Raw genomic sequence first — 88,976 nt, 5'->3', positions numbered from 1 at the left:
GCCGTCAATATCGACAAAGGTGGGGGAGGCGTTTAACCCCACATTGGTGAGGTTGAAGGGGTTTGTTTGGGGGGCGGCAAAGACTGGGGCGCTAGCGGTGCCGGTATTCTGGTAGTAGCGCGTGTTGCCGTCCCGTGCCCCAACGAAGGCATCTAAATCGCCGTCGCCGTCAATATCGACAAAGGTGGGGGAGGCGTTTAACCCCACATTGGTGAGGTTGAAGGGGTTTGTTTGGGGGGCGGTAAAAGTTTTGGGTATGTTATCGGCGATTTGCAGTACGGCAGTTTTAGTCTTCGTTACGTTGTATCCTGTGCCAGCAGTGAGGGTGATTTGTACGGTTTCGCTGGGATCGCTGACGTTATCTAAGACGGGAATGACGTTAATATTGGCTGTGGTTTGCCCTGTGAGGATGGTGACGCTACCCGATAAGGCGGTGTAGTCGCTGCCCGGTGTGGCTTTACCGCTGACGGTGTAGTTGATGGTGGTGTTGGCGGTGGCGGCGGCTGAGAGGGTGACGACGAAGTTGCCGTTGACGGGGGCAATGGGTTCGGCTTCGCTGGGTCTGGTGCCGGGGGCAATGCTGACACCGGGAAGCAAATCTTGGTAGTAGCGCGTGTTGCCGTCCCGTGCCCCAACAAAGGCATCTAAATCGCCGTCGCCGTCAATATCGACAAAGGTGGGGGAGGCGTAACTCCCCACATCGGTGAGGTTGAAGGGGTTATTTTGGGGGGCGGCAAAGGCTGGGGTGCTAGCGTTGCCGGTATTCCGGTAGTAGAAAGTGTTGCCGTCACTTCTCCCAACAAAGGCATCTAAATCGCCGTCGCCGTCAATATCGACAAAGGTGGGGGAGGCGTTATTCCCCACATCGGTGAGGTTGAAGGGGCTTGTTTGGGGGGCGGCAAAGACTGGGGCGCTAGCGGTGCCGGTATTCCGGTAGTAGTAAGTGTTGCCGTCATTACTCCCAACGAAGGCATCTAAATCGCCGTCGCCGTCAATATCGACTAAGGTGGGAGAGGTGTAAGTCCCCACAGCGTTGAGGTTGAAGGGGTTTGTTTGGGGGGGGGCAAAGGCGGGCATAGTTTTTTAAGGGGTAGGGGGTCAGGGGGATTTGGGCTATTACCCTGAGTTTTGGATACTTTCAGAGCGGCTTGATTTTAGGTTGTTTGAATTTTTGGTGCGGCTATTCCCGCAGGGGGATGACATTTTTTTTATATTGTTCTATAATAGAGGGTTAAGTTTAAATGTGTCAACCCCTAGCTCGGTTTGGTTTTGAAAACCGAGCTAGGGGTAAGGGTTAAGGAGAGGCATCGCGCCCAAGTGAAGTAATACTTTAGCTGTTTGAAGCTTTAGTAAAACCGAGAGACTTCTGTAACAGTTTAACGGCGATGCGCGAAGAGCCTATTCCGGTTAAATAGGGGCGCAGATGCCGATTAAGGAAGGAGAGCATTGGCTCGTTGTCTGCCGCCACTGAAAAAGTGCAATTCTCTATCTCACTGTCGATTTGCAGTTTAATTGATGCGGCTAACAGGGATATTCCTCGACCTAATTTTTGATACTTTTTTCGCACCAATAAGCTGGAGTAGCGAATAGTATTTGGGGCGACGCGGTGGGTGATCATCCAGCCGATGACTTCTCCATTATGGCACAATCCTAAACTATTGAGCGGTTCGATTCTGGATTCGTCGCTAAAGGGATTCAATGGGTTTGGATATTCCCCTTGTTGGAGAATGGCTTGGCGCTCCTGGGCGGTTAATTCGCTCCAGGGAAAAACGGTAAATGAATCGGGTAAGGGGTATTTGTGCAGCCAAGGGGCTTCGGCAATTTTTTTGGTTGTGGTTTGGGCTAATAAAAAGGTGGTTTGAGGGGGGAGCCAGCCTTTGTTTTTTAATAGGGGTTCGAGGGCTAGTGCTGTTAATTCACTGCTTTTGTAGGAGATTTCGACTCGCTGACAACCGACTTTTTTCAGTTCTTTTTCCAAATTCCCGATCAGGGTTGTGCCGATGCTTTGATGGCGATGGTTGGGAACGACGTAGCAGGAGATGATGCTGGCAGATAAGGATGGCTGGTTCTGGGATTCGGGAAGGATTTCTGCGATCGCCATTCCTACCATTTGATGGGAAATGGTGGCAGAAATTCCTACAATTTCGCCCCGTTTAGTTTGGGTTTGCCAGCGTTTTTGCAGGCTGGGGAAGGTGAAGGCATCGTAGGCGGAAATATTGTCGGCTGTGAGGTTGTAAACAGCTTGGTATTTGACGGGATAGCGCGTTTCTTCTGGTTGACGCGGTGGGTTTAGCAAGGTTGGTTTTCCAGAAGTCAGGCTTTCAAGAACTGTTCTCACTTCGGTATTGTCGGGTTTGAGGCGCAGCACTTTTCTCAAATAACCTTCAGCTATGGCAGTTTCTCCGTGGGAGGCGTGCAACTTTCCGAGGTTAAGATAGGCGAGATAGAAATTCGGATCGAGGCGTAGTGTTTCTTCATATCCAGCTTTTGCTGCTGCGATATTCCCTTGCAATAGGTAAGCGCTGGCGAGATTGCAGCGGGTGGCTGCTTGATTGGGATTAATCTCGATGGCGCGTTGGAGTAGGGCGATCGCTTCTGGGATTTTTCCCTGTAATTGCAGGAGATTTCCTAAGTTATTGTAGGCAGGGATATAGTTGCGATCGAGGGAAATGGCTTCTCGAAAATAAGCGGCTGCTTCTTCTAATTTTAGTTGTTTTTGTAACTCTCTGCCGCGATCGAAAGCTGCGGCTGCGGTTTCTAATTTTTCTGTGCCAATCACGGCAGGCACGAGGGATTCGCTGACTTTGACAGATGTTTCAGGGGGTTGATGAATGCCGGGTCTGATTGATATAATGCTAGAACCTGGGAAAGTAACTAATCGTTCGATTTCGTCGGTTTGAAATCCTAATGCCATTGGCTGCCGCACTCCGGGCAATACAGCAATGTCAAATAATTCTTTGACGACTTCTTCAAATATCAGCGAGTGGACGATATTGCCTGTGTTTAAATCGACTACCATCAATCCGCATTGAGGTTGTTGCTGTTGGGCGGATAAGCGATCGCTTAATGTCAATCCTTGAAAATTTTCATGTCTGGGTTTGGAGAGTCCGACGATCGCATAGTTGTTATGAAATGCCAACCCTCTGACGAAACCGGGGCAGAAGGCGATCGCCTGAAATTGTCCATTGTCTACATAGCCTAATTCGCCAGTACCGGAGTTGAGTACCCACAGTTTATTCTGGTAAAATCGGGGCGAGTGGGGCATGGTTAAGCCGCTACAAATGATTTCGTTAGAACGGATATCGATAATGCAGCCGCCGCCGCCTCGATGCGATCGCCAACCTGCGGGAATATCGGTTTGGGAACAAGCAGTGACGTAAGCGGGTTCGCCATCTACCATTGCTAAACCGTTGAGGTGACAGCGATCTTCGGCGGCGAGGGAGGAGATAAACGGCGGTTGCCAGATGGGGCGAAAACTGTAGTCGCGATCGCGTGTTGCCAGACAACTAAATTGGGTGTTGACAAATACCCAGTTTTGCGATTTATCTACGATTAGGTCGTGAGTATTTATGTCACCAGTGGTGTAGCCGATGCGGGGAACGTAGAGTTTGTCGTACCCTAAATAATCGCCCACTTCCTCACGGCAAAGATTGTCAAATTGCCAGATTTGATAACAGGTACTCATCACGAGGCTTTCAGGGGTGGCAAATAGTCCCATCGGGCGATCGAATTCGCGATCGAACACTGACAACCTGCCATCGGGTTTCAATCCAATCAAGAATAACCGATTGGTTTGATAGGTGGTGAAGGCGAGGCTGATTTTCTGTGCAGCCAGCCATTGATTGAAGTGTGTTAAGGGGGTAATCTGAATCATAGAACTCATAAATTGACTTTATAGTTAAAGATTTTTGGCGTTGCTTAATCAGGGTATGAAAAAGAACCAGGCAAAAATCCAGAAGCTTTGTGGACAATGGTTTTTATGATTTGCATATTTAGCCGTTCATACCGTAAATCAGCAACGCTGATATAATTATCCCATTGCCTAGTTAGTATCCAGCTTTTATTTGACGAATTTGGCTATGACAGAAACACCAAAATTTTATATTATCAAACGTCCTGCCGGTAATTGCGAAATTTTGCCGTTGGCGCAGCCCTCGCAGAGGATCGCGCAACTCGAAGAACAAAACCCGAATATTATTGAAAAGTGGGGCCCTTACGATTCGGCAGAAGATGCCATCGCCCGTCGCGTCGGATTAATTCGTGCAGGCAAATGTCAACCAACCAAATTTTAGATTTTAGATTTTAGATTTTAGATTGAAGATAAGAAGGACTAAAATTCTGACTACAAACCAGGTTCGTAGTGAGGACTTTAGTCCTTCTTTACTGAAGTTTTTGTGACTAAAAACTACTTGGATTTAGCCGGTGCCACACTCGGTTTGGCCTGCGCCGCCGTCGGCTTAGCTGGCGCTGCATTCGGTTTCGACTCCGCCTTATTGTTCCCTGTTTTACCAGTAACTTGCTTTGTCAAAACTTCCATAGCTTTCGCGTACTGCGGATCTGCCGTCGTAGCAATTTTATCGCGATCGCGCCTCAATTCCTGTTTTTGAGCCTCGGTGAGTTCTACCTTAAAATCCGGTTCAATCCCGGCCTTGTTGATATCAGTGCCGTTGGGAGTAAAATACTTGGCAATTGTCACCGCCAAACCGGCACCATTTCCCACGCCGCGTACTGACTGAACTAAACCTTTACCAAAGGTCTTTGTTCCCACCAAAACCGCGCGTTTGTTGTCTTGCAAAGCACCGGATAGAATCTCGCTAGCACTTGCTGAACCGCCGTCTACCAGTATAACTAACGGTTTGTCTGTGATCGCTCCCTTATTTGCCGTTTGTTTATCAGCCTCACCGACTCGATCGACCGTCGAGACGATCGTACCTTCTTTGAGCCACATTCGAGCAATTTCAATACTTCCGTACAGCAACCCGCCGGGATTGGAACGCAAGTCTAAAATATAGCCCGTCACCTTTTTCTGTTCCAAATCCTTAATTGCCGATCGCATTTCCGATGCAGCATTGGCACTGAACTGATTTAAGCGAATATAGCCGACTTCTCCGATGGGAGTTTTCTGCACCGACTTCCGCACTGGATGAATTTCAATTTTAGCGCGTTTCAGTTTAAAGTCTAATTCCTTGTTTCCCCGCAAAATAGTCAGCGTCACCTCAGTATTCACCTGACCGCGAATCAAACTTACTGCTTGATTCGTATCCATGCCTTCTGTGCTCTTGCCGTCAATCTTAGTAATGATATCTTTTGCCAGAATACCAGCACTAAAAGCAGGGGTATCTTCGATCGGCGAAATCACCACCAACTTCTTAGTTTCCTCATCTTGAGTCAACTGAATCCCAACTCCTGTCAGTTCCCCAGAAGTTTCAACCTGCATATTTCTGAACTCTTGAGGGTCCATAAACCGCGTATAAGGATCATCCAGCTTCTTCAACATTTCCCGAATTGCTTTGTAAGCTTCGTCGTCGCTGGTATAAGTCCGGTTCAAATAATCATTTCGCACCGCTTTCCAGTCAACCTGGTTAAAAGTGCCATCAACATAACTTTTGTCAATAATCTGCCAAACTTCATCAACCAACTCTTTAGGGCTTCCCCGAAAAGAAGCCAGAGATTTAGAACTGCAACCAGTGTTCGCAAGAGTTACAGCAGTGAGTACCACCGCTGCTGCACTTAGAACAAGCCCTCGTTTTGTTATAACCATTTGTCTGACGCGCGGGACGAAAAGAGTTCAGAATAATTACGCTCAATCTAACACAGGCAAGGCCCGGTCGTAGTTGGCGTACATATATTATTCAACTTTGCCGAGTTCTGCGGTGTCAACTTAAGACTGAAACCCTCTATCTCCATGTTTGTATCAAAGTCTCGATCCCCCTAAATCCCCCTTAAGAAGCAGGGCTGTTTCATTCTCGGTAGGGGCAAACCCCCCGTGGTTGCCCCCATGTCCCAAACGCCTGTGAAATCGTCTGTGGGGGGGCGGGCACGGGGGCACCGCCCCTACAAAACCCTGGTTTTTCTGAGAATGAAACAGCCCTGCCTTAAAAAGGGGAGTAGGGGTTTACTTCGATCCCTCTTGTCCCCCCCTTAACAAGGACTTTGAGCGCTCTTGTCCCCCCCTTACTAAGGGGGGTTAGGGGGGATCTCCGGGTTTAAAAACACGCATTAGGGGCGATCGAGAGCAATTAAGGATCGACCCAGCGATCGTCCGATTTAATCAAGTCAATCAATTCTGCCACGCCTCGGTCTTCCGGCACCTTCTTAATTTCTTCCCGGCCCCGGTACAGCGAAATATAACCCGGTTGCTTCCCGACGTAGCCGTAATCAGCATCAGCCATTTCTCCGGGCCCATTGACAATACAGCCCATTACTGCTATGTCCAAACCGGTGAGATGCTTCGTAGCCTCTCTCACTTGGTGTAACACTTCCTCTAAATTAAACAAAGTGCGACCGCAGGAAGGACAAGCGACATACTCAACCATCGTTTTCCGCAGTCCCAAGGCTTGCAGAATGCTGTAGCAGACGGGAATCTCCTTTTCTGGGGCCTCTGTCAGCGAGACGCGGATAGTGTCGCCAATGCCGTCAGCTAACAAAGGTGCGAGGCCTGCGGTGGATTTGATGCGGCCGTATTCGCCGTCTCCTGCTTCCGTGACGCCCAAATGCAGCGGGTAATCCATGCCGAGTTCGTCCATCCGGTGCACCATCAAGCGGTAAGCAGCCACCATCACGGGCGCGCGGGAGGCTTTCAGGGAAATTACAATATTTCGGAAGTCGAGGGATTCACAAATTTTGATGAATTCCAGGGCCGATTCCACCATGCCTTCGGGCGTGTCGCCGTAGGTAAAAAGCATCCGTTCGGCGAGGGAACCGTGATTAACGCCGATTCGCAAAGCTTTGCCTTGGTCGCGCAGGGAAATTACCAGAGGTTCCAGGGTTTCGCGGATTTTTGCGCCAATTTCCGCGAATTCGCTTTCGGTGTATTCGCTTCTGTCGGCTTTCGGCTTCTCGAACACGTACAGTCCGGGATTGATTCTCACTTTGTCTACGTGTTTGGCGACTTCCAGGGCAATTTTCATGCCGTTGTGGTGGACATCGGCGACGAGGGGCACGGGTTGGTAGGTGGCGTGCAGTTTTTGCTTGATTTCGGCTAAAGCTTTGGCGTGGGCCATGCTGGGCACGGTGACGCGGACGATTTCGCAGCCAATCTCGTGCAAGCGCCGAATTCCGGCCACTGAACCGTCGATGTCGAGGGTGTCTTCGTTAATCATCGACTGAACTACGACGGGGTAGCCACCGCCGATGGTGACGCTACCGACTTTGACGGGCCGGGTTTTGCGGCGTTTGATGGTGGTGTCGAAGGTTGGTTGGGTGGTGGGGGTTTTAGTGGGGTTCGGCAGAGTTTGCATAACTGGTTGCTAGAGTTTTGTTACTAAGGTCTATAAAATTCTGTTTCCTATTTTTCAGGTTGCCATAGAAAGGGTCTGTTTGGACAAAGAGGTTTTGGGATTTAGGATTTGGGATAAAAATGCTCGCCTACCTCCCACTCACATGATGTAGGTTGGGTTCGTCGTGTTACGCAGGCATCACCGGGAACGCGAAGATAGGTTAATGAAGATTTTGGCTGCAATTTCTCGTTAGAATATAAGTTAGAATATGACAAAATTATATAAATACTTTGGAGTTTTCAGCAGTTATGCCAGATGAAACGATTAGGATTGTGACCAGCGATATTCCGGGCGAGTCGCCTCAAGTCGTTACTGCTGATGGTGGCAAAAGTCTGGGAATGGGGGGAGCACCTTTCTTGGATATGGAATCACCGTCAAAGTCTTCTAAAACGCCAAAAGTTCCCGATGCCACGGGTGAATTTAGAATTCATAATGTCAGTGTAGAGACATTAGAGCAAGAAATGGCTCATTTGCTGGCAGTTGTCGATCGACTCCTAATCCGCAGTGAAGAGAAGCGCGAGCGCAAGTCTAAGATGGAGTTAGATGAAATTGAGTTATCGGTGGAAATTAACGGTCAGGGGCAAATTAGCATCATCGGTAACGGGGCCGCAGCGGGAGGAAAAGGAGCGATAAAGCTCAAGTTTAAACGGGAACAATCAAAGTGAAATGGCGAAAAATTGGGCTGTTGTCATAGGTATTAATGAATACGAACACCTGCAACGTCCGCTGAAATATGCTAAGCGCGATGCAGAATTAATGCGGGATTTTCTCTGCAATGAGGCGGGATTTGAGAAAGTTTACCATTTCTCGGAAGACTCATCGGAAAAACAGTTGCTGCCTACTAGATCGAACGTGATGCGGTTGTTACACGTTATGTTTGAACAGCCTTTTATGAGTGCGGGAGATAACTTTTGGTTTTTCTTCAGCGGTCACGGGGTTCGTCAAAATGGGTGCGATTATTTGATGCCGACTGACGGTTTTCCCGAAGATATTGCAAATAGTAATATTTCAGTTAATTACATTATCCAACGCTTGCGACGCTGCGGTGCTGATAATATTGTTCTGATTCTGGATGCTTGCCGTGATGAGGGAAAGTCTGTTGAGGGGATTGGCCGTCAAACCGCTGAACAAGCGCGGCAAATGGGAGTCATCAGCATTGCTTCCTGTAGTCCGAATCAGATATCTTATGAAATTGAAGATTTACAACAAGGTGCTTTTACTTCTGCGTTACTAGAAGGATTGGGAACTCAAGGTCAATGTGCGACTGTTGAACGATTGAATCAATATTTAATCCATCGAGTACCCGAACTCAATCGCCAATGTGGGAAACCCAAGCAAACACCTCTCACTATTGCTGAACCTATTGAAAAATCTCACCTAATTCTTTTGCCAAAATACGCTACTTTAGCTGATGTGCTGACGCTAAAGTATGATGCTTCCCAAGCTGAAATCAACAAGAATCTAGATTTAGCAGAACAGTTGTGGATTCGGGTATTAGTTGCATCTCCTGGTGATACGGATGCGATTAAAGCAGTAAAAAGAATTGCTATTTCACAGACACAGCCAACAGCTATACCAGATCAACCGAGTTCGGAAAATCGTGCTAAAACCCAAAAATCCCCTCAACCTGCACCTCCTAATTCTACTCCTATTGAGTCGGATGTTCCCCTCAAGTCAGAACGCGGAGTAGACTACACTAAGTTGCGCGATTTACTGGCAACTCAAGAATGGCAAAAGGCCGATAAGGAAACGGTTAAAAAAATGCTGGAAGCAGCGGGGAAAACAGAGGAGACCTGCCTCAGAATGGAAGATATTGATCGATTTCCCTGTGAAGATTTACGCACCATTGACCGACTTTGGGTAAAATACAGTAATGGACGTTTCGGCTTTTCGGTGCAGAAGCGCATTTATCAAAGTCTGGGGGGAACCAGGGAATTTGATAGTAAAATATGGGAAGCTTTTGGCGATCGGGTGGGATGGCGTGTGAAAGGAGAATGGGGAAAAGATCTAAAATTCAACACAATAGCACCTGAAGCACACCTCCCGTTGTTGGGGGGTTGGGTTTGGTTGTGGGTGGGGGAGGTGTGGGGGCGGAGATGGTTAGGGTTGTTGGGGGGTGTGGTAAATGGTGGGGGAAGTGGTAAGGCAAGGGGGGGGTGGTGGGCATCTCTTCTCTCGCGTCGAGACTTGTAAAGTGTAACATCTAAGCGTTTCAGGATTTCGTGAAGATTTATAACAAAGGCTTGAAGCACGAAACCGCGCCACTTCTACGTTTCCGATACCTGGCACATTCGATTTACCAAATTACTAAAGAGTAGAAACTAGCTATTTTTTGATCGGCTGTAATAATAGCAGCTTGACTTCTTTTGGCAACTGCTACAACCACTCTATCTGCTGGATCTCGGTGTTCCCATTCTAATTTGACACTTTCTAGCCAAATGTCCTCATCAATTGGAACGATCCGAATAACATTAGACTTTTTTAAAGTAGCAATATAGTCATCAATACTTACTCCTAAATCTAACTTATGATTTTTGATCTTGATAGCTATTTCCCAGATGGCCGTTGATGGAACTAAACCATTTTTTTCTTGTTCCATCTGCTGACAAGCATCTTTTGCCGATTGAGAAAGTTTCTCTGGATCTAAACTCCACCAGATGAGAGCGCAGGTATCCAGGACAACTGTCATACTTCCTGCCATTCTTCAGTTGTTGGCGTAGTTAAATCTTCAAAATATTTTACTTTACCCCGCATATCCTTAAATAATTCTTCAGTTGAAAGAGACTTTTCATACTGAGAAATTATCACAAGTGGTTTAGTCCCATCCATCACTAAAATTTCTTCGCCTTCAAGCTCGACAAGTCGCAAAAATTCTAGTAATTGAGCTGTTAATTGACTTTTGTCTATGGTTTTCATAGGACAAGGATTGGTGTTGTGTTCAAACTACATTATATCTCAATACGGTTCACTGAGCAAAGGATGTCATTGCACTACGGGAAAGTAATCGCAGGGACTATGAGGCTTTTGAGTTAAAGGAGGTGCGGGGCGAGCAATGCTTTTTTTCCTGATTAACTTTTACCCAATCGTACCTCATCTTTATGAGAAAAGCTATACTTAATCTATGGTGAAAGCTTTAGAGGCGATTTATCTGCCAGATGCGAATCGATGGATTAATTGGATACAAAGGAGAAATTAACAATGCTATCTGTAGAAAAATGCCCAATTTGCGGCGGTGAAATAGTTGTCAAAGAAGTCGATAAACTTTTACGGGGCGGCAAGCATACTGCTATATTAAAAGTATCCGCTGAAGTTTGCCTAAGCTGTGGAGAACGGTTGTACTCTGTGGAAACAGTTAGGAAATTTGCCAAAATTAGACAGCAATTGCAGCGAGAAGAGACTCAAGAATTTCAAGCGATGGGGCAATCTTTTCGCGTTGGATAAGTTATACAATAAAAAAAATGAAAAACTTAACTCAATTAACCCAGCTTGAATTAGTGATGCTGGAATTAGTAGCTAAAGGTCAAGGAAAGTGGAGTTGGTACGAACTCGCGAATGCACTTTCCCGTCGAGATGTACCGCGAGAACCTGACATGATGGTTGTCTTAAAAAAACTGGCTGCTGATGGCTTGGTTCAGCGATATATAGAAACAGGTTCGCCTCGCGATAGATGGGAATTGACAACTGAGGGGACGATTTTGTTGACAGAGTTAACTGCTTCTGAACTGACTACTTTATGCAAATATGTTGAAGTTTAACTTAGAAACACAATTTGTAGTTTGCATTAACAATCAAGACTATCAAGCATCCTTGGAAGTGCGAAAAATCTACCAAATAATACCGGATAATCGCGCTGCGGAACATCAATTTATCCGAGTTATTGACGAATCCGGCGAAGATTATTTGTATCCAGTCGCATATTTCGTACCCATCGCATTGCCGAAAGCCGTAGAAGCAGTATTTGCATAGACAAAGGTTGTGTAGGGGCGGGTTCACCAACATCTATGTTTATAAACAGCAATCTCAATAAACCCGCCCCGCCCAATATTGTGTTACAATAAATAAACCTGAGTGTTAACATCGCAAATGTATGACAGCTAAAATACACATCAGCAAATTAGGTAATTCCTTGGCTTTGCCAATACCAGACTACATAGTAAAGTTTCTCAACCTTAAAGCCGAAGATTCAGTAATTTGCAGCATAGAAAATGGGAAACTGGTCATAGAGCCTGTAAATAATAAAATATCAAAGTATACCCTAGATGAATTATTGGCAGGCGAAATAGAATCTAGCGAAGAAGTCTCTTGGGGAAAACCAGAAGGAGAGGAAGTTTGGTAAACTATATCCCCGAACGAGGTCATTTTATTCGCCTCAATTTTGATCCTCAATCAGGACACGAACAAATGGGGACTAGGCCTGCACTGGTGGTGAGTCAAACTAAATTTAACCGAAAAATTGGGTTTGTGTTCGTCTGTCCCATTAGCAACACACAACGCAAAAATCCGTTTTATGTTCCCATTCCAGAAGGTGAAGCGATAACAGGTGTAATTATGACGGATCAACTCCGTTATGCAAGATTATCGCGCAAGGCAGGCAAGTTTTCTTAGTGAATGTCGATCGGATATAATTGAGGAAGTTTTGAGGCTAATTCAACCTATTTTGTTTGAGAATATGACGGTTGATGAATAGTTAATCAAATTATAAACTAGATTTGTAGTTGGCATTAAGCATCAAGAGTATCCAGAAATCTCTCTCGCGGATGATGCGATCGCCCCTCCTCCCCAGCAAAACTAAAAAATGTACTGGCAAATCCCTTCACAGACCCAGGCTCAGCAGTTAAATAATCTGAGGTTTTCCATTGGACGATCGCACAAACTCACCCGCCACCGCTGTTAACAACCGCCGACCTCTAATTATCGCAGGAATTCTCCTCGGTATCGGTCAAGCAGGCTTTTTTGACGGCATTGTGCTGCACCAACTCCTCCAGTGGCACCATATGTTTAGCAGCGTTAAAACCGATGCTACCGTTGCCGGTCTAGAATTAAATACCCTCGGAGATGGATTGTTTCACGCTGCGGATTGGTTGGTAACACTAGCGGGAATCTTCTGTTTGTGGAGTGCTGTGAAGCGCAAAGATGTTCCTTTGTCAACTCAAACTTTTTTCGGTTCAATATTAATTGGTGCTGGATTGTTTGACTTTGTTGAAGGCATTGTTGACCATCAAATTTTGGGAATCCACCACGTCAAACCCGGTATCAACGAGTTAGCTTGGGATTTAGGATTTCTCATTCTCGGTCTTATTTTAGCGCTGTTAGGTTGGATGCTGGTACAGAGGGAAGTTCCCGCAGATACTAAAGTTTAAATGAATGGAAGATTGGGAATTATACCAAATCCGGGTTTAAAATCCCCGATGAGACTCGACCGTTTCAACCGTTGAGTCTCTTTTTAACTCATCAGTTCATCCCGCCGACTCCAACCACGCAATCAAATCCTCTTGACTCCTAAAATCCAACAAAGCTTCTCCCAAATCATCTAACTGTTCCCCAGATAATCCCTGGATGCGAGTTTGAACTTCCAGTGTCACCTCACCCACCCGCCGCACTATCTGACGCATAATTAATCCTATTTCCCCTTCAATTTTACCCCTTTCGATTCCTTGTTCGATTCCCTGTTCGATTCCTTGTTGTATTCCCTGTTCAATTCCTTGTTGTATACCAATTTCTATCCCTTTCATCACAGACCCGATTTGGTCTTGGATAAACATTTCTCGTTTGTCTACATCATTCAATTCGTCTAGTGTCAAATTTGCTCGGTTGGCAATTCCCAGCGCGGTATTAATCTCTTCAATAGACCCCAATGTATCTGGTACTGCTTCCAAAGAGGGCGCGTTTTTCATAAAGTAGAGCCATTTTTCCGGCAGAGTTTCGAGTTGGTTCAATTCTTTTTTGAATTTCGGTAACTCGACAAACACTAACTTTAACTCGCAGTTGGGATAGACGAATTTTTCTTCGGTTTCTGTGAATTCAAAGTTAGAGATTAGTTTTTCGGTGTTTTCAAATAAGATAAAGTCGGTAATGGTTAAAGCAATGACCGGATTTAATTTTAAATAACCTTCTCCAGCTTTTAGTTGAGTAGAATAGGTTTTGGCTGCATTGTAGACTACCCGTTTTTCAAAGGCGGCGACGTTGAGTACCTGCATTTCCACAATCACGGTTTTGTTGCCGGTAATCTTGGCTTTGACATCCAGGTAAGTGTCTTTCAATCCTGTAACGCTGCCGGCTGAATAAGGGTCAATGATTTCTATTTCTTGGATTGTTGGTTCTCCGTTATACAGCATTGCATTTAGGAAGCTGATTAAAATTTCTGGATGTTCGGAAGAAGCGAATATTTTTTTGAATGCAAAGTCTGTTTTGGGGCTGATGAAACGCATATATTTTAGAGGATTTTTTTTACCGCAGAGGGCGCAGAGGACGCAGAGGAAGAGAAAAGAGAGGAAGATGGATATTGGCCAATATTGGAAGGGTTGGGTTTTGTTGTCTCAACCCAACCTGTTATCTGAATGCTTTTATCAGCCTGTGGCTTCAGTAGTAGTTGCAGCGGACATCACTAGCTTTCCAGTTATATCCATCGTCGCAAGCTTCAGCACTTCATTAAAAGCTAAACCCCGAATTTTGAGTTCCCACCGAATGCCTTTTGCTTTCATTCGCTTGGCTTTCCGCATATCGACATCAGCAGCTTTTTGATGCAATAGCAAATACTTCATTGCTGCTGTAGCTTCTACTTTTGTGGGAAATGCAATATAGGTGATAAATCCGCCGTCCCAGTGATTGGCGTTGCGGACGCTGCTGATAGTCGCAACTCTCGGACTAAAGCGGTTCCAGTAAAAGTCGCTGTAGCCGATCGACTGTGTATTAACTTGGAGTTTGTTTGCCATTTGACTTAACTCCTATAACCTTGTGTGTGGGGTTAGCAGCAGGGCTTTGATTCTGCTATTTATATTATAGCATTGGGAAGTGGGAATTGGGAGCGAATGCTGGCTCTTGTTTTACTTCTCTGACTGCTTCTGTGAAGTCGGGAAAGTAAAATCTCCCCAATATCTTTAGTTCTTTTTTGTCTCGAATACAACGGCCTCAAAAAGCTCTACAAGCTTTAAGTCTGAATAAACCGATAAATACAAATACTTTTCCAGTTTCTGCCGATTTCTAGGTAAAAATAATCCTAAGCCTGATAAGTTTTTATACTTATGCCTAATTCTTGAGTCAAGTAATTCACCATGCTGTTGCACTCTCTGAATGAGAAAATTATTTAAAAATAAGAGTAAATCGTTACAAGCTGACGGACTTGCACCTGATAATTGGGTAAGTTTTTGTAAAAAATTTGCGAAATCAACAAAGGTTTCTCCAGAGCTATGATAAACTACTACAGTATTGTTATTGGAAAAATTGACTTCCGGCCCTAAAATTGAGGATATAAAAACTTTCACAGGCGCAATATCTGCTTGCAAAATAGAATCAATCACAACATTAACTTTTTCAGGCAAGTAGCGGAAATAATGATTGTTAGTCAATGTCAAACTATGGTACATATCCGGTCGTTCATAATCCATAATCTTTTTGGCTAGCTGGGAACCATCAATGTCTGGATAATCGCTCAAATAACTTAACGATTGCTCATAATAGTAATTGGGCGCTCCCAGTTGGAGTTGAGATGAAAGCGTATACTTAGCAGTATTTTGGAAGGTATGGTGTACTTCAATATTTCCTTTGTTACAATTTTGGAAAAATAATAATTCGAGATTTCCCTTTACAGATTGGTTAAAATTAAATATAACTTGATTTATTTTTTGAAGATTCATCCATCTAATTTCTGAAATATAAGGGGAGGTAGGATGTTCGTCGGGGCTTATTTCCATAAGCGTTCCACTATGACCTAAAAACACAATAGCCCAGCGTTTGGCTTGAAATTGAGATTGTGCCCAAGTCAGATACTCACTCAAGACTTCTGGGCTACTACTATCTGCTGTTTCTAAGTATTGCGTATCAACTTTACCTGCGCTAATGATGCTTCTAGAAACTTGTGCTGAGCCACTAAAGTCTGATTGTACTACGACCAAAACCTTGTCATTTTTTACACCTTTACTTAGCATTTGAATAATTGGTTGTCCGAATCTTGAGAGATTATTGTCATAGGGCATCCAGTATAGTAATATCCAGTCATAATGATTTTTTACCGTACTTCCAAGCATATATTGGTCTCCCGAGTAATATATTGTCTCTATTAAAGAACTAATACTTACTGTGATTAATTTGAGGGCTTCTCTTCTTTTCACCTTCTCAGCTCCGGGTTGAGGATCGTTAGCTTTTTGTAGACAGTATTTTTTGCTAACTAAAACCTCAATTCATATTCAGCGGTGACGCGATTGTCTCCTTGAAAATTACTGGAACTTCTGAGTAAAAGTTTATCGCTCAATCGATAGCGCACAGTAAATTCTGTCGGTTGATTTGCTGACAAAACTCGAATGATTGACGCTGAAATATTGCGCGTGATGTCAAACCCAACTTCTAAACCTAAACCGAGAGAACCCGCACCTGAACTGGAACTAGCACTTTGTGCTTCGTTGCCTCTAATTCGAGTGGGAAATAAGCGAAATTCGCTCAATCCTGTGGCGTTGGTAATCGCAGATTGAAGGTTGTTCAATAAACCAGCACCCGCTAAATTTGCGATCGCCAGTGTACTATCTCCCTGTCCCAAAGTCTGCACGAAACTGCCGCCCAATAGGGCTACAATCTCTGTTTCCGATCGACTCGGAGAACTCCTTAACTCCAGACTTTCCGCCAACTGAGAAGCCCTTCCCTGCACTAACGCTTGAACTCGGACACTCCGCACATTGCCGAAACTTGTCGGTTCGTCTGCTATTTCAGAGGCTACAGATGCGCCGGGAGTGCGGAACCGCGTTACCTCCTGCACCGAAGTTGCTAATCTCACATCCAGCGTCGGATCGAGTCCTTGTGTTGGTATAAAGGTAGCAGTCTGCGCGTATCCTCGATCGAGTCTAAACTGCGTTGTAAACAAATTCACCGACCCGGAAGTCAACCGAATCGTACCCTCCGGGCGAAGGTCATCTAAAGTTCCATTCACCGTCAAGCCCCCAGTCGCCTGAAAACTCAATATCGGCGCACTCGTTACCCGAATTCCCCGGCCCAAATTCAGCCGCAAATCGTTCAATCCAACTTCAAAGGAAGGGGAAGGGGAAGGGGAAGGGGAAGTCGCAGCAGAAGGGGAATCAGAAACCTCAGTCGCAGGGGAAGCAGAAGATGTGGAATCAGAATCAGAAGCAGAAGAGGAAGAAGCTAACTCAGTTCTGCCGCCGCCGGGACTTCGGAGAAATACTTCACCGTTGTACAGTTCAATATTACCGCTCAACTGCGGACGCCTAGCCGTGCCCCTTGCCTGCACTTGACCGACTACGCCGCCACTGTACAATCCTCTGAGGTTCACTGCCAACTTGTCTAAATTTACAGCCAAAGGATTATCCGCATCGACATCGCCCTCCGCAAACGGCACAGACAACGGAATCACGCCCTGGGCGACAACTTCTCCCTGACTCAACTGTCCCCGAATTCCTTCTACCCGAATACGATCGCCCTCAAAGCGCACCGTCCCAGTTAGCCCTGTCAGCGGTTCTGGGAAGGCTTGCGCGCGGACGGTTGCATTTTCAAAATTCGCAATTCCTTGCGCTACAGGATCTTGCAGCGTCCCTCCCACGCGAATTTGCACCTGTCCCTGGCCGCTGACCCACGCAACTTGCGGAGTCAATACATTAATAATTGCCAAACCTTCATTTTGCAAATTCGCCCTCAAATCGATTTGATCGCTGTCAGGTTTCACGGCTGCAAACGGCAACTCAAAAGGCAAACTTCCTTGCACCTCAATCGGTTCGGTTTGAGTTACCAAAGCGCTGCCGCCAAAATTCAGGCGGGCATTGCTATAACTGAAACTGCCGTCGGCTTGTTTAATCGGTTCTCCGTTTAGCGTGCCCTCAAGCAAACTCAATTCTCCGGTGGCTTGCGGGTTTTCCAAACTGCCGGCTAAATTCGCCCGCAAATTCAAATTTCCTGTGACATCCACAAAAGGCAATTCCACCAGTTTGGCTAACTCTTCCACCGGCACATTTTCTACCCGCAACTGCCCGGATTGAGCTTTTTGGCCGAGTTGTCCAGAAAAGCCGATCGCACTTTTTCCCGATCGAATTTCCAAAGGCAAAACAGTTAAGATTCCGTCCTGAAAACTGCCTTCAAGGCTGAACGTTTCAGCAACATATTCTCCCCACTGCCAGTTATCACCTTTCACGTTAAATTGAGCTTGCACACCCGTTTGCAAAGAACCGGCGACAGCAATTTCCGCCCCAAAAGTGCCCTGCAATTGGGATAAAGGAGGCAATTTTTCTGATGCTTCCACTGCTTGCTGCTGCTGCAAAAGTATTTCAATTTCTGCCAAACGGCGCAACTGTTCGATTAGCGGCGCTTCGGGTTCTCCCACTGCTACAGTTTGCACGTCGCCACTGTCACCGTAAACGGGAGGTTTTATACCTCTAGCCAAGTCCCCTAAATTGAAATATTGCAAAGCGGTTAAAACCTGCTGCAAATTGCCTTGCTGGACGTTAACTTTTCCGGCAAATTGCGGATTTGCGCCTGTTTGAACATTGCCGGAAATTAAGTATTGACCGCTGCCTTGGCGGAATATGCCATTTGTGAGAGTGGCGCTGCCGTTAGCGTAACTGAATTCGGCTTGGAAACTGTCACCTTTAATGTAGCCGATCGCCGGTTGGGCGATCGCAATTTGTCCGCTTGCTTGCAAAGTCGCCGGATTTAACGGCATCTTCCAACCGGGCACATTTACTTGTCCCGAAACCGTACCAGTTATCGGCCCCAAACCGGCCTCTTTACCGGGTGATAGATTCAAAGCAGCGAGGGGAAAATCGCTTAAATTAACTCGCAAAGTTTCTCCCTCGGTTTGGCCGCTAGCCACAGATTCCCCGCGTTGAAGTAAGAAAGATGTCGGCAGAAAAGATTGATTTAAAGCTACTTGAATTTTGTCGCTGGCGCCGGCCAAACGCAAATCTACACTTTTCCCAGCATCCGCATTCACACTCCCCGCCAGTACCGGATCAAAAGCGATTTGATTTACTGCTAAATCCCGCACTTCCACGTCGCCAACTAAGCTGAGGGCGCTGAGGGTTCCGGTGAGGCTGCCGGTAAAATCTACATTGCCGCGCAGGGGAAGATTATTCTCTGAAGGATTTTTGAGACCAATTGGTCTCAAAAATGCTAGTTGTTCTGCTGGTAAAGCTTCCAGATTAAAGTTGGCAAGTTTGACATCCAAATCTAAGTTGGAAATTGAGGGCACTCGTTTACCTTCGAGTTCGACGTTAACAAAGCCGTTTGCTGTCAAACCGGGAGTTGTGGCGTTCTCAATTTCCACCCGTTTGCCGTCCCAATTAAATACTGCCTCAAAAGGTTGTTTCAAAAACGGCAATTCCGAGATGCGGAAACTGCCACCGGCGCGAACATTTTGTAGGGGCGGTGCCCCCGTGCCCGCCGCAATCGGGCCGGATAAATTGATATTGCCGTTAAACAGTCCTGCAAGCTGGGGGAGATTTTGGGCACCAGATACTACATCTCCGGTTTGCAAGCTTTGTCGCTGCGACTCAAAGGCTTGCTGGAAGCGACTTAGAGCAATTTGCTCGCCCTGTATTGACGCGCGCCAATTCCCCGATGCGGCGCGGCCTTTAGCATTGACAATTCCTCCGCCGTTGGCGAGTCGAATTTGTCCGTCGCCGTTGGCGGTGATGCCCTTGGCGGTTAGATTATCTACTGTTCCCAAAATGCGGACTTGGCCGTCGAGGGTTCCGTTAATTTCTGGCGGTAAATCCGCTGTCAGCAAACCTGTTTGTTTGAGGGTTTGTTCTAAATTACTGACGGCAATTCCGTTGGTTTCCAGCAATGCTTGCAAGTTGCCGTTTTCCAATTTTGCCGTAGTATCGATCGCCCCGAGTCGATCGACCAAAATCACTCCTTCTCCGCTAGCACTAATTCCCTTAGCTGTCAAGTTATCCAAACTACCCGCTGCTTGGAATTCGCCATTAACTCGGCCGTCAATCGATTTTAGATTTTGGATTTTGGATTTTAGATTGTTGATGTTGGCAGTTTGCTGACTTCCGGGATTAAATGCTGAAGCTACATCTAAAATAGGTATTCCCAAATCTAGTGCTAAGCGGCTGAGAATAACTCGATCGGCATCGGCGAAAGCTTGCCAGCGTCTGTCTTCTAATTTACCTCTAAAAGCAACAGCACCGTCGGCAATATTGAGTTGGCCGCTGCTGTTGACAGAAATATCGGCGGCGGTTGAATTATCAAGATTGCCGCTGGCTTGAATTTGATTGGATATTTGTCCGTCAATCGATTTTAGATTTTGGATTTTGGATTTTAGATTGTTGATATTGGCGACTGTTTGGGGATTGTCAGCAGTGAAAGCTAAGCCAACATCTAAAATCGGCAATCCTAAATCTACCAAGCGGCTGATGGAAGTGCGATCGGTTTCTGCTGTTCCCTGCCAGTTTCCGGCTACCAATTCTCCTTTAAAAATAACATCACTGCCGGCAAGATTGAGTCTGCCGCTGCCGATGGCATTGATGCTGCTAGCCGTCAAATTGTCAAGACTTCCCGATGCTGTAATTTGACTCGATAGCAGTCCGTCAATCGATTTTAGATTTTGGATTTTGGATTTGAGATTGTTGAGATTGGCTGATTGCTGATTTTCGGGATTGAATGCTGAAGCCACATCTAAAATCGGCAGTGTCAAATCTACCAAGCGACTGATGGAAGTGCGATCGGTTTCTGCTGTTGCTTGCCAGTTTCCCGCTACCAATTCTCCGTTTAAATTCACATTGCTGTCGGCAAAATTGAGCCTACCGTTGCCAGTAACATTGATTCCGCCCGCAGTCAAATCGTCAACCTTTCCCGCAACTTGAAATTCACCTGCTAGCTGTCCGCCTAACGATTTTATATTTTCGATTTTGGATTTTAGATTGTCTAGATTTGCGGTCGTTTCCCGTGTTAAAAACGGCAAGCCAATATCAATCAATTGATTGACAGCTACTTTTTCTGTGTTGCCAAAAACTTGCCAACGACCAGATTCTAGTTCGCCATTAACATCAACAATACTGTCAGCAATATTCAGCGTTCCTTTGCCCGTCGCAGCGATCGCATTTAAACTCAAATCGTCCAGAGTTCCTGCTGCTTCGACGGTTCCGCTGAACAAACCCGCTAGTTCAGGAGGCAAATTAAGGTCTGGCAGGGCTTGCTGCAAAATGTTGAGATCCACGCGATCGCCCTCGATCATAGCTTGCCATTGACGGTCTTTTAGCGCAGCATCCACGTTAACAGAAGCGTCGCCAATTTTCACAACCGTATTTTGCAAATCCGCCGAATTTCCTCCGGCTCGAATTTCGCCCGCAGCGGGGAAAGTCCCTTGCGGTGCTTGCCATTGAACTCTAGCTTGAATGTTGTCTAACGGGCCGAAAATTTGAGCTTTTGCGGACACACTGCCAATTGTAACAGTACCAGGAATCGGGAGAGCGTAAACTTGGGCGAGATTATCTGCGGGCAAGTTTTCAGCTTGCAAGTCAAACACCAAACCAGATGGAGAATTCTTACTTTTTAAAGCAATATCAACTTGACCTTTGCCGCCAAGTTTACCCCCCGCCGCCGGCACTACCAAAATATCGCTCAAAGTCAAAGCTAAAGAGGAAAAAGGGCGAATAGAAGATTTAGGATTGGGATTTGGGGTTTGAGCCATTCTCCCGCGTTCCAATTTGAAATTAGTGCTAATATTGTTTAATTGCAGTCGATCGACCGTAGCAGGTTTTGTCGAGGCGATCGTACCTGTGAGCACCGGCAGATCAACGGTTCCAGTTAGCTTGGCATCCGCCTTCACCTCCCCGGCAAAAGCAACGGGCAATACTACTTTCTTTCCTAACTCTGTCTCCACCGCACTGACAACACTTGCAAAAGCGACTGGTTGCACGCTAGTTGTCAGATTGAAGCTAGCGTTCTCCAAATTAAAATTAGTTCCAGTTGCAACTGTTCCTGCTATTCTCAGCGGAATTAGACCGTAATTAGCCGCCAGACTATCGACAATAAAATTAGTTCCCTGAAACCGCAACTGACCGCTGCTATTTTGTATGATTTGTTTCAGTGGAGCAATACTCGCTTGCACTCCTCCAAAACTAGCCGTTCCGGTAATTCCCGATACTTTATTCTCTCGCACTTGCACGGTCAAATTGCCATTAGCAAGACCTCTTTGTAAAGAAATGCTGGAAAGTCTTAGCAAGCGAGCGAGGTCGGGCAAAGGCAAATTTTGACCTTGTAACTGCAGGTTAGTTAGAGCTGCAGGTAACATAGAATCAGCTTTAAGTATAAAATTATCGCTGTTAGTAAACTGACCGTTTACTTCGTATAGAACGCGCTGATTTTGGTCGCGAAATAGAGCACTGCCATTTTTCAGATTTACAGAAATAGGAGCCGAAGTTGTCTGTCCGAGTGCGGGACGCGGCACCAAAACTGCGGCGGCATTTTCAGCTCTAATTGCTTCAACTTCAGTTTTAAATAAACCCGGAGATTTCCGCTCTGCTGTGGGAAGATTAACCCAGCGGCCTTTAGCATCCTGTTCGATATAAGCGTTGGGTTTAACTAAGGTAATATCTAATTTGAGAGTGCGGGTGAACAGCAGTTGCAAAACCGAAAACTGCACTTTAACTGCTTCTGTAGAAACGTTATCGGGATCGGTAGGAGTTGCAGGTAAAGTCGATCGGCCAAACCGCAAACTTGTCAGAGAAAATCCCTCCAAACGTCCGAGTTGCACGGGCCGCTTCAGCAACTGACTGACTTCAGTTTCCACCAAAGGAGCTAACTTTTCCCGCACCCACTGGTATCCTACCGCCGCGCCAACCAAGGCGAGAATGCCCAATCCCGTACCGCTAAGCAGCAGCAGACGCCACCAGCGGCGGTGGGGACGGGGTGCGAGTTGATTTTTGTTATCGTCCGAGTTAGTCATGGGTGTTTCTCAGAAATCAGAGAATTCAGGAATTAAGGGAATCAGCCGATTTTAGACAGGTATAATTTCTGCGATCCGCCAGCGTGGCTTCTGCCTTTGGTAGACTCACAAGTGAGATCGGAAGTGCCGATCGGGCGTAAGCGTTGCCCGCCCCTACGGGGGCTACGCCAACGCAGAGGATCGAATTTCAAGATTCACGTCCCACTCCGGGGCAGAGTCCAATAACCTTTACTAAACTTAATCAAAACACGCAACACCACCTAATACCAAGTCCTCCAACTCCCCTAAATCCTCTCGATCCCGCTAGTGCAGGCTCGGTGGTCAATCTAAAATCTAAAATCTAAAATCTAAAATCTAAACACGTCCCCCTCCAGGGTAGACTCCAGAAACCTTTACCGAACTTAATCAAAACACGCAACACCACCTAAAACCGACAGTCAATCTAAAATCTAAAATCTAAAATCTAAAATCGCACGATCGCTCCTAAGATAAAAAAACGGTGGTTAAGAAGGTCTTTAAAACTTATGCGAGTGTTCGTCTTACTCTTCAATGCCCGCACCGAGAATGAGGGAATTCATACCATTCAACTCGGCGATCGCAACAAAGTTCTGATGTTTGAGTCAGAAGACGACGCCACCCGCTTTGGCGTGATGTTGGAAGCTCAGGATTTCCCAGAGCCCACTGTCGAGGCGATCGACGATGAGGAAATTAAGGAGTTCTGCGATAGTGTTGATTATGATTGGGAACTGGTGCCGGCGGGCGCGCTGGCGATCCCGCCAGAAGACAATGTAACACAGACTCAGTGGCAGCCGGAGCAGGAGCCGGAGTCGGAGCCGGATTCTGACGTTTCCCAAAACGAACTGGATTCTATTCGCCGCCGACTCGAAGGACTTTTGTAATAAGAAGGAAGTTCGGCAACGGATTCGCTTTCTTCGGATGTAACGGATGGATGTTGAGGTTCGAGGGAAAAAGGAAGAAAGAAGAGGGAAGAAGGATAAATTTGATATCTTCCAGCGCGATCAATCAAGGGCTCCATTTGTAGATACAGGGTTCCAGGCTGAACCTGTGACTCTGTATGTCTCCGGACTTCGCTTGAATGCCGACAACTGACAATTAACAACTGAGAAAAAATGAAGAATTTGGAAGAACGGGGGCATCTGCTGACGGAACAGGTGAATGCCAACAGCGAGAATTTAGACCAACTCAGTTCGATCGAATTAGTGGACTTGTTCAACCGGGAAGACGCCCAAACCTTAAGCGCGATCGCCCGCGCCCGCGAACAGTTAGCCCATGCGATCGACATTGCAGCCGAGTCTCTACGTCAAGGAGGCCGCCTGTTTTACGTCGGTGCGGGTACTTCCGGGCGTTTGGGGGTGCTGGATGCGGCCGAGTGTCCCCCCACCTTCTGCACGCCGCCAGAACTCGTACAGGGCATAATTGCCGGGGGTGCGGGGGCTTTGGTGCGGAGTTCGGAGGATTTGGAGGATCGGGCTGAGGATGGGGCTGAGGCGATCGCCCACCGTCACATTACCAACTTAGATGTAGTTGTCGGGATTACGGCTGGGGGTACGACGCCGTTTGTCGCGGGCGCTTTGCAGGCGGCACGCCAGCGGGGGGCGAAAACTGTGTTTATGGCCTGCGTACCCGTCGAACAAGTGAATTTTGAGGCTGATGTTGATATTCGGTTGTTGGTTGGCCCGGAGGTAGTGGCGGGATCGACGCGCTTGAAAGCCGGTACAGTCACAAAAATGGCTTTAAATATCATTTCGACTGGGGTAATGGTGAAGCTGGGGAAGGTTTACGGCAATCGGATGGTTGATGTGGCGGTTACTAATAAGAAATTGCGCGATCGGGCTGTGCGGATGTTGCAAGATTTGACTGATTTGAACCGGGATGAGGCGGGTTTTCTGCTCGAAAAAAGTGGCAAGTCTGTAAAATTAGCTTTGATGATGCACTGGACTAATTTGGAGAAGGAAGAGTGCGATCGCATTTTGGGGGAGTTTCAAGGGAATTTGCGATCGGCAGTAGCATCAATTAGTCAGTAGTCAGCAGTCAGCAGTCAACAGTCATTAGTCATTAACAACTGCCAACTGCCAACTGTCAACTTTCAACTGTCATTTGCGATATCGATGCAAAAAATTGTGAAATCTCTTCAGTGGATCTGATGTGATAAACACTTTTGGTATTTTGGGCGCGATCGACATACTCGCGATATCTGGGAGTCAAATACTTGTGACACAACCAAAGAACGCGGTAACTATTAATTGAACTCTTCAAGATCGGACTCTTGTCAGGCCAGCCTTCTGGTAGCCTAAAGCTACCTGTAATCAGCCGTTTAGTCACCCACCAGAAATGCACGTATAGGGGCAGATCGACAAAAACCAGACTATCCGCCTCGTTGAGTCGAAGCCAGACGGTTTCCATACAACCAAAACCGTCTATAATCCATCGGTCAGTAGCCAAAATTTTCTCATGGATACGCTTATATTCTTCGTTTGGAACCTCAGCGCCCCCAGATTTATATTGAATCTTATCCAAGGGGTAAAGTGGCAAACCAGTGATTTCTGATAATCTCTTGCTGAGAGTTGATTTACCGCCTCCAGCGTTGCCAAACACCGCTACTTTTTTCATAGTTATCCCTCTTATGAATGATGCAGTTTGTAGCAATACTTGATATTATTACTATAATAATCAATCTATCAAAATAGCCCCCTTGATTATCCTCTCCAAATTCAACGTAAAGCGCTCTTGTTTTTAGATTCCCGACTTCTTGGAGGAGTCGGGAATCTGGATATGATGTTTTTTAGGCGTTGACAAAAACAGAAGATGTAAGCTGACTTTCACTTACACCCTGCACGATGCCCAGATAACTGGTACCCGACTTAATCGCCGTAGATGCGACGCTTGCACCTCCATCCAACTGCAAACTCACAGCTTCAAAAGTCAAGTTTGCAAATCCGATACCGTCAGTCAAACCAATTTTATCCCCAGCCCCAAAATCGACGATCACATCCGCCCCAATTAAAGTAGCCGAAGCAGACAAACCTCCGGCTAAAATAAACGTATCATTTCCGCCGCCGCCCGTCAGCATATCTTGCCCGCGATCGCCCGCCAACAACTCGTCGCCGTTACCGCCAATCAAGACATCATCTTCTTTTCCGCCACGGATAGTATTGTTACCGTCAGATCCAATTAGTCGATCGTTATCATTGTTGCCGCTGATAAAATCATTGCCAACACCGCCATCAATTAAATCGGATTCTTTGCCGCCGGATAAGCTGTCATTGCCTCCTGCGCCATTAATTGTATCCGCACCTTGCATTCCATTAATGCTATCAACACCTTCTCCCCCGGTGATATTATCTTTGCCGGAAAGGGCAAAAATTGGCAATCCCGCAGCATTTGCTGGTATTTGAGTATCGGCACTATCTGATAGGAAATAATTGCCGCCACTGGCTGTATTTTTGGGTGCTTGTGTCGGGCTGCCGTCCCCTGTAGCATTGGGTATTGGCGAAGTAATAGATATAGTGTTGGGTGTGGGAGTAGGTGTGGGAGTAGGTGTGGGAGTAGGTGCGGGATTGACACTACCGTCAAGAGAAGTCGCAAAAACTTGCGTCCAATAGTGATTCCAATTTTCTGTGCCAGTATCATCGGCTAAGAAATAGTAACCGATGCCAATTTCTTTGAGATTCGGGTTAAGAATGTTAGCCCGGTGGCCGCTGCTGTTCATCCACGATGATACAACTTGTTCGGGTGTAGAAGAACCCGCAGCAATGTTTTCTGCGGCCGCTGAGAATTGATAGCCCGTTGCAGAAATCCGACTTCCTAATGACGAACCATCTTTTCCGGTATGGGAAAAGAAGTCTTGCAGTGCCATGTTTTGGCTGTGATTTCCCGCCGCATTTAGTAACTGAGTATTTAAGGTTAGCGGGGACAAACCTAATTTGCTGCGTTCGATGTTGGTAAGTTCTAAAACTCTGTTAATAAAGTTTTGATTGGTGGTTGAAGTTGGTGCAACTTGAGAGACCGATCGCTCTCCTATTAAAATGTCAGAGGACTGATAACCGGAATTTTGTAGTTGTTCAAGCATGGGGACGTTCAAGAGTTTTAAGAGTTTTTTTTGCTGGTAGATGACTTACCCTCTTAACGATAGTTTCCCCGATCGCTAGCTGGCCCGGCACAATTGAATAATTGTGTTAATCCCTGCCGCTGCTGTATTTATTTTGATTATAGCTGTTCTCAAAGTGGGGATGTCAAGAGGCTGGCTCTGATTGGAAAAGGGAAGAGTACGCTCGATTTGAAGGAGAGTTTCACAAGAATTTGCGATCGCCTGTGGCATCAATACAATTTTAGATTTTAGATTTTAGATTTTAGATTTTTCCTGATTAGTATGGTTTACGCGGCGCACCCAGCCCGCTGGCTGGCTGGCTAGAAACCCGGTTTCTACGATTTTTGCAGAGAGGAACGACAAATATAGGAAGAAACCGGGTTTCTGAATTATGTGTGCGATCGCAAACTAAGTTTTTAGTAGAATCCTCACAAAAAATTCTAAATTAATTCACAATTCACAACCGCGCAGGGTTGTTCCGGATCGCAAAAGCAATCTCAAGATTTCAAACTATTTTCTTGTCCGACTTTAGCCTCCTGAGCAACTTGATCAACCTCATCTTTGGCGAGAATTTCCAAAGCTGTCTGTGCTTCTGCACCGCCCAACCGCCCCAAAGCTTGGGCGACTCTGTAACGGATCTGCCAATCTGCATTGGAAGCGTAGGGAAGCAGCAGCGGCAGCGCCCGTTTATCTCCCAATTCACCTAATGCACTAATGGCAATGGTTTGGATCAATTCGTTTTCAGAAGTCAGGGCATTTTCTAACATCGGAAAGGCTTTGGGATCTCCCATTTCTCCCAAAGCCGCGACGATGCTTAGTTGCACCAGCCATTCAGAGGTACTGCTATAAACTTGCTGCAAATCTTCTAAAGCATCGGTTAATTTCAATGCGCCCAAAGCATCGGCTGCTGCTGCTTGCACGTCGGGTTCGGGGTCGTTGTTCAGGCTGTTTCGCAGTACCTCTAAAGCGTTCGGCAGATTCTGCGTACCGAGGGTTGATAATTGGCTGACTGCTGCGTAGCGAACCCGGACGTTTTTGTCGCCGATCGCAATTTGAATCAGTTTATAGGCGATCGCGGGTTCTAGTTGCCGCAGTTGGTTGACTGCTCGCAGTCTTTCGCCAAAATCCTCGGAATTCAGCAATTGTTCGACAGACTCAGGGGTAATGCTCATCGGATTTTAGATTTTAGATTTTAGATTTTAGATTTGGTAATTGGTAATTGCCAAAAGCAAGCGAGATTTAAGGAGTGATCGACTCATTTTCTGATACACTCCTGGAACTGCAACAGTTAATTTAAGATTCGGCAGCCATCGAGCGAATAATATCTCCCCTAGTGAGGATGCCGATTACTTTGCCAGCCGAATCGACCACCGGCAATCGGTGGATACTGCGATCGTGCATCAGTTTGGCAGCTTCTTGGACAGATTTGTCGGGCCCGATGGTAACTGGCTCTGTACTCATGGCTTCTCCTACTGTTTGTCCTAAAGCCTTGTGGAGTTCTCGCTCGTAACGAGAGGGATTTTCCAAATAAATTACGCTGTCGAGCACCATTATGTAAGCGGGGGGAGTTACGCCGGTTTCCCGCCACATCAAGTCGGTTTCGGAGATGACTCCTACCAACAAGTCATTCTCATCTACGACGGGAAGACCGCTAATGCGTCGTTCGGCTAAAATTTTAATCGCTTCGTTCAAGGGCATTTCGGGTCGCGCCAAAATCGGCTCGCGGCTCATTACATCGGCTACTGTTTTTGGCATGATTAGGGGTTGATTGAGTTGTTGCTCTAAATCGATCATATAGGGAAAGGGCGGCACAGACTGAAGAAAGGCAGCTCTGCTGAAGGGATTCGTTAGAAAGTAGAAGGAAGGAAAAAGCTTGAATGCCAGAATTTTGCTGTTTTTTTCGATCGCACTATAAAATTCTGCCCTTTGCCGGACTCCGGCGAGCGATGGGTCTGACCAAAATTAATGGGATTCAAGCCCCGTCCTTCTAGGACGGCTTTTTCTTGGTTTTCAAATTCCTAATTAACTCTCTAAGAACATCAGACTTAGTTCTGCCAACCGCCACACAATATTTTTCAAGTATCTCTAATTCAAAGTCTTCGAGCCTAAAATCTAATCGTTTTTTCATGAGTTTGTACGGATATATGGTGTACAATACTAGCATGAAATCACGCTACCAGTACCGAATTTATCCATCCGAGCAACAACGCAAAGACCTGGCAAGGCTCTTTGGTTGTGTGAGAGTCGTATGGAACGACGCTCTGGCACTGTGTAAGAAATCGGAGAAACTACCTAGCAATGGAGATTTGCAAAAAATATGCATTACTCAAGCCAAAAAGACCCAAGAGCGTGAGTGGTTGAGCGAGGTTTCTAATATCCCATTACAGCAATCTATTGCTGATTTAGGTGTAGCTTGGAACAACTTTTTCGCATCTATTAAGGGAAAAAGAAAAGGCAAAAAGGTTAATCCCCCTAAATTTAAGCAGCGGACAAACAGACAGTCAGCCCGTTTCCGAAAAGGGGGATTTAGCATCAAAGCTGCCAAGGTTTTCTTAGCCAAAATTGGGTGTATTAAGACTAAATGGTCGCGACCTCTGCCGTCTGAACCAAGTTCAGTCACCGTTATTAAAGACACCGCAGGGCGCTACTTCCTTAGTTTTGTTGTTGAGGTGCAGCCCGAAACCAAGCTAGCTTCTAACCCAGCAGTGGGTATTGATTTGGGCATAAAAATTTTTGCGGCGCTCAGCACGGGAGAGCGAGTGGCAAGCCCCAGCTACTCAAAGTTAGACCGTAAAATTCGACGCTCTCAACGCAAGTTATCACGACGCTCTAAAACATCAAAGCGGCGTGAACGGATGCGATTGAAGGTGGCGAAACTCAAAGCAAAACTGCGAGATATCCGCAAGGACTTTCTGCATAAACTATCGACTAAGGTGATAAACGAGAACCAAGTTATCGCCCTAGAAGATTTAAACGTCTCCGGACTCCTGAAGAACCGCAAATTATCCAGAGCAATCAGCTCCGCTGGATGGCGGGAATTCAGAACAATGTGTGAGTCTAAGTCGGAGAAAGTTGGACGTGAGGCAAGTTGTCATCAGCAGATGGGAACCAACCAGCCAAGTTTGTTCGGATTGTGGTTACCGCTGGGGCAAGTTAGACCTTTCGGTGAGAGAAATTGTCTGTATGAATTGCGGCACTCTTCACGACAGAGACGACAACGCCTCAAAAAATATAGAACAAGTCGGGGTAGGGCATATCCACGACTCAAAATGGGCAGGGAGGGAGTGTAAGACCTCAATTGAGGCAGTTCCCGATGAACTGTCAACCCGTCTAAAGTACGAACAGTTAACTCTGTTCGACTGGTAGGGAATCACCGCGCCTTCAGGCCGGTGAGGATGTCAAAAGATTGTTAAGATATATTAAAGAGCGGATAAATCCTTACCAATGCCAGAATCTCCAGCCACAGAACCAGACTCCCAACCAGAAGCGCGCTGTGTATTGGTTTGCCAGTATCAATCTTGCCTGAAAAATGGTTCAGCAGCAGTGCTAGCTGCTTTTGAAGCTCAACAAGTTGCAGGGGTGAAAGTGGAGGCCTGTAGTTGTCAGGGACAGTGCACCACTGGCCCGACTGTGCGAGTTACCCCAGACGAAATTTGGTATTGTCGAGTTAAACCGAGTGATGTACCGTTGATTGTGGAAGAGCACCTCAAAGGGGGAAAACCTGTAGAGGCGCTGTTCAATCCGAGAATTCATGCGCGTTATTATTATTAATATTGACTTGATTCGGGAGAAATTTTAATACCAAATCCAAATTCTGTACCCCTCCAAATTATTCTGGTAATAAGCTGCTAGGCAGCTAAACCCGACAAAGTGAATCAGAGAAAATTTGGCTCCAGCTAATTAGGTTAGAATGACAGTAACTTCTACAACTTATGCAATTTGTTGCTACACATAGCACGCGATATCTTGAGAGACACGACTTGACATCATTGGTGTCCACTTAAGTCGAAGACTGCCTGGGACTGTTCTATTCTTTCACTTAACGGAGGTGTGAACATACTTTTTGACCGCTACTCTGAGGTAAAAACCCTCTGACTGTCAGGCAGAGAGAGGGTCGCAACTATCTACGCCTTAAAAGAGGTCGTGTTTGCCTTTATTCGCATCTAGCTCAATTCGTGCTGGACAATAGGCTGCTGGAACGTTGCAATAGCGACATTCCCAGTGACTCGGCGCTTGAGGTGGAGGAGTTGATCCACTAATTATGGCAACAGTTTGGAGGAAGAAATCCTTGAATTTAGTGTCAACATCTAATGGAGGAATTTCTACTATTTCATCGGGATACACGAGCCGCCCCGCAGGAGTCTGACCTTGGCAGAGAAGTTTGCCTTTTGGCGAGAGAGGAAACAGCAGCATATAAATCAGCACTTGATACTTGTGTGCAATTTTCTGCTTGCCGGATTTACAATCTTCTATGATGATCTGACCAAAATCATTCACTACAATGTCCGGCTTGCCACCGATGTCGCAAGTCTTGCCGTTAATTGTGAAGGAATTGTCATCCTCAACATAGACAGCAGACCCTTGGGCTTGATGTTGCATTTTCTGTTGGATTACCATCTTGTCATGGGCAGAGGAGTCAAAATCACTGGGTAGTTTGGGGAACTGGTAGTTAGCCAACGACCATGCTGTGAACTGGCACTGCTTTTCTTGAGCCATTAAGCCAGAAAGCCAAGTCACCCAGATATAGGGTTTTGAACGTTTTTTAGCAGCGGGTTGAGTCGTTCTGGTTTCCTTGGGGAGTTTGGTAGATGTTGATTTGCGAGTCGTCTTAGGTTTTTGATTGGAAGAAATTGAGAAAGCTTGTCCTGATTCTTCGGGAAAAAGGGAAAGTTGTATGTTCATATTTTTTTATGTGAAATCTACTTTTTTGGTAGATGATTGACTGCTGAATCTAGATTAATCAAGAAAACCTGTCAATTAAATAAGTTTAAAATAGAGAAGAAATAGAATTTAATAGAGTTTTTGGTCAAAACCGAATTTACGTCGAAATTAGAAGAATGAATTGCTATGCTAAGATGACTGGCAATAACTTAATATAATCTCCCTATTGCGGGTGTGATATGGACTCCCAGGATGACTCACAACAATTAAAGCTTATGTTTCTAGATAAACTGGCTAACCACTACGGTTTTTTTGGGAAGCAGCGAGATGTTTTCTTAAGTCGTTTTGATCAGAACAATGCGAATAAGAAGCGTAAGGCACTTGCAGAATATCTGTGGAAAAACGAGGAGATTGTCAATCAGGAACAGACTTTCCAAGATCACTTGACTGCTGTATGCGATGTGCTGTCTATAAATGGCTGTCCTATTGTAAAACCAACTGGTCGAGGTCAGCCCCGCAAAGGTGAAAGCCCTTGGGAGCAAGCATTCAAGTGGTTGTGGGAAAAACAGTTTCCTGAGTGGCTTCAAAAACAAAGGTCTAATGATTCAAGCGTTGGTACAACCGCTCTTATCGCGGCAGAAATGGACGACTGGCGCAGACAGTTTCGATCACTGATTGACATTAAGACAGAAGGTTTCGTAGGTCGTAAATACGTTTTCGATAAGATTGAGGATTTCCTGAGCAACAAGCCCAACGGTTATTTCACCATCGAAGGCGACCCCGGCTTGGGTAAAAGTACAATACTCGCCGAGTACGTCCGACGACATGAATGCGTAGCCCATTTCAACGATCGCCTGGGAAGAATCAATTGCACTAGCCAATTCCTAGAGAGTGTTTGCACGCAACTGATCGCCAAATACCGCTTGCCCTACTCGGAGTTGCCGCCAGATGCCAATCAAAACAAGGCTTTCTTGGAAAAATTACTGTCTGAAGTCAGCGAACAACTCAAGCCGGGAGAACGACTGGTAATTGTTGTCGATGCGCTGGATGAGGTTGACTTGGAGAGCCAGGACAAAAGTGCCAACATCCTATACCTGCCCCGCTACTTGCCCAAGAATGTTTACTTCGTGATTTCACGGCGGCGGGGGGTCGATATTCTCTTTGTGGTGGATACGCCGAAGTACCTGTTTGACCTGATGGCAAAGGAATACGCTGACCGTAGCTTACAAGATGTCCAGACCTATATTCGGCAGCACGTTAATGAGCATGAGCGACTGCGCCAGTGGATTCAGGCTAACAGCTTGACAGTCGAAGATTTCATTACCCAACTAGCCGACAAGAGCGAAAACAACTTTATGTATCTGCGCTGCGTGCTAGTAGAAATTGAGGATGGGATTTACCAAGATGGAAGCATTGAAAGCTTACCCCAAGGTCTAGAAAATTATTACAAAGATCATTGGCGACTCATGGGCATGACCACCGACCCGCCACCGATCGCCAAGTTCAGAATTGTTTACATCCTATCAGAAACTTCCGAGCTTATCCCAGATAAAGACATTGTTCAAATCATCAAATATACGGGAGAACAAGAGGCCGAATTTAACGTGCAATACGTACTTAAGGGATGGAAACAGTTTTTACACAGCCCAATCATGTACGGACAAACCTTTTACAGGTTTTATCACCATAGTTACCGTCGGTTTATTGAAAACCGCGAGGATGTAAAGGCAGCAGGGATAACAATTGAGAACATAAAAACTCTGATGGCAGATAGTAACTGGCAGGAGTTGTACGGCGATGGGTAAGTTAGCAGAACGCTTAAAGCAACTACCGCAAGGTAGCCGGGTTTATAAATTGAAGGCTCTACCAAAGCTCCTGGCAGACGCTGTACAAGTAGATCGGCTGTACATCCTCCTAACAGATTTTGATTTCATTGAAGCTAAGATTTCTGAATTAGGGCCACAACCACTGATTGAGGATTATGACTTGGCTTTCACTCCCGATATCTTAAATGCTGGAGAGTGGGTTAAGAGTGAGGGTAACAATTTGAGATTGATTCAAGGCGCATTGCGGTTATCCGCGCACGTTTTGGATCAGGATAAAATGCAACTAGCAGGACAATTGTTAGGGCGTTTGATGGCTTTTGAGGAGCCAGAGATTAAGGGACTTCTGGAACAGGCCAAGCAGTGTAAAGCAGCTCCCTGGTTGCATCCACTGACATCTAACTTAACACCACCTAATGGAGCATTACTGCGTACCCTGATTGGGCATACCGGGGATGTAGATGCAATTGCCATTACGCCCAATGGACATCAGGTAGTCTGCGCTTCATCTGATAACACCCTAAAAGTTTGGGATTTGCAAAGTGGGGAAGAACTACGTACTCTCACCGGGCATACCAGCTTAGTACGGTCAGTCGCTATCACTCCCGATGGAAAACAAGCTGTTTCCGCTTCATTTGATAACACCCTAAGAGTTTGGGATTTGCAAAGTGGGGAAGAACTACGTACTCTCACTGGGCATACTAACTTCGTAGAGGCAGTCGCCATCACTGCCAATGGAAAACAAGCTGTTTCTGCTTCAGGGGATTTCACAGTTAAAGTCTGGAATTTGGAGAAGGGAACTGAAGAAAGCACCCTGAATGGGCATACCTTTTTTGTTGAAGCCATAGCTATCACACCGAATGGGCTACAGGCTGTTTCTGCTTCCTGGGATAAAACTCTCAAGGTCTGGGATTTGCACACTGGACGCGAAGTACGTACCTTTAACTGGAATACTAACTCAATAGTGGGAGTTGCTATTACTCCTGATGGGCAACAGATTGTATCCACTTCCTGCGATAGCATCAAAGTTTGGGATGTAGAAAGTGGAACTGAAGTGCTTACTATCAACGAGGATACAGCTTCAATTAATTCGGTTGCTATTACCCCCAATGGAAAACTGGTAGTTGGTGCTTTAAACGATAACACCCTCAAAGTCTGGAATTTACAGACCGGAGAACAACTGCGTACCCTTATAGGTCATACCTACCCGGTACAGGCTGTTGCTATTACCTCAGATGGGCAACAAGTTGTTTCAGTTTCAAACAATAAGACCATCAAAGTTTGGGATTTGCATAGAAGTGTTAGAGAGCGTAATCTCATGGGGCATACCGATTTGGTATGGACGGTCGCTATTACTCCAGATGGGCAACAGGCTGTTTCCGCTTCCTGGGATAAAACCCTTAAGATATGGAACCTGCACAATAGAACTGAAGTGCGTACCTTAACTGAGCATAATGACAAAGTGCAGGCAGTTGCTATTACCCCTGATGGTCAAAAAGCAATTTTAGCTTTGTGGGATAAAAGCCTCCAAATTTGGGATTTAAAAACAGGAACTGAAGTGCTTACCCTCGTCGGGCATACCAGCTATGTAGGATCAGTTGCTATCACTCCCGATGGGCAAAAAGCTGTTTCTGCTTCAGGGGATTTCACTGTCAAACTTTGGGATTTACATAGTGGAGAACAACTGCGTACCCTGATCGGGCATACTTATATGGTAAATGCAGTAGCCATTACTCCTGATGGACAACGAGTAGTTTCAGCTTCATCAGATAACACTCTCAAAATCTGGGACTTACAGACAGGAAAAGAACTACATACTCTTATAGGGCATACCAGCTATGTAGAGGCAGTTGCCATCACCCTAGATGGGCAACAGGCTATTTCAGCTTCAAGGGATAAAACCCTCAAAATGTGGGATTTACAAACAGGAAAAGAACTTCGTACCCTCATCGGGCATACTGACAAGGTATGGGCAGTTGCTATCATACCCAAAGGACAACTAGCAGTTTCAGCTTCAGAGGATCACTCTCTGAGGGTCTGGGATTTGCAGAGTGGCAGAGTGATTGCTAGTTTCAGTAGCGAGGATGAGTTACTTGCCTGTGCGGCTGCATCGGATGGGGTGACGATTGTCGCGGGTGACTCATCAGGCCGAGTGCATTTCCTACGTTTGGAGGGGATGTAATGCAGTCAACCCCGATGCGCTCCTTCTTAGCTGCGTAGCAGCTTAGCTGTGGTTCTTTATCTGGCCAATTAACAATCACACACTACCAATTATCAGATCATAAATAGGTTATTCAACCAGAGTTGGGCATATATGTACGACTTGAAAATCCAAGGAATTGCGGTTAGTTTGTTCGTCCTAATTCTGGGGCGTCCGTCGGCGGTTGCGGCTCAAACGTCGGCGGTTGCTGGGGATATTTGTCTTGGGGAATTGGGAGCGCAAGTAGATGCGATCGCCAACCGTCCCGAATTTAGCCGATCGCGCTGGGGCATTTTGATTCAACCTCTATCTTCTTCTACTACTCTCTACAGTCGCGACGCCACCAAATATTTTATTCCAGCATCAAATGCCAAGCTGCTAACCACAGCCGCTGCTTTACAGAAACTCGGTGCAGACTTTCGGATTAAGACATCGGTTTACAGCGGCGAAAATGGCAGTTTGTACGTTGCCGGCAGGGGAGATCCGAGCATTGCAGAAGCTCAGTTAAAATCCTTGGCGCAGCAGTTGAAGCAGCGGGGAATCAGTCAAGTTAACCAGTTGATTGGGGATGACAGCTATTTTCAAGGCAGTGCAGTCAATCCGAATTGGGAATGGGAAGACGCGCAAGCTGGCTACGGAGCACCGATTAACAGTTTAATTTTCAATCAAAACGCGATCGACCTTCTTTTGTCCCCACAGGCGATCGGGCAACCTCTGAAAGTTACTTTTGCCGAACCAAAGCTGGCAAATCAGTGGCAACTTCAGAACAATACTGTTACCGTCGCTCAAAACGAATCTGAGTTTATTGAAGTTGGCCGGGAGTTCGATCGACCTATAATTCGAGTGGGCGGACAGTTGAAAGTTGGTGCGGAACCGGAATCAGCTTATGTCGCAGTTGTCAACCCCGCTAATAATTTTTTGCAGTATTTTCAACAAGTTCTGGCTGCTGAGGGAATTCCTGTTAAACAGGCTTTAGTTGCATCGGCTTCTCGCAATTTAAATCAAGAATTAGCGACTGTTGAATCGCCGCCGCTGGCGGAATTGGTGAGAGAAACTAATCGCGAAAGCAACAATCTTTATGCAGAAGTTTTATTGAGATTGCTGGGAAAAGTGACAGACAAGATGCCTGTGCCACAAACACTCACAGGCAAGATGCCTGTGCCACAAGAGGATACAGGTGAAATGGGTTTGAAAGAGTTAAAAACAGTTTTAACTCAATTAGGAGTAAATCCAAACAGCTACAGATTAGCCGACGGTTCCGGCTTGTCTCGCCACAATTTAATTACTCCAGAAGCCTTAGTGGAAACTTTGAGATTTATGGCCAATTCACCTGCTGCATCTATTTACCGCCAGTCACTGCCGATCGCTGGCGAGAGCGGCACTTTGAAAAATCGCTTTAATGTTACACCAAACCGCGTAAATTTGCAAGCAAAAACAGGAACTTTGAGCGGAGTTTCGGCGCTGTCGGGATATATCGAAGTTCCGAATTACGAGCCGCTGGTGTTTAGCATTATCGTCAATCAATCTGACCTATCGGCTGCAAAAATGCGATCGGCAACGGACGAAATTGTGCTATTATTGAATCGCCTGCGCCGCTGTTAAAACAATACATTTAAGGTGATAAACTTGAACTCAGTAGTTACACCTAAAACACAGGACACCCCAAAACCCTACAAGTTTTAAGTTTAATTAGATTGCAGCGGCGGGACTCGAAAAGCAGCTACAATAGAAGTAGAAAATTTAACAGCATTGGGCCGTTTTAGCCTGCTACCAGTCGGCGGGTTCTGTACTTCCCGAAAATAAGTCTAACTTTCCAACTATGAATTCTTTAGATTCCGAACAGCAACACATCTTTGTCGAAACCAACAACATCCGCCTGCACTGCGTTTCTCAAGGAGAAGGCGAGCTCGTTCTCCTCCTGCATGGGTTTCCAGAGTTTTGGTACTCTTGGCGTCATCAAATCCCTGCTTTAGCGCGTCATTTCAAGGTGGTAGTGCCGGATTTGCGGGGCTACAACGATTCCGACAAGCCGGAAAGCGGCTATGATTTAGATACGCTGAGCGCGGATATTCGCGGTTTGATTGCGAGCCTCGGTTATACAAAAGCTCACGTTGTAGGTCATGATTGGGGAGGGGCGATTGCGTGGCACTTAGCTCAAAAATTCCCCGAACAACTCAACCGCTTGGCAATTTTAAACGCTCCGCACCCGCAGCGATTCGTGCAGGAAATGGCGAGCAATCTAGATCAAATCCGCCGCAGTTGGTACGTTTTGGCGTTTCAGGTTCCCGGCATTCCGGAATGGTTGATCCGGCAAAACTTGAAAGATTTTGTTCACAATGTGTTCCAAGGACAAGCTGTTCGCAAAGGATCTTTTAGCGCTGAGGAAACTAAGATTTATCAGACTGCTTTAGAAAAGCCGGGAGTATTAGCCGCCGCTATCAATTATTACCGGCAGATGTTTCATCCGCAGAGGCTTTGGAATTTGGGGCAGAAATTAGAACCTGTGACAGTGCCTACTTTGGTGCTTTGGGGAGAAGAAGATGCGTTTTTGAGCCACAAACTTGTAGAAGGTTTAGACAGATTAATTACGGCTCCGTTTAAGTTGAAATTAGTTCCTCACTGTGGTCACTGGATTCAGCAGGAAGCGCCGCAAACGGTGAATCGAGAATTGCTGAGTTTTCTGAGAAATTCTTCTCGTTCTGTGGCTTTGGCATAGAAAAAAATTAACGCTTGCACATAAGAACGGGCAAGATGCCCGTTCCACAAAAATTCAATGTTCTTGTGGAACGGGCATCTTGCCCGTTCTTAATATCTGACGCACCCTACTTATTTATTAGTCCCAGAGCAAATTTTCTTGGAGCAGCAGTGCAATCATCGCAGTTCTGGAACAAACACCGAGTTTGATAAAAATCCGCCTCACGTAAGTAGCAACCGTCCAGTGACTGATATTTAAATTTTTGGCAATACATTTGTTTGGCAGGCCTTGGGCTATTAATTGCGCGATCGCTCTTTCCCGTGGGCTCAGGCTAATTTCCGGTTTGTAACTTGTGCTTTGCATACTTTTGCAATGAGGTAACGAGTTAAAATCTAATCAATTAAGGGTAGAATTCCGAGTTTCTCTCGAACTTCAGATAAAGGAGTTTCCCAATCAGATGCAACGTCCCAATTAATTAACCGAGTGGCTAATTTTCCGTGTTTTAAGCCTTTGATAATTTGTCCGATCTCGCATTTGCCGCTGAGCAGTCCAACTAACACTAAAATCGCACAAGAAGGACGAAATACTTGAGCGCGAGTAAACGCTTGAAGTATAAATTCATCTTCTGTTGAAGCCGAAAGACCAGTCAGAACGTGCCAAACGTCGTGGTTTCGCTGAATCCAGTCTCCCGATGCGATCGGCTCAAAGCCTTGTTCGTCTAGAAATCGCGCCACTTCACACCCTAATGTTCCTGCTGGCAGTTGGCGCAATTTCTCCAAGTCTATATCAAAATGTCGATCGCTCTCAATTTGAGGATTAATTGTTTGAGCCATTTTTAATATAACTCCTAATTGACCGTCAGCCATAATTTATTCTCCCTTCAACAATGATTTAAGTTTCGAGCAAATTAATTTGTGTTTGTCAAGTTCATTTTTGCGCTGAATCAAGACGACTTTTTTTACCGACTCAGCTTAAAAATCGTACTTTCTGTCACAGCAATGGGGTTTCAGGAGCTTTTACATTTCTTTACAAGCATTCTTAGATTTGAAATCAGCTACCTGTAAAAATCGCCCTAGTGTTTGTAATCGCAACTTGACCCACCGGGAAGTACCCGTAAAATCCACAGTATTTAGCGGTGACTGGAACTCCCTTACTTACGTATATAAATTTATTCTGCTGCTAATTATTGGAACCTGCAATGAGTCAGAAGTTGAAGCTTGCAGGCCTCGTGATGCAGGTGCATACAAGTGAAGAGAGTTGAAGGGAGCTGAAGTAAGGTGAAGTTATGCAGAGTTGATTTTTCGGAATTACGCAGTAGTGCCAATCCCCCGTGGTTGCCGAATTTGTCGTGGCAATCATGGGGGGTTGCCCGTATGTCGTTAGAATGTCGCTCAAATGAGTGTCACTCATTTGAGCGACTGGTCAAGTATTTCCACCAACAGCTACAAATAAAGTAGAGATTCATACAAGGTGTTGCTGTGAAAAAACTTTCCCTTTTGTTATCCACAGGAGTTGTGTCATTGATTTGGTGCGCTGCTGCTAGCGCTACCACTTATGTTAATCCTAACGGTAAAACTACTTTAAACTTGTCAGAAAAAGGAAACAATCGCAGCGGTTTTTACTTAACCAAAGTAGGCAATCGGGAATTTTTTGGCAATATTCAAATTACCCGTTCCGAAGGAGCAGCAGGCTCTTACTATTACAATGGGACTTTCAAAGACAGTGCGACAGGCCCTGGCAGAAAAATTGTTTGTTCTGGAGATATTGCCATTGTCAGGCGTCAAGTGGGAAGAAGCAGCCAATTGGGAGCCGAAGTTACTTGGAAGGTGAAAGCAGGAGAAAATTGTCCTTCTATTGGCCAGACATTCAAAGTAAATTTAGTCGAAGCTTTACCGCGTCCTAATGCAAGTGGCGACTATACTTCTAGCAATGCTAATACTTGGTCGAGTCCAACAAATGGTTTTGTAACTTGGCCTGCTTGGCGAGTCACCTCGCGAGATGGACAACTCAACTGCCGCAAGACCGCAAACGGAGCAATTCAACAAGTTTACCGCGCGGATAAAGATACAGTTGCTGCTGAACTCAGGGGAGCCAATGCGATTACGATGGCGAACGGTCAACCCTGGTTGCTGACAAGACAAGGCTGTTATGTGCGCGCTAATTCTCAATACGTTCAGCCAGTTTCTATGCCTGAATAAGTGTTAGTAAATAGGGAGCATCTCAATGAAAGCAGCCCTCCGCTAGAAATTGGAGTTTTGAGGCAATAGGCAGAAGGAAGGAGCCAGAAGAAGTATTTTTACAAATATGAGATGCTCCCTGTTCCGCTGTCAGAGCCACGCGGCTTACCAAAAGACATGAATCCAGTTTACAAGGAGTATTTTGAAAACAATTCTGTTGGGATAGAGCATCACTTTACTTGGTTTATACCAATTTTTTATGAGGTTGCATAGAATCCGATCCCCCCTAGCCAAGAGGGCGGGCACGGGGAGTAGGGGTCGCACCGCCCCTACTAAGGGGGGGACAAGATTCTTCTCAAAGTCAACCCCTACTCCCCAACAACCAGGGGGATTTAGGGGGATCGAGATATGTGCAAGTTCACATTAAATTGGTATTATGGTTCGGGAAGTTATTGAATATGATGGGGAGGGAATGTTTTTACCATGCACGGGTTATGTAGACCGTCGATATGCTTATCCGTTTCATAATTCAGGTTTTTTTTCACAGGATTTGCTAAACAATGAACCTGTTTATAAGTATAAAAAAGACAATACAACTGAGGTTTCACGGGTGGACACTTATCGAGATTATGTGGGTTGCGTAGAGTGGTAGATTGAAGAGTTATTGAAGCTAGGAAATCCAAAAGAAGTCCGCGTTATTTTGGGGCTTCACTACTAAACAATCCATCGCTGCATAACAATTGCCATGCAAAGGAGTACCATCTCATCCCTGTTTATCCTGCAAAACTTACATAGGGTGACAAAAGTTACGCTCGCCCGTTAAATAGAAACTCGCTCTCGTCATTAAATTAAAATTAAAGTGCTCAAAGAATCGCCGACTTTCCTGTTAAACAAAAACGTCGCACCATAGCTACAGCCTGCCAAGGAGGATGTCAATCAGAATAGTGGTATCGACAAGAGATAATCGTTAGATACTCGTCATCCACAGCATAAACTAATCGATTCGTATCATCAATTCGCCTCGACCAAAAACCAGCCAGATTCTCCCTCAGTGGTTCTGGCTTTCCCATCCCCTCAAACGGCAATCGGATTGTTGCCTCAATTAGCTTGTTAATTCGTTTTAACGTTTTCTTGTCTTGCCCTTGCCAATATAAATAATCGCCCCAAGCCTCATCCGTCCATGCTACCTTTCTAGTCATCCAACAAATGTCGCTCCACCACTTTCCCCTGCTTAAACTGAGCGATAGAACGCTCCAAATGGGCAGCATTGGCGGGAGATTTGAGTAAATGAACTGTTTCCAGCAAACTATTAAAGAACTCTAGCGACATCACCACGGCATCCTCCGCATCCCGTCTCGTGATGATGGTATAGTCCGTATCTTCCACTACTCTGTCTAAAACAGCCTTGAGGTTATTTCTCGCTTCGCTAAAAGAAACAATATTCATCAGAAAGAGGGGTTTGAAACCCCGTCCTTTTAGGACGGCTTTACATTGAGTTAAAAGATGCAGCGGGGTGGAGGGGTATGGTTGCCCCAAGGCGTGAGGTATGGTTGCCTCAATCTCCTTTCGGAGTAAAGTTAGCACGCGCCTTTGTTTAGTGAGCTTGTTAGGCCCAAAGCACTGTAAAGCGTGACCTTAGAACTGTTTAACTCTCAACGATAGAGCAAGGGACTAGCTACGCATCCCAGGGTATCGTGACTCAAAAAACGTAGTCAATTAAGACGCTTGGCTGGTCAGAACGGCTTGTTAGATCTCTCCTTCAAGCCTCATGCCTTTAGGCTGAGGTTCCTGACCTACTTGACATTTGTACTACTTACTGTACAAGTATAGCAATCCGCAATATATTTGGCAATCCGGATCTCATATCATGTCCGGTCAATTTACTGGTTCTATGGCTGGAGCCTGGGAACCGATACCTAGAGTCCGAGCCGAAGCCGAGCGAAAATTAAATTCGAGGCTCGCTTGTCGCTGTGGAGCGTTTCTTTCGCAAAGAACGAAAGTAACGAGTAAAACGAGTAAACCAGTAAATTCGATCGCGGCGAAGCATAATTTACTGGTTTTACTTCCAGGCTGTGTTACTGGTTTACGGGCTGTGCTTCTTAACCCATTTAAGCGACAAGCGAGCCGAAGCCGAGCGAAAATTAAATTCGAGGCTCGCTTGTCGCTGTTGAGCGTTACTTTCGTTCTTTGTGAAAGTAACGAGTAAGACGAGTAAACAACCAGTAAACGAGTAATAATTGAGGAGTGACATCTCCCACACTAATCCGAAGCGGATATAGTGTGGGCTTCCAAGACAATCCGGCTATCGCTTAGGAGGCTCTTGGCTTTAAGAACGGAATGCCCCACCGCTCTATTTTTAATCACAATTGCTGCATTATGGTCGCGGTCGAGACTGCACCCACAATGAGGGCAATCGTGCCAACGAATATGCAGCTTTTTCGGGACTTTCTTACCGCAATTAGAACAATCTTGTGAAGTATTGTAGGCGCTTACTGGGATAGCTAGCAAACCAGCATTTACGGCTTTGTTTGTTAGAATCGACTATTGCTTGACCACCCAGCGTCCAACACAGATTTAGCTAATTTTGTACGAGCTAGACCTTTGACGTTTAAATCCTCGTGCGCGATTACGTCATATTTTGATAACAGCCAATTCGCTGTCTTGAAATGGAAATCTTTACGCTTATCAGCTACTTTTTTGTGGCACTTCCCTAACTGCTTGACTGCCTTCTTCCTCCGGTTGCTGCACGAATTGCGTCGTGAAACTCGTTTTTGAGCAACTCGCAGACGTTTTTGAGCTTTGCGGTAATATTGAGGAATCGCGACTGTTTCGCCATCAGAAGTTGTTAAGAATTCCTTCAGTCCTACATCAATACCTGTTATTGAATCAGGATTAAAGTCCGGCTTGATCTCTGGAACCGTTTGATCTTCTAATGAGAGCGTCAAGTAATAGCCATCTGCTTTTTTAGTCACAGATGCGGTTTTGATTTTATACCCGTCAGGGATAGGACGATGCAAGACGACTTTAACTTTGCCGAACATCGGTAAGTTAATCAAGTTGCCCTGCAAACATTCCTCTTTTACCTGCGGATAAGTAAAAGTACGATAGCGATTGCGACCCTTGAAACGAGGTTTACCGCTACGCTTTCCATTGATATCGCCTTTGAGAAAACGGTCAAACGTTACCTTAACTCTTTTAACCACATCTTGAAGGACTTGCGAATAAATCTCGCTATACCAAGGATGAGTTTTCTTGAGTTGAGGTAACGTTTTCTTTTGCGAGTAATAATCGGGATTGTCCCGCAGTTCAGGTAGATAGCAAACGAGAGGACAAGCATTAACAGCAGAACGGTTTTGTTCGTACCAAGTAAATCTGTCAGCCAACAGATAATTGTACTGCGAACGCAGCATTGACAGCCATCTGTCTAGCTCAACTACCTGTTGTTTGGTTGGACGTAATTTGTACTGGTAAGCCGTTCTCATGGTTGCCCTCCTTGAAAATTACGATAGCATAATTGTGTTCGCGTTAGCAACACGCACAATCACAGATAAAAATCTTCACATTCGACTATCGGAGAAACATCTCAGTAAACTGAGGGCGGTCGCGGCGGCGAGAGAACAAACTGTTACCCAGATGGTAGAGGCATGGATCGATCGACTTTTCCTGACATTTAATGACTGACTCGCCAACCTCCGTCAGTCGCGCATTCATCCCACACTGATTTATCGGGGGTACTCGGCGATGCCTCGATTAATCCCCCTCTAAATTCAGTGTGGGGATTCTGCTGTTTTAGCTAAAAAACTTAGATTTCTTCGTCCAAACCATCTACATCATCTACATCATTTACATCATCTACATCATCTACATCATCTACATCATCTACCTCAATAGGAGCGACAGAATTAGCAGAAACCAGAGCACCAGTCTCAAGTTTCTTTTTAACTAGCTCCTCAATTTCATTTTTGAAATCGATGTTTTTCTCCATGTGCTGGATCACTTTGTCTCGTCCTTGAGCTATGTTCTCTCCGTTGTAGCTATACCAAGAACCTTTTTTGATGATTACTCCCATTTCGTCTGCCAAGTCAGTCAGACAGCCTAAAGTAGAAATGCCTTTGCCAAATACAATGTCAAATTCGGCAATGCGGAAAGGCGGAGCCACTTTATTTTTAGCAACTTTAACTTTCGTGCGGTTGCCGTATTCTTCTGTACCTTTTTTCAAGCTTTGAATGCGGCGAATGTCAAGCCGCACGCTGGCGTAGAACTTGAGTGCGTTACCGCCGGTTGTTGTTTCCGGGTTGCCGTAAGTTATGCCGATTTTCTGCCGCAATTGGTTGAGGAAAATGACGGTACAGCCGGATTTGCCGATGTTGCCGGTGATTTTCCGCAAAGCTTGGCTCATCAAGCGCGCTTGCAAACCCATATGGGAGTCGCCCATGTCGCCTTCGATTTCGGCGCGGGGGACGAGGGCGGCTACGGAGTCAATTACTACGATATCGACGGCGACGGAACGGACGAGTTGATCGACGATTTCTAGGGCCATTTCGCCGGTATCCGGCTGGGAAACTAAGAGATTTTCAATATCGACGCCTAAAGCTGAGGCGTAGGTGGGATCGAGGGCGTGTTCGGCATCCACGAAGGCTGCGATACCGCCGGATTTTTGGACTTCGGCGATCGCGTGGAGAGCTAGAGTGGTTTTACCGGAACTTTCCGGGCCGTAAATTTCAATAACTCGGCCTTTTGGCAAACCGCCGCCCAAAGCAATGTCCAGTGTCAGGGCTCCGGTGGGAATGGTTTCTACCCTCATGCGAGTGGAGTCTCCCAATCGGACGATCGCGCCTTTGCCAAAGCTGCGCTCGATTTGGGAAAGTACGGAAGTTAGGGCTTTTTGCTTTTCTGAGTTTTCAGTGGAAGTTTTTATAGACGCTTCTTTTTTTGCCATTTGCGGTACGCGGGTAGACCCCTTGCGGAGCTTGTTGATTAACTGTACAACACGTATGTTAGCAGTTATTTTTGGGCTCTGGAGGTTCTGGGAGGATCTGGCTGAAGATTCTTGATTTTGGGGGTGGTTCAGCCTGAGCCAGCTTTCAGAATGCCCAAGATGTAGAAGGTATTCGGCATCCGGCAGAGGGTAGAATTATTGTCTGTTAGGGGATGTAGTTGGTATCGATCGCTCCTTGAGTGAGGTTTAAGATGGTCTACAGTTCCAAATTCCGTGAAGCGTAGCTATCCCGGAGGAAATCGCCACAATTAGGACAAGCATGGGATCTACAACACATCAAGACACATCTGTTAATAGCAAAAATTCCCGCTGGCTGATGAACTTATTGGCGATCGGCATTTTACTAGGTATCGGATTTCGGTTTTTTGAGATCGATCGCAAACTTTACTGGCACGACGAAGCTTACACATCAATCCGCGCCGCTGGTTTCACCCGCCAAGAAATCGACGACGAACTATTCCAAAACCGGATTGTTCCCGCACCAGAATTGCAAAAATATCAGCGGATTAAACCGGGAACTACAGAAGCAGACACAATTCGTTCTTTAGCACTAGAAGACCCGCAGCATCCGCCTTTATACTTTCTCATGGCTCGTTGGTGGATGCAGGAATTTGGCAGTTCTCTAACAGCATCGCGCAGTTGGCCAGCAATATTGAGTTTGCTGTCGCTGCCTTTGATGTACGCTTTAGCTCAGGAACTTTTCGCCTCGAATTTGGCTGCGTTATTAGCAACAGCACTTTTGGCTTTATCACCCTTTGACCTATTGTTTGCTCAGACAGCAAGGCAGTACAGTTTGCTGACAGCCATAGTTATTGGCAGCAGTTGGCTGCTGCTGAGAGCAGTGCGGTTGCGGGGTTGGCAAAATTGGGTATTTTACTCGCTGGCGATCGCCCTTGGTTTCTACACTCACCCTTTCTTCAGTTTAACACTCATCGGACACGGAGTTTTTATAATTTATTACTGGTTGTTTATCAAAAAAACTAAATTGCGAGGTCATGTAACTAATTCCCAATTCTTTTTAGCAGTAACAGCCGCTTTAATATTGTATCTTCCGTGGATTTACGTGCTGGCAACCAACCTGGGACGAGCATCAGCTACGACAGATTGGACGCGAGTATCTCCGGGTTGGCTGTATCTTGTTAAATTATGGACGCTCAGCTTTACAGCATTATTTTTTGACTTCGACTTAGGCTTTGATAATATCTGGACTTATTTGCTGAGATTGCCATTTTTGCTGTTAATTGCTGCTGCCATTTACCAAATCTGCCGCCGCACTAGCAGTTCAACTTGGCTGTTTATTTTAACATCAATTTTTGTACCTTTTTTGATCTTGGCGTTACCGGATCTAATCCTAGGCGGCAAACGTTCGGCCGTCAGCCGCTATCTGATTTCCTGCTTTCCGGGAGTGCAGCTAGCAGTTGCTTACTTGCTCGCAAGTAACGTGAAAACTCAGCAGCGGTTTTGGCAAGTCATTTTAGCCCTGGTATTTACAGCAAGTGTAGCATCCTGTACGGTCAGCGCTTTTTCTGATACTTGGTGGAGCAAAGACTTGAGCTATTTTAATGCTGAAGTTGCGAAAATTATTAACAAAGAGGCGATAGCTAACCGATCGATTAAAGATACAATTGTAATTAGCGATCGCGGCAACGATTTTACGAACATGGGAGATTTGCTGTCTCTGAGTTATTTGCTCGACAAAGACGTGCGGCTGATGCTGATGAGCCAGTCGCCAGATATGGAGATGCTGAACAAATATTCGGCTCCTCTGGTATTCCGCCCTTCGGAAAAATTGATCTCGGCACTCAAGCAAAATCAACGCCGCTTAGAGCCAATTTTGCAGTATGCCAGACTTTTTCGAGCGCGGCGAGCTTCTTAAACCAATTCCCAAAAGTAGTGATAGTGATACAGATAGATTGTACGCGAGCATTTGTAGGGATACCGCACCGTGCCGTCTCCGACGCTGTAGGGATAGGGCATTGCTCAAGGAGTGTCAACTTAAAGCTGAAAGCCCTGAGAAATCTCGTTTTTACGCTAAGTATAGATCCCCCTAAATCCCCCTTAAGAAGGGGAGTAGGGGTTGACTTTGAGCCATTTCCGGTTCCCCCCTTCTTAAGGGGGGCTAGGGGGGATCTAGGCTTAATAGTCAAACCGGAGTCTCTGACTGGGTTTAACGTGTTTATTGACACGAAGAAGGACACGGTGCAGTGTCCGTACTTATCTGGGCTGACACACCCGACATCATCAGCAATAATTATTTGAATACTTAGGATAAAAAGCAATGCAAGAGTTAAATAATTCATCTTCCGAATCCGCCCAGAAGTTTCGCAATCTTCAGACAGAATTACGCGAACGTTGGCGAGCAGTCGAAGAATTCGACGGCGGAGATTGTGACATTATTATCATTCCTTCTGTCAGCTTAGATCAGCAAGAAATGCAGAAAGTTGAGGGTGTTTACCACTACGAAGAGCGGCATTTATTTTCATTGATTCGCCTGCGAAATCCCCGCACGCGCTTAATTTACATTACCTCGGAGCCATTGCACCCGATGATTGTGGATTATTACCTGCAATTGCTGCCGGGAATTCCATTTTCTCACGCGCGCGATCGGCTTTTGCTGTTCAGTGCTTACGATGCTTCCGCCAAATCCCTCACCCAGAAAATTTTAGACCGTCCCCGCTTGATGGAGCGCATTCGTCAAGCAGTGCGGCCGACAAAATCTTATATGGTTTGTTATAACTCCACGCCCTTAGAACGCGAGTTATCTGTTAAATTGGGGATTCCTTTGTGGGCCAGCGATCCCGATCTGTTATACTGGGGAACAAAAAGCGGCAGCCGGCAAATTTTTAAAGAATGTGGCGTGCCTTATCCTGACGGTTCTGAGTTGGTTTTTAATGCGGAAGATTTAGCGGAAGCTGCGGGCGCGTTGTGGGAACGGCAGCCACATTTGCAGCGGATCGTAATTAAGTTAAATGAAGGTTTTTCGGGGGAAGGGAATGCAATTTTAGATCTGAAGTCCCTCGCAGGTAAAGCGCCTACAGAAAGAGCGAAGGCAATTGGCGATAGCTTCCATAATTTGCGCTTTCAAGCAACGGGCGAAACCTGGGAAAATTTTAGCAGCCGCATTCCCGAATTAGGGGCAATTGCCGAAGCATTTATCGAAGGAGAAGAAAAGTTCTCGCCCAGCGTTCAAGGCAGAATTGTCCCCAGCGGCGAAGTAGAAATTCTCTCAACCCACGACCAAATTTTAGGAGGCCCAGACGGTCAAATTTTCTTAGGTTGCCGATTTCCTGCCGACGAATCTTATCGAATAGCGTTGCAGGAATTGGGATGGAAAGTAGGGCAAAACTTAGCTAAAAAAGGGGCTTTAGAGAGATTTGGAGTAGATTTTCTCGCTGTAAAGCAATCCGATGGGAAATGGGAGCTTCAAGCAATAGAAATTAACTTACGTAAAGGAGGCACAACTCATCCGTTTATGGCTTTGAAGCTGTTAACAAACGGTCGGTACGATCGTACTACCGGATTATTTTACAGCCAGCAGGGCCGTCCGAAATATTATGTCGCTTCGGACAATTTGAAAAAAGAGCGCTATCGGGGATTATTACCGAACGATTTGATGGATATTATTGCTGACAATCAACTGCACTTTGACAGCGGTACTGAGACGGGCAGTGTGTTTCATTTAATGGGTTGTTTGTCGGAGTTTGGCAAATTGGGAGTGACGAGTATCGGCAATTCGCAGCAAGAAGCTGAGGAGAGGTATAACAAAGTTGTGAAAGTTCTCGATCGCGAAACCTCATACTAAATCTCATTTAACCATTAATTATTTGGTCGTGGAAAATGGCTAATAAGTAATTGGTACTTTAAACTGACAACCGCAGATTTTAATCTGCGGGTTGCGGGTTGTAGCTAATTTTTAGCGGGATAAAGGGGCGTGGGGTCGATCGACCCTGTGCGGTTGAGTGGCCAAAAACGCACAATTGCCCTACCGATGATATTTTGCTTGGGTACAAAGCCCCAGTAATGACTGTCACAGCTTGCGTTGCGGTTGTCGCCGAGCACCAAGTAAGAATTTTGAGCTACAACTACAGGCCCGTAGGGATACTGCGGAATTTCTTCAATATATTTTTCCTGTAGCGGCTGCTTGTTAATAAAAACTTTTCCCTCTCTGACTTCCACACTGTCCCCCGGCAGTCCGATCACTCGCTTGATATAGGCATCTTTGATCGGTGGTGGCTGTCCCGTGCACAAACTAGCCTGGTCAGGAGGCATAAATACGATAATATCTCCTCGCTGGGGCTCTTGGAATCGATAGCTTACCTTATCTATGATTAATCGATCGTTAATTTGCAAGGTTGGGAGCATCGAGCCGGTCGGAATGTAGCGTGCTTCGGCAACCAGGGTGCGGATACCAAAGGCTAAAAATGCTGCTAAGCCGATCGTCTTAATTCCTTCGATCCAAGGATTTTCGGTGTCTTGCGGAGGTTTTTCGTCGGCTGACTTGTCTAGACGAGTCATAGGGTATTGTAGTGACTGAGCTGGATACGAATTATAAACTTAATAATGCTTCCATGCTAGCACGCTGTTTACTGAATTAAGGATATCTTATGACTACCCAATCAAGTTTGTTAATCCGTCGCGCTCGCATTCTTTTGCCCAACGGTGAGTTTTTGGTAGGAGATGTGCAAATCTGCGATCGCAAAATTGTCCAAGTTGCTGCGGAAATTGTCGAATCTGGCGATCGAGAAATAGATGCCAAAGGCTTAACTCTGTTACCCGGAGTAATTGACCCCCAGGTACACTTCCGGGAACCAGGTTTAGAACACAAGGAAGACTTATTTACCGCTAGCTGTGCTTGCGCTAAAGGCGGCGTTACCTCGTTTCTGGAAATGCCGAATACGCGACCTTTGACCACAACCCAAGCTGCCTTAGATGATAAACTAAGTCGCGCTGCCGAGAAGTGTTTGGTCAATTACGGCTTTTTTATTGGGGCTACTCCTGAGATTTTACCCGATTTGTTGGATGCCAATCCGACTCCCGGAATTAAGGTGTTTATGGGTTCGATGCACGGGGACTTATTGATGGATGATGCAGCAAATTTAGAGGTAATTTTTGCGAAGGGCGATCGACTAATTGCCGTGCACGCAGAAGACCAAGCTAGAATCAACCAGCGTCGTCAAGAATTTGCTGGTATTACCGATATTGCAGTTCACTCGCAAATTCAAGACAATCAAGCTGCTTTGTTAGCAACTGAGTTAGCAGTAAAACTTTCTAAAAAATACCAGCGTCGGCTGCATATTCTGCACCTATCGACAGGAGAAGAAGCTGAGTTTTTGCGCCAGGAAAAACCGAGTTGGGTAACGGCAGAAGTAACGCCGCAGCATTTGTTGTTAAATACCAGCGCCTATCAAAAAATTGGCAGTTTAGCTCAGATGAATCCGCCTTTGCGCGAGCCCCGCGATAACGAAATACTTTGGCAAGCTTTACTAGACGGCGTAATTGATTTTATCGCCACCGACCATGCGCCACATACATTAGCAGAAAAAGCTCAAGATTATCCGAATACGCCGTCTGGAATGCCGGGAGTCGAAACTTCTTTGCCTTTGATGCTGACCCAAGCAGTAGAGGGAAGATGTACAGTGGCACAAGTTGCTAATTGGATGTCGGCGGCAGTTGCTAAGGCTTATAAGATTCCGAAAAAAGGGCAAATTGCACCGGGTTTTGATGCAGATTTAGTCTTAGTTGATTTGGAGAAATACCGCCCGGTAGTCGGCGCAGAGATGGCGAGTAAGTGCGGCTGGAGTTCCTTTGAAGGATGGAATTTGACTGGATGGCCAGTTGTGACTGTTGTTGGAGGAAAAGTTGTTTTTGAGGATGGTAAATTGGATACAAATGTGAGGGGAGAAGCATTGACATTTGACGCTGAGTAAGCATGAATTTAACTCAAATGTTATAATTGGGTATTCCCGCTCGCCAAGGCGATATTACCCATGCTTCTCCAAGAACTAGAAACACAACTCCTGGCCTTAACTCCTACTGAGAAAGCTGAAGCCATCCGGCTTTTAACCCAAAGTTTAAACAATAGCTGGCCAGGAATTACCAAAACTCCCGATGTGTGTGGCGGCGATGCTTGCATTGCCAAAACTAGACTTCCCGTTTGGCTGTTCGTGAGTTTGCGCCGTCAAGGTTCAAGTGATGCTGAACTTCTACAATTTTATCCCCAGTTGAATGCTGCCAACTTAGTAAATGTCTGGACTTATGCTGAGGCTAACTCCGAAGAAATTGAAACAGCACTCCGAGAAGAAGCAGCAGCAATGATGCAGGAAGTATAATTTATGGCACGTCTCTATGCAGATGAACAGTTCCCGTTTCCTGTTGTGGCATTGCTGCGAAATTTCGGTCACGATGCCCTGACTATTCAAGAGGCAGGAAATGCCGGAGATGATGACCCCGAAGTATTAGCCTTTGCTGTGAATAACGATCGGGCGGTTATGACGCAAAATCGTCGGCATTTCATTCGCTTGCACGCTCAACAACCAAATCATGCTGGTATTATCGTCTGTACAGACGATAAAAATTTAGAAAGGTTGGCAACACGCATCAATGATGCTATTGCTGGTGAAGAAACTTTGAGAGGCAAATTAATTCGTGTCAACCGTCCGCAGTAAGTACGCGCTGAGATGTTACACCATTCTCTCTTAACAGGCTGAGTGAGAATGGTGCAACATCTAAATTAAATCGCCCTTTCTCACTTTTCCCATTGCCAATCCAATAACTCGCCATTACCAATTACTTCAGCTTGCCGCCCGTTATCTAGATAAGTCAAATAAATTTGCCAATAATTTTCGGGTTTGTAGTGCAATCTTTCCGCCCATTCGATCGCCACAATTCCCAAATCCCTTTCTAACCCGTCCCAATAAGTTTCTAAGTGCAAAGCCTCGGCTTCTTGGGGTTCTAGTCGATACAAATCTAGATGATACAGCGGAATTCGTCCTCCAAAATACTCGTTAATCAGCGTAAAAGTAGGACTCTCAATCGAGTCGGAGATTCCTAAACCTTCAGCGATACCTTGAACCAATGTAGTTTTGCCAGCACCTAAATCTCCTTGTAATAAGATTACAGTGCCGGCAGGGAGCGATCGACCTAACGCAAAACCAAACTTGCGCGTAGCTTCAGCATCTGGAAGAGAAAGTATCATTTTAGTTATTTGTTATCTGTTATTAGTCATTTGTTATTTGTTATTTGTTACTCGTTTGGATCGGCCAATAACCAATAGCCAATAACATGAGTGAACAGTCAACTGTCAACTGTCAACAGTCAACTGTCAGCAGCTTAAATGTTCTGCGCGCGGCCGTACCAACGCAGCAACATCCCCGCCAACCTTTGCGAATTGTGGCGAATTAAACCCGTATTTTTATCTTCATCCATGACATTTGCGATGACAATTCGCCGCCCCAATTGCGTTACGGCTTCTCGATCGAGCACAACCGGATAAGAATTCTCCTGAGAATAGCGGATCAAAGCTTTGGCAGAAGGGACTTTTCCTTGAACTACTACAGCATCGAACAGCGGCCGGCCGCAAGCGCGGTCGATCGCCCGAATGTGGTCTGCAACACTGTATCCGTCAGTTTCCCCCGGCTGAGTCATAATATTGCAAACATAAATGCGCGGAACTTCGCTGTTGGCGATCGCATCAGCAATTTCCGGCACCAACAAATTCGGAATGACACTCGTATAAAGACTCCCCGGCCCAATAATAATAAAATCCGCTTCCCGAAGTGCTTGGGCTACCTTGGGCAACGCCGGAGGATTAGCAGGAGTGCAGCCTATTCTGAGGATTTTTCCGTTAGCTTTTGTAATGCTGGACTCCCCCTCAATCCTGCGGCCGTCAGCCAGTTCTGCCCACAAAGAAACGTCGCTCAGAGTAGCCGGCAGCACCTCTCCCCTCACTGCTAAAACTTTAGAACTCGCGGCGATCGCCTGTTCCAAATCTCCAGCAATATCGCTCATCGCCGTCAAAAACAAATTCCCAAAACTGTGACCCACCAAACCGTCACCAGCCCGGAAACGATATTGAAATAACTCAGTCAATAACTTTTCCTCATCTGCCAAAGCAGCCAAACAATTGCGAATGTCTCCCGGCGGCAATACCCCAATTTCCCGTCGCAGCCGCCCGGAAGACCCCCCATCATCCGCCACCGTGACAATAGCAGTGATTTTGGCGCTGTAGTCCTTCAATCCCCTGAGCAAATTAGAAAGACCGGTACCGCCCCCAATTGCCACAATTTTCGGGCCGCGGTGCAAGCGGCGGTGGTTGAGGAGTCGATCGACCAGTTCCTCATTCCCTTCGGGCATCAGCACTTGGGTAATAGAGTTCAAACTGCGAGTTTGTCCCCACAGAATTAATAAAATCCCGCCAGCAATCACGATCGGGCCCGACACGTAATTGGGAATAACTTCCGCAATCCACGCCAAAAAATTTCTCAATAATTGCAATAAGAAGAAAATGGGAGTCATCCCAGTCCAAATCGCTAAACCCAAAGTGGCAAGTACCACGCCGCTGGCACTAATCAGCAGCCACCGTTTCACTAACAGTCCGGGGGCTAACCACTTAAACCACTGGTGAACTCGCCCGTTCCGCAAAGAAGGGGGGTAAGGATTTCTGGATTGGGCAAAAACCTGCTTGGCTTTAGCCAAGACACGGAGGGCTTTAGGAAGTGAACTAATTGACATGGTTAATTAGTCTTAAGGGTATTGGAACAGCTCGATCTGACAAATTTACAATACAAGAGAGTTTTGATTCTGGCAGTCAATTTAAGTAATTAGTGATTAGTCATGAGTCATGAGTCATTAGGTAGACTGATGACTGAGGACTGATAACTTATTGATAACATCCTATGGCTGAGCCACTAATCGAACTCAAGGGGGTAAGTAAGTCCTTCGGCCAGAACCCGATTCTCGATCGAGTCGATCTGAGGATTTATCGGGGAGAGGCCCTGGCAATTATTGGCCCTTCGGGGACGGGCAAATCTACTATTTTGCGGATAATTGCGGGTTTGTTGGCCCCGGATGCCGGTGAGGTTTTTGTTCAGGGACAGCGCAGGGTGGGATGGGTGGACGACGTGGCAGATCCGATCGGAATTGGGATGGTGTTTCAGCAAGCGGCTTTGTTTGATTCGCTGACGGTGGAGGAGAATGTCGGTTTTTTACTTTACCAGCATTCTAAGCTGCCGCGCCGCCGCATTCGGGAATTGGTGGAGGAAAAGTTGGAGATGGTGGGTTTGCCGCGAATTGGCGAACGCTATCCGGCGCAGTTGTCTGGGGGAATGAGGAAGCGGGTAAGTTTTGCCCGCGCTATCATGGCGAATCCTGATAATGACAGGGATAATCCAGAGGTTTTGCTGTACGACGAACCGACGGCGGGTTTAGATCCGATCGCTTCGACGGTAATTGAAGATTTAATCCGCGACTTGCAGGCTGCCCAAGGTGTTTGCAGCACTTATGCGATCGTCACTCACCAAGACAGTACCATCCGCCGCACTGCCGATCGCATCGTATTTCTCTATCGAGGCAAAGTGCAGTGGGAGGGAACTGTCAATGACATTGCATCGACAGATAATTTACTTATCCGACAATTTTTTAGCGGCAGTGTTACTGGGCCAATTCAAGCGCTTGGATAGTCAATTGTCAATTGTCAGTTGTCAGTTGTCAGTTGGCCGTTGTCAGTTGGTCGTGGTCAATTGTTTGTCTTGTTGGGAGATAGTATATGTCACAAACAAACTTTCAGAAGTTAGATGTTTATAAATTAGCTGAAAAATTCGCTGATGAAATTTGGAATATTGTTATAAAATGGGACGCATTAGCAAAAGATACTGTCGGCAAGCAAATTATTCGATCGGCTGATAGTATTGGTGCTAATATTGCTGAAGGAGATGGTCGAGGTAGCTATCAGGATCATCGGCGATTTATCAAGATTGCCAGAGGTTCTTTATATGAAACAAAGCACTGGTTGAGACGGGCTTATACTAGGCAACTACTAACAAGTACGCAAGTAGAAACACTCAAGCCAATTATTGACGAACTCTCGCCAAGGCTAAACGCCTATCTAAAATCTATAGGCAACACATCAGACAAAAATTAACAACTGCCAACTGCCAACTGCCAACTGCCAACTATCAACTATCAACTGCCAACTATCAACTGCCAACTGCCAACTGTCAACTGCCAACTATCAACTGCCAACTGCCAACTGCCAACTGCCAACTATCAACTGCCAAAGGAGGTAATATGCAATCGCGAACTGTAAGAGAAGGTTCTGTCGGGTTCTTAATTTTAGTAGGAATCGGTTTATTTGGCGGCTTAGTGCTCTGGCTGCGGGGCGTGCAAATAGGGAACCGCAGCTACAAATTCGCCGTAGAATTTGGCAGCGCCCAAGGAATGCAAATAGGCACGCCCATCAGGTATCGTGGGGTTGCCGTCGGTAAAATTACCGCCCTCCAACCGGGTTCCAACGGCGTAGACGTGACGCTGGAGATTGCCCCCGGTACTTTAGTGATTCCCAGGGATGTTACGATCGAAGCGAATAAATCGGGTTTAATTGGCGAATCGTCGATCGACATTACCCCCAACTCGATTTTGCCAGAATCATTACTTACCGCCAATCCCGTTAGTGCCGACTGTCCCCCGGAGATTATCTGCCAAAATTCGCGCTTAAAAGGTCAAGCGGGAGTCACTATCGACGAACTAATTAAATCCACAGTCCGCCTAGCTAATTTCTACACTGACCCCGCCCTGTTTAACAATCTTAAATCTCTTACCGAGAATACAGCCAACACAGCTAAAGGTGCAGCTAAACTCACTCAAGATTTATCGACTTTAACTAAAACGGCACAAGCGGAAATAAAAAATTTGAATCAATCTGTAAGGGGAGACCTTGGCAGCTTAAATCAATCATTAAAAACTGAAATAGCAAGTTTAAATCAATCATTAAAGGGGGAAGCAAGCACCTTAAATCAATCATTAAAGGGGGAAGCAAGCACCTTAAATCAATCGCTCAAGACGGAAATATCAGGAGTTGCCGCTGATGTTTCTAAAGTAGCAGCTACGGCGGACAGTTCCACAAAAGCCGTATCTGCAGCTGCGATTAATTCTGCTAATTCAGTAACTCAAGCAGCCAATCAAATTACATTAACAGCCAACCAAGTCAATTCTTTAGTAGCAACCAACCGCGGCAGTTTAGTCTCAACTCTGAATAACATCAATCAAAGCAGTCAGGAACTGCGGGTAGCTGTCAGCAGTTTGAGTCCGACAATTAATCGAATCAACCAAGGACAATTGCTGAACAATTTAGAAGTTTTATCAGCGAATGCTGCCCAAGCTTCTAGTAATTTGCGAGATTTATCCAGCCAAGTAAACAATCCCGCCAATTTGCTATTATTGCAGCAAACTCTAGATTCTGCACGAGCTACATTTCAGAACGTGCAGAAAATTACTTCCGACGTGGATGATTTGACGGGAGATCCGGCTTTCCGCAACAATATTCGCAGGTTGTTCAACGGATTAGGAGGCTTGTTGGGTTCGACAGAACAACTGCGACAGCAAGTTAAAGTGACTCAAACATTAGCCCCCCTTTCTGAGAAAGTAAATGCGAGTACACATCCCAGAGATTCATCAGTAGATCCTGGATTTCCTCGCTTGCAAAAACAGCCCAAATTGCCTGTTATACCTTCTCAAACTGCCCGGTCAGTAGAACCAGTTGCTCCCGAAAAGACCCATTAAAACAGGGTATCATTGAATAACCGCCCTTGCACAAAAGTCAGGGCTGTTTCATTCTCGGTAGGGGCCGTGCCCCCGTGCCGGCCCTCTTGGTCTGATCTGCCGATCGAATCCTCTAGGTCGGGGGTAGGCACGGGGAGTAGGGGCCGTGCTACCCCTACAAAATTCATGTTTTTGGTGAGAATGAAACAGCCATTGCACAAAAGTGGCGATATACTCTAATTAGTAACCAGCGCAATACACACCCAGATTACAGCTAGTTAATAAGGTGCGCCTTTCGCACCCAGGCATTAAAGTTATTGTCCAAATCCTATTAACAAAAAACTCTTTCTATCGAAACAAAGAAAACCAATGACGCAAACATTATCGAAACCGGACGTAACCAAAAGTCAGTATAATATAACTTGGGAAAAATTGCCAGATGACTTTAAATTACCAGACGATCCCGTGGAAAACATCGACCAACCACTTTTAGCTGCGGCCTTGCGAGAAGCTTTGGATCTCGCAGGATTTATCCTAGCTTCAATGCTAATAGCTTCCAATTTTGGACTCTGTGCCAAAGTTAACGGCAAAACAGTAGTAAAAGCCCCTGATTGGGTGTACGTTCCGTCGGTATTGCCAGCAGAACCAGGAGAAGTTCGCCGCAGTTATACGCGCAATGCTGAGGGAGAAGTACCTGCTGTAGTGATGGAATTTTTATCCGATACTGACGGCAGTGAATATTCAAATAAACCGACATATCCTTACGGAAAATGGCGGTTTTATGAGCGAATTTTGCAAGTGCCGATTTATGTAATTTTTGAACCTAAGTCGGGAGTATTGGAAGTGTACAGACTCTCTGCGTCGGGAGAATACGAATTGCAAGAACCGGATGCTAATCAGCGATTCTGGATAGAATCAATGGGTTTATTTCTGGGGGTTTGGGAAGGTGAAAAATCTCAGAGAACGGGTTATTGGTTGCGCTGGTGGGATGAGAATGGCAATTTGCTGCTGTGGGGTGCGGAACGGGTGGAACAGGAACGCCAGAGGACCGAAGAGGAACGCCAGAGGGCCGAAGAGGAACGCCAGAGGGCCGATCGATTAATGGCATACTTGAGAAGTCAGGGCATTGATCCTGATGGCATTTGAAGGTGTAGGGTTCGCGCGATCGAACAACAGTTAATAAAATTGAGAAAATAGTTGCGCTCTCAAAAGCTTAATCTAAAAAAAGGATAAGGAGAAAACATGACACAAACAGCAGTCAAAAACTCTGTCACCGATAGTTGCCTGACTCTAAGAGGAGTGAGTTGGTCGCAATTTGAATCGCTAGAAGCCGCTTTTGAGTCTGTCGGCGGTATCAAATTTGCTTACTTAGATGGAATTTTAGAAATTATGACAGTTAGCCCCGAACATGAAGAGACAAAGGGTACTATCAGGGCTTTATTAGAAGCATACCTGAGAGAAAAGGGCATCCGGTTTTATATCAAGGGCGGGCCGACTTTGGGTAGTAAAGAACTGGGGGCGAGAAAGGAGCCTGATGAATCATATAATTTGACGACTAAAAAGGCAATTCCCGATTTGGCGATCGAAGTTGTATTCACCAGCGGTGGCATCGATAAACTTCAACTATACAAGCGGTTAGGCATACCTGAAGTCTGGTTTTGGGAAGATGGAGTGCTGAGTATCTATTATTTGAGGGAGGAGTACGAAAAAGTCGATTGCAGCGAGTTGTTACCGGAGTTAGACATTGCTTTGTTAGTGAGATATGTAACTTACTTCGATCAATATGATGCTGTTACTGAATTCATTAAGGCTTTGCGGGAATAGTTCAAATCAACTTTAAATATAACTCGAATCAAGGAGCGATTGACATGGTTCAAGCATTAACAAAATCAGTAACATTTGACGAATTTATTGCATGGTATCCGGAAAATTCCGAATACCGCTACGAACTGCACAATGGAGTAATTGTTGAAATGCCCAAAGGAACTGGCCAACATTCAGAAATCTCTGGCTTTCTCAATATAGAAGTTGGCGTTGTATGTCGCAATGCCCGATTGCCCTATTTCCTTCCCAAAGAATGTGTCCTTAAACCCGATCGCGACGAATCAGGATATGAGCCAGATGTCATCGTTCTCGATCGACAGCAAGTGATCAATGAACCGCGTTGGGCAGCAGAATCAATTATCACAATGGGTTCGTCGGTGCGTTTAGCAGTAGAAGTTGTCAGCACTAACTGGCAGACTGACTATCTTACTAAACTACGCGATTATGAAGAAATGGGCATTCTTGAATACTGGATTGTGGATTATTTGGGATTGGGCGGGAGACGCTACATCGGCAATCCCAAACAACCTACGCTTTCGCTTTATCAATTGGTTGATGGGGAGTACGAGTTGACGCAGTTCCGGGGAGAGGAGAGAATTGAATCGGCTGTTTTTCCAGATTTGAACTTGACTGCTCAACAGGTGTTTAACGCAGGAATTGTTAATGAATAAGGAGCGAGTTTGCTAGGACTACAACAATATTAGAAGAAAAATTAGATCGGCCATTGCTATTTCCCGGATTAACCTGGCAACAATTCAAAATCTTAGCACCGATTTGGGATATTCTAGGTGTTAAATTGTCGTTTTTAGCGGGAGTGCTGGAGATAGAGAAAATGCCTGGAAGAAAACACGAAACAGCTAAGGAGAGAATAGGTGATTTTCGGCAAATCTATTTGATGAAAGCAGATAGAGATTACACTCCAACAGGTTCGATGACATTGGAAAGCGAAGAAGGTTTAGTCAGAAGGGAAGCAGATAAATCATAGGAATTGGGTGCTAATAGGGAACGTCCAGATTTGGCGATCGAAGTTGTCGTCACTAGCGGCGGAATTGATAAGGATCGTCAATTAAATAATTTCCCTTTTTTCTTGTGGGATGGGCGTCCCGCCCGCCCAGAAAGGACGGGCGGGACGCCCATCCCACAACAAACAGGAAAAGTGGATTTTATTTAATTCTCATTCCTAAGCTAGAGGCTTACAAACGGCTGCAAATCCCTGAAGTCTGGTTTTGGGAAAACAGCCGAATGTCTCTGTATGCTCTCAAACAGCAAGGATACGAAGAGATTGCAAGTTCCCAATTGCTCCCAGAACTCGATATGGGTTTACTCGTCAGGTGTGTTAATATGCCGAGTCATGTTGAGGCAATTAAGGAATTCAAAAGTGCGATCGCTGCGGATGTGTAGTCAAAAATAGATAATACCAGAAGCCCGACTTCTTGAAGAAGGCGAGGCTCTCAAGCACGAGAGCGTTTTACGTTTAATTAAATTAACCTACTTAGTTGCTGAAAACAAGTTTATAATAGATATACAACTCACAGGAAGCACGACCATGACAACAGTCGTTCCCACCCTCCAAACTTCTGAAATCGTATACCCTAGCGCTGATGGAGAACCATTGGCAGAAACTTACGACCATGTTTACGCAATCTTAACTACTTTAGAAGTCTTAAAACAATACCTCGCAGACCGTCGAGCTACTGTTTTAGCAAACCAATTTTTATACTACGCTCAAGGTTTTCCAAAAGTCCGTGTAGCACCAGACGTGATGGTGATTTTTGATGTGGAACCGGGTGGCAGAGATAATTACAAAATCTGGGAAGAAGGTCAAGTGCCGAAAGTGATTTTTGAAATTACCTCACCAGGTACAAAGTCGGAAGATCAAAATAATAAAAAAGACTTGTACGAAAGGTTAGAAGTTCAGGAATACTGGTTGTTTGACCCTAGAGGTGAATGGATTCCCGAACAATTGCGGGGGTACCGACTGGGAGTAGAGGGGTATCAATTAATTAGAGATAATCGCAGCGATGTATTGCAACTGCGGTTAGAAATAGAGGGAAAAATTCTTGGGTTTTATCGGGAAGATAATGGAGATAAATTATTGATTCCAGATGAATTGGCTTCAGCTTTAAAAGCGGAACGGCAACGTGCTGAAGCGGAACGGCAACGTGCTGCTGAACTCGAATCTTTGCTAGCGCGTTATCGAGAACAATTTGGAGAATTGCCGGAGGATAACGGCTAAAGATGCAGGGGTGCGATCGCGCTTGACCAATTCGATCGCACTTTTATTTCTTTAGCAAATTGTTAGTTGAATGACGATCCGTCAGAACCAGGAAAAATTAGAGGAGCCAGGATTAGGGGATGCGTAAGTCCTGTATCATTTACACTTCAGTGTATTCTTTGCCTTTTTGAGACTCTAACCAACGTTGATAAGCTTCCTTGTCGCCTCCAAAGGAATCGACAGAAACTTGACGTTCTGGCATGGGTTTGAGGGGAGCATCAATAGGGGAATATTGGCAATAGCAGATTACTACCATATCAAATTCACCGATCGGAATATCGGGAGTATAAGTCTCAACCCGCGCCACTTCCCACTCACCTGTGCGGTAATGAGTGCTGTAACCGTGCCGAGTTGGATCGTGTTCTGCTTCCACACGAACAAATTCTGGGGGGCGATAGCCAACTTCAGGAATTGGGCCATCAGAAGAGTCAAAGTGTTCTGCCAAAATGCGAGTCAATGATTGAGTGTGTTGAAACTTGCGTTTTTCCCAACCAGGTTGGCGCTTGTCTGCTCTAAAGACAATCCATTTACGCATCTTCATCCTCCTTGCTTTCTAGTTCTTTGTACCAGTCGGGAAACTCTGTTTTTCCTTGAAAAACACAATCAACTTTTAGAATAGGGCCGTCAATTTTCTCAATCTCAATCAGCTTCCAACCATACTTTTCTTCCATCTCTTCACAACAATCTGGATCTGCCGCTCCATGTCGAGACTTGTCTTCGTCTGGATCGTAACGCAACCAGTTTGGATTATTTGGCATAATTGTATTGCTCCCTGTGTTGGGTTGACAACATTGGAGAAGTCGTCTGGACTCGGTATTTGCGGTACTGCGTCCGGGCGCGTCTTTGTCAAATTATAGAATAATTCAGGGCTTACGCACTCCGACGCCTAGAAACCGGGTTTTTTACCGAATCTGCCGATCGCAGTGTAGTATTCTCGTAAAAAAACCCGGTTTCTGACCACCCGTGCGTCCTGGACTGAACCCGACAATTGATTGAATTTGCTTGACAAATATCATTTAATATGGTTTCTAGGTTTCAGCGAAAATTTTAAATGGCGAAGGGCGATCGTTTTGCGATCGAACTTGGGCAATCTAGAGATAGGTGCTTTGCGAGTGCCTGGAAAACAGCGACGCCAAGAGTTAGCAATGGAAAGTACACAGAAAAAATCTAGTGATAGTCGGGTTCATCGGAGCGATCGAATTAAGCAGATTTTTGCGTTAGTATCAATGGTTTCGTTTGGTGGTTCTGCGATTTTTGGTATTTTCAGTCTGTTCAGCAGCGGTTTGAGCAGCCAGCACCAACAAAAGCCGACGCCTGTGGCTGTTTCTCAGGAATCTTTGCTGGCGGCGCAGGAACGGGGATATCAGACGGTTTTGCAGCGGGAACCCCAGAATCAGACGGCTCTGGAGGGGTTGGCAAATGTGCGGTTGCAGATGAATAATAAGGTGGGGGCGATCGAGCCTTTGGAGAAGTTGGTGAAGTTGAATCCAGATCGGGCTGATTATAAGGTATTGTTGGGGCAGGCGAAGGGGAAGAAGTAGCGGAAAGGGCGATTCCCACAAAAAGTTAACACTTAGAAAATTCTGAGTAAAAGAGAAATAAATGGTTATAAGTCAACATATACTTTTGTATTCAGATGATCCAGGAATAGGGGGAAGTGCACGATACGATCACTCAATTCTATGTGGTTTAGCAACGTCAGGATACCAAGTCTCTTATGTAAACTCCGAGACATCCAGCCCAATGATAACTTGCCAAAAAAAGCTGGGGATTCAACATTGGTGGCTGGATTTCAATACAGTTAATGAGTTTGGACGTACCTTGACCAATCCATCCGATGCTCAAAGAATTATATCTAGTGCTAAACCAGATCTAATTGTCTTTAGTGATGCCTGTCCCCTCTCTAATTTTGCAGCTAAGCAGGTAGCTATTCAACTTAGAATTCCCTACATTACTGTTGTAGGTTTTGCAGCTCCCTATCTAGCCGAGCGATTTACTGACTACTTAGAAGAATTGGCACATCATTATGAGCAAGCTAAATTTGTTTTGGCAATCGCCCGCGAAACTTTGAATTTACTGCATGAACTATTTAGGCTTCCTAAAGATAAGGGAGAAGTTATTTACTGGGGACGACCTAGTGAGTATTTTGAAACTCCCAAGGCAGCAACTCGACAACGCCTACGCCAAGAATTTGATATTCCTTTAAATGCTGTGGTTTGTTTTACGGCTGCTCGCTTAGATCCCAGGAAAGGATTTGAATATCAGATAGAAGCCATTAAACAGCTTCATCAAAGCTCAGTATGGTCTAACCTTTACTTTGTTTGGGCTGGTTTTGGAGATTTAGAAACTCCATTCAGGGAGACAGTAAAGCAACTAGGAGTAGACACGCAAGTTAAAATATTAGGACAGCGATGGGATATTTCAGACTGGATGGATGCGGCTGATATTTTTATTTTGCCTTCCGTATTAGAATCATTAGGGCTAGCTATTATAGAGGCGATGGCAAAAGGGCTGCCCGTAATAGCTTCAGCAGTTGGTGGAATTCCCGAAGTTTTGGGCGATACTGGCAAACTACTTCCCGATCCAAAAATAGATTCGCAGGGCACAGTTAGAGATTTAGTTAAAACAGTTAGTGCTTGGTGCGCGAATTCAAAATTACGTCGGTCAATAGGTCAGTCGTGCAAAAAGCGAGCAGAAAAGATGTTTAGGGAAGAACAAATGGTCACAAATACTATTGAAGTAATAGAACGTGCTTTATTACCATTCAGAGATTATGTTTCACCAGGTCTATCAATAATTCTGCCGGATAAATGCTTTCCAAACATGATCGTAGCAGACCCAAAAACTTGTCCTTGGCCCTACCAGCGTCAGGGTATTCCTCACAACTGGTATGTGGACAGGCGCTTTCCAGATGTAGGATTTCAGAATAGAGATGAAGCCCATATTCTTTACAATACAGCTTTGAAATTTAAGGGAAAAAGAGCTCTAGAAATAGGGTGCTTTATGGGTTGGTCAACTTGTCATTTAGCACTGGGAGGAGTTGAGCTAGATGTTATCGATCCTTTGTTGGGAAGAGCAGATTTTTATGAAAGTGTAAGCAATTCGCTTCAATGCGCTGGCGTACTGAACTCAGTTAATCTAATAGCTGGCTTTAGTCCACAGAAAGTAGAAGAATTAACAACTCAATTACAACGTCGTTGGTCATTAATTTTTATTGATGGAGAACACGCTGCTCCCGGTCCCCTCCAAGATGCTATTGTTGCTAATAAAGTTGCAGAAGCAGACGCTATAGTTTTATTTCACGATTTACCATCTCCTGATGTCGCCCAAGGCTTAGATTACCTAAGACAAAATGGATGGAATACAAGGGTTTATCAAACAATGCAAATCATGGGTGTGGCTTGGCGAGGGAATGTAGAGCCTGTTAAACATCTGCCAGATCCCAAAGTTAAATGGCTCTTGCCAGAGCACATAAAACATTATTCTGTCAGCGGTATATCGCCTCAGTTTCTTACTGATCTATCTAGCTATGTTGAGCAATACCAGAAAGATTCCTCCGAACAATCTGTATTAACGGCTCTGTGTCAAACCAGAAAAAATATCGCTGAACTGTGGCTTAATACAGCAGATGTTCTGCTTGAAAGTGTCTACTTGAGCGACATCGGTAAAGGTCATCAACTAATACTAGGTAGTGGAATTTGCAATCAACCTCTAACCACAAGTGAACAGACTTATGTGGGCGAGCTAGTAAGCATAATTTCTTCTAAAGGATTTGACAATCCAAAAGCTATCCAGTGTGTACTAGCTGGAATGCTTTATGTCAATGCTTATCATTTATCCCTCCCACAGGATCTCCCTCGCATCCCTCATTGGCTCCTCAACGACTATCTGAAATTTATACTTAACTGTCAACCCTATTTTCAAGAAATTGGCGAGGCAGATAGTTACTGCAAATATATGCAGGAAATAGTAAATTACTTACACCGATCTATTTTTACGAATCCAAATTCGGATTTTTGGCGTAATGTATGTAGTCAATTTTTACAAATCACATCCTTCATACCTCTTTATTTTAATGAAGTTAATCTTAAAGACCTTTATATTAAACGTTCGGAAATTACAGCATTTGCTCTCAAAGAAGAAGGACAGGAAGTGGACTGGGAATTTGCTGAGCGCTCTTTAACCAGAAAAAAAATTCGGCTGGGTATCCTGGCTTCACATTTCACGCCAGCAGCAGAAACCTTTGCCTCACTGCCTGTGTATGAGTATATCAGTCGAGATTTTGAAGTTATTTTGTATTCCTTAATGAGCAATGGGCATCCCCTAGAGGAATATTGTCAAAGCTGCGCTAATTCGTTTAAGCTGCTGCCGAAAAATTTAAATGAACAGGTCAAATTAATTCGGGAAGACGACCTAGACATATTGTTTATTGCCACAAATGTGACAGCAGTCACTAACCAAATATATTTACTAGCGCTGCACCGAATGGCAAGAATTCAAGTAACCAGTGTTGCCTCAGTAGTAACCACAGGAATACGGAATATAGATTATTATATTTCTGGTAAATTGACCGAATCGTTTGAAGATGCAGAACAGCACTACCAGGAGGAATTATTAAAACTTGATGGTTCTGCACATTGCTTTAGTTATGGAAATGAGCAAAATCTAGCTAGTACAAAAGTAAATCGGGAAAGCCTCGGTATAGCAGAAGACGCAGTAGTTTTTATCTCAGGAGCTAACCTGTTTAAAATTATTCCAGAGTTGCGTAATACTTGGGCCAAAATAGTAGCTGCTGTCCCGAACTCAGTGTTAGTTCTTTATCCGTTTGGGCCAAACTGGTCCAATTATTATCCCAAGCAAGTCTTTATAGAGAGTCTAAATGCAGCCTTTTTACAGCACGGTGCAGATCCAGATAGTTTGCTGATATTAGACCCTACACCTGTACCAAACCGATATGATATCAAAGAATACCTGAAGCTGGCAGATATATATCTTGATTCCCATCCCTTTTCAGGAACAACATCTCTGATTGACCCCTTGGAAGTTGGTCTACCTATAGTAGCAAGACAAGGAGCTTGCTTCCGCTCTGTAATGGGTGCAGCACTTCTACAACAACTAGGCATACCAGATTTAGTTGCCGAAAGTGAAGAGTCTTACCTCCAATTAGCTATCGGCCTCGGAACTCACCCTGAATTTCGGCACCAAAAGAGTGCTCAGGTTAAGCAAAAAATGCAGGGAAATCCGGGATTTCTAGACAGCCGCTCTTACTCCGCTGAAATCGGCAGGCTGTTCCAAGAAATTTTCAGAAAATACCAGTCAAATGCTCTGGCGAAAAGACTCAATTTGAGAGAGATAAATCTGATTATTTTTCCAGATTGGAGTCAGCCAGAAGAATTACTCTTGCCAGGTTTAGCGAGTGCGATCGCAGCGGTCGCAGTTCATCCAGATAAGAGCAAGATAACTCTACTTGTAGACAACAGCAATATTTCTGATGAAGATGCTAATCTAGCTTTATCTAGTGTTGCCATGAATCTTCTTATGGAAGAAGATTTAGACGTTTCTGAGGGTCCTGAAATTGCACTCAGTGGAGAGTTTAGCAAAATCCAGTGGGAAGCTCTAATGCCTCGCCTTCACGCTAGAATCGTCTTGGAAAATGAGAACACAGAGGCGATCGCTCAAGCTAAGGCAGAAAATCTTGCCCTATGGCAAATAGACAGTTTGTAGGCAATGACCATCTGAGAAACTTAGAGAACGAACTCAATACCTACGTTTTTGAAAAATATGGATTATCAAAGATTTTTCGAGCAACTCCCTAGCTTGTATGAAAACTGGGAACAAGGTTTAGCCTTTCCCAAGTCTGATCGGTTTCAGAAAATCCTGAACCAAGTTACAGGTATGACAACAGCAAATGTTATGCAGTTGGTCAATTTTGCTGTGGAATGCCTGGAACCTAATGAGGTTTACTGTGAAGTAGGATGCTTCCAAGGCGCAAGTTTAATTGCAGCCCTTCTGGATCATCCAGAACAGATGGCTTATGCAGTGGATAACTTCTCGGAATTTGATACTTTCGGGGATAGTTTTGAAAAATTGACTGAAAATTTATCAAGTTTCAATTTGTCAGAGCAAGTTTTTCTATGTCCGCAAGAGTTTGAAGAGTTTTTCTCCGAACTGGGTGGACTTGAGACTGAAGATAAAATTGGTTTTTATTTTTATGATGGAGCGCACGATTACCGATCGCATTTAATGGGATTACTTTTGGTAAGACCCTTCTTGGCTGAGCGAGCGCTCATTCTTGTCAGCAATAGCAATTGGTCAGCCCCGCAACAAGCTAACTGGGATTTCTTAGCTGCTCATCCTGAATGCCAGTTACTTTTAGATAAGGCGGACGGCTCTGATAACTATAAAATTTGGAAGGGCGTGCAACTTTTTGTTTGGGATAAGACTAGAAAGCATCAAGAGGAGGGAGAAACTTTCGGAGCGAGACGAAATCAAGCAGTCATTGCATCCTTAGATAAGCTGCAAGAAGAAGAGCGTCAAAAAATTATAGCTACTCTACATAACGAAGCCGTAGAATTGCACTGCTCTGGTGCAATAACACCGGCAAATAAGGGTAAAATTGTCAATCCACAGGATGAAGAATTATTTTTATCTTGGTCGAGCGACAATCTAGAAAAAGCTGAAAAAAAATATCAAGAAGTTTTGCGATGGGAACCAGACAATGCAGATGCTTGGCTCCATTTGGGTACCCTCTATTACATGAAAGAGCAATATCAAGATGCAATATTGTTGCTGCTCAAGTCTATAGAAATTGACCCGCTCAAAGCTATCAGGCATTATAATTTAGGTGTGGTGCTAGAAGCTGTTGGCGATCGCGTGCAAGCTATTCGAGCTTATCAAGAGGCGATCCAGCTACATCCTGAGAATATCCAAGCTTATAACAATTTAGGTAATATCCTTGCGGAAGCGGGTGAAATCGAGCAAGCTGAATCAGTTTATCGTCAGGCGATCAGAGCTAATCCAGAACATTTTGGTGGCTATCTGAATTTGGGTAACATTCTGATGTTGCGACAGCAAATTGATGAGGCGATCGCAGCCTATGAAACAGCCCTTAGACTCAAACCACGCTATCCGGACATTCTCAATAATCTAGGTCTAGCATTTGAAGCTAAAAATGATAAAGCTCAAGCCTATTCCTACTTAGGGTATGCTTCTTATCGACAGAATAAACCTGAAATAGCGATTAGTTACTTTAACAAATTTCTCGAAATTCAAACTGGAGATATAGATTGTTATATTGCCTTGGCTGACTGTTATAAATTAACGAATCAATATGATAAAGCTTTGAAAGTTTATGAAGATAGCACCAGTTTATACCCAAAGGAAGAGAACCTTTACTTTTCATGGATATTAACCTTGCAAAAGGCTGGGCGGACACAGGAAGCGATTGCAGTGGCTAGGAATGCTTCAAAACTTCTGCCAAATGCTTTACAACTAAATCGAGAAGCAGAACTCCTACTGCCGGTTATTTATGATTCCCCAGAAGAAATTAAGTTTTATCGGCAGCGATTCGTTCAGGGGTTGCATAATTTTAGTCAGCAAATCTCCTTGGAAAATGCTGAAAAGAAAAAGAATTCTTTAAAGGGGATCAGTTGCTATCAAAACTTTCTACTTCAATACCAAGGTAGTAACGACTTAGAGTTACAAAAACAGTATGGACAGTTAGTTTATAGAATCATGGCTGCTAACTATCCCCGCTGGGTCTTGCCTCGCCCAATGCCTATTCTCAACCCAAAAGAGAAAATTCGCATTGGTTATGTTTCTCATGGTATGCGGGGCAATGGGGTAGGCAAACTTTTGCTTGGCTGGCTTCGCAACTGCGATCGCCAGCAATTTGAGGTGTATTGCTACCATATCAACCCTGAAGAGGATGCCCTAACTGAAAAATTTCGAGTTTATAGCGATGTTTTTCATGAGATTACAGGCGATCTAGAAGGCGTTTGTAAACAAATTGTCTCAGACCAATTGCACATCCTGGTTTTTGTAGAAATTGGGATGCACCCGCAGATGATACAAATGGCAGGATTGCGACTTGCCCCCATCCAATGTACGAGCTGGTTACATCCTGTTACGTCGGGTATGCCAACGATAGATTACTTCCTATCTAGTGAGGCAATGGAACCAGAGAATGCTGCGGAGCATTACTCTGAACAACTAATCCGCTTGCCTAAGTTAGGAATGTCTTGTACTAAACCAATCATTCCTACACTGACAAAAAAAAGAGCGGATTTTCTACTGCGCGATGACGGAGTAGTGTATCTATCCTGTCAATCTCTGTCTAAGTATCTCCCGCAGTATGATTATATCTACCCAGAAATTGCTCAAAAAGTACCTCAATCTCAGTTCGTCTTCGTAGCTCACGAAAGCCCCCTGATTACTGAGAAATTACAGCAACGTCTTAAACAAGCTTTTGCTAAGTATGGCTTGAAAAATGAAGACTACTGCATCATTTTACCCAGGCAAATTATCATTAATTACTGGCAACTTAATCTGCTTGCGGATATTTTCCTAGACACCTTTAATTGGTCGGGAGGCATTACTACCCTAGAAGCGATCGCTTGTAATTTGCCCATCGTCACCTGTCCAGGCGAATTGATGCGCGGCCGTCAATCCTATGGGATGCTAAAAATACTAGGTCTAACAGATACGATTGCCCAAGATGAGGCAGAGTATATTGACATCGCTATAAAATTGGGATTAGATGCGGAATGGCGACATACTCTCTCCCAGCAGATGAGCGATCGCCATGCTAATCTCTACGAAGACGTAACCTGTGTCAAAGCGCTTGAGCAGTTCTACCGACAGGTTGTGGCAGACAAGCTAACCACTGATGCAAAAACACCGCCACTATTGTCAACAGCTAAGAAAAAAGTTCTCCATGTTGGCTGCGGGCCTTATTCCATATCAGGCTTGCATGACACTTTCCAAACTGATGAATGGCAGGAAGTGCGGCTTGATATTGACCCAAATGTAAAGCCAGATATTATTAGCTCTATTACAGATATGAGTCCGGTGTCCAGCCAGTCGGTTGATGCAATCTGGTCATCCCATAATATTGAGCATATCTATCCACACGAAGTGCCGATCGCCTTAGCTGAATTTTACCGCGTACTGAAGCCCGGTGGATTTGTTTTAATCACCTTGCCAGATATCCAGAAAGTAGCAGAGTATGTAGCTCAAGGGAACTTAGAGGAGCCTATCTACCTTTCTCCTGCTGGCCCAATTGCTGCAATTGATATTCTCTATGGTTTGGGTACAGATCTCGCCAAAGGTAAATACTACATGGCACATCGCACGGGTTTCACACAGGAAAGTCTCGCTCAGAAAATGCGGCAAGTTGGTTTCCATCCCGTTGAAGTCCACAGTGAAAACCTCAATCTTTGGGCAACAGCTTATAAGCCTATTGAATGACAAAATATCATTCTGTACTGTTCTTTGATTAAAAAAGATAAGTGGCTTTCTGCTAATAATTTGCTTTAGCAGATCGCTTCCAAGTGTGTTCGTATAATTCTCGCGCGGCTGGGTGCAACAAATCGCAATCTAAAACCCCTTTCAACACTTGCATCAACAGCTCAGAATCTACCTCAGCCGATTCCTTTGACTTCAAAATCTCGATGACACCGAGAGAATATAGCTCTTCTCCTTCATACCTTCCAAGCAAGATAGACAGCTCAATCAAGCGCAATAGGTTGTTAATATTTGTAGGACAAATCTCCCGCAGATGCTGCCGGATTATCCATGTCACTGGATAGTCGCCCAGAGCCTGTCGCCGCTTCGCTTCCACTTCTAGTACCTGCACCAGCTCTGCTGTCCACAAATCAACTTGCTCCCCATCCCCTTCCGTCATCCCTAACAGCCAAGTCGTCTGAGCTTCTGCCTCTTGTCCCTGCAACAGCAATGTCAACCCCAAATGCCAGTGCAGGGACTTATTCTCCGGCTGCGCGTGAATCGCCTGCTCATAGAAGTTTGCAGCCTGACTGTAATCTCCTTGAATCAAACATTCATACGCTTGCTGCTGCAAAGTGGTAGGTTCACTCAAAGCAGTCTTTTGTAAAAACTTGAGTTCTGTTAAATTTTCTATATGTGTAATTAATTCTTTTCGATAACGTTTGAGGGATATTTTCAGTTCTTCTTCTTGCTCTTGGTTGGCACAGTAGCGATTACTGGTTCTCCACCAACCCGATTCCTTGACAAAAGCTATATCTACTTGCCATAATGCTCCATCTAATGGGCGATAGCTAAGGTCAACAATATCATAGATTACAAATCCATGTGATTTCATAAAACTAACGATCTCATGAATTTTTCCAAACAGAGCTGCTTCTACAATCAAATAATCTGTAGCCTCAAGAGTTTGAATAGCCCCTTCTAGCACGTCGAGTTCCCTGCCATCAACATCTATTTTGATTAAGTAAGGGTATTCTAATCGGTGTTCTCTACAGATTTCATCTAGGGTAATAGCTTGTACAGTCCTTAATTCTAATTCTTCAGAATCACTCCCCTCAGAAGAGTCAGAAATTGAAGAGTGTACTAAGTTGAGATTAATTTCGAGCCTAACAAGCCCAGATTTTTTGCTGGCAGCAGCCATGATGTACTCTGCACGCTCAAGAGTTTTACATAGTTGTGCGAGATAAGGTTCGTTCTCTTGGATGGGTTCAATCAGAAAATGGCTTGATTTAGGAAAAACTTCATAAAGTGCAAATGTTCCTAATGCAGCACCCACATCAATAACTGTTTTAGGTTCAAAGCCCAGTTGCTTTACATTGAATAATGACCAAGTCATTGAATCTCTCGGAATAATTATATCGTCGGTCATACCTACTTGAAGCCTCACTATTATTAGAAGTAAAGAATTGAACGGTTAATTACAAGAATCTAAGTATTTTTGCCACATTTGCTCATAAGCTTTCTCCATTTCCCGCGCAAACAGATTCCCATTCCACAGAGGTGCTGTTTGCCGTGACTGTCGTAATTTCCAAGCTATTTGCTGTCGCAGAGAAGAGTCTTTTCCTAAACGAATTCCCCATTCCACATATTCTTCATCTGTCCAAGCAATTCCCTCACTCACACCTGCATTCACCATCATCGTGTAGCTATTGCGACTAGAGAACTGTTGTCCTACGCGGGTTACTATAGGAATGCCCATCCACAGGGTTTCCATTGTGGTTGTAGCTCCGTTATAAGGATAAGTATCGAGTACCACATCAGCAATAGCTAGGTTGGCTCGGTGAATTTCCTCTGAAGATACCAAGGGAAGAAATCGCAAACGCTCCCCAGCCACACCCTCAGATTCTGCAATCTTAATAAAAAAGTTTTGGAGGGCTTCTTGATCCGCTAATCCTTTAACAATGAAGTAGCTATTGGGTACTGCTTGCATAATTTGCATTTGCAGCCGTACCGTATTCGGATTGTATTTATATCCTCTCTGAGCGCTCAGATATATAATAGCATCACTAGGAATATTCAAATTATCCCGACGCAGCGTTGGCACACCTACCTCAAAACCATCTACTGCTATGTAAGTTTGAGGTAAACGCCAGATCTTTTCCGTGTAGTAATCCTGAGCGGATTCTGGTAAAACGTAAGGATCGGCAATGTAGTAATCAATTGCTGGTACTCCTGACGCATCCCAACCAAGCCAGGTGACTTGTACGGGTGCTGGTTTCATTGCCATAATCTCAGAAACATTATTCAGAGTCAGACTATCGAGATCGATCAAAATATCAATCTCATCTTTGTTAATCAGTTCTGCTGTCCCACTACTATCTAAGGGCAATTTATACGCCTTGTCAGATTGACTAATATACCATTCTTGCAAAGGGTCATTTGTCTGTTCCGAACTTAATAAATAAGTATTGATTTCAAAAAACTCGCGGTTATGATACTGAAATAACCACCGGGCTAAATGTCCGACAGAATGCTTGCGGAGACAATAGGAAATATATCCAATCTTTAAGCGTTTCGTAGAACTTTTATTATATTTCGGATTAGAAAAACGTTTTTGGCGATATCGCTCTACTTGATCTTTCGCATAGTTTTCTATATTTTTTTGACAAATTTGACCAATTTGGCTCCTAATTATTCCATTCTCTTCAGGCCGATCCTGAAAGTACGGAAAGAAAAAACAAGAACTAAATAAGCGGATTGTCGCAGTTGAAGTGAGGGAGGAAGGTTGTTCTTCGTGTAAAGCAGCAAGTAGAGATTTATGAGTCTCCATGACCGAACAAAACTCATCCCAATAACCACCCGCGCTCATTAAACCACGCATAATCAGATGATTAGCATAAACTTTATCCGCTAACTTATCTATGACTGAATAACATAACTTGGCAGTTTCAATCCCTTTAGAATATTCACAAATATCTTGATAAAGACAAGAGAGAGTTCGTAATAATTCTGGATTCTTTGGTTCTAAACATAATCCTAGTTCAGTAAAACGTGTCGCTAGAACAAATTGCTTGGCTGAGTAAGCCGTATTGTAGACAAACTCGATCAAATTATCTAAAAAAGGAATGATTTCTTTAATATAAGGGAGACAGGCTTCTGTTAAATTAAAAGAGGATGGGTGAAGAGGAGCCTGTTCTAAAACATTTTTCCAAACTTGCAGTAATAACTCAGAATCGGTGGTGGTTCCAGCTTCTGATTTGAGCAGCTCAATTACACCTAGCTCATTCAATTCATCTCCTGTATATCTGCCCAGTAAGGTGGATAACCCAATTAAATGCAACAGATTGTTAATATAATTAGGGTTAACTTCCCTGATATGCTGCCGGATTACCCAAGCTGATGAATAATCTGCTAGCTCTAATCGCCGTCGCTCAGCTTCAGCTTGTAGCACCTGTACCAAATCCTCTGTCCATTGTTCGATTTCTTCCGAACTACCCTCAGCCATTGCTAACAGCCAAGTTGTTTGAGCTTCTGTTTCTTGTCCCTGCAACAGCAATATCAATCCTAAGTGCCAGTAGTAGGACTTGACACTAGGTTCTACATTAATCCCTGCTTCATAGAGTTTTGCAGCTTGAAGATAATCACCATATCGGAAATATTCAGCAGCTTGCTCCTGCCAATCTGATGCCATAACCGACAAATTCTGATCAACCATAGGGTAAGCCTACATAAAAAAAATCTCTGAGAAATCAACCAGAGTATTACTAAATAAACCAAAGCGGATAGTACGCACGCGACTACCCGCTTCTTGCTTTTTCCTAAGAACTCAGTCGTAACATTTGCACTCAGGAATTATTTGGTAACTAGTGTCATGGCAGTATTACAGTTGACCGTGGCGCCATCAGCAACACCTACTGAAGCCGTACCCGCTGAGACACTTTCGCAAAGAACAGATTGAGTACCTTTTGCTTCTCCCGACGGAACTAAACCTACAGTTCCAGAATATCCCTTAAGAGCAGCAAGTGGGGTTGCAAGAACATGAGCTCCCTCAGCTACGGTAGAGAGTGTGTATGTGTAGTTAGTGGTGGAAGTTTTCAGACCAAGACCCAACGAAGTCATTTTATCGGTAAAAGTGCTAGTTTCTGCATAGACTGCTTGTTGAGCTTTGTTAATTGAACTAGCGTACTGCTTGGCTTCTGACTGCTTCGCTTTGTTTGCTTGGCTGAGGAAGGAAGGCAAAGCGATCGCCGACAAAATACCGATAATGATGATAACAACCAGCAGTTCAATCAGGGTGAAACCTTGATCCTGTCTTCTTTTGTTGAGCTGTTGCAGGAACTTGGCTTTAAATTCAGTCTTCATAAGTCTTTTCTCCGTGAGGGGTGGGATGCTTGATTTCTAACTCTTATATGTAACTTACCCAGTTATCCGCACTTTAATATCACCCCAAACTATTTTTTTTTTCAACTACTGGCTCTAATGCTCCAAAAGCACATACAGAAAGACTTCCAGCCTAATCAACAGTTCCTTGACTTCCTCAAAGGCAGTCTCATCACTAACAGACTCTAGGTTAACACCGATCGGCGAGCGGATTTGGAGCCACTGTTCTACTAGGGACACCACAGACTGTGGCCCATCCCAAAGAGGTAGCAAACAAGCAGCCATTGTACTCTCGATCGCCACCGGCGCTAGAGTTGGCACAATAATATAACGGCTAATCTCAAACGGCGTCTGGCTGTCAATGCAATTACTCAAGTCTTCCCTAATCTGGGAAGTCCTCAGTTGAGGGTGCAGGTGTACCCGTGCTTCCCGCCATTGAGCTTCCGTCCATTCCGCAACTGGCACAAAAGCCTGAGTTCTCGCGGGATTGCCGCACCAGAAATCAAACAAACGGTGCAGGGGATGTAACAAGTCAAATAAATGCAGCCGCTCTTCCAGAGAAGCTTCTGGCAGACTCATCGCCAAAAACGGAGGCAAATCATCTGGATCTTTGAACAAATCCATCAACTCCCAGCGGCGCCAGGCCACCATACTGATAAACTCTAAATCAGCACCTCTCAACATAGCAAACACTTCAGGAATGGTACAACCTTTATCACCCACGAATAAATAGTTAACCATAATCCATCCCTCATCCTGTGCGAAATCGGCATTCCACCCTGCCGCCTTGATCCCTATTTCATCTCTCAAGGCTTCCATTGTTTCCCGGACTATTTCTATCTCCAATTCTCCTGGACATCCATTCATTAATCCCATTGCTTTAAAAGCAGCTTGAGCGCGAAATACTTCGGCTCTACCATTTGAGCTGTGAAGGTTTGTGCGGATGATGCCATCGGTCGCCATAACTGATTTCATCGCTTGCAATCCAGCAACAGGGTCGGGCAAGAGATACAGAACGTCGTCAGCATTGATATAGTCAAACTGTAACCCTAAACTTGGTAACTCTTCTATCTTCAAAGCATAAAACTCTGCATTAGCAACCCCATGATACTGTAAACGTTGCTCAGCTAGTTTCACCGATTGTTCTGATAAATCGATGCCTACTATTTTCGCTCCCGGATTGGCTATAGCTAAAACCAAGGATTTATAACCGGTGCCGCATCCCGCATCTAGGATAACTTTACCTTCGGTATTGATAATTTTTCTATTTCTGAAGTAGTAAGCAGTTACAAGATTATGAAGGTAGAGCAATTCACTCTTGTCTTTTGGAGATTCTTCCAGCGGGGTTCTGGGATAAGGAGTATTGTCAAATTGCTGGCGAATGTTTTCTATTAACTCTAAATTTTGGTGATCCATGTTCAATTACACTCAACGCTGGCAAATTACCTTAGTATCTCAGAAAATCGCCGATCGCCCGCCGGGCCGCAACACATACTTGCCATAATAGTCTGAAACCCCCGCCCTAACCAGAAATTCCCCTCCTAAACTCCCTCATCGCTTCCACACTCGAAGCCATCAGCAAGCAGCGACACAGCAAGTTAATATCTAGATCTGGCAAAACCACACTTGAATAAATTTTTTCATAACCCTCAGAACCCAAGCGATACATAGCCAATACACCATCCTCCCAAAACCAGACTTCAGCAACTCCCAATACTCGATAGCGCTGCAATTTTTTGACATTACCGCTAGTGAAGATAACTTCGATACATAAATCTGGGGGAGAATTTGGGGTTATGCGTCGGACAATAAAGTAAGATTCATCAGCTTGTGCAGACACTACCCCTTCCTTTTCTTGGGTAAAACTTCCCGTAGGTGAAAACTCAATTTCATTTTCGGCGCAGTAGATAGACAGCAGCGTACAAATTGTCCGACTAAAAAATTCGTGTTCTGGGGAAACTGCCAATATTTCTACCTCTCCTTTGTAATAAAACAACCTCGTCCCTGGGGAGTCAGAAAACCCCTGTTCAATTAGCTTGAACTGTTCCCAGCTAATCCCGGACTGAATGAACCGTTGGTCTACTGGCTGTAAGAGTGTCTGTGTCATCATGCGAACCTCAATCAAGTTCTGGGTTTCAAACAACATTCATAAAGCATTAAATACTGTTAACGTTATTTCTGTGATAAGTTTAGATTGCCTTTTTTGCCCAAGGTGCGATCGCTCGATAAGCTGTTCTGCATTTAAATTATTATATGTCAAAAAACAATCCCACTCTTGTTGGGTGGCTTTGAGCAACGCCCGAATATACAATTTAAGTTCGCGACGACAGCTTACCAGACTTTCAAGTCGGCATAATGTCGTCGAGTCTCAGTTGTAAATTGGGAAACAGGTAAGAAGAAATAGTATCTCCCAAGCGATATTGTTGCTGCTGGTATGCACCATTAACTAACTGGCAGACTGTGAAAGTCGGTTGCTTTGGGTTGCCGATAAATTGCCAACCACCTAAGCCCCGAAAGTCCACAATCCAATATTCTGGGATATTCAAGAAAGCGTATTCTTCCACTTTTCTGGCATAATCATCTTGCCAATTAGTGCTGACCACTTCAGCAACAAGCTTCATTGTACTACCGTTACAAATAACTGGTTCTTTTTGCCAAAGGGGTTCTTGACCGAGTTCTGATTTATCTAAAACAACTACGTCAGGACGCAGCGCTGTAGCTTCAGCATAGAGTGGTTTGATTAGACAATTTTTAGGCACCAACCAGTTGAAGTTATCCCGAAAGATTTCGACATAAATTTTACCCGCAATACTCCCGGCAACAGCTTCGTGAGGGCCCGTAGGTGACCTGTCTCTGAGTTCTCCGTCAATTAGTTCATAGCGTGTATTATCCCCATATTGGGCGATAAACTCCTCAAAGCTAAGTAATTTGGCTGTGGTGTAGGTCATAGATCGTGTTTTAACGGGATGTAATTTAATTGTAAGTTTAGTTAAAACTGAGATATTGCACCATTCTCAATTAGCCGTAGGGGCGGGTTCGCCAACAGCCTTAAATCTTGCAAATAGGTTCTATAAACCCGCCCGACCCCACGAAAAATCCTCTTATTGATATTGCTGCAAGATGTCAGTTAAAATCGACTATCTGGCAAAAAAACAAAGGTTTGGTACTTTGCTCTCAATCCTGCCCCTCTGCTAATCTTCTATTACTTCCGGGCTTAGCACAAACTTGCGATAATAGTCTCAATGCCTAATTATACAACCAACTACCACCTCCATGAACACCAACATCAGCCCCATCCTCAAAGTATTCACCCTATCCGCCGCCCTTTCCCTCGCCATCAAGTATGCAGGGCCTAGCTTATCCATACCCTCTACGGACATCAACGCCCTAATCGCCGTCTTTACCCCCAGTATCATCTTAGCTGCTATCCTCGGCTGGCGATCGCGCCAACACACTTAAATCCAGTTAAGCATAGGAAAATAACTGCGATCGCCCTAACCAGAAATTCCCCTCCTAAACTCCCTCATCGCTTCCACACTCGAAGCCATCAGCAAGCAGCGACACAGTAAATTAATATCTAAATCTGGCAAAACAACACTTGAAGAAATTTTTTCATAACCCTCAGAACCCAAGCGATACATAGCCAATACACCATCCTCCCAAAACCAGACTTCAGCAACTCCCAATACTCGATAGCGCTGCAATTTTTTGACAGTACCGCTAGTGAAGATAACCTCTACAGATAAGTCGGGAGGAGTTCCAGTTGACCTACCAATAAGATATGATTCGTCAGCTTGTGCTGAAGCTTCGCCTTCTATTTCTAGAGTCCGGCTTCCTGTAGGTTTAAATTCAATATTTTTGATGTCAAAGTAAAGAGCCAAAAGAATAGTGAGGGTGCGACTAATCGCTTCGTGGTCTTCCGAAACTGCCAAGATTTCTACCTCTCCTCTGTAATAAAACAACCTGATGCCAGGGGACTCAGAAAACCCCTGTTCAATTAGCTTGAACTGTTGCCAGCTAATCCCGGAGTGAATGAACCGTTGGTCTAGTGGCTGTAAAAGTGTCTGTGTCATCATGCGAACCTCAATCAAGTTCTGGGTTTAAAACAACATTCATCGCCTCTTTCCTGTTAAAAACTCTAAGGCGCGATCGCAGCCGCAACACAATACTTGCGATAATAATCTCAATGCCTAATTATACAACCAACTACCACGTCCATGAACACCAACATCAGCCCCATCCTCAAAGTATTCACCCTATCCGCCGCCCTTTCCCTGGCCATCAAGTACGCAGGGCCTAGCTTATCCATCCCTTCTACCGACCTCAACGCCCTAATCGCCGTCTTTACGCCCAGTATCATCCTAGCTGCTATCCTCGGCTGGCGATCGCGCCAACAGCAGCAGTAGAGACGCCATCAAAAAGTGCGCTCTACACTAGGTCTAAAGACTGTGTTTTTACCAAAATCTTAATTCCCCGTACAGCTATCAAACACAACCCAACTTAAGGCACTCACCATGATTCAAATTATACCTGAATTAGTAACATTCGATGAATTCATTGACTGGTATCCTGAAAATTCAGAACACCACTACGAACTACACAATGGAGAAATTGTTGAAATGCCAAAACCAACAGGTAAACATTCTAAAGTGGCAGGTTTTACCGCACTGAAAGTCGGAATTGAAATTGAGCGTCTCAATTTGCCCTACTTCATCCCCAAAGAATCCGTCATCAAACCGATGCGCGAGGAATCGGGATATGAACCAGATATCATTGTACTTAACGAACAAACCATTGCAAACGAGCCGCGATGGGAAAAATCATCAATTATCACAATGGGTTCATCAGTCCCCCTAATCGTCGAGGTAACTAGCACTAATTGGGGTGATGATTATGCCCTAAAGCTTGAGGCATATGAGTCAATGGGTATTCAGGAATATTGGATTATAGACTATCTAGGATTGGGCGGCAGACGGTTTATTGGCAACCCCAAACAACCCACTTTTTCGGTTTACCAACTAATTGACGGGGAATACCAAGTCAAACTGTTCAGAGGATGCGAGGGTATTGAGTCCCCAACTTTCCCAGAATTGAAGCTGACAGCGCAGCAGGTGTTCGCCAAAGGGAATTGAGGAGGCTGCTTATGCTAATGTCCGAGTAGGGGTATCTGATTAAAGATGCGATCGCGCGCATCTGCTGTATCTTGATATAAAGGCGATTCATCGCTTCAGGGGTGCAGAGCAATTAGCAACCAGTAATGCCCCATACCCTATTCCTCAATCTAAAATCTAAAATCTAATATCTAAAATCTAATGAAGCTAGGACAGTGGATGGGCTTATTAGCCCTCATCACATCTTGTTACATCCTGTGGCAAATCAGGCAGGCCCTACTGCTGCTGTTTGCCGCCGTCGTCTTAGCCACCGCCTTAAACAGGCTAGCACGGTATTTACAAAAATTCGGACTCAAAAGATCGATCGCCGTACTCTTATCAGTTAGCTTCCTAATCCTCGTATTCGTAGGCTTATTCCTGATAATTGTACCGCCCTTTACCCAACAGTTTCAACAACTTACCCAAAGAGCACCTCAAGGAATAGAAAGATTAAATCAGTGGATAGATCAATTTGAGGCTCGCTTTTCAGGACAAATAGGTCAGCGACTGCCGAATCTTGATATTAACGATATTATCCAACAACTGCAACCCCTATTTAACCAACTCGTCGGCGGTGCAGGAGCCTTTGTCGGTAACACATTAGGCGTTATTCTCAGCTTTTTGCTCGTCATAGTTTTGACATTGATGACATTAGCAGAACCTCTCTCTTACCGCAAAGCATTCATCCAACTATTTCCCTCTTTCTATCGGCGACGAGTCGATGGCATCTTAGATGAATGCGAAATAGCTCTCGGTCGATGGGTAATCGGTGCTTTAATTAGCATGAGTGTTATCACTTTTCTGAGTTTAATTGGTTTGTCAATATTGCAGGTTCCCCTAGCTCTAGCTCACGCTGTATTAGCCGGCTTGCTGAACCTAATACCCAATATCGGGCCTGGTTTGAGCGTCATTGCCCCAATGACGATCGCACTTTTAGACTCTCCCTTAAAATCCGGTTTTGTGCTGATTCTTTACTTTCTAATTCAACAATTTGAAAGCAACCTCCTCACCCCCTACGTCATGGCACAGCAAGTATCACTGCTGCCAGCAGTAACATTAATAGCTCAAGTATTCTTCGCCACATTCTTTGGATTTTTAGGCTTATTGCTAGCTCTCCCCCTCACCGTTGTAGCTCAAGTTTGGATTAGGGAAGCCCTAATTAAAGATATTCTAAACCAGTGGAGTGCCAGCCCTAAAACCTTAGCAGCAATCGATTCTGCTATCCATGAAGAATATGAATCTATAGAAGTCGCCGAAAGCCGATCCGAAAAGTCGCCAGAACACAAACCCGACATCCCAGATCGTGTAGAAAAGGACGCTCCTGAAAATCAATAGTTAAGGTTTGTAAGGACTTCAGTTCTTATTCATTCCCAGTTATAGGCCAGAAGTATTCACTACAAGTTTAGGAAAATTATGGTATGAATGCCCTTAAATAACTATCTTCAAGCCTCGCATTTTATACCGCATCTCTGCCGGCGCTAAAAATCTGTTTAACCGTCAAATTAAACTGCCCCAATGTGGGTGACACAACCCTATCACTCCCCCGAAACAGACCAAGAATTTCTTGAGGGTACAAGCCCCCGGATTTATCCGTGGAATCAATCCAAAATCTAAAATCGAAAATCCTCAAACCCCCGCATTTATCCGTGGGGTCGCCTCTAAAATCTAAAATCTAAAATCTAAAATCGATTGACTGACTTGATACTCACCGTCAACCAACTGGTAAACTGAAAAAGTAGGTTGTTTAGGATTGCCAATATAGCGTCGCCCGCCAAGTCCCAAATAGTCCGCAATCCAGTATTCAGAAATGCCCAAAGCTTCGTAATTCACCAATTTGTAGCCATAATCATCCCGCCAATTGGTACTGACAACTTCGACAATTAGCCGGACAGAACTACCCATTGTAATGATAGATTCCTTTTTCCATCTCGGTTCGCTGTCCGTCCCTTGCCTGTCTAAAACGATCGCATCCGGTTCGTAACCAGATAGCTCATTATCAGCCTGGACAACGCATTCTTTGGGAACGAAGTAGGGCAACCCTAGCCTCTCGATTTCAATCCCTAGCTTCAGGCACAGGAAGCCGGCTACTTCTGAAGGTTCTCCGGTTGCTTTAGGCATCTCAACAATAGTTCCATTGTGCAGTTCGTAACGGTTTACCTAATTTTCAGGATACCAGTCAATAAATTCATCGAAGGTGACAGGTTTTAATATCGCTTGAGTCATGGCGATCGCCCTTTATTTGATTTATGATATTGTTATTGTATCCGTTAGAATTTACATCTTGCCTCATTATCAAGAACAGGCAAGATGCCTGTTCCACAAAGAGTGAATTTTCTTGTGGAACAGGCATCTTGCCTGTTCATAAAAGGCTTATTGAGAATGGTGCAACATCTCAGTTATAATATATTGCTTTTATCTCAAACAACCAGCTCGATCGACAATCCATCAATCTAAAATCCATCCAAAATCAAAACCACTCCAAAATCAATCAATTCAAAATCTAAAATCCAAAATCTAAAATCTAAAATATATGAGATCGATCGACGAAATCAACGATAAAATCAGCCAGGGCAAAGCCACAGTCTGGACGATCGAAGAACTCAAAACAAGAGTTCAAGAAACCAGCATTACCCAAGCAGCCAAAGAAGTCGATGTGATTACCACCGGCACCTTCGAGCCGATGGAATCCTCCGGTGCAATCATCAACCTCGGCCATACCGACCCCCCGATAAAAATCCGCCAGTGCTGGCTAGACGGCGTTTTAGCCTACTCCGGCTTCGGGGCAGTAGACCTGTACCTGGGAGCCACCCAAGTAGCCGAAGACGGCGAAGAATCCCGCGAACGGGGCGGCGGCCACGTCATCGAAGACTTAATAGCCGGCAAACCCGTGCAGTTGCGGGCTCTGGGGCAAGTAACAGACTGCTACCCCCGCGCCTCCTTTGAAACCACGATTACCCGCGATACAATCAACCAGTTTTATTTATTCAATCCCCGCAACGCATATCAAAACTTTATTGTTGGCGTCAACGGGGGCGATCGCCCGCTGTTCACCTACCTCGGCCCCCTGCAACCAAACCTCGGCAACGCCGTCTACTCGAACCTTGGAGCCATGTCTCCCCTGCTCAACGACCCCGACCTCGAAATCATCGGCATCGGCACCCGCATCTTCCTAGGAGGCGCTCAGGGTTACATCACATGGGAAGGAACCCAGCACTTCCCGCTGCAAAAACGCCAGCCCAACCGCACCCCCATCGGCCCCGCTGCCACCCTCGCACTCATCGGCGACGCCAAACAGATGAACTCGAAATGGGTACGCGGCTGCTACTTCAAAAACTACGGCCCATCCCTGATGCTGGGAGTCGGCATCCCCTTTCCCGTCTTAAACGAAACAGTCGTCGCCCACTGTGCAGTATCAGACAAAAAAATAGTAGCGCCGGTGGTAGATTTCTCTATCCCCCGGCGCGTTCGTCCAACCTTCGGTTTAGTTAGTTACGCTCAATTAAAGACTGGCCGCATCCTGATAGAGGGCAAACCTGTGCGGGCCGCCCCCCTTGCGAGTATGTTTCTGTCCCGGCAAGTAGCATTGGAATTGAAGCAGCAAATTGAAGCGGGTCAATTTACCCTCACGGCCCCAGTTGCTCCCCTACCCACCGACAGAGTATTTCTCCCCCAAGATTTGTGGGGCGCTCAAGTGAGGCTTGAATAGACAGTTCCTAGACTAAAGTCACGGATTATAAATTGAATGAACCACGAGAGGATATTCAAAGATGATCGACGAAAACCAGTCTAAGTTCACTGATGAGGAAGTTGCGGCTGCTGAGAAACAGATTTTTGAACACACAAAGAGAATTGAGTTCTATCTGACGGAATATTCCATTGAGCTTCTGGCCCAAAAGATGCAGAAAGGAGATTTTGAGATTCCGGCCTACCAGCGCGAGTTCACATGGGAACCAGAGCGCAAATCCCGGTTCATTGAGTCAGTATTGATGGGACTTCCGATCCCTTTCCTCTTCTTTTGGGAAAGCCCGTCAACAGGTAAGCTTGAAATTGTTGATGGTTCACAGCGCCTTAGAACAATTCAGGAGTTCGTTCTTGGTGACTTTCCCCTAGGTGACTTGGAAGAACTATCGCTACTGACCGGATTTCGATTCAAAGATCTCCCCGAATCTCGGCAACTAAAAATCAAGAACCGTTCCATTAGGGGGATCGTGCTCAATGAACACGCCGATGAGCAAGCACGATTTGATCTTTTTGATCGAATTAACACAGGAAGCAAGGTCGCGAACAAGGCTGAGGTGCGTCGAGGTGCGTTAGGAGGTGCTTTCCTGGATCTTGTGATTTCACTCGCCAAAGAGCCCACCTTTGTCAAACTTGCGCCGCTATCCAAGAAACTGTTATTGGAGCGCGAGAGAGAAGAGCTCGTTACACGATTCTTCGCCTACGGTGATGGGCTAGAAGCATATAAAGACAGAGTGTCGCCATTTCTTTTCACCTACACGAAGAAGATGAACGATCGCTTTAAACAGAACCCAGCAGAAATTGAGTCCTACCGGCAACGCTTCATGGACATGATAGACTTTGTATCGCGCAACTTCCCGTCGGGCTTCAGCAAAACACCTAAAGGTAAGGCGACACCCCGATCGCGTTTTGAAGCTATAGCCATTGGAAGCTATCTAGCACTTCAGCAACGGCCTGAGATAGCTAACCAATCGCTCAAAGTTGAAGAATGGTTGAACAGCAAGGACTTTACAAAAGTGACTGGCGCCGACGGTGCGAACGCAATAGGCAGACTCAGGGCTCGTATACATTTCGTTCGCGATCGTTTACTTGGAGATTGAGGATGGAGGATTTGAGCCAAGCTTTTGAAGAGCGTTTACAGGAAATTGAAACTTACCTTGACCTGCTTGAGTCTATACAGGAACAAGTGCAGGGAGGACCTCCACAAATCGGGGAAGCTACGATCACTCCGCAACAGCAGAAAATCCTCTATTCGAGTGTTTACTTACAGCTCTACAATCTTGTCGAGTCAACTATTACTCGGTGCGTAGATGCCGTATCTAAGGCAGTGGTTAATAACAGATCGCTGCCCAATGAGTTGTCCATTGAGTTGCGCCGCGAGTGGGTGCGATGCACCGCACGTACCCATAATGATCTCAACTACGAGAATCGCCTGGAATCTGCATTGAACCTCTGCGAACACCTAGTGCAAGCACTTCCCATATCAACTTTTGAAGTTGAAAAAGGTGGAGGTGGAAATTGGGATGATGAGGAGATTTACAAACTTAGTAAACGTCTAGGATTGTCCTTAAATATAAGTCGTCAGGCTAATCGTGCTGTCAAACAACCATTTCGGGATGACCAAGGCGCACTTTCCCTGATCAAAAGTTTTCGGAACAAACTAGCACACGGTAATCTATCATTTGCAGAGAGTGGCAATAATATTACTGTTAGCCAGCTTCGTGACCTCACTGAACGAACAGCATTGTATCTGAGAGAGGTTGTAAATTGCTTCAAGTTATCGATCGATGCACATGAGTTCCTAATGCCGGAGAACCGACCTACATGAGCCAAGGCATGAATCCAGATGAGACTATGGTCGGCGCTCACAATGGCAAAGAGCCTCAGATCGATCGCAGAAGTACAGCCATTAGCTGCATCGATCTGTTTTGCGGTTTGGGCGGTCTTACGCATGGACTGATCCGAGGAGGTATTCAGGTTGTTGCGGGCATCGACATCGATCCACAATGTCGCTTCCCATACCAGAGCAACAACGACGCCCTTTTCGTCCAGCAGGATGTCAGCTCGCTATCTGGTTCCCAACTTGCAGATATTTTTGGCAATAGGACATTGCGTTTGCTGGCAGGCTGCGCGCCCTGCCAACCATTCTCGACTTACAGCCGTAAGGGGCGCCAGGAACGCCAGGACACTAAGTGGGTTCTCGTATCCGACTTCGGTCGGTTGGTACGGGAGACTCAACCCGACTTCGTAACGATGGAGAATGTGCCACAGCTTTTAGAGCATGAAGTTTTCAAGGATTTTTTGAAGAACCTCGAAGGCTATGCGACCAGTTGCAGTATTGTAGATTGTGTTCAATATGGAGTTCCACAGACTCGTAAACGGCTTGTGCTGCTAGCGTCCCGATTCGGGCCAGTAGAATTAGTACCTCCAATCTTTTCTAGACGATCGTGCACAACTGTGCGTGAGGCGATTTCCCATCTACCCGCCTTAGCAGCCGGATGCTCCGATCCAAATGACGCACTTCATACCGCATCCTCACTAAGTGACCTGAACCTCCGCCGAATCAGAGCCTCAAAACCCGGAGGCACATGGCATGACTGGGATGATTCACTGCTGGCACCATGTCATCGTAAGAAATCCGGACAAACTTATGCTAGCGTGTATGGTCGTATGAAGTGGGACGCCCCGGCTCCAACGATCACAACTCAATGCTTCGGCTACGGAAATGGTCGGTTCGGACATCCGGAACAGGATCGTGCAATTTCTCTGAGAGAGGCCGCTATCCTTCAGACTTTTCCCGAAAACTACCGCTTCCTAGCTCCTGGCGAGCGTGTCTGTTTCAGCAAACTGGGTCGTTTAATCGGAAACGCTGTTCCTGTTCAAATTGGCGAGGTGGTAGCGCAGAGCCTACTCGCTCATGTACAGAAGTACAATAAGCAGCTCAACTAAAAATGCAAGATTAAAAGTTTTTTAACCTTTAATCTTGCATTTTTACTTTCACTATTTTTTATTGCTCGATCGGCTTAGGCTTCTTAACCGGCTTAGGAAGAGGTTCCTTGGGGACAGGCGGTGGTGCTGCTGCTGCGGATTTGATGGTAGGACGCCCTACAGGAGCACCGTCACCGCTGGGTCTAGGAGTAAACGGACGCTTCCCTCCTTTTTTGAAGCCACCGGGTGGCTTGCTGCCAGGGGGGAATTTCCGCTTTTTAATCGGCAGGGCACCAATATTATTAGCCTGCTCAATCATCAGACTCTCAGCTTTCAATTTGACGTGGAAATCCCAAAAAAACCCGATCGCCTTTGTAGCTAAATCTCCCTTGAGTTTCAACTTAAAAAACTTCATCTTGTCGTCATTCTTGCGGGGAGCTTGCTTGATTTTGACGATGACATACTTTTCTTCGTCTTGGGATTGATAAATCACCTCACCTCTAATCGAAAAATAGCCATCTTCAACATCAGGTTCCGAGGGAGGCAAAGATGCGGTCGATGCTTCGCCGCTAGCCTCAATCTCCGCTGCTTCCTGACTTTCCTCATCAGAGGAAGGTTCGGGAGGTTTCTTGAGCGTTTCCGGCTCCCAAACCCCCATAATCTGGGCGTGCAAGTTGCCGTCTTCTTGCCTGGTGCGGGGATAGACCACCCACAGGTGTTCTTGTTCCAGCTCCAGGTGATTTTTGACTAAACTCATAACTCTACCCAGCAAAACTGCGTCGATGGCAGTTCCGTCGGCAGCTATCAGCATACCCCGGGTGAATTGCTCTTCTGATGGCGTGTAGCGGCCCCGCACCAAACCAACAGCTCGGTACTGTCTGGGTTCGCTGGGGGGGGGAATGGGATGTTGGCGCATGACTGAGGGTATGTCCTCAGCGGCCTGACTTTCATTAGCGGCAGGCTCGGCGTTTGTGGGCGGTGCGACTGCTAGGGCTGGAGTATCGCTGACAGGTGTCGAAGACGCTGCTGGCGCCGGGGGGGCAGGAGCATTGCTGGGCTGGTCTTGTGGCTTTGTTTTGTCCTTGTCGAGGGCAGAACTGTAGCGTGGTCGTTGCAGCTTATCCTTGGACGCTGGGGCGTCGGTTGGCGTTGCCGGTTGATTTTGGTCAACAGGTGCAGCCAACGCCGAAGGCACCGAACTTTCGTCTGGTGTCTCAGGAATGGAATCTGGATCATTAGGCGGATTGACGGCCTGTTCGCTCGGCTGAGCCTTGCGATTTGAAGTAGATTTGGACGATTTGGAAGACCGGTTGGGAGAGGGGTTCATAAAAACTCCTTGCAGCGGAGACACATCCCTTAAGGGAAATTAGGAATAAACTGAAGAAACTGCTTTAAAAACTACTAGCACCTGACAGGCGGGCTTGCGCCCGGAGGTCAGGTTGTGACCCGTCAACGCCAACTTTCAACGCTACGAGTGCCGATCGGTTCGCTGGCTGCTAAAATCCTTGCGAGCAAGGACTTTGGGAGTTGCTGACCGCTCGATCGCCGATCGCGCTGAGCTGGAGTTGCTGGCTAATAGCATTTAGGATATTCAGCTTGCCTATTTTACTTAATCCAATTACCTAACGGCCTGATCCGCCATATTTTTGGTAATTTTTAGCTAGACCAGACTAAATTGGACAGACACCGCAGTCCTTGGGGCTGCGGGTCTGAGTGTCCAAAATTGTTTAGCTAGCATGGAGTTGTGGGTCTGTTACCGGAAAACGAGAGGAAAGCCCCCGACTTCAGGCGTGGGGATGAATTCGGCAGCGGATGCGGCCGCCTACAGTCTTAGAAAAATCCTGGTTGATTTCTAAAAGCATGATATGATTATATCATGCTAACAGTAACTCACGAGTACAAACTACGTCCGACCAAATCTCAAGTTCAAATATTTGAGATTTGGTTGTCTGTTTGTCGTCAGGTTTATAACTATGCCTTGCGAGAACG

Annotated in this window: 81 protein-coding genes and 2 pseudogenes; 47 read left to right on the top strand and 36 right to left on the bottom strand. The window is 45.3% G+C overall.

All coding sequences use genetic code 11. The annotated features are described in order from the left end of the window. Together QT990_RS13015 and QT990_RS13010 are read right to left on the bottom strand one after the other, a co-directional pair. Nucleotides 1-1,077, bottom strand: a 1,077-nt coding sequence (locus QT990_RS13015) for an FG-GAP-like repeat-containing protein (protein ID WP_333143619.1), incomplete at its 3' end; no start/stop codon positions are given. Nucleotides 1,078-1,330: 253 nt separating this feature from the next. Beyond that, nucleotides 1,331-3,883 carry a TIGR03032 family protein gene (locus tag QT990_RS13010; protein WP_333143618.1) on the bottom strand — a complete coding sequence of 851 codons (2,553 nt, stop codon included), beginning with the start codon at nucleotides 3,881-3,883 and terminating at the stop codon, nucleotides 1,331-1,333. A gap of 196 nt (nucleotides 3,884-4,079) precedes the next feature. On the opposite strand from QT990_RS13010, the gene QT990_RS13005 reads away from it, so the two are divergent. Next, on the top strand, nucleotides 4,080-4,292 hold the full coding sequence (locus QT990_RS13005) for a DDE transposase family protein (RefSeq protein WP_333143617.1): 213 nt from the start codon (nucleotides 4,080-4,082) through the stop codon (nucleotides 4,290-4,292). Nucleotides 4,293-4,405: 113 nt separating this feature from the next. Here QT990_RS13005 and ctpC read toward each other — a convergent pair whose 3' ends face one another. Together ctpC and ispG are read right to left on the bottom strand one after the other, a co-directional pair. Then, a complete protein-coding gene (ctpC, locus tag QT990_RS13000; protein WP_333143616.1) occupies nucleotides 4,406-5,761 on the bottom strand; it encodes a carboxyl-terminal processing protease CtpC in 1,356 nt (451 codons plus the stop codon). Nucleotides 5,762-6,239: 478 nt separating this feature from the next. Beyond that, a complete protein-coding gene (ispG, locus tag QT990_RS12995) occupies nucleotides 6,240-7,460 on the bottom strand; it encodes a (E)-4-hydroxy-3-methylbut-2-enyl-diphosphate synthase (RefSeq protein WP_333143615.1) in 1,221 nt (406 codons plus the stop codon). A gap of 287 nt (nucleotides 7,461-7,747) precedes the next feature. Between ispG and QT990_RS12990 the strand changes: the two genes are divergently transcribed. Both QT990_RS12990 and QT990_RS12985 read left to right on the top strand, forming a co-directional pair. Beyond that, nucleotides 7,748-8,164 (top strand): Pepco domain-containing protein, encoded by a 417-nt coding sequence (locus QT990_RS12990; RefSeq protein WP_333143614.1) that lies wholly within the window; start codon nucleotides 7,748-7,750, stop codon nucleotides 8,162-8,164. Between the two features lies 1 nt (nucleotide 8,165). Beyond that, nucleotides 8,166-9,692 (top strand): GUN4 domain-containing protein, encoded by a 1,527-nt coding sequence (locus QT990_RS12985; RefSeq protein WP_333143613.1) that lies wholly within the window; start codon nucleotides 8,166-8,168, stop codon nucleotides 9,690-9,692. 103 nt (nucleotides 9,693-9,795) lie between these two features. On the opposite strand, the gene QT990_RS12980 is transcribed toward QT990_RS12985, so the two are convergent. Next, the gene (locus QT990_RS12980; RefSeq protein ID WP_333143612.1) at nucleotides 9,796-10,188 is read right to left on the bottom strand and encodes a type II toxin-antitoxin system VapC family toxin; all 393 of its coding nucleotides are present in this window, start codon (nucleotides 10,186-10,188) and stop codon (nucleotides 9,796-9,798) included. Continuing rightward, the gene (locus QT990_RS12975; protein ID WP_333143611.1) at nucleotides 10,185-10,415 is read right to left on the bottom strand and encodes a prevent-host-death protein; all 231 of its coding nucleotides are present in this window, start codon (nucleotides 10,413-10,415) and stop codon (nucleotides 10,185-10,187) included. The genes QT990_RS12980 and QT990_RS12975 overlap by 4 nt, the downstream gene beginning before the upstream one ends. Nucleotides 10,416-10,697: 282 nt before the next feature. Between QT990_RS12975 and QT990_RS12970 the strand changes: the two genes are divergently transcribed. From QT990_RS12970 to QT990_RS12945, 6 genes are all read left to right on the top strand, one after another. After that, nucleotides 10,698-10,940 (top strand): YgiT-type zinc finger protein, encoded by a 243-nt coding sequence (locus QT990_RS12970; RefSeq protein ID WP_333143610.1) that lies wholly within the window; start codon nucleotides 10,698-10,700, stop codon nucleotides 10,938-10,940. A 17-nt stretch (nucleotides 10,941-10,957) separates the two neighbouring features. Further along, nucleotides 10,958-11,254, top strand: a complete 297-nt coding sequence (locus QT990_RS12965; RefSeq protein ID WP_333143609.1) for a hypothetical protein — start codon at nucleotides 10,958-10,960, stop codon at nucleotides 11,252-11,254. Continuing rightward, nucleotides 11,241-11,465 (top strand): hypothetical protein, encoded by a 225-nt coding sequence (locus tag QT990_RS12960; RefSeq protein ID WP_333143608.1) that lies wholly within the window; start codon nucleotides 11,241-11,243, stop codon nucleotides 11,463-11,465. The genes QT990_RS12965 and QT990_RS12960 overlap by 14 nt, the downstream gene beginning before the upstream one ends. 121 nt (nucleotides 11,466-11,586) lie before the next feature. Then, nucleotides 11,587-11,835, top strand: coding sequence for an AbrB/MazE/SpoVT family DNA-binding domain-containing protein (locus QT990_RS12955; protein WP_015174616.1), 249 nt, complete (start codon nucleotides 11,587-11,589; stop codon nucleotides 11,833-11,835). Beyond that, complete coding sequence (locus QT990_RS12950; protein WP_333143607.1) at nucleotides 11,829-12,104, top strand: type II toxin-antitoxin system PemK/MazF family toxin; 276 nt, start codon at nucleotides 11,829-11,831, stop codon at nucleotides 12,102-12,104. The genes QT990_RS12955 and QT990_RS12950 overlap by 7 nt, the downstream gene beginning before the upstream one ends. Nucleotides 12,105-12,355: 251 nt before the next feature. Then, nucleotides 12,356-12,859: a DUF2243 domain-containing protein gene (locus QT990_RS12945; RefSeq protein ID WP_333143606.1), complete on the top strand. Its 504-nt coding sequence runs from the start codon at nucleotides 12,356-12,358 to the stop codon at nucleotides 12,857-12,859. Between the two features lie 96 nt (nucleotides 12,860-12,955). Here the strand turns inward: QT990_RS12945 and QT990_RS12940 are convergent, their stop codons facing one another. From QT990_RS12940 to QT990_RS12925, 4 genes are all read right to left on the bottom strand, one after another. Then, nucleotides 12,956-13,927, bottom strand: coding sequence for an Rpn family recombination-promoting nuclease/putative transposase (locus QT990_RS12940; protein ID WP_333143605.1), 972 nt, complete (start codon nucleotides 13,925-13,927; stop codon nucleotides 12,956-12,958). A 138-nt stretch (nucleotides 13,928-14,065) separates the two neighbouring features. Then, the gene (locus QT990_RS12935; protein ID WP_333465305.1) at nucleotides 14,066-14,431 is read right to left on the bottom strand and encodes a hypothetical protein; all 366 of its coding nucleotides are present in this window, start codon (nucleotides 14,429-14,431) and stop codon (nucleotides 14,066-14,068) included. Between the two features lie 165 nt (nucleotides 14,432-14,596). Next, the gene (locus tag QT990_RS12930; RefSeq protein WP_333465304.1) at nucleotides 14,597-15,826 is read right to left on the bottom strand and encodes a clostripain-related cysteine peptidase; all 1,230 of its coding nucleotides are present in this window, start codon (nucleotides 15,824-15,826) and stop codon (nucleotides 14,597-14,599) included. Nucleotides 15,827-15,882: 56 nt separating this feature from the next. Beyond that, entirely contained in the window at nucleotides 15,883-22,611 is a 6,729-nt protein-coding gene (locus QT990_RS12925; RefSeq protein WP_333465303.1) for a translocation/assembly module TamB domain-containing protein, read from the bottom strand. A 524-nt stretch (nucleotides 22,612-23,135) separates the two neighbouring features. Between QT990_RS12925 and QT990_RS12920 the strand changes: the two genes are divergently transcribed. Both QT990_RS12920 and murQ read left to right on the top strand, forming a co-directional pair. Further along, the gene (locus QT990_RS12920) at nucleotides 23,136-23,510 is read left to right on the top strand and encodes a DUF3110 domain-containing protein (RefSeq protein ID WP_333108882.1); all 375 of its coding nucleotides are present in this window, start codon (nucleotides 23,136-23,138) and stop codon (nucleotides 23,508-23,510) included. 231 nt (nucleotides 23,511-23,741) lie between these two features. After that, nucleotides 23,742-24,656: an N-acetylmuramic acid 6-phosphate etherase gene (murQ, locus tag QT990_RS12915; RefSeq protein WP_333143600.1), complete on the top strand. Its 915-nt coding sequence runs from the start codon at nucleotides 23,742-23,744 to the stop codon at nucleotides 24,654-24,656. 55 nt (nucleotides 24,657-24,711) lie between these two features. On the opposite strand, the gene QT990_RS12910 is transcribed toward murQ, so the two are convergent. The 4 genes from QT990_RS12910 to QT990_RS12895 form a co-directional block, all read right to left on the bottom strand. After that, nucleotides 24,712-25,242 (bottom strand): adenylate kinase, encoded by a 531-nt coding sequence (locus QT990_RS12910; RefSeq protein WP_333143599.1) that lies wholly within the window; start codon nucleotides 25,240-25,242, stop codon nucleotides 24,712-24,714. Nucleotides 25,243-25,414: 172 nt separating this feature from the next. After that, entirely contained in the window at nucleotides 25,415-26,701 is a 1,287-nt protein-coding gene (locus QT990_RS12905) for a CAP domain-containing protein (protein ID WP_333143598.1), read from the bottom strand. A gap of 515 nt (nucleotides 26,702-27,216) precedes the next feature. Continuing rightward, nucleotides 27,217-27,891 carry a phycobilisome degradation protein NblB gene (gene nblB / locus QT990_RS12900; RefSeq protein WP_333143597.1) on the bottom strand — a complete coding sequence of 225 codons (675 nt, stop codon included), beginning with the start codon at nucleotides 27,889-27,891 and terminating at the stop codon, nucleotides 27,217-27,219. Between the two features lie 121 nt (nucleotides 27,892-28,012). Continuing rightward, nucleotides 28,013-28,474 carry a CBS domain-containing protein gene (locus QT990_RS12895; protein ID WP_333143596.1) on the bottom strand — a complete coding sequence of 154 codons (462 nt, stop codon included), beginning with the start codon at nucleotides 28,472-28,474 and terminating at the stop codon, nucleotides 28,013-28,015. 371 nt (nucleotides 28,475-28,845) lie between these two features. Between QT990_RS12895 and QT990_RS12890 the strand changes: the two are divergent. From QT990_RS12890 to QT990_RS12880, 3 genes and pseudogenes are all read left to right on the top strand, one after another. Then, nucleotides 28,846-29,742 (top strand): annotated as a pseudogene (locus QT990_RS12890) (RNA-guided endonuclease InsQ/TnpB family protein); the annotation flags it as partial. Between the two features lie 28 nt (nucleotides 29,743-29,770). Then, nucleotides 29,771-30,085, top strand: a complete 315-nt coding sequence (locus tag QT990_RS12885; protein ID WP_333143595.1) for a zinc ribbon domain-containing protein — start codon at nucleotides 29,771-29,773, stop codon at nucleotides 30,083-30,085. Nucleotides 30,086-30,163: 78 nt separating this feature from the next. Further along, a complete protein-coding gene (locus tag QT990_RS12880) occupies nucleotides 30,164-30,490 on the top strand; it encodes a (2Fe-2S) ferredoxin domain-containing protein (protein ID WP_333143594.1) in 327 nt (108 codons plus the stop codon). 360 nt (nucleotides 30,491-30,850) lie between these two features. Here QT990_RS12880 and QT990_RS12875 read toward each other — a convergent pair whose 3' ends face one another. After that, nucleotides 30,851-31,621: a PD-(D/E)XK nuclease family protein gene (locus QT990_RS12875; RefSeq protein WP_333143593.1), complete on the bottom strand. Its 771-nt coding sequence runs from the start codon at nucleotides 31,619-31,621 to the stop codon at nucleotides 30,851-30,853. A 254-nt stretch (nucleotides 31,622-31,875) separates the two neighbouring features. Here QT990_RS12875 and QT990_RS12870 point away from each other — a divergent pair, with 254 nt between their 5' ends. The 4 genes from QT990_RS12870 to QT990_RS12855 all read left to right on the top strand — a co-directional run bounded on the left by QT990_RS12870 (nucleotide 31,876) and on the right by QT990_RS12855 (nucleotide 38,339). Beyond that, entirely contained in the window at nucleotides 31,876-33,405 is a 1,530-nt protein-coding gene (locus QT990_RS12870) for an ATP-binding protein (RefSeq protein ID WP_333143592.1), read from the top strand. Beyond that, entirely contained in the window at nucleotides 33,398-35,605 is a 2,208-nt protein-coding gene (locus tag QT990_RS12865) for a beta-propeller domain-containing protein (protein ID WP_333143591.1), read from the top strand. Before QT990_RS12870 ends, QT990_RS12865 begins: the two co-directional genes overlap by 8 nt. Nucleotides 35,606-35,737: 132 nt before the next feature. After that, the gene (dacB, locus tag QT990_RS12860) at nucleotides 35,738-37,225 is read left to right on the top strand and encodes a D-alanyl-D-alanine carboxypeptidase/D-alanyl-D-alanine endopeptidase (RefSeq protein ID WP_333411797.1); all 1,488 of its coding nucleotides are present in this window, start codon (nucleotides 35,738-35,740) and stop codon (nucleotides 37,223-37,225) included. A gap of 217 nt (nucleotides 37,226-37,442) precedes the next feature. Then, nucleotides 37,443-38,339 (top strand): alpha/beta hydrolase, encoded by an 897-nt coding sequence (locus tag QT990_RS12855; RefSeq protein WP_333143589.1) that lies wholly within the window; start codon nucleotides 37,443-37,445, stop codon nucleotides 38,337-38,339. A 117-nt stretch (nucleotides 38,340-38,456) separates the two neighbouring features. Here the strand turns inward: QT990_RS12855 and QT990_RS12850 are convergent, their stop codons facing one another. Further along, nucleotides 38,457-38,681, bottom strand: coding sequence for a helix-turn-helix transcriptional regulator (locus tag QT990_RS12850; protein WP_333143588.1), 225 nt, complete (start codon nucleotides 38,679-38,681; stop codon nucleotides 38,457-38,459). A 29-nt stretch (nucleotides 38,682-38,710) separates the two neighbouring features. Continuing rightward, entirely contained in the window at nucleotides 38,711-39,184 is a 474-nt protein-coding gene (locus QT990_RS12845) for a Coq4 family protein (protein ID WP_333143587.1), read from the bottom strand. A gap of 648 nt (nucleotides 39,185-39,832) precedes the next feature. On the opposite strand from QT990_RS12845, the gene QT990_RS12840 reads away from it, so the two are divergent. Beyond that, nucleotides 39,833-40,516, top strand: coding sequence for a hypothetical protein (locus QT990_RS12840; RefSeq protein WP_333143586.1), 684 nt, complete (start codon nucleotides 39,833-39,835; stop codon nucleotides 40,514-40,516). A 415-nt stretch (nucleotides 40,517-40,931) separates the two neighbouring features. Continuing rightward, a complete protein-coding gene (locus QT990_RS12835) occupies nucleotides 40,932-41,147 on the top strand; it encodes a hypothetical protein (protein WP_333143585.1) in 216 nt (71 codons plus the stop codon). Between the two features lie 280 nt (nucleotides 41,148-41,427). Here QT990_RS12835 and QT990_RS12830 read toward each other — a convergent pair whose 3' ends face one another. From QT990_RS12830 to recA, 5 genes are all read right to left on the bottom strand, one after another. After that, complete coding sequence (locus QT990_RS12830; protein WP_333143584.1) at nucleotides 41,428-41,694, bottom strand: Txe/YoeB family addiction module toxin; 267 nt, start codon at nucleotides 41,692-41,694, stop codon at nucleotides 41,428-41,430. Further along, nucleotides 41,687-41,941, bottom strand: a complete 255-nt coding sequence (locus QT990_RS12825) for a type II toxin-antitoxin system prevent-host-death family antitoxin (RefSeq protein ID WP_333143583.1) — start codon at nucleotides 41,939-41,941, stop codon at nucleotides 41,687-41,689. Before QT990_RS12825 ends, QT990_RS12830 begins: the two co-directional genes overlap by 8 nt. A gap of 813 nt (nucleotides 41,942-42,754) precedes the next feature. Further along, nucleotides 42,755-43,003 (bottom strand): zinc ribbon domain-containing protein, encoded by a 249-nt coding sequence (locus QT990_RS12820; RefSeq protein WP_333143582.1) that lies wholly within the window; start codon nucleotides 43,001-43,003, stop codon nucleotides 42,755-42,757. A 23-nt stretch (nucleotides 43,004-43,026) separates the two neighbouring features. Continuing rightward, the gene (locus tag QT990_RS12815; protein ID WP_333290692.1) at nucleotides 43,027-43,977 is read right to left on the bottom strand and encodes a transposase; all 951 of its coding nucleotides are present in this window, start codon (nucleotides 43,975-43,977) and stop codon (nucleotides 43,027-43,029) included. A gap of 320 nt (nucleotides 43,978-44,297) precedes the next feature. Beyond that, entirely contained in the window at nucleotides 44,298-45,434 is a 1,137-nt protein-coding gene (gene recA, locus QT990_RS12810) for a recombinase RecA (protein ID WP_333290691.1), read from the bottom strand. Nucleotides 45,435-45,753: 319 nt separating this feature from the next. Here recA and QT990_RS12805 point away from each other — a divergent pair, with 319 nt between their 5' ends. Beyond that, nucleotides 45,754-47,370: a glycosyltransferase family 39 protein gene (locus tag QT990_RS12805; protein ID WP_333143578.1), complete on the top strand. Its 1,617-nt coding sequence runs from the start codon at nucleotides 45,754-45,756 to the stop codon at nucleotides 47,368-47,370. Between the two features lie 402 nt (nucleotides 47,371-47,772). Beyond that, nucleotides 47,773-49,296, top strand: a complete 1,524-nt coding sequence (locus QT990_RS12800; RefSeq protein ID WP_333143577.1) for a peptide ligase PGM1-related protein — start codon at nucleotides 47,773-47,775, stop codon at nucleotides 49,294-49,296. 104 nt (nucleotides 49,297-49,400) lie between these two features. On the opposite strand, the gene lepB is transcribed toward QT990_RS12800, so the two are convergent. Further along, nucleotides 49,401-50,009, bottom strand: a complete 609-nt coding sequence (lepB, locus tag QT990_RS12795) for a signal peptidase I (protein ID WP_333143576.1) — start codon at nucleotides 50,007-50,009, stop codon at nucleotides 49,401-49,403. Between the two features lie 89 nt (nucleotides 50,010-50,098). Here lepB and QT990_RS12790 point away from each other — a divergent pair, with 89 nt between their 5' ends. From QT990_RS12790 to QT990_RS12780, 3 genes are read left to right on the top strand one after another with little or no spacing between them, the layout of a single operon-like run. Further along, nucleotides 50,099-51,421 carry a dihydroorotase gene (locus QT990_RS12790; protein ID WP_333465302.1) on the top strand — a complete coding sequence of 441 codons (1,323 nt, stop codon included), beginning with the start codon at nucleotides 50,099-50,101 and terminating at the stop codon, nucleotides 51,419-51,421. Nucleotides 51,422-51,481: 60 nt separating this feature from the next. After that, on the top strand, nucleotides 51,482-51,823 hold the full coding sequence (locus QT990_RS12785; protein ID WP_015174644.1) for a DUF433 domain-containing protein: 342 nt from the start codon (nucleotides 51,482-51,484) through the stop codon (nucleotides 51,821-51,823). Between the two features lie 3 nt (nucleotides 51,824-51,826). After that, nucleotides 51,827-52,159 carry a DUF5615 family PIN-like protein gene (locus QT990_RS12780; RefSeq protein WP_333460759.1) on the top strand — a complete coding sequence of 111 codons (333 nt, stop codon included), beginning with the start codon at nucleotides 51,827-51,829 and terminating at the stop codon, nucleotides 52,157-52,159. A gap of 80 nt (nucleotides 52,160-52,239) precedes the next feature. Here the strand turns inward: QT990_RS12780 and tsaE are convergent, their stop codons facing one another. After that, nucleotides 52,240-52,689, bottom strand: a complete 450-nt coding sequence (tsaE, locus tag QT990_RS12775) for a tRNA (adenosine(37)-N6)-threonylcarbamoyltransferase complex ATPase subunit type 1 TsaE (protein WP_333465301.1) — start codon at nucleotides 52,687-52,689, stop codon at nucleotides 52,240-52,242. Nucleotides 52,690-52,823: 134 nt separating this feature from the next. Then, nucleotides 52,824-54,224 (bottom strand): gluconeogenesis factor YvcK family protein, encoded by a 1,401-nt coding sequence (locus tag QT990_RS12770; protein WP_333465300.1) that lies wholly within the window; start codon nucleotides 54,222-54,224, stop codon nucleotides 52,824-52,826. 164 nt (nucleotides 54,225-54,388) lie between these two features. Here QT990_RS12770 and QT990_RS12765 point away from each other — a divergent pair, with 164 nt between their 5' ends. From QT990_RS12765 to QT990_RS12720, 10 genes are all read left to right on the top strand, one after another. Further along, nucleotides 54,389-55,171: an ATP-binding cassette domain-containing protein gene (locus tag QT990_RS12765; RefSeq protein WP_333066584.1), complete on the top strand. Its 783-nt coding sequence runs from the start codon at nucleotides 54,389-54,391 to the stop codon at nucleotides 55,169-55,171. Between the two features lie 86 nt (nucleotides 55,172-55,257). Then, nucleotides 55,258-55,632: a four helix bundle protein gene (locus tag QT990_RS12760; RefSeq protein WP_333308429.1), complete on the top strand. Its 375-nt coding sequence runs from the start codon at nucleotides 55,258-55,260 to the stop codon at nucleotides 55,630-55,632. Between the two features lie 146 nt (nucleotides 55,633-55,778). Continuing rightward, entirely contained in the window at nucleotides 55,779-57,269 is a 1,491-nt protein-coding gene (locus QT990_RS12755) for an MlaD family protein (RefSeq protein WP_333143570.1), read from the top strand. 348 nt (nucleotides 57,270-57,617) lie between these two features. Further along, nucleotides 57,618-58,394 (top strand): Uma2 family endonuclease, encoded by a 777-nt coding sequence (locus QT990_RS12750; RefSeq protein WP_333143569.1) that lies wholly within the window; start codon nucleotides 57,618-57,620, stop codon nucleotides 58,392-58,394. A gap of 96 nt (nucleotides 58,395-58,490) precedes the next feature. Beyond that, nucleotides 58,491-59,072 (top strand): Uma2 family endonuclease, encoded by a 582-nt coding sequence (locus tag QT990_RS12745; RefSeq protein WP_333143568.1) that lies wholly within the window; start codon nucleotides 58,491-58,493, stop codon nucleotides 59,070-59,072. A 44-nt stretch (nucleotides 59,073-59,116) separates the two neighbouring features. After that, a complete protein-coding gene (locus QT990_RS12740) occupies nucleotides 59,117-59,743 on the top strand; it encodes a Uma2 family endonuclease (RefSeq protein ID WP_333143567.1) in 627 nt (208 codons plus the stop codon). A 161-nt stretch (nucleotides 59,744-59,904) separates the two neighbouring features. Further along, on the top strand, nucleotides 59,905-60,057 hold the full coding sequence (locus QT990_RS12735; RefSeq protein ID WP_333465299.1) for a hypothetical protein: 153 nt from the start codon (nucleotides 59,905-59,907) through the stop codon (nucleotides 60,055-60,057). 3 nt (nucleotides 60,058-60,060) lie between these two features. Then, nucleotides 60,061-60,243 (top strand): hypothetical protein, encoded by a 183-nt coding sequence (locus QT990_RS12730; RefSeq protein WP_333300736.1) that lies wholly within the window; start codon nucleotides 60,061-60,063, stop codon nucleotides 60,241-60,243. Between the two features lie 71 nt (nucleotides 60,244-60,314). Then, nucleotides 60,315-60,473 carry a hypothetical protein gene (locus QT990_RS12725; RefSeq protein WP_333300738.1) on the top strand — a complete coding sequence of 53 codons (159 nt, stop codon included), beginning with the start codon at nucleotides 60,315-60,317 and terminating at the stop codon, nucleotides 60,471-60,473. 145 nt (nucleotides 60,474-60,618) lie between these two features. Further along, a complete protein-coding gene (locus QT990_RS12720) occupies nucleotides 60,619-61,308 on the top strand; it encodes a Uma2 family endonuclease (RefSeq protein ID WP_333148436.1) in 690 nt (229 codons plus the stop codon). Nucleotides 61,309-61,447: 139 nt separating this feature from the next. Here QT990_RS12720 and QT990_RS12715 read toward each other — a convergent pair whose 3' ends face one another. Both QT990_RS12715 and QT990_RS12710 read right to left on the bottom strand, forming a co-directional pair. Further along, nucleotides 61,448-61,882 (bottom strand): hypothetical protein, encoded by a 435-nt coding sequence (locus QT990_RS12715; protein ID WP_333144591.1) that lies wholly within the window; start codon nucleotides 61,880-61,882, stop codon nucleotides 61,448-61,450. Further along, nucleotides 61,875-62,105 (bottom strand): hypothetical protein, encoded by a 231-nt coding sequence (locus tag QT990_RS12710; RefSeq protein WP_333129647.1) that lies wholly within the window; start codon nucleotides 62,103-62,105, stop codon nucleotides 61,875-61,877. The genes QT990_RS12715 and QT990_RS12710 overlap by 8 nt, the downstream gene beginning before the upstream one ends. Nucleotides 62,106-62,345: 240 nt before the next feature. Here QT990_RS12710 and QT990_RS12705 point away from each other — a divergent pair, with 240 nt between their 5' ends. The 3 genes from QT990_RS12705 (at nucleotide 62,346) to QT990_RS12695 (ending at nucleotide 70,815) form a co-directional block, all read left to right on the top strand. Then, nucleotides 62,346-62,888 (top strand): tetratricopeptide repeat protein, encoded by a 543-nt coding sequence (locus tag QT990_RS12705; RefSeq protein ID WP_333465298.1) that lies wholly within the window; start codon nucleotides 62,346-62,348, stop codon nucleotides 62,886-62,888. A gap of 61 nt (nucleotides 62,889-62,949) precedes the next feature. Continuing rightward, complete coding sequence (locus QT990_RS12700; protein WP_333144589.1) at nucleotides 62,950-67,071, top strand: glycosyltransferase; 4,122 nt, start codon at nucleotides 62,950-62,952, stop codon at nucleotides 67,069-67,071. A gap of 57 nt (nucleotides 67,072-67,128) precedes the next feature. Further along, nucleotides 67,129-70,815, top strand: coding sequence for a tetratricopeptide repeat protein (locus tag QT990_RS12695; protein ID WP_333465297.1), 3,687 nt, complete (start codon nucleotides 67,129-67,131; stop codon nucleotides 70,813-70,815). 52 nt (nucleotides 70,816-70,867) lie between these two features. On the opposite strand, the gene QT990_RS12690 is transcribed toward QT990_RS12695, so the two are convergent. The 6 genes from QT990_RS12690 to QT990_RS12665 all read right to left on the bottom strand — a co-directional run bounded on the left by QT990_RS12690 (nucleotide 70,868) and on the right by QT990_RS12665 (nucleotide 78,119). Then, nucleotides 70,868-72,220 (bottom strand): FkbM family methyltransferase, encoded by a 1,353-nt coding sequence (locus QT990_RS12690; protein ID WP_333301053.1) that lies wholly within the window; start codon nucleotides 72,218-72,220, stop codon nucleotides 70,868-70,870. A gap of 45 nt (nucleotides 72,221-72,265) precedes the next feature. Beyond that, nucleotides 72,266-74,482 (bottom strand): O-linked N-acetylglucosamine transferase family protein, encoded by a 2,217-nt coding sequence (locus QT990_RS12685; RefSeq protein WP_333144586.1) that lies wholly within the window; start codon nucleotides 74,480-74,482, stop codon nucleotides 72,266-72,268. A 161-nt stretch (nucleotides 74,483-74,643) separates the two neighbouring features. Then, entirely contained in the window at nucleotides 74,644-75,153 is a 510-nt protein-coding gene (locus QT990_RS12680) for a type IV pilin-like G/H family protein (RefSeq protein WP_333144585.1), read from the bottom strand. A 114-nt stretch (nucleotides 75,154-75,267) separates the two neighbouring features. Beyond that, a complete protein-coding gene (locus QT990_RS12675; protein ID WP_333144584.1) occupies nucleotides 75,268-76,587 on the bottom strand; it encodes a class I SAM-dependent methyltransferase in 1,320 nt (439 codons plus the stop codon). A gap of 106 nt (nucleotides 76,588-76,693) precedes the next feature. Then, nucleotides 76,694-77,281 carry a Uma2 family endonuclease gene (locus QT990_RS12670; RefSeq protein WP_333301055.1) on the bottom strand — a complete coding sequence of 196 codons (588 nt, stop codon included), beginning with the start codon at nucleotides 77,279-77,281 and terminating at the stop codon, nucleotides 76,694-76,696. A 232-nt stretch (nucleotides 77,282-77,513) separates the two neighbouring features. Next, the gene (locus tag QT990_RS12665) at nucleotides 77,514-78,119 is read right to left on the bottom strand and encodes a Uma2 family endonuclease (protein WP_333144582.1); all 606 of its coding nucleotides are present in this window, start codon (nucleotides 78,117-78,119) and stop codon (nucleotides 77,514-77,516) included. A gap of 325 nt (nucleotides 78,120-78,444) precedes the next feature. Here QT990_RS12665 and QT990_RS12660 point away from each other — a divergent pair, with 325 nt between their 5' ends. Beyond that, the gene (locus QT990_RS12660) at nucleotides 78,445-78,630 is read left to right on the top strand and encodes a hypothetical protein (RefSeq protein WP_333144581.1); all 186 of its coding nucleotides are present in this window, start codon (nucleotides 78,445-78,447) and stop codon (nucleotides 78,628-78,630) included. A gap of 35 nt (nucleotides 78,631-78,665) precedes the next feature. On the opposite strand, the gene QT990_RS12655 is transcribed toward QT990_RS12660, so the two are convergent. Beyond that, a complete protein-coding gene (locus tag QT990_RS12655; protein WP_333301058.1) occupies nucleotides 78,666-79,247 on the bottom strand; it encodes a Uma2 family endonuclease in 582 nt (193 codons plus the stop codon). 141 nt (nucleotides 79,248-79,388) lie between these two features. Between QT990_RS12655 and QT990_RS12650 the strand changes: the two genes are divergently transcribed. The 3 genes from QT990_RS12650 to QT990_RS12640 all read left to right on the top strand — a co-directional run bounded on the left by QT990_RS12650 (nucleotide 79,389) and on the right by QT990_RS12640 (nucleotide 81,656). Then, nucleotides 79,389-79,577, top strand: coding sequence for a hypothetical protein (locus QT990_RS12650; RefSeq protein ID WP_332984302.1), 189 nt, complete (start codon nucleotides 79,389-79,391; stop codon nucleotides 79,575-79,577). 108 nt (nucleotides 79,578-79,685) lie between these two features. Beyond that, nucleotides 79,686-80,303 carry a Uma2 family endonuclease gene (locus tag QT990_RS12645; protein ID WP_333144579.1) on the top strand — a complete coding sequence of 206 codons (618 nt, stop codon included), beginning with the start codon at nucleotides 79,686-79,688 and terminating at the stop codon, nucleotides 80,301-80,303. 180 nt (nucleotides 80,304-80,483) lie between these two features. Continuing rightward, nucleotides 80,484-81,656, top strand: a complete 1,173-nt coding sequence (locus tag QT990_RS12640) for an AI-2E family transporter (protein WP_333144578.1) — start codon at nucleotides 80,484-80,486, stop codon at nucleotides 81,654-81,656. A gap of 354 nt (nucleotides 81,657-82,010) precedes the next feature. Here the strand turns inward: QT990_RS12640 and QT990_RS12635 are convergent. Beyond that, nucleotides 82,011-82,544, bottom strand: a pseudogene (locus QT990_RS12635) (Uma2 family endonuclease); the annotation flags it as partial. A 307-nt stretch (nucleotides 82,545-82,851) separates the two neighbouring features. Here QT990_RS12635 and QT990_RS12630 point away from each other — a divergent pair. The 4 genes from QT990_RS12630 (at nucleotide 82,852) to QT990_RS12615 (ending at nucleotide 87,008) form a co-directional block, all read left to right on the top strand. Further along, nucleotides 82,852-84,027, top strand: a complete 1,176-nt coding sequence (locus QT990_RS12630; protein ID WP_333036886.1) for a homocysteine biosynthesis protein — start codon at nucleotides 82,852-82,854, stop codon at nucleotides 84,025-84,027. A 61-nt stretch (nucleotides 84,028-84,088) separates the two neighbouring features. Further along, the gene (locus QT990_RS12625; RefSeq protein ID WP_333144576.1) at nucleotides 84,089-85,159 is read left to right on the top strand and encodes a DUF262 domain-containing protein; all 1,071 of its coding nucleotides are present in this window, start codon (nucleotides 84,089-84,091) and stop codon (nucleotides 85,157-85,159) included. Between the two features lie 2 nt (nucleotides 85,160-85,161). After that, nucleotides 85,162-85,887 carry an MAE_28990/MAE_18760 family HEPN-like nuclease gene (locus QT990_RS12620; protein WP_333144575.1) on the top strand — a complete coding sequence of 242 codons (726 nt, stop codon included), beginning with the start codon at nucleotides 85,162-85,164 and terminating at the stop codon, nucleotides 85,885-85,887. Between the two features lie 8 nt (nucleotides 85,888-85,895). Continuing rightward, complete coding sequence (locus QT990_RS12615) at nucleotides 85,896-87,008, top strand: DNA cytosine methyltransferase (RefSeq protein WP_333144574.1); 1,113 nt, start codon at nucleotides 85,896-85,898, stop codon at nucleotides 87,006-87,008. 58 nt (nucleotides 87,009-87,066) lie between these two features. Here QT990_RS12615 and QT990_RS12610 read toward each other — a convergent pair whose 3' ends face one another. Further along, nucleotides 87,067-88,314 (bottom strand): hypothetical protein, encoded by a 1,248-nt coding sequence (locus QT990_RS12610; RefSeq protein ID WP_333144573.1) that lies wholly within the window; start codon nucleotides 88,312-88,314, stop codon nucleotides 87,067-87,069. Nucleotides 88,315-88,863: 549 nt separating this feature from the next. On the opposite strand from QT990_RS12610, the gene QT990_RS12605 reads away from it, so the two are divergent. Continuing rightward, the coding region (locus QT990_RS12605) for a helix-turn-helix domain-containing protein (protein ID WP_333465313.1) at nucleotides 88,864-88,976 on the top strand (113 nt) is incomplete at its 3' end.

The sequence above is a fragment of the Microcoleus sp. T3_B1 genome (assembly GCF_036700445.1).
Lineage (GTDB): Bacteria > Cyanobacteriota > Cyanobacteriia > Cyanobacteriales > Microcoleaceae > Microcoleus.
Note: the sequence above shows the minus strand (reverse complement) of the source record. Positions and strands in the feature narration are given on the sequence as shown.

Bases quoted from the DNA above. Each gene is read 5' to 3' on its own strand.
- QT990_RS12725 (WP_333300738.1), top strand. From the start codon at position 60,315: ATGTCTCTGTATGCTCTCAAACAGCAAGGATACGAAGAGATTGCAAGT.
- QT990_RS12615 (WP_333144574.1), top strand. From the start codon at position 85,896: ATGAATCCAGATGAGACTATGGTCGGCGCTCACAATGGCAAAGAGCCT.
- QT990_RS12685 (WP_333144586.1), bottom strand. From the start codon at position 74,482: ATGGCATCAGATTGGCAGGAGCAAGCTGCTGAATATTTCCGATATGGT.
- QT990_RS12710 (WP_333129647.1), bottom strand. From the start codon at position 62,105: ATGCCAAATAATCCAAACTGGTTGCGTTACGATCCAGACGAAGACAAG.
- QT990_RS12980 (WP_333143612.1), bottom strand. From the start codon at position 10,188: ATGACAGTTGTCCTGGATACCTGCGCTCTCATCTGGTGGAGTTTAGAT.
- QT990_RS12755 (WP_333143570.1), top strand. From the start codon at position 55,779: ATGCAATCGCGAACTGTAAGAGAAGGTTCTGTCGGGTTCTTAATTTTA.
- QT990_RS12780 (WP_333460759.1), top strand. From the start codon at position 51,827: ATGGCACGTCTCTATGCAGATGAACAGTTCCCGTTTCCTGTTGTGGCA.
- QT990_RS12660 (WP_333144581.1), top strand. From the start codon at position 78,445: ATGAACACCAACATCAGCCCCATCCTCAAAGTATTCACCCTATCCGCC.
- QT990_RS12970 (WP_333143610.1), top strand. From the start codon at position 10,698: ATGCTATCTGTAGAAAAATGCCCAATTTGCGGCGGTGAAATAGTTGTC.
- murQ (WP_333143600.1), top strand. From the start codon at position 23,742: ATGAAGAATTTGGAAGAACGGGGGCATCTGCTGACGGAACAGGTGAAT.
- QT990_RS12990 (WP_333143614.1), top strand. From the start codon at position 7,748: ATGCCAGATGAAACGATTAGGATTGTGACCAGCGATATTCCGGGCGAG.
- QT990_RS12855 (WP_333143589.1), top strand. From the start codon at position 37,443: ATGAATTCTTTAGATTCCGAACAGCAACACATCTTTGTCGAAACCAAC.
- QT990_RS12905 (WP_333143598.1), bottom strand. From the start codon at position 26,701: ATGCTTGAACAACTACAAAATTCCGGTTATCAGTCCTCTGACATTTTA.
- QT990_RS12625 (WP_333144576.1), top strand. From the start codon at position 84,089: ATGATCGACGAAAACCAGTCTAAGTTCACTGATGAGGAAGTTGCGGCT.
- QT990_RS12940 (WP_333143605.1), bottom strand. From the start codon at position 13,927: ATGCGTTTCATCAGCCCCAAAACAGACTTTGCATTCAAAAAAATATTC.
- QT990_RS12805 (WP_333143578.1), top strand. From the start codon at position 45,754: ATGGGATCTACAACACATCAAGACACATCTGTTAATAGCAAAAATTCC.
- QT990_RS12785 (WP_015174644.1), top strand. From the start codon at position 51,482: ATGCTTCTCCAAGAACTAGAAACACAACTCCTGGCCTTAACTCCTACT.
- QT990_RS12875 (WP_333143593.1), bottom strand. From the start codon at position 31,621: ATGAACATACAACTTTCCCTTTTTCCCGAAGAATCAGGACAAGCTTTC.
- QT990_RS12935 (WP_333465305.1), bottom strand. From the start codon at position 14,431: ATGGCAAACAAACTCCAAGTTAATACACAGTCGATCGGCTACAGCGAC.
- QT990_RS12695 (WP_333465297.1), top strand. From the start codon at position 67,129: ATGGATTATCAAAGATTTTTCGAGCAACTCCCTAGCTTGTATGAAAAC.
- QT990_RS12910 (WP_333143599.1), bottom strand. From the start codon at position 25,242: ATGAAAAAAGTAGCGGTGTTTGGCAACGCTGGAGGCGGTAAATCAACT.
- QT990_RS12960 (WP_333143608.1), top strand. From the start codon at position 11,241: ATGTTGAAGTTTAACTTAGAAACACAATTTGTAGTTTGCATTAACAAT.
- QT990_RS12925 (WP_333465303.1), bottom strand. From the start codon at position 22,611: ATGACTAACTCGGACGATAACAAAAATCAACTCGCACCCCGTCCCCAC.
- QT990_RS12665 (WP_333144582.1), bottom strand. From the start codon at position 78,119: ATGACCTACACCACAGCCAAATTACTTAGCTTTGAGGAGTTTATCGCC.
- QT990_RS12880 (WP_333143594.1), top strand. From the start codon at position 30,164: ATGCCAGAATCTCCAGCCACAGAACCAGACTCCCAACCAGAAGCGCGC.
- QT990_RS12740 (WP_333143567.1), top strand. From the start codon at position 59,117: ATGGTTCAAGCATTAACAAAATCAGTAACATTTGACGAATTTATTGCA.
- QT990_RS12975 (WP_333143611.1), bottom strand. From the start codon at position 10,415: ATGAAAACCATAGACAAAAGTCAATTAACAGCTCAATTACTAGAATTT.
- QT990_RS12630 (WP_333036886.1), top strand. From the start codon at position 82,852: ATGAGATCGATCGACGAAATCAACGATAAAATCAGCCAGGGCAAAGCC.
- ctpC (WP_333143616.1), bottom strand. From the start codon at position 5,761: ATGGTTATAACAAAACGAGGGCTTGTTCTAAGTGCAGCAGCGGTGGTA.
- QT990_RS12770 (WP_333465300.1), bottom strand. From the start codon at position 54,224: ATGTCAATTAGTTCACTTCCTAAAGCCCTCCGTGTCTTGGCTAAAGCC.
- QT990_RS12650 (WP_332984302.1), top strand. From the start codon at position 79,389: ATGAACACCAACATCAGCCCCATCCTCAAAGTATTCACCCTATCCGCC.
- QT990_RS12690 (WP_333301053.1), bottom strand. From the start codon at position 72,220: ATGACCGACGATATAATTATTCCGAGAGATTCAATGACTTGGTCATTA.
- QT990_RS12955 (WP_015174616.1), top strand. From the start codon at position 11,587: ATGACAGCTAAAATACACATCAGCAAATTAGGTAATTCCTTGGCTTTG.
- tsaE (WP_333465301.1), bottom strand. From the start codon at position 52,689: ATGATACTTTCTCTTCCAGATGCTGAAGCTACGCGCAAGTTTGGTTTT.
- nblB (WP_333143597.1), bottom strand. From the start codon at position 27,891: ATGAGCATTACCCCTGAGTCTGTCGAACAATTGCTGAATTCCGAGGAT.
- QT990_RS12825 (WP_333143583.1), bottom strand. From the start codon at position 41,941: ATGAATATTGTTTCTTTTAGCGAAGCGAGAAATAACCTCAAGGCTGTT.
- QT990_RS12715 (WP_333144591.1), bottom strand. From the start codon at position 61,882: ATGCGTAAATGGATTGTCTTTAGAGCAGACAAGCGCCAACCTGGTTGG.
- QT990_RS12680 (WP_333144585.1), bottom strand. From the start codon at position 75,153: ATGAAGACTGAATTTAAAGCCAAGTTCCTGCAACAGCTCAACAAAAGA.
- QT990_RS12865 (WP_333143591.1), top strand. From the start codon at position 33,398: ATGGGTAAGTTAGCAGAACGCTTAAAGCAACTACCGCAAGGTAGCCGG.
- QT990_RS12920 (WP_333108882.1), top strand. From the start codon at position 23,136: ATGCGAGTGTTCGTCTTACTCTTCAATGCCCGCACCGAGAATGAGGGA.
- QT990_RS12835 (WP_333143585.1), top strand. From the start codon at position 40,932: ATGGTTCGGGAAGTTATTGAATATGATGGGGAGGGAATGTTTTTACCA.
- QT990_RS13005 (WP_333143617.1), top strand. From the start codon at position 4,080: ATGACAGAAACACCAAAATTTTATATTATCAAACGTCCTGCCGGTAAT.
- QT990_RS12985 (WP_333143613.1), top strand. From the start codon at position 8,166: ATGGCGAAAAATTGGGCTGTTGTCATAGGTATTAATGAATACGAACAC.
- QT990_RS12655 (WP_333301058.1), bottom strand. From the start codon at position 79,247: ATGATGACACAGACACTTTTACAGCCACTAGACCAACGGTTCATTCAC.
- ispG (WP_333143615.1), bottom strand. From the start codon at position 7,460: ATGCAAACTCTGCCGAACCCCACTAAAACCCCCACCACCCAACCAACC.
- QT990_RS12845 (WP_333143587.1), bottom strand. From the start codon at position 39,184: ATGGCTGACGGTCAATTAGGAGTTATATTAAAAATGGCTCAAACAATT.
- QT990_RS12640 (WP_333144578.1), top strand. From the start codon at position 80,484: ATGAAGCTAGGACAGTGGATGGGCTTATTAGCCCTCATCACATCTTGT.
- lepB (WP_333143576.1), bottom strand. From the start codon at position 50,009: ATGACTCGTCTAGACAAGTCAGCCGACGAAAAACCTCCGCAAGACACC.
- QT990_RS12800 (WP_333143577.1), top strand. From the start codon at position 47,773: ATGCAAGAGTTAAATAATTCATCTTCCGAATCCGCCCAGAAGTTTCGC.
- QT990_RS12610 (WP_333144573.1), bottom strand. From the start codon at position 88,314: ATGAACCCCTCTCCCAACCGGTCTTCCAAATCGTCCAAATCTACTTCA.
- QT990_RS12870 (WP_333143592.1), top strand. From the start codon at position 31,876: ATGTTTCTAGATAAACTGGCTAACCACTACGGTTTTTTTGGGAAGCAG.
- recA (WP_333290691.1), bottom strand. From the start codon at position 45,434: ATGGCAAAAAAAGAAGCGTCTATAAAAACTTCCACTGAAAACTCAGAA.
- QT990_RS12760 (WP_333308429.1), top strand. From the start codon at position 55,258: ATGTCACAAACAAACTTTCAGAAGTTAGATGTTTATAAATTAGCTGAA.
- QT990_RS12830 (WP_333143584.1), bottom strand. From the start codon at position 41,694: ATGACTAGAAAGGTAGCATGGACGGATGAGGCTTGGGGCGATTATTTA.
- QT990_RS12815 (WP_333290692.1), bottom strand. From the start codon at position 43,977: ATGAGAACGGCTTACCAGTACAAATTACGTCCAACCAAACAACAGGTA.
- QT990_RS12700 (WP_333144589.1), top strand. From the start codon at position 62,950: ATGGTTATAAGTCAACATATACTTTTGTATTCAGATGATCCAGGAATA.
- QT990_RS12965 (WP_333143609.1), top strand. From the start codon at position 10,958: ATGAAAAACTTAACTCAATTAACCCAGCTTGAATTAGTGATGCTGGAA.
- QT990_RS12675 (WP_333144584.1), bottom strand. From the start codon at position 76,587: ATGGATCACCAAAATTTAGAGTTAATAGAAAACATTCGCCAGCAATTT.
- QT990_RS12620 (WP_333144575.1), top strand. From the start codon at position 85,162: ATGGAGGATTTGAGCCAAGCTTTTGAAGAGCGTTTACAGGAAATTGAA.
- QT990_RS12750 (WP_333143569.1), top strand. From the start codon at position 57,618: ATGACGCAAACATTATCGAAACCGGACGTAACCAAAAGTCAGTATAAT.
- QT990_RS12645 (WP_333144579.1), top strand. From the start codon at position 79,686: ATGATTCAAATTATACCTGAATTAGTAACATTCGATGAATTCATTGAC.
- QT990_RS12720 (WP_333148436.1), top strand. From the start codon at position 60,619: ATGACAACAGTCGTTCCCACCCTCCAAACTTCTGAAATCGTATACCCT.
- QT990_RS13010 (WP_333143618.1), bottom strand. From the start codon at position 3,883: ATGAGTTCTATGATTCAGATTACCCCCTTAACACACTTCAATCAATGG.
- QT990_RS12895 (WP_333143596.1), bottom strand. From the start codon at position 28,474: ATGCCAAAAACAGTAGCCGATGTAATGAGCCGCGAGCCGATTTTGGCG.
- QT990_RS12670 (WP_333301055.1), bottom strand. From the start codon at position 77,281: ATGATGACACAGACACTCTTACAGCCAGTAGACCAACGGTTCATTCAG.
- QT990_RS12745 (WP_333143568.1), top strand. From the start codon at position 58,491: ATGACACAAACAGCAGTCAAAAACTCTGTCACCGATAGTTGCCTGACT.
- QT990_RS12850 (WP_333143588.1), bottom strand. From the start codon at position 38,681: ATGCAAAGCACAAGTTACAAACCGGAAATTAGCCTGAGCCCACGGGAA.
- QT990_RS12735 (WP_333465299.1), top strand. From the start codon at position 59,905: ATGCCTGGAAGAAAACACGAAACAGCTAAGGAGAGAATAGGTGATTTT.
- QT990_RS12790 (WP_333465302.1), top strand. From the start codon at position 50,099: ATGACTACCCAATCAAGTTTGTTAATCCGTCGCGCTCGCATTCTTTTG.
- QT990_RS12765 (WP_333066584.1), top strand. From the start codon at position 54,389: ATGGCTGAGCCACTAATCGAACTCAAGGGGGTAAGTAAGTCCTTCGGC.
- dacB (WP_333411797.1), top strand. From the start codon at position 35,738: ATGTACGACTTGAAAATCCAAGGAATTGCGGTTAGTTTGTTCGTCCTA.